Here is a 112,679-nt window from a genome sequence, read left to right as displayed (position 1 = left end):
TCGTAATTTGAAAAATAGTAAATACGCTGTTAGAATCCCCACACTAAACCGACTTAATAGTAAATAATCAGCGAAATACCGTCCGACAGCGATCCGGAAAATCGGGGTGGGGCGTTCACAAAGGAGACTCAACAGATGTCAGCTCAACTGAACCAGGTAACGACACAGATCGGCACCGACCCGGATATGCAGGAAACCAAGGAGTGGCTGGACGCGCTCGAAGCCGTGCTGGAAAATGAAGGTCCGGAACGCGCGCATTACCTGATGGAGCGCATGGTTGACCTGGCTCGCCGCCGCGGCGCCCAGATCCCGTTCTCCAGCACCACCGCCTACGTCAATACCATCCCCACCAAGCAAGAAGCACACTGTCCCGGCAACCTGGAATACGAAGAGCGCCTGCGCTCGTGGATGCGCTGGAACGCCATGGCCATGGTCGTCAAGGCCAACCGTGCCGACGGCGACCTGGGCGGCCACTTGTCCTCGTTCGCTTCGCTGGCGAACATGCTGGGCATCGGTTTCAACCACTTCTGGCACGCACCAACGGCCGACCACGGCGGCGACCTGCTGTACATCCAGGGCCACTCCTCGCCCGGCGTCTACGCGCGCGCCTTCCTCGAAGGCCGCCTGACGGAAGAACAAATGCTGAACTTCCGCAAGGAAGTCGACGGCAAGGGCCTGTCCTCGTACCCGCATCCGAAGCTGATGCCTGACTTCTGGCAGTTCCCGACCGTGTCGATGGGCCTGGGCCCGCACATGGCGATCTACCAGGCGCGCTTCCTGAAGTACCTGCACGCACGCGGCATCGCGAAAACCGACAACCGCAAGATCTGGGCCTTCTGCGGCGATGGCGAGATGGACGAGCCGGAGTCCTTGGGCGCGATCGGCCTGGCCGCACGCGACATGCTCGACAACCTGGTCATCGTGGTCAACTGCAACCTGCAGCGCCTGGACGGCCCTGTGCGCGGCAACACCAAGATCATCCAGGAACTGGAAGGCGAATTCCGCGGCGCCGGCTGGAACGTCGTCAAGGTCATCTGGGGCCCGGGCTGGGACGCCCTGCTGGCACAGGACAAGGAAGGCATCCTGCAGCGCGTGATGATGGAAACCGTCGACGGCGAATACCAGAACTACAAGGCCAAAGACGGCGCCTACGTGCGCAAGCACTTCTTCGGCAAGCATCCGAAGCTGCTGGAAATGGTTGCCAACATGACGGACGACGACATCTGGCGTCTGACCCGTGGCGGCCACGATCCGCACAAGATTTACGCGGCCTTCAAGATCGCCCAGGAACACAAGGGCCAGCCGACCGTCCTGCTGGTGAAAACCATCAAGGGCTACGGCATGGGCAAGTCCGGCGAAGCGCGCAACACGGCGCACCAGACGAAAAAACTGGACGACGAAGCCATCCGCGAAATGCGCGACCGCTTCTCGCTGCCGATCCCTGACGACAAGCTGGCCGACATCCCGTTCTTCAAGCCTGCCGACGATGCGCCGGAAATGGTCTACCTGCACGAGCGCCGCAAGGCCCTGGGTGGTTACCTGCCGCAGCGCCGCCAGAAGTCGGAAGAAACCCTGCCCGTGCCTGGCCTGGACGCGTTCAAGAACGTGCTCGAAGCCACGCCGGAAGGCCGTGAAATCTCGACCACGCAAGCGTTCGTGCGCGTCATTTCGACCTTGCTGAAAGACCCGAACCTGGGCCAGCGCGTCGTGCCTATCCTGGTCGATGAATCGCGTACCTTCGGCATGGAAGGCCTGTTCCGCCAGATCGGCATCTACAACCCGAAAGGCCAGTTGTACGAGCCGGTCGACAAAGACCAGGTCATGTACTACCGCGAAGACAAGGCTGGCCAGATCCTGCAAGAGGGCATCAACGAAGCGGGCGGCATGAGCTCGTGGATCGCCGCGGCGACGTCGTATTCGACCAACGACCGCATCATGATCCCGTTCTACACCTTCTACTCGATGTTCGGCTTCCAGCGCATCGGCGACCAGGTATGGGCTTCGGCCGACATGCGCGCCCGTGGCTTCCTGATGGGCGGCACGGCCGGCCGTACGACCCTGAACGGCGAAGGCTTGCAGCACGAAGATGGCCACAGCCATATCTTCGCCGCGACCATCCCGACCTGCATGCCGTACGATCCGACCTTCAGCCATGAAGTCGCCGTCATCATCCAGGATGGCCTGCGCCGCATGATCGCCAACCAGGAAGATGTGTTCTACTACATCACGATCATGAACGAGAACTACGCCCAGCCAGGCATCAAGCCAGGCCAGGAAGAAGGCATCCTGAAAGGCATGTACAAGCTGCAGGAAGGTCCGGCCGACGCCAAGCTGCGCGTACAGCTGATCGGCTGCGGCACCATCCTGCGCGAATCGATCTTCGCCGCCGAATTGCTTGCCAACGACTGGGGCGTGGCTGCGGACGTGTGGTCGGCGCCGTCGCTGACCCTGGTGGCCCGCGATGGCCAGGATGCGGAACGCTGGAACATGGTCAACCCGTCGAAAGAGCAGCGCGTACCGTACGTGACGTCGCTGATGCAGGACACGGACGGCCCGATCGTCGCCACGACCGACTACATGCGCGCGTTTGCAGAACAGATCCGCGCCTTCATGCCGAAGGGCCGCACTTATAAAGTGCTGGGCACCGATGGCTTTGGCCGCTCGGACAGCCGCGCCAAACTGCGCGAGTTCTTCGAAGTGAACCGTTATTATGTCACCGTGGCTGCGCTCAAATCGCTGGCCGACGAAGGCAAGATCGACGTGTCGGTGGTGGAGCAGGCGATCGCCAAGTACGGCATCGACGCGAACAAACCGAATCCGGTGACCCAGTAATCGTTGTGCGGACCCGATGATGCCAGGGCGGTGCGAAAGTGCCGCCCTGGCGTGTGTGCGGGTCCATCTGACAAATAAAATAACGGAGCAAGCTATGAGCATTGTGGAAGTCAAAGTCCCGGATATCGGCGATTTCAAGGAAGTCGAGATCATTGAACTGATGGTCAAGCCAGGCGATACGGTCAAGGTCGACCAATCCCTGATCACGGTCGAATCGGACAAGGCCAGCATGGAAATTCCATCGAGCCACGCCGGTGTTGTCAAGGAATTGAAAGTCAACGTGGGCGACAAGATCGCCGAAGGCTCGCTGGTCCTGCTGCTGGAAGTGGCGGACGACGCCTCGGTCCCGGTATCGGCGCCAGCGCCTGCCGCTGCCGTCCCTGCACCGGCTGCTGAAGCTGCACCAGCCGCCGCGCCAGCGCCAGCGCCTGCTGCTTCCGGCGCGCCGGCCCTGGTCGAGGTGACCGTGCCCGATATCGGCGACTTCAAGGAAGTCGAAGTCATCGAACTGATGGTCAAGGTGGGCGACAGCATCAAGGTCGACCAGTCGCTGCTGACGGTCGAATCGGACAAGGCCAGCATGGAAATTCCATCGAGCCACGCCGGTATCGTCAAGGAATTGAAAGTCAAGGTCGGCGACAAGGTGGCCAAGGGTTCGCTGGTGCTGGTCGTTGAAACGACCGGTGGCGCCGCCCCGGCCGCAGCGCCGGCGCAAGCTGCCGCAGCACCAGCCGCCGCCGTCGCTTCGGCGCCGGTCGCCGCTGCTGCACCTGCTGCTGCCCCAGTCGCCGCACCTGCCGTCAACGGCAAGCTGGCGCACGCGTCGCCTTCGATCCGCAAGTTTGCGCGCGAACTGGGCGTGGACCTGGCCCGCGTGGGCGGTTCCGGTCCGAAGGGCCGTATCACCCAGGAAGACGTGCAGAATTTCGTCAAGGGCGTGATGTCGGGCGCCGTCGCTGCGGCGAACGCACCGGTCGCCAAGGCCGGTTCGGGCGTGGGCCTGGACCTGCTGCCTTGGCCGTCGCTGGACTTCAGCAAGTTCGGCACGACCGAATTGCTGCCGCTGTCGCGCATCAAGAAAATCTCGGGTCCGAACCTGCACCGCAACTGGGTCATGATCCCGCACGTCACGCAGTTCGACGAAGCGGACGTGACGGACCTGGAAGCGTTCCGCGTCGACACCAACGCCGCCAATGCGAAGAACAAGGATGCGGCCAAGCTGACCATGCTGGCCTTCGTCATCAAGGCCTCCGTCGCCGCGCTGAAGAAATTCCCCGCGTTTAACGCTTCGCTCGATGCCAAGGGCGAAAACCTGATCCTCAAGCAGTACTACAACATCGGCTTCGCGGCCGACACGCCGAATGGCCTGGTGGTGCCCGTGATCAAGGGCGCGGACCAGAAGTCGGTCTCGCAGATCGCCCGCGAAATGACGGAACTGTCGCTGCAGGCGCGCGAAGGCAAGCTGAAACCGGCCGACATGCAGGGCGCCAGTTTCACGATCTCGTCGCTGGGCGGCATCGGCGGCACGCACTTCACGCCTATCGTCAATGCGCCGGAAGTGGCCATCCTGGGCCTGTCGAAAGCCTCGATCAAGCCGGTATGGGATGGCAAGGCCTTCCAGCCGCGCCTGATGATGGGCACCTCGCTGTCCTACGACCACCGCGTGGTCGATGGCGCGATGGGCGCGCGATTCTCCGTGTACCTCGGCGAAGTCCTGGCCGACATGCGCAAAATTCTGCTGTAAGGAGCGATTGATGAGCACAGTAGAGGTAAAAGTACCGAATATCGGCGACTTCAAGGAAGTCGAAGTCATCGAACTGATGGTCAAGGTGGGCGACACCATCAAGGTGGACCAGTCCCTGATCACGGTCGAATCGGACAAGGCCAGCATGGAGATTCCATCGACCCACGCAGGCGTCGTCAAGGAATTGAAAGTCAAGGTCGGCGACAAGATCGCCGAAGGCAGCGCGCTGCTGGTGGTGGAAGCCACGGAAGGCGTGGCTGCGCCGGCGCCTGCCGCTGCGCCAGCTCCGGTAGCAGCACCTGCAGCCGCTGCGGCCCCGGCACCTGCGGCCGTTGCCGCCATCCCGGCCGGCAATTACAGCGGCCAGGTCGACATCGATGTCGACATGATGGTGCTGGGCGGCGGTCCTGGCGGCTATTCGGCGGCGTTCCGCGCGGCCGATCTCGGCATGTCGACGGTCATCGTCGAGCGCTATGCCACCCTGGGCGGCGTGTGCCTGAACGTAGGCTGCATCCCGTCGAAGGCGCTGCTGCACGTCGCGTCCGTCATCGATGAAACGGCGCACATGTCGAACACGGGCGTGACGTTTGCCAAGCCGACCATTGATATCGATCAGGTACGCAAGTACAAGGAAGGCGTAATCTCGAACATGACGGGCGGTCTGGCCGGCATGGCCAAGGCGCGCAAGACGCAAGTCGTCACGGGCGTGGGTCAGTTCCTCTCCGCGAACCACATCGAGGTGACGGCTACCGACGGCTCGAAAAAAGTCGTGCAGTTCAAGCAAGCCATCATCGCCGCCGGTTCGTCCGTGGTGAAGCTGCCCTTCGTGCCGGAAGACCCGCGCATCGTCGATTCGACGGGTGCGCTGGAATTGCGCCAGATCCCGAAACGCATGCTGGTCATCGGCGGCGGCATCATCGGCCTGGAAATGGCGACCGTCTATTCCACCTTCGGCGCGCGCATCGACGTGGTCGAAATGATGGATGGCCTGATGCAGGGCGCGGACCGCGACGCCGTCAAGGTGTGGCAGAAGTTCAACGAGAAGCGCTTCGACAACATCATGACCAAGACCAAGACGGTGGCCGTCGAGGCGTTGCCGGAAGGCATCAAGGTCACGTTCGAAGCGGCTGAAGCGGGTGCCACGGCACCGGCGCCGCAAGTCTACGACCTGGTGCTCGTCGCCGTGGGCCGCAGCCCGAACGGCAAGAAGCTGGCAGCCGACAAGGCTGGCGTGCAAGTGACGGACCGCGGTTTCATCAACGTCGACAGCCAGATGCGCACCAACGTGCCGAACATCTTCGCCATCGGCGACCTGGTGGGCCAGCCGATGCTGGCGCACAAGGCCGTGCATGAAGCCCACGTGGCCGCGGAAGCGGCTTCCGGCCAGAAGTCGCACTTCGACGTCAAGGTGATCCCGTCGGTCGCCTACACGGATCCGGAAGTGGCATGGGCCGGCATCACGGAAGACGAAGCGAAAGCCAAGGGCATCAAGGTCGAGAAGGGCCACTTCCCGTGGGCAGCTTCCGGCCGCGCCGTGGCCAACGGCCGCGCCGAAGGCTTCACCAAGCTGCTGTTCGACGCGGAAACGCACCGCATCATCGGCGGCACCATCGTCGGCACGCATGCGGGCGACATGATCGGCGAGATCGCGCTGGCCATCGAAATGGGCTGTGACGGCACCGACATCGGCAAGACCATCCATCCGCACCCGACCCTGGGCGAATCGATCGGCATGGCCGCCGAAGTGTACGAAGGCGTGTGCACGGACTTGCCGCCGCCGCGCAAGCGCTGATGCTGTAGCCGTACCTTGTTACACTCAAAAACCCGCAAGCGATTGCGGGTTTTTTTATTGGAGCGGGCTACCACCCGCACCCGACCCTGCGTGAATCGATCTGCAGGTTGAAAAAAACCGCCGAAGTGTACGAAGGCGTGTGCACGGACTTGCCGCCGCCGCGCAAGCGCTGATGTTGTAGCCGCACCTTGTCACACTAAAAAAACCCGCAAGCGATTGCGGGTTTTTTTTATATCCCTTGATCCTGGCAGCGTAAACCGCAAATGGGGCGTGGCGGATACGCCCCATGTGAAAATTGGTGAGTATTGCCGTATGGAAAAAGTGGCAGAATGGAGGTCTGTCACCATGTTCTTCTTTTTGCTGCAATGGAAGCGTGTGATTTTTCCAGGAATGTTGCCAGCGTGGGATTCGGTCAAGTTCCGCTGTACTGATGAGAGCCTGCCCCGGTGGATGAATGCATCCCCTGCTGGCGCCCCTCGGAAGCGGGGACTGCGGTGACCGTCGTCGCGTGGCTCGCCCCGCGTGCTCCTCACGCCTTGTCTGCGCTCCTGATGAACTGCCAGCAGAAGACGCTCCCTACTGGGATAGGCCCCAAGAAAGTTTTGCAACAATGAAAAAATTTACCGCCCTCCATATTGCCGATGTCCGTTTGCGCCGGGCCGATGAGCAAGAGCAAGCCGTGATGCTGCATGCCTTGTACCAGGATGTGGCCGCTATTCTGGCGGCGGGCAAGAGGATCGATGCAATTTTCTTCACGGGCCAGCTGGTGGCGCCCGACGCCTGTGCCGGCACGACGCCCGTGTATGTCTACGAATATTTCCTGCGCCCCTTGCTGCAGGCGGCCAGCTTGCCCGGCGCGCGGTTCTACCTGGTGCCGGGCAGCCGCGCGCAGGGTGTCGCGGCTGCGGCGCTGGGCAATGCCGGCTTCAGCTTTTTCTCCGCCGATGAGCATGCCAGTGCCGAGCAGCGCGCGCACTACAAGAATATCCACGCCGTGTTCCATGGCCACCAGCATACGGGTGATGCCAGTTCGCTGATGAAGTCGCTGGGAATCTTGTTCAAAAGCAATCCCGGCAGTCTGTACGGTGCGCATGGCCAGATGGCGGCGTTTGCCGTACTCGAGTTCGGCACGGACGCGGCCGATGATGGCAAGGCAGGCACGCAGTGGACGGTGTCCCTGCGCGAGTTCGATGACGTGAGCAAGAACTTCGCCCTGTCGGTGCTGTACACGCCGAATGGGCAGGAAACGGGGCAGGTGGATGCCGAGTATGTGTTTGCCACCTTGCTGCCGCAACTGGCAGGCGAGCGCGCCTATCTCGATGGCTTGCTGGGCATGGCGGGCGCGCCGCAGCGCACGGACGCCGGCGCGGCTGCCGATGCGCGCGAATTCCTGATGGAGCTGGCGTTCGTGATGTTCGAAGCGAAGACAGTCTTCCTCAGCGCGGCGGAGCTGGAACGCTTTGCCGGCGACTATTGTGGCGTGAAGGGCTGGAGCATGGCGGCCGGGGACTGGCTGGCGCCGTTGTATGCGCATGGCTTGCTGCTGCGGGCCGATGGCCAGGTGGCGTTTTCCTTCGATTACTTCCGCACGTATTTCCTGGCGCAGCGCTTTGAAACGTCGTTCGACCTGATGCGCTATGGCCCCGAGCGCTACGATGGAAGTGAGTCTTCACTCAGTCTCGATGGCGCATCGGCGGCCCAGCCTTTCCTGCGCGCGCTGGGCTTGAACGATGAACACGCCGACGCGGCGGCGATGGAAGACTGCAGCCGCCCCGGCTGACCTGGCGGGTCAGCCGTCCCGCGTCAGTCCGCCAGCGGCTGGCGCAGGGTGCCGCGCAGGAACAGGTCGAGACTGACCGTCACCTTGGCGCGCAATTGCGCCACGTCCGGTTGCGCCTGCGGCGGAAACAGCAGGCGCGACATCTGGTCGCCCAGCAGGCAATTGAGCAGGTGCAGCGCCAGCATGGACGGCGTCAGTTCGGCGCGGAACAGGGGCGCGATGTCGGGCCGGCTGAAAAACTTGACCAGCATCTCGCGCGTCTGTCCCGGCCCCACCTTGTAAAACGTTTCCGCCAGTTCCGGGTGCGTGGCCGCCTCGGCCACCACCATGCGATTCAGGCGGATCGCCGCCGGCATGGTGACGAGCTGCACGAACAGCAGGCCAAACTCGCCCAAGATGGTGGGCAGGGGCCGCATATCCGTCTCCAGCGCCGGCATGGTCGAGAAGTAGGCGGCGCGGCGCAGTTCCACCACGGCATTGAACAAGCCCGACTTGCCGCCAAACTTCACATAAATCGTGCGCACGGCCACGTGGGCTTCGCGGGCGATCATTTCCAGGCTGACCTTTCCATACCCCTTTTCCAGAAACAGGCAACCGGCCGTGTGCAGCAGGTTTTCCATGCGCGCTTCCATGTCGGCCGCGCGCGGGCGGCCGGCTGGCTTGCCGCAGCAGGAAAGCTCCTGGGCGGTCTCGTCGGATTCTTTATCGGTTGGCAAGGTATCGCTGAGGCCGGGATCGGGCATGGTCTGGGTCTCTTTATAAGTGGGAAGGTAAGTGATGGCTCACACTGTAGTGCAAATTAAAATGAAATGCAATCGTTTCATTTCTTGACTTTGGCTTTTCTTTGCCCAATAATGAACCTACATCATTTCATTTCCGGAGCGAGTATGTCCAACCAGCCAGGCCAAGCAGAGCACAAGGTGCTGAGCGCCGTCCCACCCGCGGTCCCGGCCGCACCTTCCGCGCCTGCCGCTTCCGCCAGCTCCGCAGCACCGAATAACCGCGTGAAAATCATCGCCGGCCTGATCGTCCTGGTCGCCCTGGGCGCCGGCGCGCGCATGTGGTACCGCAGCCACTACTTCGTGGAAACGGAAAACGCCTATGTGGCCGGCCACGTGCATCCCGTCTCGGCGCGTATTTCCGGCGTCGTCACCAAGGTCTTCATCGACGACAATCAAATCGTGAAAGAGGGCGACGTGATCGCCGAACTCGACCCGTTCGACCAGCGCGTGAAAACCGAGCAGATCGCCGCGCAGATCGCCAGCGCCGAACAGCAAGTGCTGCAAGCGGACGCGCAAATCGCCCAGGTGCAGGCGCAAGCCAGCGGCGCCCAGGCGCAAGTGGCGCAAGCCGACGCGCAATTGCTGCGCGCGAAACAGGATGCGGAGCGTTATGGCCAGCTGTACACGAGCCAGATGAAAGCCGTCTCGAAAGCGGAACTCGACGCAGCCAATGCGGCCCGCTCGAGCGCCGTGGCCGACCTGGCCGCCCGCCGCGACAGCGCTTCGGCCGCCAAGGCGCAGATCGGCGCCGCCCAGGCCGCGCGCGACGTGGCCAAGGCGCAAGTGGCCGTGCTGCGCGTGCAATTGAAGGACGCGGAACAGCAGCTGCAATACAACCGCATCCTGGCGCCCGTCGCCGGCCGCATCGGCAAGCGCAACGTGGAAACGGGCATGCGCGTGCAGCCTGGCCAGCAATTGACGGCCATCGTGCAGGACAACGTCTGGGTCACTGCCAACTTCAAGGAAACGCAGCTGGCCGACCTGCACCGCGGCCAGAGCGTGCACGTGACGATCGACGCCATGCCGGGCAAGAAACTGGTGGGTACCGTGGACAGCTTCGCTCCCGCCTCGGGCGCGCAGTTCGCCCTGCTGCCGGCCGATAACGCCACCGGCAACTTCACCAAGATCGTCCAGCGCGTGCCGGTGAAAATCGTCTTCCAGCCGGAAGACATCAAGGCCATGAATGGCCGCCTGGTGCCGGGCATGTCGGTGATCGCCGAAGTGGAAGTGAACCAGCCCGTGTCGGAAAAGGATGCGCGCCACGCCGCCGCTCCTGCCGCCCAGACCGCCACCCGCTAAGCTTCCATGAGCAGCTCCTCCACCACGCTGGCGAAGCCGCCAGCGTTTCCCGTGATCGACGAGAAAGTCTCCGGGCGCACCTGGCTGGCGGTCGCCGCCGGCATGCTGGGCGCCTTCATGGCGGTGCTCGACATCCAGATCACGAACTCCTCGCTCAAGGATATCCTTGGCTCGCTGTCGGCCACCCAGGAAGAGGGCTCGTGGATTTCCACGGCTTACCTGGTCGCCGAAATTATCGTCATTCCCCTCACCGCGCTGCTGGCGCGCGTGTTCGGACTGCGTACCTACATGATCGGCACCACCGCCTTCTTCCTGCTGTTCTCCACCCTGTGCGGGGCGGCGTGGAACCTGGAAAGCATGATCGTCTTCCGCATGCTGCAAGGGTTTACGGGCGGCGCGCTGATACCGATGGCGTTCACCCTGGTGATGCTCAAGCTGCCGGCGTCGAAGCGCGCCGTCGGCATGGCCATCTTCGGCCTGACGGCCACCCTGGCGCCGGCCATGGGCCCGACCCTGGGCGGGTATCTCTCCGAGCTGTATGGCTGGCCTTCGATCTTCTACATCAACTGGGTGCCGGGCGTACTGCTGATCGCCGGCATGATCTATGGCCTGGACAAGGAGCCGATGCAACTGAAGCTGTTCTGGAAAGCCGACTGGCTGGGCATTTTCTTCATGGCCCTGGGCCTGGGCTGCCTGACCATCTTCCTGGAAGAGGGCAATTCCAAGGACTGGTTCGACTCGGGCTTCATCATCGCCTTCGCCGCGCTGGCCCTGACGGGCATCCTGGGCTGGGTCGTCACCAGCGCCACGCGCGCCGAACCGTTCGTCAACCTGGCCCTGTACGGCCAGCGCAATTTTCTCGTCGCCACCGTGCTGTCGGCCGTGACGGGCATGGGCCTGTATGGCTCGGCCTTTTTGCTGCCCCTGTTCCTGGGCCAGATCGCCGGCTATTCGCCGATGCAGATCGGTGAAGTCATCATGTGGGTGGGCTTGCCGCAGCTGTTCATCATGCCGTTTGTCGCCAAGCTGTCGTCGAAGGTGGACAACCGCATCCTGTGCTCGTTCGGCCTGCTGCTGTTCGGCGGTTCGTGCATGATGAATGCCTACATGGACGCTTCCACCGGCTACGACCAGTTGCTGTGGTCGCAGGTGGTGCGCGCGCTGGGCCAGCCCTTCGTCATGCTGACCCTGTCGAACTTCGCCATGAAGGGCATCGCGCCGAAGGACATGGCGTCCGCTTCGAGCCTGTTCAACATGACGCGCAACCTGGGCGGCTCGATCGGCATCGCCCTGCTGGCCACAGCCCTGAGCACCCGCGAGCACTTTCACTCGCAGCGCCTGGGTGAAGCGATCAACGCGTATTCCAGCGCCACGCAGCTGCGCATCGACCAGTTGACGTCCTCGTTCATGGCCAAGGGCTATGACGCCGTCACGGCCGGCAATCAGGCCTTGCAGGCGATCGACGGCATCGTGCGCCGCGAAGCGTATGTGATGGCTTACAACGACGGCTTCTTCCTCGTCGGCGCCATCCTGCTGGCCTGTATCGTGCCCCTGTGGCTGGCCGACAAACTCAAAGCCCCCGGTGGCGGTGGCGGCGGTCATTGACCGCGCACAGGCCGCACGTGCAGCACCTCAAGAACAAGAAGGTACACATCATGAACACAGTTATGACCAAAATCGCCGCAGCCGCCTCGCTGGCCGTGCTGCTTGCCGCCTGCGGCACCGTGGGCCAGGATTTCAAGGCGCCCGCCAATCTGGCCGGCACCGACACGGCCACGTTCCGCCACGGCGCGGGTAGCGCGGACGCCGCGCAATTGCCGGCCGAATGGTGGAGCGTGTTCGGCGACGACACCCTGAACCGGCTGGAACAAGCCGCGCTGCGCGACAACCCGAGCGTGAAAGCGGCCGGCGAACGCCTGCTGCAGGCGCTGGCGCAAAGCGGCACGGCGCGCGCCAACCAGGGCCCGAGCGTGAACGTCAGCACGGGCATCTCGAACTCGCGCACTTCGGCCAACACCTCGCAGGGCCTGGCCTTGGGAAACCGCTCCATCAGCGGCAACAATTTTTCCGTCGGCGGCACGCTGTCGTATGAAGTCGACTTGCTGGGCCGCGTCAAACGCATGGTCGAAGCGGCGGACTCGCAGGCGCTGGCGGCGCAGGCGGACCGCGACGGCGTGCTGCTGATGCTGTCGGCGCAAGTGGCCAGCAATTACTGGCAGCTGCGGGGGCTGGACGCGGAAATGGCCATTTTGAACGGTGCGCTCGATACGCGCCGCGAATCGGCCCAGCTGGTCGAGGCGCGCTTCAACGCGGGCCTGACGAATGAGCTGGACCTGGCGCGCGCGAAAGTGGAACTGTCGAACGCGCAAGCCGACCTGCATGAAGTCAAGCGCCAGCGCAACCAGCTGGAAAACAGCCTGGCCACCCTGACGGGCAAGCCGCCGTCGGCGCTGCAGCTGCCGGTGGCCGCCGAACCCTCGTCCTTGCCGCTGCCGCCAGGTATTCCTGTCGGCTTGCCTGCCAGCCTGCTGGCGCACCGTCCGGACCTGGTTTCCAGCGTGGCGGGCCTGCGCGCGGCGAATGCGCAGGTGGGCGTGGCCGAAGGCGCGTTTTACCCGTCGCTGCAATTGACGGGCAATTTCGGTTACGCGTCCGAAAAGCTGCGCGACCTGGCGCAGGGCGGTTCGCGCCAGTTCAGTTTTGGTCCGCTGGCCCTGTCCCTGCCCATCTTCGACGGTGGCCGCAACCAGGCCAACCTGGATTTGTCCAAGGCGCGCTATGCGGAAGCCGTGGCGAATCATGAAACCAAGCTCCTGACGGCCTTGCGCGAAGTGGAAGACGCCTTGTCCGACGTGGAGCAGCGCCAGTTGCAGGGCGACGCCCAGGCCCTGTCGCAGGCAGCGGCGGCGCGCGCCTACCTGGTGGCGCGCACGCGCTACGAGCGCGGCATCTCGACCTACCTGGACGTCACCGATGCGCAGCGCAGCTCGCTGGCGGCGGACCGCGCCGCCGCGCAGATCAAGACCCAGCGCCTGCTGGCGACGGTCGCCGTGGCCAGGTCCCTTGGTGCCGGCTGGCAGCATTGAAGGACACCAGATAAAACCTACTGCGCGTCGCGCTTTGCGGCCGGCGATGCTCACCGTACTAAAGTACGGTTGCGCTTCTCGGCCACAAATCACTGCCGCTCGCTACGGTTTTCTCAGGTGTCGCAATGTCAACCATGAGCAAAAAATGGTAAGTCAATTCAACTAGTTACGTGAGCGTGGCCGGCGGCGGTGTCGCCGCCGGCCCGTAGCGTTCCAGCAGAAAATCGATGAAAGTCGTCAGCTTCGGCGTGGGCTGGCGGTCGCGCGCATACACGAGGTGCATGGGGCGCGGTGCCGGCACGTAGTCGGCCAGCAGCGGCACCAGCTTGCCTGCGGCGATATCGCCGGCCATCAGGATTTCCGCCTGCATGACGATGCCGAAGCCGTGCAGGGCCGCCACGCGCAGCGCCTGCCCATTGTTCGAACGGAAGCGGCTCTCGCGCACGGGGCTGCCGTCATCGTCGCCGCTCCTGGCCAGGCGCCAGCGCACATGGCGCGTCCACTGCATGAAGTCCAGGCATTCGTGGCGCGCCAGATCGGCCGGCGTGCGCGGCGTGCCGTGTCTGGCCAGGTAGGCGGGCGCGGCGCAGATCACCATCGCATACGGCCGCAGCGCGCGCGCCACCATGGCGGAATCTTCCAGCTTGCCGATGCGGATGGCCGCATCGAATCCTTCTTCCACCAGGTCCACCGTCCTGTCGTTCAGGTTCAATTCCAGGCTCACTTCCGGATACGCATCGAGGTAGTCGGCCAGCAGCGGCGCGATGCACTCGCTGCCGAACGACACGGGCGCCGTGATCTTCAGCTTGCCGCGCGGCGCCGTGCGCATGGCTTCCGCACCCCGTTCGGCCGCATGGATGCTGGCCAAAATCTGGCGGCACTGCTCCACATATTGCTGGCCGATTTCCGTCAGGCTTTGCCGCCGCGTCGTGCGCGCCAGCAGCCGCGCGCCCAGCCGCTCTTCCAGGTATTTGATGTGCTTGCCCACCATCACGGGCGAAATCTGGAACGCTTCGGCGGCGGCCGTGAAACTGCCCGCATCGACGACGGCGACAAAAATTTCCATGCTGCGCAATTTATCCATGGCGCCTTGATTGCAAACTGTAGATTAGTAATCTTGTAAATTCTAGCGTATTTATTCCTTTTTGTAAGCGGCGCATACTGGCTCCATCGTTCAACCAGACAAGGAAGCATCATGAAAATCGTTATCATCGGCGCCAGCGGCACCATCGGCACGGCCGTCGCCGCCCAACTGGCGCAACGCCATGAAATCATCGAGGTGGGCAGCCGCAGCGGCACGCACCAGGCCGACATGGGCGACATCGTGCAAGTGCGCGCCCTGTTCAAGCGCATCGGCAAGGTCGATGCCGTCGTCGTCACGGCCGGCAAGCTGCATTTCGGCCCCCTGGCCGAATTTACGCCCGAGCAATTCCAGCTGGGCCTGGACAGCAAGCTGATGGGCCAGGTCAACGTGGCGCTGGTGGCGCAGGAATACCTGAACGACGGCGGCTCGATCACGCTCACGAGCGGTATCGTGGCCGACCAGCCCATCCGCTTCGGCACGGCCGCCACCATGACCAACGCGGCCGTGGAAGGTTTCGTGCGGGGCGCCGCCATCGAGTTGCAGCGCGGCGTGCGCATCAACGTCGTCAGCCCCACGGTGCTGGAAGAGTCGCTGGAGTCGTATGGCCCCTTCTTCTACGGCTTCGAACCGGTCGCCGCCAGCCGCGTGGCCCTGGCTTACAGCCGCAGCGTGGAAGGGGCGCAGACGGGGCAGGTGTACAAGGTCTGGTAAGCCGCTTGCCATGCCATGGGGCAGGTGGGACAATCGCAGGCTGAACAAGGAAGCGGCCGCGCCGTGATGGTGCGGGGCGCTTGCTTGCTGTGAACCACACACCGAGGCCCCATGAAAAACATCCTGATTCCCCTGCTGATGGCCGCCGCCGTCGGCAGCGCCTGCGCCGCGCCACAGGCAGCCACGCCGGCAACCCCGGCCACCGCCGCACAACTGACCGCCATGAGCGCCCGCTATGCGCCCGTCGCGCTGACGGCTGACGTCACGCACCTGTCTGCGGGCGACCGCCAGGCCATCGCCAAGCTGGTCGAGGCGGCCAAGCTGGTCGACGTGCTGCAGCTGCGCCAGCGCTGGTCCGGCAATGAAGCGCTGTGGGTGGCCTTGAAGAAGGACAAGTCGGCCCTGGGCCAGGCCCGTCTGAACTATTTCTGGATCAACAAGGGTCCCTGGTCGGTGCTCGACGCCCACGCCTCGTTCATGCCGGCCAGCTATGCGGGCATCACGATTCCCGCGCACAAGCCGGAAGCGGGCAACTTCTATCCGCAGGGCGCCACCAAGGCCAGCCTGGAAACGTGGATGAATGGCTTGCCGGCGGACGACAAGCAGCAGGCGCAATGGTTTTTCACGACCATCCGCGCGGGCAAGGACGGCAAATACCACACAGTAAAATATTCGGATGAATACAAGGTGGAACTGAAGCAATTGGCCAAATTGCTCGACGAAGCGGCGGCCGCCACGGACAATGCATCGCTGAAGAAATTCTTGACCCTGCGCGCCAAGGCTTTCCTCGACAACGACTATCTGCCGTCCGACTTCGCCTGGATGGACCTCGATTCGCCCGTCGACATCACCATCGGCCCGTACGAAACGTATAACGACGAGCTGTTCGGCTACAAGGCCGCGTTTGAAGCCTACGTGAACATCCGCGACCAGGCGGAAACGCAAAAGCTGAACTTCTTCGCCAAGCACATGCAGGAGCTGGAAGACAACCTGCCGCTCGACGCCCAGTACCGCAACCCGAAAGTGGGCGCGCTGGCGCCGATGGTGGTGGTCAACCAGGTGTATGGCGCGGGCGACGGCAACATGGCCGTGCAGACGGCGGCCTACAACCTGCCGAACGACGAGCGCATCATCAGCGCGCGCGGCTCCAAGCGCGTCATGCTGAAAAACGTGCAGGAAGCCAAGTTCAAGGCCACCCTGACGCCGATTTCGAAACTGGTGCTCACGCCCGAAGCGCAGCAGGACGTGGATTTCAATTCTTTCTTCACGCACATCCTCGCGCATGAAATCACGCACGGCCTGGGCCCGCACGCGACCGTGGTCGACGGCAAGCCATCGACGCCGCGCCAGGACTTGAAGGAAGCGTATTCCACCATCGAAGAAGCCAAGGCCGACATCACGGGCCTGTTCGCGCTGCGCTACATGATGGACAAGGGGCAGCTGAACGATACCCTGGGCCAGGGCGACGTGGCCGAGCGCAAGCTGTACAACACTTTCCTCGCCTCCGGTTTCCGCACCCTGCATTTCGGCTTGACGGATTCGCATGCGCGCGGCATGGCCATCCAGATGAATTACATCCTCGACAAGGGCGGCTTTGTGTCGCTGGGCGATGGCAAGTTCGGCGTCGATTTCAGCAAGATCAAGCAGGCCGTGATCGACCTGGACCGCGAATTTCTGACCATCGAGGCGACGGGCGACTATGCGCGCGCGCAAGCGATGATGAGCAAATACGTGGTCATCCGCCCGGAAGTGCAAGTGGCGCTGGACAAGATGAAGGCCGTGCCGAACGATATCCGCCCGGAATTCGTCACGGCCCGCGCACTGGACAAGGCGGCGAAGAAATAAGCCCGAGCTTGATTATTATCAGTGTGAAAAGCCGGCGCTTTTGCGCCGGTTTTTTTTCGCCTTTATTTATGAAAAGTTGCCAGTTTTTCCTTGTGGAAATATCCGCGCCGCTTACCCTGCAATGGTTGCTGCCCCATTTGTCCTGTCGACCCCATGCCCAATCCGCTTTTGTTGATGAGCTTGCTCATCGCCCTATCTCCTTTGCCTGCCGTGGCTGCCGCCAGTCTCACGGATCTGGAAGTGCGCTGGCTGCAGGCGGGCCAGCCCGTGATCGCGTTTGCGCGTGCGCAAGGTTTGCCCATCGATATCATCGTCCAGCCGCAGGAGGCCCCCGGCGCCGTGCCGCTGGCGCTGGGCTACGCAGCCGGGCGCTGCAAGCTGGTGCTGTCCTTGCGCGGCAATGCGCAGGCGGAGGGTATCTTGCAAGATGTCTTGCCCGCGCGCCAAGGTGTGATGATCGAAGCGATGACGGCGCATGAAATCGGCCATTGCCAGCGCTACGCGCAGGGCGACTGGCATGCCTTGCCGCGCGGCTTTGTCGAGCCGCTCAGCATGCAGCGGGGCAAGTTGACACCGCTGGCGCAGGAGCTGCGCGAGACGCGCCGCGAAGAGGGCTATGCGGATCTGGTGGCCCTGGCCTGGATGCATGCACGCCACCCCGGGCAGTACCAGGAGGTGCTGGCCTGGATGCGCGGCGTGCGCGCGGCTGGCGAAGCCGTGGATGGTTCGCACGCCACGCAGGCATGGCTGGCGCTGGCCGATGGCGCGGGTGCATTTGATGACTCCGCTTCACCATTTGAACAGGCGCAAGTATTGTGGCGGAAGGGCTTGAGCGGCGACAAATAAACATGATTTTTCACGCGGATGGCCTGTCAGCGTGTGCTGTCGCACGGAGCTTTGCGTCCGGCAGGGGTCTAATCTGGGCATCAATTAACCAGAGAGGAACCATCATGAACAAAATGATCGCACTCATGCTGGCCGCCAGTGCCAGCGCCTTGCTTGCCGCCACGCCCGCGTATGCGCAGGATGCCTCATACAAGAGTTTGACGGACAAGGCTTCAAATGATTACAAGCAGGCCAAGGCCGCCTGCGACAGCCACAGCGGCAACGCGAAAAAAGTCTGCGTGGAAGAAGCCAGGGTGGCGCGCGCCAAGGCCGATTCGGACGCCGTGGCCCAGTACCGCAACACGCCGCGCGAACTGGGCAAGGCCCGCAAGGACGTCGCCAATGCCGAGTATGACCTGGCCAGGGCCAAGTGCGGCGACCGCACTGGCGCGGATAAAACCACGTGCATGAACGATGCCAAGGCGGCGAAAACGGCGGCCCTGGCTGACGCGAAAACGGGCGCCAGGGCCGGCACCAATGTGGCGCAAAATCCGCCCGCCACGACCAAGGAAAATTGCGACGCCATGGATGCGACGGCCAAGGCCGCCTGCGTGACGCGCAACGCGGCCGGCAGCACCAAGACGGCCGTGGCCGACTCCGTCATCACCACCAAGATCAAGGCTGACCTCGTCAAGGACAATGACTTGAAAGCGCTCGATGTGCACGTGGAAACGGTGAACGGCGTCGTCATGCTCAGCGGCTTCGTGCCTTCCCAGGCGCAAGTGAAAAAAGCGGCCGAGCTGGCCCGTGGCGTGGAAGGCGTGACGGATGTGAAGAATGGCTTGAAAGTGAAGTAAGCGCATTTTGTACAGATGTTAAGGCCAGGGCTGGAGCCGCACGCAGCAGTGCAGCTCCAGTTTTTTTTGATTGTATAAATTACGATCATAATATAACATGGGAAGAAACCCGCCAGCAGGCGGTGCTGGGCTAACTCTTTTCTCATGGGGACTGCATGCTTTCCTATCCTTTTTCGCAATGGCTGGAGCGGCGCGGCGTGCACTTTGCCTGGGTCATCGTCGCCATCACTTTTCTCACGGCATTAACCTCGTCGGCCGCGCTGGGCTTGCCGGGCGCGCTGATGCAACCCTTGAGCCGAGAATTCGGCTGGGATGCGGAGCAGATTTCCTCGGCCCTGGCCGTGCGCTTCGTGCTGTTCGGTTTGATGGGCCCGTTTGCCGCCATCCTGATGGAGCGCTTCGGCTTGCGCAATATCATCTGCGTGGCGCTGGGCCTGATCGCCGCCGGCATGCTGCTGGCCACGCGCATGACGCAGTTCTGGCACCTGGTGGCCCTGTGGGGCATCTTGCTGGGCCTCGGTTCGGGCATGACGGCGCTGGTCCTGAGCGCCGTGGTGGCGAACCGCTGGTTCGAGACGCACCGGGGCCTGGTGGTGGGCGTGCTGACGGCCAGCTCGGCCACGGGCCAGCTGCTGTTCCTGCCCGTGGGCGCCTGGCTGATCGAGCACTACGGCTGGCGCACGGCCGTCATGCCCGTGTTTGCCGCCTGTGCCATCGTCGCCGTGCTGGCTTTCCTGTGCATGCGCAACCGTCCGCAGGATGTGGCCTTGCGTCCATATGGCGCCGATCCGGCCACGCCGCTGGCGCCACCGACAGCAGCAAAAATGACGTTTGCCACGCCCTTTTTGATCTTGCGCAGTGTTGCCGCGAATCGCACCTTCTGGATACTGTTCGGCACCTTCTTCATTTGCGGCCTCAGCACCAACGGCTTGATCCAGACGCACTTCATTTCCCTGTGCGGCGACTCGGGCCTGTCCGCCGTGCCGGCCGCGTCCGTGCTGGCCATGATGGGCGCCTTCGACCTGTTCGGCACCATCCTGTCGGGCTGGCTGTCGGACCGCTATGACAACCGGAAATTGCTGTTCTGGTACTACGGCTTGCGGGGCTTGTCGCTGTTCTGGCTGCCGTATTCGGAATTCACCTTGTACGGCCTGTCGCTGTTCGCCATGTTCTACGGCCTGGACTGGATCGCCACCGTGCCGCCCACCGTCAAATTGGTGGGGGCCACGTTCGGCCGGGAGCGGGCGGGCATGGTGTTTGGCTGGATCTTCGCCGGCCACCAGCTGGGCGCCGCCGTGGCCGCGTATGGGGCGGGCCGTATCCGCACCCTGATGCTGACCTACAACCCGGCCCTGTTCGCGGCCGGCGCCGCCTGCCTCGTCGCCGCGCTGATGGTGCTGGCAATTCAACGCCAGAAGGCGGCCGTGGCCGCCGCCCAGCCCGCATGAAAAAAGCCAGGCCCGCGTGTGCGGAGCCTGGCTTTTTCATTTTTCAAGAACGTTTCAGGACTTATTTGAGGTACTTGGCCAGCCAGCCTTCCAGTTCGCTGTAGAAGAAGCGGCTGTTCTCGCCCTTCAAAATCCAGTGGTTTTCGTCCGGGAAGACAAGCAATTTCGCCGGCACGTTCAGGCGTTGTTGCACGGCAAAGTTCATCAAGGCATTGTTGGCCGGCACGCGATAGTCGAGCTCGCCCACGGTGATCAGGATCGGCGTGGTAAAGCCCGTGCCTTTTTCGTGGTTGCCCGCTTGCATGACCGGGCTTTGGTCGCGCCACACGGGCAGGTTCGACCAGACGGGGCCGCCTGCATTCGTTTCTCGGCCGAAACCGCCGTCGCTGGTGCCCCACTGCATGATCAGGTCCATTTCGCCCGCGTGCGAGACGATGGCCTTGTAGCGCGTGGTGGTCGCTTGCAGCCAGTTGGCCAGGTGGCCGCCATAGCTGGCGCCGCCGGCGGCCAGTTTCGTGCCGTCGATGAATGGATATTTCTTGATGGCTTCATCGACGCCCTGGTTGACTTCGTCGCCCGGGCCCTTCAGCGGGTCGAACTGAATCGAGCGCGAGAATTCCTCGCCATAGCCGGTGGAACCCTTGTAGTCCGTCAGCAGCACGACATAGCCGGGCTTGGCCAATAAATGATAGTTCCAGCGCAGCACGAACTGGTCGCGCCACATGCTAGCCGCGCCGCCGTGGATGACGGTAAACAGCGGATATTTCTTGTTCGGGTCGAAATTGGCTGGCTTGACGAGCATATTGTGGATCTGGCGGCCGTCGGCCGTCGTGAACCAGAAGTGCTCGGGCGCCTGCCAGTCGATCTTATCTGCCTTGTCCGTGTTGAAGGCCGTCAGGCGTTTCGGCTGCTTGCCGTTGAAGGCATAGATTTCCGGCGGGTTGATGGCGGACTCCCACACGCCGACCAAAGCCTTGCCGCCGCTGCTCAGCGAGTTGATGGTGCCCGTCGGCAAGGATGGCTCTTCGCGCACGTCGCCGCCCCTGGCGTCGATCGAGTACAGCTTTTCCAGGCCCGCATGTTCATAGCTGAAGAGGACACGCTTGCCGCCTTCGGGCAGCACGAAGCGCGAAATCGAACGGTCCAGCTTGGCCGTCAGGATGGTCGGCGCAGGGTTGCTCATCGGCCAGGCGAAGCTGGCCAGGCGCTTCACGTCATACACCTTGCCGGGCGTTTGCGCGTCGCTGAGGGCGAACAGGGTCTTGCCGTCGGCGGCAAATTTCAGGGAACCGTAGCTATGTTTGTCCTGCGTCAAGCGCTGCGCTTCGCCGCCCGCCACGGGCAGCAGATACAGTTGCGAGTAGACGGCTTCGCGCTGGGCCGCATCGCGGTTGGTGGCCGCGTTGAAGACGACGGCCTTGCCATCCGGCGTCCAGACGGCGTCCAGCGATTGTCCCTCGTCGCCCTGGCCGCCGCCGAAGCCCGGCAGGGTGACCAGTTGCGTGCCCGACAGGATGTCGCGCGGCGTGTTTTCACCTTTCGTATCAGGCTGCGCATCGACGATGAACAGGCGCACTTGCTTGTCGGTCAGCCATTTGTCGAAGTAGCGGGGCGCCGTCGTTTCATACGAACGGGCGCTGTATTTGCGTTCCTTGCGCTCTTTCGCGCTTTGCTTGACGTCGGCTTCCGTCTTGTTGCCTGGATAGATGTCGCTGATGAACAGCAGTTGCTTGCCGTCCGGACTCCATTTCGGCATGCGCGCGCCCAGGGTGAGCGAGGTCAGGCGTTGCGCTTCGCCGCCGGCGGCCACGTCGAGGCGGTAAATCTGGCCCGCTTCATCGCCGTCGCGCTTGGCAACGAAGACCAGCTGGCGGCTGTCCGGCGACCAGGCCACGGCGCTTTCGCCGCCCTTGGAAGAGGTCAGGCGGCGCGCGGGGCTGTCGTCAAGCAGCGACTTGATCCACAGGTCGGACGATTGGTCCTTGTTGTCGTAGGCGCTGTCGACCACGGAAAACACGGCCCATCGCCCATCGGGGCTGGCGACGGGCGCGCCCACCCGTTTCATCAGCCACACGTCTTCATGCGTGATGGCGTGCCTGGCGTTGGTTTGTGTGGCGGCAACTGGCGATGCCGGCGTGGTATCGGCGGCGTGGACGGTCGTTGCCAGCGAGGCGCAGGCCGCTGCGATCAGCAGCGAGCCGAGGGAACGGCGAAGACGGGGTGAGGTCATGGGCGTGGTCCGGAGTAGTGAAAAAAGTACAGCGGGCAACATTATTGCCTATCGTTTCCTGCACTGCCAAGGCTGTGTACCGTTACTTACCAGGCCGGCGCACGCATGGCGGACGGGTGGGGCGTATCCGATCAGTTAAACTTGCCGCTTTACTCACGCTGGCGACGATTCAACATGAAAATTAGTCTACCTTTATTGAAAACGCTATTGCTGGGCGCAAATTGCCTGCTGGCCGCCCCGGTTTTTGCCGCTGCCGCCGCACCGTACCCGAATACGAGCGCCATGGGCGTGGGTCACGCGGAAAGCACGGCCTGGTATGCGGCTTGCCTGAAGGTCAAGGATGCGGCGCCGCCGCCGGCCGACTTGCCGGCGCCGTCCGCCGCGGCGTCCCTGCAGCAATGCCAGGCAAAGGACCTGTATTACGATACCAAGAGTATGTCCTCGCCCAAGCCGGCCGACTGGCGTCCCGCGCGTCATTGCGCCATGGCCACGCAGAACAGCGCCGTCTTGATGATGCTGTACCAGAATGGGCAGGGCGTGCAGAAAGACCCGTTGCTGGCACTGAAGTATGCGTGCAGCATCGATGCGGCGCCGGCCGAGATGCAGGGGCGCATCGAACACTTGCAGCAGATCAATGCCAGCGGACGCGGCATGATCGACCTGTGCGACGACATTACCAGCGGCTACATGATGGGTGTGTGCAGCGCCATCGATGCGCGGCAAAAGCAGCGCGTGCGCGCGCAGGCGACCGGCAAGATCAGCGACGCCATGCCGGCCGTGGCGCAAGCGTCGCTGCAAAAGCTGCAGGCGGCGGCAAGCAAGTTTGCCGATGCGCGCGCGGCGAATGAAACGGATTTGAGCGGCACGGCGCGCGCCGCCCTGAGCATCGCCGCCCGCACGGCCGAGCTCGACCAACTGGCGCACGATCTGCGCGAGTATGAAGCGGGCAAGTTGCCGGAAAGCATGTCCAAGGAACAGGCGGCGGCGCTCGACAAGGAACTCAACGCCATCTACGCCAAGCTCATGAAAAAGCCGGCGGAAACCCATGCGGGCGCCGTGGGCAAGGATGGCATCCGTGCCACCCAGCGGCTGTGGCTGGCGTACCGCGACGCCTGGATGAATTTTGGCGCCGTGCGCTATCCATCCGTGACGAGCGAGACCTGGGCCGGCCGGCTGACGTCGCGGCGCAATGTGCAACTGCAAGATTTGCTGGGGAATTGAGCCATGCGGGAAGCCTACTACCACGAAGACGATTTTTGCATGATCGAATTGTTGCCGCTGGATAATTTACAGCACTGTCTGACGCAGATGGGCGAGCAGCAGGCGTTCGCCGACGCGCACCGCAGCGGCGCCGGCTGGACGGACATTTACGTGCCCGAGGCGCCGCCGTCGCCGCTGCGCGCGCTGGGCCTCACGGCGGACCAGCTGCGCCTGGCGCTGGCCGATGCCTTGCCGCCCTACGACGCCGTCTACACGGGCTACAGCAGTTACCGGGTGGAATGCAAGAACGTGCTGGCCTTTGGCGGCGAGCACACGGAAACCCTGTTCGCCGGCCTGGACGACAAGGGCATCGTGTGCGACCTGTGGTGCAGCGATGGCATGCCTGAGCTGTTGCTGCTGCCCTTGAAGGAACGGTTGCTGCTGGCCGACTGGGGCGCGGGGTTTGCCTGTCCGCTGGCCGATGGGGAACTGTTCGCCCGTTATCTGCAGGAATACGAACTCGACTGATTTATTCGCAGGCGATGGCGTTCGGTTGCGCCACTTTGACGACCGACGCCAGGCGCGCCATGTCGTTGCCGTCGCCTTGCTCCACATACGGTTGATACGTATCAATGACGATGCGCGCACGCGCTTGCCAACCGCAATTGTCGGCCTGGCGCGCTGGCACGCGCAGCAGCCGCCGCGCCTCGCCATCGTTGCTGAAACAAAACCACGCATCGTGCGTGGCGGCAGGCCGGGGCAAACGGCCCCACTGCGCCTTGTCGGGCGCGAAGCAGACGCGGTTGCCGATGATCTCCAGGCTCATCTCGTCCGTGCGCGCGCTGTACTGGCCGTCGAGCACGATGGGCGTTTGCGCCTGCGCGGACAGGCAGGCGCAGGCCAGGAGGAGGGTGGCGGCAAGTTTCATGCGTTTCTTTCAGGGCGGGCAAGACGAAGGGCCAGTATAACCGGGGGCCGGAAACGAAAAAAGCCAATCCCGGAGGATTGGCTTTTTAGTACTGCGCATTCGTGGTAGGCCGTGCGGGATTCGAACCTGCGACCAACGGATTAAAAGTCCGCTGCTCTACCAGCTGAGCTAACGACCCGAAAGAGGCCGCATTATATATCAGTTGAAAAAGAATGCAAAGCATTCCTGCGAGAAAGTACTGAAGTTCACGGCAGGGCCGCCGTGAGCTTCAGCACTTCGTCGAGACTGGTCGTGCCATCGATGATCTTGCGCGCGCCGGCGATGCGCAGCGGCGTCATGCCGTCCAGCAGGCTCTGGCGGCGCAGCGCGTGCAGGTCGGCGCCCGCCTTGACCAGCTGGCCGAACGTTTCCGTCACGCCCAGCAGTTCATAGATGCCGGCCCGCCCCAGGTAGCCGCTGTGCCGGCACAGGGCGCAGCCGACGGGGCGGTACGCTGCGGCCGGCCGTTCCAGCTGGCCGCCCGTCAGGCGCTGCCAGGCAGCGGCGCCGGGGGCGGCGTCCAGCTGCTTGCAGGCCGCGCACAGGCAGCGCAACAGGCGCTGCGCCAGCACGCCGGCCAGGCACGCTTCCAGCAGGTAGGCGGGCAAGCCCAGTTCCAGCAGGCGCATGACGGCCGAGGGCGCGTCATTGGTGTGCAGGGTCGACAGCACCAGGTGCCCCGTCAGCGCCGCCTGGATGGCCATCTCGGCCGTGGCCAGGTCGCGGATCTCGCCCACCATGATGATGTCGGGATCTTGCCGCATCAGCGCCCGCACGCCATCGGCAAACGACAGTTCGATGCCGGCCTGGGTTTGCACCTGCATCTGGTTGAAGGCCGGTTCGACCATTTCGATGGGGTCTTCCACCGTGCACACATTGACTTCGCTGCCGGCCAGCGCCTTCAGGGTGCTGTACAGGGTGCAGGTCTTGCCCGAACCGGTGGGACCCGTCACCAGCACGATGCCGTGCGTGCGCGCCGTCAGCTGGCGCCAGCGTTCGGCGTCCGCGGGTGGAAAGCCCAGCTCGGCCAGGCTCTTGACGGCCACTTCCGGGTCGAAGATGCGCATGACGAGCTTTTCGCCGAAGGCCGTGGGCAAGGTCGACAAACGCAGTTCGATTTCCTGGCCCTGCGCATTGCGCGTCTTGATGCGGCCATCCTGGGGGCGGCGCTTTTCCACCACGTCCATGCGCCCGAGCAACTTGATGCGCGCCGTCATGGCAAGCAAGACCACGGGCGGCAGCTGGTAGGCCTGGTGCAGGCGGCCGTCGATGCGCAGGCGCACGAGGCCCGCGTCGCGCTTCGGTTCCAGATGGATGTCGGAGGCGCGCTGGGCAAACGCGTATTGCCACAGCCAGTCGACGATGCGCACCACGTGCTGGTCGTTGGCGTCCAGGTTACCCTTGTTGCGCCCCAGTTCCACCAGTTGTTCGACATTCTGGCGCAGTGCCAGGTCTTGCGTGGAGGCTTGCCGGGCCACCTTGACGGAACTGGCCAGGCTGAAAAATTGCGCGATGGCATCGGCGATGTGCAGCGGATTGGCGATGACCAGGCTCAGCTTGCGCGGCGCCAGCTTGCCCAGCTGGGCCTGCCAAGCGAGCGCGTAAGGCTGGGCCGTGGCGATGACGATGCGCTCCGGCGTGCTTTCCACGGGCAGGATGTTGAAGCGGGCCGCATAGCCGGCCGTCATGACGTCGGCCACCTGGCTGAAATCGATGTGCAGGGGATCGATGCGCAGATACGGCAGGCTTGCGCGTTGCGCCAGCCAGGCGCACAGGGTGTCGAGCGTCAGCGCACCGTGGGCGATGCTGCACAGCGGATGCAGGGCCGGCGCCGGCAGCAGGGCGGCCTGGGCGCCGATGGCGGCCGCTTGCGCCGCGTCGAGCAAGCCGTCTTCCTGCAGCCAGGCCAGCAGTTGCGGCAGTTGCAGCGGCGTATCGGGAGAAGGAGGGGATGCGGGCATGGCCGGCGCCTTTCCGGGCTGCCGGCCTTGCCTGGACTTGCCGGCGGTTACAGGGTGCTGACGATGCCCTTGACCCAGGACTTGGCGGGCAGCTTGGTCTCGGCGACGATCTGCTTGGCGCGCTCGAGCAGGGCGGCTTGCGCTTCGGCATCGAGTGCCACTTTCGTCTTGAAAGCGATGGCCACCACGTTCCCATCATGGACTTCCGGCAGGCAGATCACCTGTTCGAACGCAAACTTCATCGCCTTGATGTTCTTTGCATAGCTGGGGTGGTCGCCAAACAGGTTGACCGTCATGATGCCGTGCGGCGCCAGGCAGGCGCAGCAGGCGGAATAGAACTCGGCGCTGTCGAGCACGGGACCGCGCGCCGTGGCGTCGTACAAGTCCACTTGCAGGGCGTCCAGGGTGCCGTGGTGGGCCTCATCGTTGACGTAGTCGAGCGCATCCATCTCGCGCACGTGCAGGCGCTCGTCGTTGGGCGGCAGCTTGAACATCGAGGCGCAGATGGTGATGACGGACGGGTTCAGTTCGATGGCTTCGACCTGCGCCTGCGGGAACTGGCGGTAGCAGAACTTGGTCAGCGCGGCCGTGCCCAGACCCAGCTGGGCGAGGCGCTGCGGCTGCTCGATCCACAGCATCCACGCCATCATCTGCTGCGCGTATTCGAGTTCCGGCCAGTCCGGCTTGCGGATGCGCATGGCGCCCTGCACCCATTCCGTGCCGAAATGCAGATAGCGCACGCCATCCATTTCCGACAGGGTGACAGGGGCGTAGCGGGGCTTGCGCGCAGGGCGCGAGGATTCGACTTGTTCGATGGATTTTCGTTTGATAAGCATAAGGCGGCCTGAAAGTGTGCCGCATTATAGCCCGTGCCGGGGCGCCATAAAAAATGCCAGCCCCATGAGAAAGACATGGGGCCGGCATTTTAGTACTGAGTAACAACGCTTGACAGAAGCGTCGCGAGCGGAAGGCAGAGGTGGCCGAGAAGCGCAACCGTACTCCAGTACGGTGAGCATCGCAGGCCACCTATGCCGACGCGCAGCAGCTTATGTCAGGCGTTACTGTTGAGCAGGCTCGATGGAGACGCGCAGACGGATGCGTTCGCCCGGATCGTAGGACATGATGCTCGTGTAGTTGCGGCCGCGGTAGTCGTAGGTGACCTGGTAGCCATTGTTGCGCGATTCCCAGTGGTCGACCTGACGGCATTGCTTGACGGCTTGTTCCTGCATGCCGCCCTGGTAATTGTTCTGGTTGTCGACACGGTCGCCGACGACGGCACCGGCAATCGCGCCAGCGGCTGCCGCGGCCGTGCGGCCATTGCCGCCGCCGACCTGGCTGCCGAGCAGGGCGCCGGCGATACCGCCGACGATGGAGCCGCCAGCGCTGCGCTGTTGCGGCGGTGCCTGGACTTGCACGTATTCCGTACGGCATTCCTGGCGTGGACGATTGATCTGTTCCACTTGCGGCACGACGCGCACGACCTTGCCGAAATCTTCAAAGTCGGCGGCCTGGGCGAGTGGCAATGCACCGATACAAAGGGCTGACATCATCAATTTGGCTTGCAAGTTCATTTGTAACCTCGTTATCTAGAGAATCTTTCAGGGTATTTTTTACAACTTGGGGCTATAGTAATCCCGCCGGGCGGCGACGAGTGTTTCGCGTGGCAACAAAATGTAACAGCCCAAGCCCCTTGCCCCACAGTCTGTAACATGCACTTTCAATCGATACAAGATGTTGAAGTGACTTGAAACCAGCGGTTTGTAACAAATCTTGCGTTTGACATCATATTCGGGTTGATTCATGCAGGACAACACGTTACCCTAATACGCGTATGGCTTATATAAAATCGCACTGAATCGCATAAAAGTTGATACAGATCGAATCACCGCGTGCGCATTGACCCGCGTGCGGGGATGCAATAAGAAGAGCAGCTAGAAGATATCCATACATAACAGGTCGATTTGAGGGAAAAATGAGTTTGTTACTAACCGTGCCGCCCAACCTTGTCCAGTCCATCCGTGCCTTTCGCGTGACCGAATTACAAGACGAGGCGATCCGTCTCGGGCAGCACTTTTTATATGCGCATTGCAACGCTGGACAGACCAAACAACAAGTCATCGGCATTATTGCAGAAGCATTCCTGTTTCCGAAGAACCTGGCGAAGAATTTCGACGCCCTGCGCCTGTGCCTGACGGATACCATGTCCAAGGCGGGCACGCAAACGGGCTTCCTGGTGGTGCTCGAGCAATTGCCAAATACGCAAAAATTCGACAAGGAAGCGCGCGAGATCCTGCTCGACGTGTTCCGCGACGCGGCCGACTACTGGGCCGAGAAGAAAGTCCCGTTCCGCGTCTTCTATTCGTTCGAGTAAATACTTACTCTTGCCGCAGCGCCGTCAAGCGGGCCTTCGGCGCAGGTGAAAACCGGCATCGCCGGGCGGCTGCGGCGCGCCGGCGCTCATGTTGCGCCGCAACAATAATACCGGCCTTTCTAGATTCGCATCGCCATAGCGGGTACAATGCGCGCTATGAAAAATATCGTTATCCTCATTTCCGGACGCGGCAGCAACATGGAAGCGGTCGTCCGCGCGGCGCAAGCCGAGCAATGGCCAGCCCGTATTGCCGCCGTCATCAGTAACCGGGCCGATGCCCAGGGACTGGTTTTTGCCGCGGAACATGGGATAGCGACGGCAGTCGTTGCCAACAAGGATTATGCCAGCCGCGAACAGTTCGATGCGGCGCTGCAAGCCGTGATCGACGGCTTCGCCCCCGACCTGGTCGTGCTGGCCGGTTTCATGCGCATCCTGACGCCGCCCTTCGTCGAACATTACGCGGGGCGCATGCTCAATATCCACCCGTCGCTGCTGCCACTGTTCCCGGGCATGGCGACGCACCGCCAGGCGCTCGAGGCGGGCGTGACGGAACACGGCGCGACCGTGCATTTCGTGACTGCCGAGCTTGACCATGGCCCGGCCGTGGCGAGCGCGGTGGTGCCAGTCTTGCCAGGCGACACAGAAGACAGCTTATCGGCGCGCGTGCTGGTACAGGAACATCTGCTTTACCCGCGCGCCATCCGCCTGTTCATTGACGATAAACTGTCAGTCGAGCATGGCCAGGTCCGCGTGGACCCTCAATAAAATATTACAGGAAGAATAACAATGAGATTGCCACCAGCGATACTTGCCAATGCTGAAGAAGTATTGCGCGAAATTTTACGTTTCACGGCCCCGGCCGACACCACCCTGTCGCGCTATTTCCGCGACCATCCGCGCCTCGGTTCGCGCGAACGCGGCGCCATCGCCGAAGGCATTTATGCCGTCCTGCGCAACAAATCGTTCTTCACGGACTTCGCCGAAGCGGGCAGCGGCCCGACCATGCGCCGCCTGACCATCCTCGGCCTTGCCGAAGCCGTCGGCGCCGACTCCCTGGGCGGCCTGACGGAAGAAGAAGTGGAATGGCTGGAACGCATCACGCAGATCGACCGCAGCCTGATGCCGTCGAACATGCGCGCCAACATGCCGACCTGGCTGTTCGACAAGCTGATCGCCCAGTTCGGCGAAGCGGAAACCATGAAGCTGGCCGATGCGCTGAACGCGCCGGCGCCGCTGGACTTGCGCGTCAACTCGCTCAAGGCCACGCGCGACGACGTGATGCTGGCCCTGGCCGAAGCGCCTATCCTCAGCACGCCGACGCCGTATGCCCCGCTGGGCTTGCGCGTGATCAAGAAGCCATCGTTGCAAAACCTGCCATTGTTCCAGAGCGGCGCCATCGAAGTGCAAGATGAAGGCAGCCAGATCCTGTCGCAGATCGTCGGCGCCAAGCGCGGCGAGATGGTCGTCGATTTCTGTGCCGGCGCGGGCGGCAAGACCCTCGCATTGGGCGCGCTGATGCGTAACACGGGCCGTTTGTACGCGTTCGACGTGTCGGAAAAGCGTTTGGCCAAGCTGAAGCCGCGCATGGCCCGCAGCGGCCTGTCGAACGTGCATCCGGTGCAGATCGCGCATGAGCGCGATGCCAAGATCAAGCGCCTGGCCGGCAAGATCGACCGCGTGCTGGTCGACGCCCCATGCAGCGGCCTGGGCACCCTGCGCCGCAATCCGGACGTGAAATGGCGCCAGCAGCCGAACTCGATCGTGGAATTGCAAGCCAAGCAGGCAGCCATCCTGGCCGGCGCGGCGCGCCTGGTCAAGGGCGGCGGCCGCCTGGTGTACGCCACCTGCAGCTTCCTGAACGAAGAAAACGACTTTATCGCCGAGCAATTCCTGGCCGCCCATCCGGACTTCACCCTGGTGCCGATGAGCAAGGTGCTGGCGGAACAGAAGATCGAGCTGGAAATGGGCGACTACCTGAAATTGTTGCCGCACCTGCACCAGACCGACGGCTTCTTCGCCGCCGTGTTCGAGCGCAAGGTCATGCCGAAAAAAGTCTACGCCGATGAAAAACCGGCCGACGACGCTGACGCTGAACAAGCCGAGTAAGCCTGTCACGGGCCGCCGCTGCACCTTGCAGCGGCGGCTTTCAATGCCGCCAGCCCGCCTGGCGGCATGGGCCTAGCCCCTCCGTATCACCTCCGTCCCACCCGTCTCACCTTCCGGACCGCATCCGCCATGAATGAAACCCCGCTGCTGAATCTGATCACTGACTTTGTCGACGATTTCCGTCAACCGGCCATCCTGTGGCAGGCGCTGGTCATCGTCGCCTGCCTGGCGCTGAGCTGGCTGCTGGTGCGGCAGTTGCGCGTGTTCCTGCATCGGCGGGCGGAAGCGGCCACGGTGCCGGCTACGCCGGAAACCTTGCAGCGCACGGACAGTTTCATCCGTATCCTGACGCCCGTGCTGGCGGCCATGCTGCTGGGCATTGCGCAGCATTTCCTGGCCAAGTTCCAGTCCGTGAACCTGCTCAGTATTGCCATTCCCCTGTGCACCTCGATGGCGCTGGTGCGCTTCGGGTTTTATGTGCTGCGCCGCATTTTTGCCCGCCACGGCGACATCAGCCCCACCATGTTGCTGCTGGAAAAGATCTTCACGGTGGTGGTGTGGGCCGGCATGGCCCTGTACATCACGGGCCTGTGGCCGGAATTGCACACCTTCCTGGAAGGTATCGTCGTGCCGCTGGGGCGCAACAAGGTGTCCGTGGCTGCCATCTTGCAAGCCGCGATTTCCGTGGCTGTGCTGCTGGTGCTGGCCATGTGGGCCGGTACTTCGCTCGACGAGCGCCTGATGAAAATGCAGGGCTTGCACACTTCCTTGCGCGTGGTGCTGTCGCGCATGGGCCGCGCCGTGCTGATCCTCGTTTCCGTGCTGGTCAGCCTGTCGCTGGTGGGCATCGACCTGACGGTGCTGTCCGTGTTCGGCGGCGCCTTCGGCGTGGCGCTGGGCTTTGGCTTGCAAAAGATCGCCGCGAACTTCGTGTCCGGTTTCATCATCCTGCTGGACCGCAGCCTGACCATCGGCGACATGATTACGGTGGGTCAATTCACGGGCAAGGTCACGCAAATCAATACGCGCTATACTGTGTTATTGGGTGGCGATGGCGTTGAATCCATCGTACCGAATGAAATGCTGATTTCCGGCGGCGTGCAGAACATGTCGCTGAGCAACCGCATGGTCTGGCTGTCGACGGCCGTGTCGGTGGGCTATGAAACGGATCTGGATGTCATCTTCCCCTTGCTGGAAGCGGCGACGGCCAAGGTGCCGCGTGTGTCGCAAAGCAATCCGCCATCGGCCACCCTCGTGCGTTTCGGCGCCGACGGTCTTGATGTGCAGATCGGCTTCTGGATCGCGGACCCGGAAAATGGCACCGGCGGCGTGAAGTCGAATGTGAACCGCGCCATCTGGCGCACCTTGCAGGAACATAAGGTCACTGTACCGTTTCCGCAACGCGAATTGCGTATTGTTGGTACGCCTCCTGCCCCGCTCGCCAGCGCGGCAGAGGGTGAGTCCGCCCCATCCGGCACCCAGCCTTAACCTCGCTGCCTGCCTCCGATTTTGCCTGACCGCACCCATTAGGGCGTACAATCACGCCTAAAATTAACTCTGCCGGACCTCCAGAGTCACTGGAGCGACCGTGCGCACGCCCTGTCCACTTGGAGTAGTAGTAATGACATTGAGTTCCGTTTTACACGACGTTTTGCAGTTCATGGCAACTGGCATTACCGATCTGTCCGCATGGCAAGTTTTCCTGTACACCATGGTGGTCACGCATATCACCATCGCCAGCGTCACGATTTACCTGCACCGCCACCAGGCCCACCGGGCGCTGGAATTGCATGCGATCCCCAGCCATTTCTTCCGTTTCTGGCTGTGGCTGACGACGGGCCAGGTGACCAAGGAATGGGCGGCCATCCACCGCAAGCACCACGCCAAGTGCGATACGGAAGAAGATCCGCACAGCCCCGTGACGCGCGGCATCAAGAAAGTCTTCTGGGAAGGCGCCGAGCTGTACCGCGCTGAATCGAAGAACATGGAAACCATGGCCAAATACGGCCACGGCACGCCGACGGACTGGATCGAGCGCAACCTGTATACCAAGTACAGCTGGCTGGGCGTGGTGTCGCTGTTCGTCATCAATTTCATCCTGTTCGGCGTGATCGGCATTTCCGTGTGGGCCGTGCAAATGATGTGGATCCCCATCACGGCGGCCGGCATCATCAACGGCATCGGCCACTACTGGGGCTACCGCAACTACGACTGCGCCGATGCGGCCACCAACATCATTCCGTTCGGCATCCTGATCGGCGGCGAAGAGTTGCACAACAATCACCATACCTATGCGACTTCGGCCAAGCTGTCGTCGAAATGGTATGAAATCGATATCGGCTGGGCGTACATCCGCGCGCTGGAAATGCTGGGCCTGGCCAAGGTGAAAAAGCTGGCGCCAGAGCCGAAGTTCTCGCACGGCAAGCTGGAAGCGGACTTCGAGACCTTGCAATCGGTCATCGCCAACCGCTACGACGTGATGGCCAAGTATGCGAAATCGATCAAGCATGCCTGGAAGGAAGAGCTGGAACACCTGAAGCACAAGGCGGAACTGGAAAAGCGCTTCCTGAAATCGTCGCGCAAGCTGATGCAGCGCGAGCCGGGCAAGCTGGCCGATGCGCACCACGAACAGCTGTCGGAATTGTTCCAGCACAGCAAGGCGCTGGAAACCATGCACCACATGCGCGTGGAGCTGGGCGCCATCTGGGAACGCTCGCACTTTACGCGCGAGCAATTGCTGCAAAAGCTGCAAGACTGGTGCACGCGCGCCGAAGCGTCGGGCATCAAGTCGCTGCAAGACTTTTCCTTGCGCCTGCGCAGCTATGCCTGAGTAAGCTGTTGCGTCATATCAAGGCCCTGGTTTCCAGGGCCTTTTTTTCGTCCCGGTACAAGGGGAGAACGGCGAGATGAAAATCAGGGCGAAAAAAAACCGCTCATCGGAGCGGCTCTTTTTACAGAACACAATATCAATTACTTGATTTTGGTTTCTTTGTACGTTACGTGCTTGCGTGCTTTAGGATCGAATTTCATGATCTCCATTTTCGCAGGCGTCGTACGCTTGTTTTTGGTGGTCGTGTAGAAGTGACCCGTACCGGCGGTCGATTCTAACTTGATTTTGTCGCGGCCTGATTTTGCCATGATAGCTCCCTTATTCTGCTAATTAGACTTTTTCGCCACGAGCGCGCATATCGACCAATACGGCGTCGATGCCGACTTTATCGATGACGCGCAGACCGGCGTTGGACAAACGCAGGGAGACCCAGCGGTTTTCAGATTCAACAAAAATACGACGATTCTGCAAGTTAGGCAAAAAACGACGTTTGGTTTTGTTGTTTGCATGGGAAACATTGTTGCCGACCATCGGCTTCTTCCCAGTGACTTGGCAAACACGTGCCATGGCGCACTCCTTAAAGATATTCCAAATTGGAAAAACGAGAGTATATCCAAAATAAGCCGATTTATCAATGACTTGCGAAAAACAATTGTGTCATGTTGTATTGAAATAATTTAACAATCTGACTTTTCCCCTTCTTCATAGGGGAAGGCACTGGTAAACAGCGCTGTTTACTGTTAGATAAGCGTCTCGCTACAGTGACGTATGTCCTTGTTTACACATGGTTAACTGTCGCCTGGCCGGCCCCGGCCTAGATCTGGCCGTGTTCCGCGAACGAATGCACGTGCCGTCCGGCCACGACGAAATGGTCGAGGATGCGCACGTCCACCAGCGACAACGCTTGCACCAGCGCGCGCGTCAGCAATAGATCCGATTCGCTGGGCTCGGGCGCGCCGGACGGGTGGTTGTGCGCCAGCATGACGCTGGCCGCGTTGTGCAGCAGTGCCTGCTTGACGACTTCGCGCGGATACACGCTCGTGTGGGTGAGGGTGCCGCGAAACATTTCCTGGGTCGTGATCAGACGGTTCTTGACGTCCAAAAACAACACGTGGAATGCTTCATGCGCCAGGTGGCCCAGGGTCAGGCGCAAATAGTCTTTCACGGCGTGCGGCGAATTGAGGGTCTGGCCCGCCTGTAAGTCTTCGATGATGGCGCGCCGCGCCAGTTCCAGCACTGCTTGCAACTGGGCAAATTTGGCGCTGCCCATGCCGTGCACGGCGGAAAAGCTCACGAGGCTGGCGCCAAACAGGCCCCGCAGGGAGCCGAAGTGCTCGACCGTGTCGCGCGCCAGTTCCACGGCGCTCTTGCCGCGCACGCCCGTGCGCAGGAAGACGGCCAGCAATTCCGCGTCCGACAGCGATTGCGCGCCATCCTCGATCAGGCGTTCGCGCGGCCGTTCGCCGGCCGGCCAATCCTTGATGCCCATCTTGCCTCCCATTCGCGCCCGGCTCGTCGTGGCGCCTGCCGATGATTGTCGCGCCTTCCCCGGGCGGCCATGCTGCGCTAGCTCGTCTTCATGGCGAATCATATGAAAAAAACAAAAACCAAGATGCCCGGCCCAGCCATTTTCAGGCGCTATGATTTGCCTGTCGTTGCACTTCATGCAAGTTGCAGCGGCGGGGAGTCAGGGCCCTGAACTCAATGTCTTCCACTTGTTTGACAGGAGTCGTCATGCCGTACATCAAAGTTATCAATGGAGTCATGCAAGAGTTCAACGCCGCCGGCGTCAACACGGGCAAGGTCAGCGGCATCGGCCTCAATGCGCACGCGTATCTGGAACACCGCAACTGGAGCGTTACCGCACCGCTGACGCCGGACGTGAAGAATCCTGATTACAGCACCGATTTGCCGTATCTTGCGGCCAACGGCTTCAAGTACCTCCAGGTGATGCTGGCGCCTTTCAACGGCAAGGATGGCGGTTGGAACTGGGGCGAGGTCGTTGGCAAGCCCGATTTCGCAACCGACAACACGCTGACCGCACTCAATATCAAGCCCTCATACTGGGCCGCGATCCAGGCGCTGCTCGATTGCGCGCTGGCCAATGGCATCGGCATCATCGCCTGCCCATTCTGGAATCCCTACGCCGTGCCGCAATTGGTGGGCGAGGCGGGCCCTGCGGGCGCCACAAAAGACGAGCAGGCCGCCGCCGCGCGCGTCGCACTGGCCAATCCGCAGTCGAAAACACGCCGCTACATGCGTGCCTTTGCACAGGCTTTTGCGCAGCACTACAGCAACCACCCCGGCATCGCCGCCTGGATGGCTGCGCAGGAACTGAAGGGCGTGACGGATATGAGCTTGAGCGCTTGCCGGGAAATCATCCAGGAAACGGCGCAATTGCTGCGTGACAACGATGGCCTGGCGCGCATGATTTCTTCCGGTAACGCGGGCATTGCCCATACTTGGCCCCGGCAAGGCTCTTTGCAGCAATACGTCACGGAAACCCTGCCATTGATGAATCCGGACCCGGTCGACTGCCTTTGTGAAAACCTGTTTCCGGGTAATGAATATGTGAGCAGCGCCCTGGACAACAGCGCGGATTTGCCGGCCGACTTCGTCTCGTCTTCGCTCGCTTACCTGCAAGTGATGCAGCGCGCGGCCAAGGCCTTGGGCAAGCCGTATTACCTTGGCAGCTTTTGCCTGTCGGAAAAGCAGGAGCAGGCGTTGCAAGATACCGAACGGCAAGACAACTTGCACGCCTTGCTGAGCGCCATACGCCGTACGGGCGTGCAACTGGCATGCTATTGGGACTGGAACGGCGGCAAGCCCATGCAAGACGACGGTCTGAACCTGGTGGAAACACCCGCCTACAGCAACGGACGCAAGGCCGTCTGGGACGCCTTGCGCGGCGACGACGCCGTCCGTCAGGCGCCGCCCACGCCTTGCTTCGGCGTCAAGAAAACCTTGCAATTCCAGCCTGGCCTCCTGCTCACCGTGCCGTCATCCGTGCGCTACGAGAGCGCCGATTTCTCGCTGTCGTATTGCATCCGGCAGCAGGCATTTTCCACCATGGTGGGCCGGGGCGGGGCTTTTGTCGCGCGTCAGGCGAACCTGAAAGGATGGACGCTGCTGACGCAGGATATCCAGACGTTCCTGTTCCTGCGCAACAGTGCCGGTGCGGGCTTCAATAACAATGGTCACGGCGTGAACGTGGATGGCGCCAACCGCTGGTTTCGCTGCACCTGTACCGTCAAGCATGATGGTTCCATCAGCCTGTACGTCGACGATTTCCTGATGTCGCAGGGCAGCAAGATGGTGACGCCATTCGTGCAGGCCATCGGCGCGCCCCTGGTGATCGGCCGCACCGTGGATGCGCAGGAGCAGGGCGCGCCAGCCTGGCAGTTGTCGGACGTCATCCTGTACGACCGCGTGCTGACGCCGAAGGAAGTGTATGACTATGGCCAGTATGGCATCGTGCACCGTCCCGTGGGACGCTGGAAGCTCGACGGCAACCTGGAAGACAGCTCCGGCTTCGGCAATCACGCCAGCACGGCGGACGGGTTGACGTACGTCAACGTCTGATTCGCTGGATCGACGTCGGATGTGTTGCACGGCCATGTTTTTTGACAAAAGCATGGCCGCGCCGAGATGGCATGGGGCGCGCTGGCTCAGGGTGGCTTACAATATCGTTTTGCACCAGTTACTTGAAAACTACTATGTCCAACGAGCAACCAGCAGTCGTCACCGAAGCGGCTTACCTCACCCTGCATTATCGTCTTGCCACTGTTGACGGTACTGACATTGTCACGACCTTCAGCGGCAATCCCGCGACCTTGATGCTGGGACAGGGCCAGCTGGCGCCGTTCCTCGAGCAGCGCTTGCTGGGCTTGCCTGAAGGCACGCACCAGACGTTTGAGCTGGCGGCCGGCGAAGGCTTCGGCGAGCGCAATCCTGAGCTGGTGCAGTCCGTCTCGCGCGCCACGCTGGACGAGAACTCCGTGCCGGGCGCCGACTACAAGATCGGCGACCTGGTCGACTTCGCCGCGCCGGGCGGCGGCCGCTTTGCCGGCGTGCTGCGCGAAATGCGCGAGGACTCGGCCCTGTTCGACTTCAACCATCCGCTGGCTGGCCAGCCGCTGCGTTTTGAAGTCAAGCTCATCTCGGTCCTGTAAGGAGTAGCGATGGATAAGGAACTGTTACTGGCCCAGCCCCGCGGCTTTTGCGCTGGCGTCGATCGGGCGATCGAAATCGTCGAGCGCGCCTTGCAGCAATTTGGCGCACCGATCTACGTGCGCCATGAAATCGTCCACAACGCCTATGTGGTGGCCGACTTGCGCAACAAGGGCGCCATCTTCATCGACGACCTCGATGACGTGCCTGCAGGCAATACGCTCGTGTTTTCCGCGCACGGCGTGTCGAAAGCCGTGCGCGCCGAGGCGGAATCGCGCGGCCTGAGCATTTTTGACGCCACTTGCCCGCTGGTCACCAAGGTGCACATGGAAGTGAGCAAGATGCGCCGCGAAGGCCGCGAGATCATCATGATCGGCCACGATGGCCATCCCGAGGTGGAAGGCACGATGGGCCAGGCCGATATGGGCATGCATCTGGTGGAAACGCTTGAGGATGTGGCGAAATTGCAAGTTGCCAATCCGGAAAGCCTGGCCTATGTTTCGCAAACAACGTTGTCAGTTGACGACACTAGCGACATTATTGCGGCCTTGAAAGCGAAATATCCGAATATCGCCGAGCCGAAAAAAGGCGACATCTGCTACGCCACCACCAACCGCCAGGAAGCCGTGAAATTCATGGCCCCGCAAGTGGAAGTGGTGATCGTCGTGGGCAGCCCGAACAGCTCGAATTCGAACCGCCTGCGCGAAGTGGCCGAGAAGATGGGCACGCCTGCCTACATGGTCGACAATGCCTCGCAAATCGACCCCGCCTGGCTGGAAGGCAAGCTGCGCGTGGGTGTGACGGCCGGCGCCTCGGCGCCCGAGGTGCTGGTGCAAGCCGTGATCGACCGCTTGAAGGAGTGCGGCGTGAAGAGCGTGCGCCCGCTCGACGGCGTACAGGAAGCCGTCACCTTCCCGATGCCGAAAGGCCTCGATGGCCTCAAGCGCGACGTCGCCTGAGTCTGCAGGGCGATTGAGTATCGGTGAAATAGTTACCTCAAAACCGAATTTAATTCGGAAATGATCGATTTATTCCAAGCTTAGTTTTTGCAAAAGATCGTTATGATTGCCTCAAGCTTGAATATGTTGTCGTTATGACTAAGCAAGGTCACGCCCTTTTTGAGTGCGTGCACCATGCTGGTGAGAACGGTCCAGGGATGGCACTGCAGGAATTCTTCCTCCGGTGCCGTTTTTGTATCAGCGACCCATGTTCTGGCGGAAGTTGTTCCCGAAAAATGCATATTTGATAGGGCAATCATGGATACATTCATCCAGCAGATCATCAACGGCTTGGTGTTGGGCAGCATGTATGCCTTAGTCGCCCTCGGTTACACAATGGTGTATGGCGTATTGAATCTGATCAACTTCGCCCACGGCGACGTGCTCATGATCGGCGCCATGGTGGGCTTGAGCATTCTCAAGCTGCTGGGCATTTATGTACCGGACTGGCCCGGCTATCTGAAACTGGCCACCGCCATCCTCGGCGCCATTCCCATCTGTATTCTGGTCAACATCATCATCGAGCGGGTCGCCTACCGCCGCCTGCGCAACGCCCCCCGCCTCGCCCCCCTGATTACCGCCATCGGCGTCTCCATCCTGCTGCAAACCTTCGCCATGATGATCTGGACGCGCAATCCCTTGCCTTTCCCGCAATTGCTGTCGACGGACCCCATCAACATAGGGGGCGCCGTGATTTCGCAAACGCAAGTGCTGCTGCTGGCCCTGGCCGCGCTGTCGATGGGCGGATTGGTGTTGCTGGTGGAAAAAACGAAAATGGGCCGCGCCATGCGCGCCACGGCGGAAAATCCCCGCGTGGCGGGCCTCATGGGCGTCGATTCCGACAAGGTCATCGTCGCCACCTTTGCCATCGGCGCCGCGCTGGCCGCCGTGGCGGGCGTGATGTGGGGCGCCAATTACGCGTCCATCCAGTTTTCCATGGGCGCCATCCCCGGCTTGAAAGCCTTTTGCGCGGCCGTGCTGGGCGGCATCGGCAATATCTACGGCGCCATGCTGGGCGGTGTCTTGCTGGGCATTATCGAGAGCCTGGGCGCCGGCTATATCGGCGACATCACGGGCGGCTTCCTGGGCAGCCACTACCAGGATATCTTTGCCTTCGTCGTGCTGATCATCGTGCTGACCCTGCGCCCGTCCGGCATCATGGGCGAACGTGTGGCCGACCGTGCCTGATGTGAAACTGGGAGACTGAATCATGGCACTACTCGATTTTGACGCTAAGAAAAATCCGACCAAAGCCTACGCCGGCATGCTGGGCCTGGCCGCGCTGCTGATGGTGTTCCCGTTTTTTGCCGCGCAGTTCGGCAACTCGTGGGTGCGCATCATCGACATGGCCTTGCTGTACATCATGCTGGCCCTGGGCTTGAACATCGTCGTCGGCTTCGCCGGCCTGCTCGACCTCGGCTACATCGCCTTCTATGCCGTGGGCGCCTACCTGACGGCCTTGCTGGCGTCGCCCCAGTTCGCCATCCTGCTCGAATCGGTGGTGAATCAATATCCGGTGCTGGGTGCATCCCTGGTGCAGCTGATGGGCCCGGAAATCCGCGAAAACGGCATCCACCTGTCGATCTGGATCATCGTGCCGCTGGCCGCAGCCGTGGCAGGCCTGTTCGGCGCCCTGCTGGGCGCGCCCACCTTGAAACTGCGCGGCGACTATCTCGCCATCGTGACCCTGGGTTTTGGCGAGATCATCCGCATTTTCATGAACAATTTGAACGATCCGATCAATTTCACGAATGGACCGCAAGGCATCAATTTGATCGACCCGATCCGCATCTTCGGCGTCAACCTGGCGGGCGAGGCGGGCACCAACAGCACCGTGACGGTGGCCGGTTTTTCCATGCCGTCCGTGAACGCCTATTACTTCCTGTTCCTCTTCCTGTGCATCGCTGTCGTGTTCGTCACCAAGCGCCTGCAGCATTCGCGCCTGGGCCGCGCCTGGGTGGCCATCCGCGAAGACGAGATCGCCGCCAAGGCCATGGGCATCAACACGCGCAACGTGAAATTGCTGGCTTTTTCCATGGGCGCCTCGTTCGGCGGCGTGGCTGGCGCCATGTTTGCGTCTTTCCAGGGCTTTGTTTCGCCGGAATCGTTCTCGCTGACGGAATCGATCGCCGTGCTGGCCATGGTGGTGCTGGGCGGCATCGGCCATATCCCCGGCGTGATCCTCGGCGGCGTGATCCTCGCCTCGATCCCGGAAGTGCTGCGCCATGTGGTGGAGCCGGCCCAGCAGGCGCTGTTCGGCCACGTAGTCATTGAAGCGGAAGTGCTGCGCCAACTGCTGTACGGCCTGGCCATGGTGTTGATCATGCTCAATCGTCCTGCGGGACTGTGGCCATCGCCGAAGCACGAAGACCGGCCCGACCACGATGTGGACCAGCCGAACAAATCCACCGGCGTCGTGTCCGCTTAAGGGAGGGAATCACATGAGCGAACAGATCATTCTCAATATCGCCGGCGTGAACAAGCGTTTCGGCGGCTTGCAGGCGCTCACCGACGTGGGCATCACCATCCGCCAAGGGCAAATCTACGGCTTGATCGGCCCGAACGGCGCCGGCAAGACGACGTTTTTCAATGTCATCACGGGCCTGTACCAGCCCGACACGGGCACCTTCGAGCTGGCCGGCAAGCCGTATTCGCCGTCCGCGCCGCACCAGGTGGCGAAGGCGGGCATCGCGCGCACCTTCCAGAACATCCGTTTGTTCGGCGACATGACGGCACTGGAAAACGTCATGGTGGGGCGCCATGTGCGCTCGCACCAGGGCGTCTTCGGCGCCATCTTCCGCCACAAGGCGGCGCGCGAGGAAGAGGCGTCCATCCGCAAGCGGGCCATGGAGTTGCTCGATTTCGTCGGCATCGCCCAGTTCGCCAACCGGACGGCGCGCTTCCTGTCGTATGGCGACCAGCGGCGCCTGGAAATCGCCCGCGCGCTGGCCACGGACCCGACCCTGCTGGCGCTCGACGAGCCGGCGGCCGGCATGAACGCGACGGAAAAGCTGGCCTTGCGCGAGTTGCTGGTGAAAATCAAGGCAGAAGGCAAGACCGTGCTCTTGATCGAGCATGACGTGAAACTGATGATGGGGCTGTGCGACCGCATCACGGTGCTCGAATATGGCAAGCGCATCGCGGAAGGCTTGCCGGCCGAAATACAACAAAACCAGGCCGTCATCGAGGCTTACCTGGGGGGATCGCACGCATGAGCAATATATTGAAGGTGGCGGGCCTGCACGTGGCCTACGGCGGCATCAAGGCGGTGAAAGGCATCGACCTGGAAGTCAACGAGGGCGAGCTGATCGCCCTGATCGGCGCGAACGGCGCGGGCAAGACGACGACCTTGAAAGCCATCACGGGCACTTTGCCTGCCTGCAAGATCGAGGGCACGATCAGCTACCTGGGCGAATCGCTGAAGGGCACGAAATCGTTTCACCTGGTGGAAAGGAAACTGGCCATGGTGCCGGAGGGGCGGGGCGTGTTTACCCGCATGTCGATCCGCGAAAACCTCATGATGGGCGCCTACACGCGCACGGACAAGGCGGGCGTCGAGGACGACATCGCCCGCTGGTTCGACGTGTTTCCCCGCCTGAAGGAAAGGGCGGCGCAGATGGCCGGCACCCTGTCCGGCGGCGAGCAGCAGATGCTGGCCATGGCGCGCGCCCTGATGAGCCATCCGAAGCTGCTGCTGCTCGACGAGCCGTCGATGGGCCTGTCGCCCATCATGGTCGAGAAAATCTTCGAGGTGATCCGCAAGGTGTCGTCCGAAGGCATCACGATCTTGCTGGTCGAACAGAATGCCCGGCTGGCCCTGCAGGCGGCGCACCGCGGCTATGTGATGGATTCCGGCCTGGTCACCATGGGCGGCAACGCGGCCGCCATGCTCGACGACCCGCGCGTGAAGGCGGCGTATCTGGGCGAGTAAGCGCGTTCGGGAAGTGTTCAGGCATAAAAAATGCCCCAGCTGGGCTGGGGCATAATGGCATCCGTCGGGGAAGTGCGGGATGGATGCCTGGAGGAGCTGGTAACAGCAGACCGCCGTGGCGGTCGCTTGATAATTACTTGGCGGCAGTGCGCGGCACGATTTTTTCAGCCGCTTGCGTGAACTGGTTCACGGCCGACGTCAGGTTCGCTTCGATGGCTTCGACGGCTTGCTTGCTGGTTTTCGAGAATTGCTCGTAGCCTGCATTGGCGTTGCCGATGGCGCTTTTCAGGATGGCGACGGCGTTTTCCGAACCGGCTGGCGCGTTCTTGGTGACTTCTTCCACCAGCGACAGGACTTTACGGTTGGTTTCAGCGATTTGCGATTCAGCAGCTTTGCTGAATTCGGCTTGCGTGCCCGACGTGATGGCAGCCAGGTGACGGCCGTAAGCGATGGCTTTTTCGGCGCCAGGCTGGGCTTGGGCAGAGGCCAGCGAGAAGAATTCTTGTGGATCTTTTGCCGACAGCAATTGCTTGGCGGCGGCGGTCGATTCTTCCAGCGTTGCCTTGGCAGCGGTCAGATTCAGTTCGACGATCTTTTCGATGCCTTCGAAGGCCTTGCCCGTCAGCGACGAGAACAGGGCGAATTGGGCTTCCAGGTTGGCTTTGGTAGCGGACGAAAATTGCTCAGGAATTGAAAACATATAAATCTCCAAAAAATCGAAATCTGGTTAATTTGATGCTGCGTGTACCGTTTGGGAAAGCAGGTGAATCTAAATTTTTCAAGCTGAACAAGAATTGTGCAACGCAACAAACCCTATTCTACGGCGAAAAAAACGTAAGTCAAGCGATTCTTGTGCGATGCAACAATTGAATAGATTTGCATCAAAAGTCATTGTTTCTAAAGAGAAATATTTGATTTCTACCTGTTAATGGTTTGTGCTTAAACTATCGTTTCCAGTGCCTGCGGGGACGATCGCGGCGCAGCATGCTAGACTTTGCCTCCCGCACTGGGCAACGCCCCGGTGCCGATCCCGTTTCCCGAGTCGATACCATGTCCAATCTTCCCGCCGCGGCTGGCGCCAGCGGCAAAGCCTCCTTCTTGACTAACCTGGCGCCGATGGCCTTGCCCGGCTTCTTCGTGTTGTTATGGAGCACAGGTTTTATTGTGGCCAAGTTCGGCTTGCCGTATGCGCCGCCGCTGACTTTTTTGCTGCTGCGCTTCCTGGGCGTGCTGGTCATTCTGCTGCCGCTGGTGCTGCTGTTGCGCGCGCCGTGGCCTGTGGGCCAATTCCGCCAGATCGCCATGGCCGGCATCCTGATGCAGGCCGGCTACCTGGCCGGCGTGTGGTGCGCCATCAAGCTGGGCATGCCGGCCGGCCTGTCTGCGCTGATTGTCGGCATGCAGCCCGTGCTGACGGCCTGCGCCGCACCCCTGATCGGCGAATCCGTGCGCCCGCGCCAGTGGCTGGGCCTGTTCTTTGGCTTGCTGGGCGTGGCCCTCGTCGTGTATGCGAAGATCAACCTCGTGGGTCTGACCGTGGAAAGCGTGCTGCTGTGCGTGTTCGCGCTGCTGTCGATGACGGCCGGCACCATGTACCAAAAACGCCACTGTCCGCACTTTGACTTGCGCACCGGCACGGTGGTGCAGTTTGCCGCCTCCATCGTGGTGGTCTTGCCATTCGCCCTGTATTACGAAGGATTGGACTTGCATTTCAGCAATGTTCAATGGACGGCGAATTTCATCGGCGCCTTGCTGTGGTCGGTGCTAGTGCTGTCCATCGGCGCCATCTTCCTGCTGTTCGCCCTGATCCGCCGCAGCGATGCGACGAAAGTGACGGGCTTGCTGTACCTGACGCCGCCCACGACGGCCGTGATGGCCTGGTTGATGTTTGGCGAAGCCTTTAATATGCTGGGCATCGCCGGCATGCTGGTGGCCGTGGTCGGCGTGGTGTTCGTGGTCAAGAAATAATAAGCTATAGCGGGAGAGCAGGGCAGTGAACAAGCAAGCATCTGAAACACGGTCGGCGCAGCAAGCCGTCGATAGCGTCATCCTGTCGCGCCGTTCCATCCGCGCCTTTTTGCCCACGCCGGTGGCGCAGGACGAGATCGTGCGCATCCTGGAAGTGGCGGCGCGCGCGCCTTCGGGCGCCAACATGCAGCCGTGGAAAGTGTATGTGCTGTCGGGCGAGGCCCGCCTGCGCCTGTCGCAGCGCATCCTGGCCGCCTATGCCGCGCCGAAGGCGCCCGATGCGCCCGCGCGCACGGCCTCATATATCTATTACCCGCGCCAGTGGACGGCGCCGTTCATCGAGCGCCGCCGCAAGATCGGCCTGGACCTGTACCAGTTGCTGGGCCTGGAGCGTGGCGACACGGCCGGCATGGCGGCCCAGCATGGGCGCAATTTCCAGTTTTTCGATGCGCCCGTGGGCCTGATCTTCACCATCGAGCGGGTACTGGAACAGGGTTCCTGGCTCGACTACGGCATGTTTTTGCAAAACATCATGCTGGCGGCGCGTGCGCGGGGACTCGACACGTGCCCGCAAGCGGCCTTCATCCATTACCATGACATCATCCGCGACGAACTGGGCGTGCCGGCCGGTGAAATGGTGGTGTGCGGCATGGCCCTCGGCTATGCCGACCCGGACAAGGTCGAGAACCGCCTGAACACGGAGCGCGAGCCGCTGGCCGGCTTTGTTAAATTCATGGACAAATAGACATTACTGGCGACGGGCGGAGAAAAACAGCCGGTTAAGGATGAGTTTGTTTGCTGATCGCCAACGATTTGTATTTCATTGCTGCAATAAATACTGTCCTAACTGTTAAATAGGCTTGCGATTGCTCTGCATTTCGCTACACTGCAATAAGGCAACAGCTTCACGGGGAATTATCGAATGGCTAAGTTTAAACTTGCGCTGGGTATCCTGGCTTCCCTGCTGTTTGCACTGGCGCCGGCTGCGGCCGTGCACGCCAAGGAAGCGAACGGCAAATCCTCAGCCTCGAAGAAACACAACACCAAGAAAATCAAAGTCGTGCTGCGCAAGGGCGCGACGGCCGCGCCGCGCGAAAAGACCGTGCGCCGGGTCGTCATGGTGCGCGGCAAACGCAAGGTCATCTACCAAAAAGTCAGCAGCGTGGCCGTGCCCATGGCCGCACCGATGCCCACCATGGGCGACCTGGCCGGCCTGAACCTGACGCGCGATCCGCTCGACCTGAAGTCCAGCGTGGCGCTGGTGCTGGACCAGGCCAATGCGGAAGTGTTGTTTGAAAAGAATTCCAATGTGGCCTTGCCCATCGCCTCCATCACCAAGATGATGACGGGCCTGGTGGTGGTCGAAGCGCACCAGGACATGGATGAGTTGCTGACGATCACGGACGAAGACGTTGACCGCGCCAAATTCAGCAGCTCACGCCTGAAAGTGGGCTCGCAATTGACGCGCGCGAATATGCTGCACATCGCCCTGATGAGTTCGGAAAACCGCGCCGCCTCGGCGCTGGGCCGCAATTATCCGGGCGGCTTGCCGGCGTTTGTCGACGCCATGAACAGCAAGGCGCGCCAGCTGGGCATGATGGATACGCATTACGTCGATTCCAGCGGCTTGTCGAAAATGAACGTGGCCAGCGCGCGAGACCTGGGCAAGCTGGCCATGGCCGCCTTCCGCCATCCGCTGCTGCGCGAGTACTCGACGGACCCGAAAGCCATCGTCGAAGCCAGCGGCCAGCCCATGCAGTTTGGCAATACGAATCACCTGGTGGCCAATCCGGGCTGGGAAATCGGCTTGCAAAAGACGGGCTTCATCAATGAAGCGGGACGTTGTTTGATGATGCAGGCGGTCATCGAAGGACGGGCCGTGATCATGGTCTTCCTCGATTCCAAGGGGAAACAGTCGCGTACGGCTGACGCGGGACGCATGCGCAAGTGGCTGGAAGCCTTGAAACCAGCCAACATGAGCCTGCCTGGTGGTTAATGCAGAAAGTTGTCGTCACGACGCCTGACAAAACCGTCGCGAGCGGTAGTGATTTGTGGCTAAGAAGCGCAACCGTACTCTAGTACGGTGAGCATCGCAGGCCGCAAAGCGCGCCGCGCAGCAGGTTTGGTCAGGCGTTCTCAGTCTTGCGGGATATAACCTAATGTGACGGAAATCTGGTTCGCCGTTTCCACCAGGTCCACCAGCCACTCATCCTGCAGGCGGTCGGCCGGGGCCGAGATCGACAGGCCGGCGATCAGCTTGCCTGTATCGTCGCGGATGCCGGCCGCCATGCAGCGCACGCCCAGTTCCAGCTCTTCATTGTCGCGCGCATAGCCGCGCTCGCGCACCAGGCTCAGCTCGCGCTCGAGCTTTTGCAGATCCGTGATGGAATTCTTGTTGTGTCCGGCCAGTCCCGTGCGCGTGGCGTAGGCGCGGATGGCTTTCGGCTCGTCCACGGAGAGGAACAGCTTGCCCGTCGAGGTCAGGTGCAGCGGACCGCGCCCGCCGATGGCGCGCACCACCTGCATGCCCGAGCGCTCGGAAAAGGCGCGGTCGATGTAGACGATCTCGTCGCCCTGGCGCACGGACAGGTTGATGGTTTGCTGGGTTTTCTTGTGCAGCTGGCGCATGAAGTCCAGTGCCGCTTCGCGCACACTGAGGCGGCTTTTCACCACATTGCCCAGTTCCAGCAGGCGCATGCCCAGCCGGTACGTGCCCGGTTCGATGCGGTCGACAAAGCGCGTCAGCACCATGTCGTTGAGGATGCGGTGCGCCGTCGAGGGGTGCAAACCGGAAACCTTGGATAATTCCTTCAGGCTGACCGGGTCGGAATATTTGGCCAGGGCATCGAGCAGGGCGACCATGCGTTCGATCACCTGGATCGTCGTCTTCGGGGCAGCGACCGGTTCAATTTTCATGATGGATTTGGTGCAATGCAGTATTCATGCTTCTTTATACCATGATGTGAAAAAATAGTGAAATGTTCCGAGATATTCAGCGAATAAATGGTCACAGTGCTATGTCGCCCCCATAATGTGCCCACTGCACTTGCTTTACATATGGAAAACTATGCAACCTGTAAACGAATTCAAAAGTAAAAGTGGCTTGAAACGGATTTTCTCCGCTTTTTTCTACTCGCTCGATGGCTTGAAAGCGGCCTGGCGCCATGAACACGCGTTCCGCCAGGAACTCGGTTTGTTCGTCGTCGGCACCGTGATCGCCTTGCTGCTGCGCGTCTCCGCCTTTGAAAAACTGGTGCTGATCGGCGTGCTGCTGCTGGTGCTGATCGTCGAACTGATCAATTCCGCCATCGAAGCCGTGGTCGACCGCATCTCGCTGGACCGCCATCCGCTGTCGAAGAACGCCAAGGATTTCGGCAGCGCGGCCGTGCTGCTGACCTGCACCCTGGCCTTCGCCACTTGGGCCGTCGTATTATTTAACCGTTTCTATTAACCGCTTTATCCCCGTTGCGCGCCGTCCATATGCGAAAAATGTATATCAAACGGCGAAACGCTTCGTTCTCTTTGCGGCCATAGCGCCGTAATCTGGTGGCTCTGAAAGTTCAACCACACGGGGATCTTAGATGCTGTCGAAAAAAATCATCACTGCCGCCGCCATCAGCGCGTTTGCCCTTCTGCAAACGGCGCAGGCTGCCGATATCACCCTGCTCAACGTGTCATACGACCCGACGCGCGAGCTGTACCAGGATGTGAATACGGCGTTTGCCAAGGAGTGGAAAGGCAAGACGGGCGACAACGTCAAGATCAAGCAATCGCACGGCGGTTCCGGCAAGCAGGCGCGCGCCGTCATCGACGGTCTGGAAGCGGACGTGGTCACCTTGGCCCTGGCCTACGACATCGACGCGCTGGCCGAGCACAAGCTGCTGGCCGCCGACTGGCAAAAGCGTTTGGCGCACAACAGCTCGCCTTACACCTCGACCATCGTGTTTCTGGTGCGCAAGGGCAACCCGAAAGGCATCAAGGATTGGAATGACTTGATCAAGCCGGGCGTGTCCGTCATCACGCCGAACCCGAAAACCTCGGGCGGCGCCCGCTGGAACCACCTGGCCGCGTGGGGTTATGCCTTGCGCCAGCCGGGCGGCAACGAAGCCAAAGCCAAGGATTTCCTCGGCAAACTGTACAAGAACGTGCCCGTGCTCGATTCCGGCGCGCGCGGCGCCACCACCACCTTCGTCGAACGGGGCATCGGCGACGTGCTGATCGCCTGGGAAAACGAGGCTTACTTGGCCGTCAAGGAACTGGGTCCGACCAAGTTCGACATCATCACGCCATCCGTCAGCATCCTGGCCGAGCCGCCCGTCGCCGTCGTCGATAAATTTGCCGACAAGCACGGCACGCGCAAGGTGGCCGAGGCTTACCTGAACTACCTGTACACGGACGAAGCGCAAGACATCATCGCGAAGAACTACTACCGTCCGGCAACGGACAAGGCGGCAAAGAAATACGCGTCGCAGTTCGCCAAGGTCAACCTGTTCACCATCGAGCAAGTGGCCGGCGGCTGGACGGCGGCACAGAAGGCGCACTTTGCCGACGGCGGTATCTTCGACCAGATCTATCAGCCGAAGTAATCTTCACCGGCAGGCGGCAACGCTTGCCGGAATCGATCACGCAAGGACACATCATGGCGCTGCGCAGCTTTTCCGATTACCGGGTATTGATCGTGCCGGGCTTGCATAACAGCGGTCCCGAGCATTGGCAGAGCCGCTGGCAGCGCCTGTATCCGCAATTCGAGCGGGTCGAGCAGGATGACTGGAACGCTCCCGACCTGGCCACCTGGTCGGCGCGCCTGGACCAGGTGCGGCGGCAGGATGCGCGTCCCACGCTGATCGTCGCCCACAGCTTCGGCTGCCTGACGACGGCGCACAGCCTGGCCCGCGACCCGCAGGGCGTGGCCGGCGTGCTGCTGGTGGGGCCGGCAGATCCCGACAAGTTTGGCGTGGCGAAGGCCTTGCCGCAAAAGCGCCTGCCTTGCCCCGGCATCCTGATCGCCAGCCAGACGGACCCTTGGATGACGGCCGAACACGCGGCGCAGTGGGCACGGCGCTGGAATTGCAAGTATATTGATGGCGGTGCGCTGGGCCATATCAACGCCGAGTCGCGCCTTGGTGACTGGGTCTATGGCCAGGCGCAACTGCAAACACTGTTTGATCTGGCGCAAAGCGACAAACGCCACCGTCAGGCAGCCTGATTCGACGCACATCCCATTGCCACACAACCTCTCAAGGAGATCACGATGACTTTACGCCTGGGCGATGTCGCCCCTGATTTTGAACAAGACAGCTCGATCGGCCCCCTCAAGTTCCACGAGTGGGCGGGCAATTCCTGGGTGGTGCTGTTTTCCCACCCGGCCGACTTTACCCCCGTGTGCACGACGGAACTGGGCCTGACGGCCAAGCTCAAGCCGGAATTCGACAAGCGCAACGTGAAGGCCATCGCCCTGTCCGTGGATGCGGCCGAGTCGCACAAGAGCTGGATCAAGGATATCGAAGAGACGCAAAACACGGTGGTGGGCTTCCCCATCATCGCCGACGTCGACAAGAAAGTGTCGATGCTGTACGACATGATTCACCCGGAACAGTCCGTCACGGCCACCGTGCGTTCCGTCTTCATCGTCGACCCGAACAAGAAAGTGCGCCTGATCCTCACGTATCCGCTGAGCACTGGCCGCAACTTCAATGAAATCCTGCGCGTCATCGACGCCCTGCAACTGACGGACGGCTACACGGTGGCCACGCCCGGCAACTGGAAAGATGGCGACGACGTCATCATTCCACTGACGGTGCAAGACCTGGACGTGATCAAGCAGAAATATCCGAAGGGATTTACGGCAGCGAAACCCTATCTGCGTTTGACGCCGCAGCCAAACAAGTAATTCCGGGGTCAGTTGCTTCGCAATCGGAATGCGTCCCATTGGGACGCATTCCCCCTCGGGGTCTGACCCCAGCATTTGTCTCGGGTATAAATATGTCTAAGAAGCAAAAACGCACCTGTCCGGTGCGTTTTTTTTCGCCCAACGATTCTGCAAGCAAGTATGCAAAATCCATCTAAGCAAATGAGAAATGGTTAGTTCTTTTTATAACGAATGCATGTGATTATTGCACTCTATAACTCAAAAATGTAATAAGAAGGAGTTTCTATGTCTGCAGCATCAGCAGCACCGCTCAAGGCGCGCGGAGCGCCGTTTCGGGTCATGCCGGGGTTTAAGCTGTCACTGGGCTTCACGCTCTTTTACCTGGCCTTGATCGTTCTCATTCCGCTGTCGTCGGTGTTCCTGAAAACTTTCACCATGACATGGGACGCCTTCTTCAGCGCCGTCACGTCCGACCGTGTGATGGCGTCGTACCGCTTGACGTTTGGCGCTTCGCTGATCGCCGCCCTGTTGAACGTGGTGTTTGGCGGCATCCTGGCCTGGGTGCTGGTGCGTTACAAATTTCCCGGCAAGCGCATCATCGACGCGCTGGTCGACTTGCCGTTCGCCTTGCCGACGGCCGTGGCCGGTATCACCCTGACGGCTTTGTATTCGTCGAACGGCTGGTTCGGCCAGTTCATCGAAGGCGTGCTGGGCATCAAGGTGGCGTTCACGCCGCTGGGCGTGGTGGTGGCGCTGACCTTCATCGGCTTGCCCTTCGTCGTGCGCACCGTGCAACCGGTGCTGGAAGACGCGGAAAAGGAACTGGAAGAAGCGGCCGCCAGCCTGGGCGCCAATTCATTGCAAACGTTTATCCGCGTCATCTTCCCCACGATCTTGCCTTCCTTGCTGACGGGCTTTGCGCTGGCGTTTGCCCGCGCCACGGGCGAGTACGGTTCCGTGATCTTTATCGCCGGCAACATGCCGATGGTGTCGGAAATCACGCCGCTGTTCATTATTACCAAATTGGAACAATACGATTACGCAGGCGCCACGGCCATCGCCGTGGTGATGCTGGTGGTGTCTTTCCTGCTGTTGTTGACGATTAACCTGCTGCAAGCATGGACGCGCGGAAAGGCGAAGAAATCATGAGTACGAATACGACTAGCGTCGCTGGCGTGGACAATGCGCGCCCGGCAGTGCGCCGCTTCGAGCCGAATGTCGGCCCCGTCGTGCTGGAACCGTTGTGGGTGCGCACGGTCCTGATCACCGTCGCCTTGCTGTTCCTGACGGCGTTCCTGATCGTGCCCCTGGTGGCCGTGTTCGCGGAAGCGTTCAAGAAGGGCTGGGAAGCGTATATCGCCGCCATCATCGACCCGGACGCGATTTCCGCCATTAAATTGACCCTGATCACGGCCGCCATCGCCGTGCCGTTGAACCTGGTGTTCGGCGTGGCCGCTTCCTGGTGCATCGCCAAGTTCGAATTCCGCGGCAAGAGCATCTTGTTGACCCTGATCGACTTGCCGTTTTCCGTCTCGCCCGTGATTTCCGGCCTGATCTATGTGCTGATGTTTGGCGCCCAGGGCTGGTTCGGCCCGTGGCTGCAGGCGCACGACATCAAGATCCTGTTCGCCGTGCCCGGCATCGTGCTGGCCACCATCTTCATCACCTTCCCGTTCGTGGCGCGTGAATTGATCCCGCTGATGCAGTCGCAGGGCAGCGAAGAGGAAGAGGCCGCCATCGTGCTGGGCGCCTCGGGCTGGAATACCTTCCGCCGCGTGACTTTGCCAAATATCAAGTGGGGGCTGCTGTATGGCGTGATCCTGTGTAACGCCCGCGCCATGGGCGAGTTCGGCGCCGTGTCCGTCGTGTCCGGCCATATCCGTGGCGAAACCAACACCATGCCGCTGCAGGTGGAGATTCTGTACAACGAGTACAACTTCGCCGCCGCGTTTGCCGTCGCCTCCCTGCTGGCCTTGCTGGCGCTGGTGACCCTGGCCTTGAAAGCTTTCATTGAGTGGCGTTTGAACGAGAGCAACGCCGACGATTCCGCCTTACGTTCCACGGAGCACTGATATGACCATCGCAGTTAAAAACATCCACAAGCGCTTCGGCGATTTCGTTGCCCTCGACAATATCTCGCTGGACTTTCCCGCCGGCGAACTGACGGCCTTGCTGGGCCCGTCCGGTTGCGGCAAGACCACCTTGCTGCGCATTATTGCTGGCTTGGAACATCCGGACAGCGGCCAGGTGTTGCTGGACGCGGAAGACGCGTCGAACCGCCATGTGCGCGAGCGCCAGGTCGGTTTCGTGTTTCAACACTATGCCCTGTTCAAGCACATGACCGTGTTCGAGAACGTGGCCTTCGGTTTGCGCGTGAAGTCGCGCAGCGAGCGCCCGTCGGAAGACCAGATCCGCCGCAAGGTCAAGGATTTGCTGGAACTGGTGCAGCTCGATTGGCTGGCCGACCGCTATCCGCCGCAATTGTCGGGCGGGCAACGCCAGCGCATCGCCCTGGCGCGCGCGCTGGCCGTCGAGCCCCGCGTGCTGCTGCTCGACGAGCCGTTCGGCGCCCTGGATGCCAAGGTGCGCAAGGAATTGCGCCGCTGGCTGCGCCGCCTGCATGACGACTTGCACGTCACCAGTATTTTCGTTACGCATGACCAGGAAGAGGCGCTGGAGGTGGCCGACCAGGTCGTACTGATGAACAAGGGCACGGTCGAGCAACTCGGTTCCCCTGAGCAAGTTTATAACCACCCTGCGTCGCCCTTCGTCTACGGCTTCCTCGGCAACGTCAACCTGTTCCACGGCCGCGTGCATGACGGCGTGATGGCCACGGGCGACGCCAGTTTCGAGGTGCCCGACTACGCGGGCGTGAGCGACAGCAAGGGCACGGCCTATGTGCGTCCGCACGACCTGGAAATCGACCGCTACACGCAGGGCGCGGAAGGCATCGTCGTGAAACTGAGCCGCGCCCATGCGATCGGCCCGCTGGCCCAGCTGGACTTGCAGCGTGTGGATAACAGCGAACTGATCGAAGCGGTGATGTCGAACGAGCGTTTTACCCATCTGCAGCTGAAGGAAGGCGAGACATTGGTTGTCCGCCCGAAACGTCTCCATGTATTTGTTGAACCCACCCGAACTTGATACAGGATAGCCATGAACTTTCAACAATTGCGATCGATCCGCGAAGCGGCCCGCCGCGGCTATAACCTGACGGAAGTGGCCAACGCCCTGTTCACGTCGCAACCGGGCGTGAGCCGGCAAATCCGCGAACTCGAAGACGAGCTGGGCGTGGTGATTTTCGAGCGCAACGGCAAGCGTTTGACGGGCTTGACGGAGCCGGGCAAGGGCATCCTGAAGATCGTCGACCGTCTCTTGATCGAGGCGGAAAACCTGCAGCAGGCCAGCCTCGAATACAGCGGCCAGACCAGCGGGACCTTGTCCGTGGCGGCCACGCACACGCAGGCGCGCTATGCGCTGCCGAAGGTGGTGCAAAGCTTCCGCGCCGCTTTCCCCGAAGTGCGTATTGCGCTACAACAAAGCGCGCCCGAGCACATCGCGGAATGGGTGCTGTCCGGCAAGACCGATATCGGCATCGCCACGGAAGGCTTGAGCCAGTTCCCCGACCTCGTGTCGTTCCCGTGCTACCGCTGGAGCCATCTGATCGTCGTGCCCGACGGCCATCCGCTGCTCGAACATTCGCCCATCCGCCTGGAAGACCTGGCGAAGTATCCGCTGATTACCTACGACAAGGGTTTCACGGGACGCGGGCATATCGACGACGCCTTTGCCAAGGCAGGCGTGGCGACCGATATCATCCTGACGGCCATGGATTCCGATGTCATCAAGCAATACGTGGCGCTGGGCCTGGGCGTAGGCATCGTCGCCTCGATGGCCTTCGACCATGGCCGCGACAAGGGGCTGCGGGCCGTGGAAGCGTCGCATTTGTTCGCCACCAACACGACGCGCCTGGCCGTGCGGCGTGGCGCCTACCTGCGCGCCTACGCCTACGAGTTCATCCTGCAGCTGGCGCCGGACTTGACGCGCGAAGACATCGACCGCGCCATGGCGGGCGAGGACGCCCTCTAGGCGATGGCCGCCCTTTGCGCGCGCGTCAGGCTGGCCACGGCGCGCGCGTGGCTATCCTGCACCAGTTCCGCCAGGTAATCGGCCGGGAAGCGCGCCACGTCGACGATGGTCACCCAGTGAAAGCGGCCCATGTAACGGGCCGGTTTCACGCCGGGCATGTCCGTCAGTTCGATGAAGCGCCCGGCGCTGGCGCGCAGGCTGAAGCGCCACTGCTCGGGTGCGCTGGTCTTAAAATAGGCAAACTTCTTGCCGCTCACTTCATACACGAGGATGTTTGACGGCGCACCGTACAGCACGGCTTGCGCGCCGGGCAGGGCCGCGCAAACGTCTTTCAGTTCATCACTTGTCATTCGTCAACCGCCATGAATTGTTGGGTGTTATGGTCGAAGGCATAGGCCGCGCCGGTGGGAGCGTCCAGCAGCGCAATGAAACGGTCATCCACGCCGAGCACGGCGCCCAGCGACACGAGGGCCACGTTGGCGCTGTCGTTGATGTAGTCGTCGCTTTCATCGTTGGCCGTGAAGCGCCAGCCGCTGTCGTCGTCGTTGTCCGGTTCCTCGCGGTACAGATAGCCGACGGGCGCGCCGTCTTCCAGCACTTTTTTCGTCACGAAGCACAGGCCCGCATAGCGGTTGACGAGGTTATCGTCATCGTCGTGCTGCGTATTGATGATGTGGCGTGCCGCGAAAGCGACGGGGTCTTTGGCTTGCAGATCACGGATGTAGCCTGGCGTGTTGTCGAGCTTGCCGGTGAAGTGTCCGTGCGGCTCAACTGTGTCGACCAGCACCCACATGCGCTCAGCGCCCGGCGCCTGCGGATCGTCGCTGTGGAAGGCGAAGATCAGCTTGACCACCTCGCCGGGGCGCACCTGGGCGATGGCCTCGGGCGGCGATTTGTAGAAGGTGTAGGGATGGCGCGCCGCCAGTTCGGCGGCGTCGGCCAGGTGCCAGCTGGGCATGGTTATCCGTCATCAAGAAGAGTAACACCCATGGTAGCCGATTGCGTGCCAGGATGACCACGCCTACCTGCCGGCTTGCCGTTGCCGCAGGGCTACACCGCTATCTGGCATGTGCCGATCTACAACAATCCTGCTGCCAGGAGCGGCGCCCGGACATGGCGGCATGCCCCGCGATAGCTGGCACCGGCCATAAATTGATAAGGCCAATTGAAAATGCCAATGGTAAAAATTGTTTCTTTTATTGCATTTCGATTTCCTGAATGATATCTTTTGCTCTGCGATGTGAAAGTGATAGAAAAATAATTAATATTGCAATTATTGAAATATTTATATCAGGGGAATATATGAACATGACCAAACGTGCGTTGCTGGGTCTTTGCCTGACCGCTGCGGCTTGCCTGGCGCCATTGGCCCAGGCGGCGAGCTGGGTGGAAATCACCGATCCTGCCATGACGGGCTTCTCGGTGGGCGGCAAGACCGTCACCTATGGCAGCGTGGCAGCGGACTCGGTCTGGGTCTATGACGGCGCCAACCCGCCCGGCGCGCAAAGCGCGGCCGCCATCCAGAGTTTGGTCAGCAGCACGTTTGGCCTGCCATCCAGCGGTACCGGCTCCTTGGTCTTTGCCGCCCAGGGCGACTTGGCCAGCAGCAATTCTGGTTCGTTCACCGTCAACTCCAGCTTCGACTACCTGGCCGTGCATTATGGCCGTGGCGAACTGTTGTTCCACTGGGACACGCCGCTGGCCGCCAATACGGTTGTCACCATTGCCAACCTGCCGCGTGGCCTGAGCAATTTCCGCGCGTTCAATTCGGTATCGGCAGTGCCTGAGCCAGCGACCTACGGCATGCTGATGCTGGGCTTGGGCCTGGTCGGATTTGTCGCGCGCCGCCGCCGCGCCTGAGCCTGCAGCGCCTGCGGGCGCATGCGCTGACGCATGAAAAAAAAGCCTGGAAACGCGATGCGTTCCAGGCTTTTTGCATGGCAGAGCGCCATTTACCAGCTATAGCCGGCCTTGGCGTAGTAATAGCGGCCGTTGAAGCCGTTCGGCGCGAAGCCGCTGTACGGCTGGGTGCCGCCATTGTTGAAGTTGCCCACGCTGGTGACCTGGTCAGGATAGCGGTTGGTGACGTTGTCGATGCCGGCCACCAGGCGCCAGTTCTTGCCCAGTTTCACGGAACCGGACACGTCCAGCACCCATTGCGGATCGTAATGCTGGTCTTGCAGGGCATTGTTTTGCGGCACGATGAAACTGCCGTAGCGCGTTACGACGCCGTGCGCATTCCAGATGCCGACGCTGTAGTCGGCGGCCAGGCTGAACTTGTCCTTTGGCGAACCGACGGTGGCGCGCTGGATGGTCTGGCGGTCGATCAGTTTCAGGTTGTTGGCCGTCAGGATGGCCGGATTGTCCGCCAGTTTCTGTACCGAGGTCTTGTTGTGATTGTAGGCCACGGTCAAGTCCAGGCGGTCCTTGTCCTGCAAGTCGATGCGGTAGGTGCTGACGATGTCCACGCCTTCCGTGCGCGTATCGACGGCGTTGGTGAAATAGCGTCCTGCGCCCACCGGCGTGCCCTGCGCGGCGAGGGTTTTTTTCAACGCCTCGCTCAGGAGCAGGTTGGCAGAGAACAGGATGCGGTCATCGATGTCGATGCGGTAGGCGTCGATCGTCGTCGTGAAGTTGCGCGTGGGCTGGAATTGCAGCCCCAGGCTGTAGTTGCGGGCTTTCTCCGCTTTCAGGTTTTGTGCGCCCAGTGCGCGCGCCTGCGGCGTGTTGACGGCAAAGGTGCCCGTTTCGATGGCTGTATTCGTGCCATTGATGACCTGGAAGTTGGTGGTGGTGATGGTGTAGTACTGCTGTGCCAGCGACGGTGCGCGGAAGCCGCTCGACACGGTGCCGCGCAGGGACAGGGCGTCCGTGAAGGCATAGCGGGCCGAACCTTTGGCCGAGGTGGTGCTGCCGAAATCGCTGTAGCGCTCATGGCGCAGGGCCACGCCGCCGGACAGTTTTTTCGTCGCTTCCGCTTCCAGGTTGACGTAGACCGATTCATTGTGGCGGCTGTGGCTACCCGCGTTTTCGGGACGGAAGCCGGCAAAGCCCTGCGAACCGGTACCGGTATACGATGCTTGCTCGCCAGCGCCGATCGTGTATTTTTCATGGCGCGCTTCGGCGCCCACGGCCACCGTCAGCGGCCCCGTAAAGTAAGCGACGGGAAATTCGCGCGCCGCGTCGAGATTCAGGACGGTCTGCTCATTTTTCAGCGAGCCCACATAAAAGTGCGTGGGGCTGGCGGCAGCCAGGTCGAAATTGACGGTATTGTCGAGATCCAGCTTGAACTTGTTGCTGCCGTAATTCAGGCTGGCATCCCAACGCCAGCCGGCCGCCTCGCCGCGCAAGCCTGTCACCAGCGACTGGTCGGTCAGGGTGCTGTTCTGGATCGGCAGGAAGCCTTCGGGGAAGATCGACGAGCGGGTGACGTATTGTCCATTTTTGTCCTTCACCAGGCCTGCGCGCCAGGTGGCGCCGGCCGAGGTGTCGCGCTGGCCGTAGCCGCCGAAGGCATACCAGTCGAGGTTGTCGCCGAGATGGTATTCGCTGTTGATGAAGACGGTAGCCGGTTTGCTCTCGGCATCGCCGTAGCGCAGGTTGACCTTGCCGTAGCGCGGTTCCAGCGGGTTGCTGAAATCGCGGCCGGCGCGGTTGGTGGGACCGCGATCGGCCACTTCCGCCGAGACGCGCACCCAGCCGTCCTCGCCCAGGGCGAAGCCGGCCGAACCCTTGATGGATTTCTGCTTGCCGTCGCGCTCCTGCGTCTGGCCATAGCCCACTTCGATGTCGCCGCCGGCCGCGCCTTTTTTCAGGATGATGTTGATCACGCCGGCAATCGCATCGGAACCGTACTGGGCCGCCGCACCATCGCGCAGCACTTCCACGTGGTCGATGGCGGCCAGGGGGATAGCGTTCAGGTCGACAGGCGCCGAGCCGCGGCCCAGGGTGCCGTTGACGTTGACGACGGCCGACGTGTAGCGGCGCTTGCCGTTCACCAGCACCAGGGTCTGGTCGGGCGATAGGCCGCGCAGCTGGGCAGGGCGCACGGCGTCGCTGCCATCGGCACCCGTCGGACGGGGGAAGTTCATCGATGGCAGCAGGCGCGCCAGCACGGTGGCCAGTTCGGCCGAGCCCGTGCTTTGCAGGTCGCGCGAGGTGAGGATGTCGATCGGCGATTCGGAATCGATGGTGCGGCGGTTCTTGGCGAAGGTGCCGGTGACAACCACCGATTGCAATTCGCCTTCGGCCGGCAGCTCTTGCTGCGCTTGCGCCTGCATGGGCAGGCTGAAGCAGGCGATCAGGCTGGCGGCGATAACGGTTTTCACGGGCAGGGCGGGAAGCTGGGAGCGGGCGTTGCTTGAACTCATCGACGATATCTCTTCGGTTGGTGGTTACGCGGACCATGGCGGTCCGACGATGAAATCAGATTAACAGTGGGCACGTGGCGTGCTTACGAATCGTTCTGTCTATCGATATGCAATAAATATCTGAAACACGTCAACATGGCGCGAGTAGCGCATATGGCCTCGTTTCCAGCATACGGCCGGGCAAGGCCAGGCCGCAATGCTGCACAGCAGTAAATTGCCAGCTGTTGTATAAAAACGACTATCTGCGAGGAGAGGGGGGAGCCTGGCGGCGGCATGCGCCGCCAGACGCAGGGCGTTTACTGCCCCGGATTGGGCGCACTGGCGTGGATGGCGTCGACGGCCGCCACCAGTTCCGGCGACAGGGTGATTTGATGGGCGTCGATATTTTGCTGCAACTGCTCCACGCTGGTGGCGCCGATGATGGTCGAGGCCACGAACCAGCGCGTGTAGCACCAGGCCAGCGCCAGCTGCGCCGGCGTCAAGCCGTGCGCGCGGGCCAGCGCCGCATACCGGCCGGCGGCCGCGATGGTGGCGGGGCGCACGTAGCGCGGGCTCCAGCCGGCCGGAAAGCGCGTCAGGCGGCCCTTGGCCTGCGGATCGTCGAGGTATTTCGCCGTCAGCTGACCGAACGCCAGCGGGCTGTAGGCCAGCAAGCTGACATTTTCCCGGTGGCAGGTTTCGTCGAGCAAACTCGTCTCGAAATGGCGCGCCGTCAGGTTGTACAGGTTCTGGATGGAGGCGATGCGCGGCAAGCCCTTCAGTTCCGCCTGCTTGATGTATTCGCACACGCCCCACGACGATTCGTTCGACACGCCGATGTGGCCGATCTTGCCTTCCTCGACCAGCTTGCCCAGCACGGCCAGCGTGTCTTCGATGGCGACGCAAGCGTGCTCCTTGCGCGGGTTGTACACGCTGGCACCGAAGATGGGCAGGTTGCGGCTGGGCCAGTGCAATTGATACAGGTCAATGTGCTCCGTCTGCAGCCGGCGCAAGCTGTCTTCGACGGCGGCGCGGATGTTGATCGCGTCGTGGTCCGTCTTGCCCCTGCGTATCCAGTGCATGCGCGAATTCGGCCCGGCCACCTTGCTGGCCAGCACGATGTTGCCGCGCTTGCCGCTTTTCTTCAACCAGCTGCCGATGTGGCGCTCGGTGCTGCCCTGCGTCTGCGCGCTGGCCATCACCGGATACATTTCCGCCGTGTCGATGAAGTTGATGCCCCGTTCCAGCGCGTAATCGAGCTGGCTGTGCGCTTCGGCTTCCGTGTTCTGTTCGCCGAAGGTCATCGTGCCCAGGCAGATCCTGCTGACTTCCAGGCCGCTGGTACCCAGCTTGATCTTTTCCATGCGCCGTCCTTAGCGGGCCTGCTTGCCGTGCAGCGCGCGCGCGCAATCCTTGATCAGCGCGGGACCGGCGTAAATCAGGCCGCTGTACAGCTGCACCAGTTGCGCGCCCGCCTCGAACTTGGCCACGGCGTCGCTGCCCTGCATGATGCCGCCCACGCCGATGATGGGCAGCGCGTCGCCCAGTTCCGCCTTCAGCAGGCGGATGACATTGTTCGACAGCTCGAACACGGGCGCGCCCGACAGGCCGCCCGCTTCCGCGCCGTGCGGCATGCCTTCGACGGCGCTGCGCGACAGGGTCGTGTTGGTGGCGATGACGCCGTCGATCTGGTGGCGCGTGAGCGACTCGGCGATGCTTTTCACCTGTTCGCCATCCATGTCCGGCGCGATTTTCAGGGCCAGCGGCACGTAGCGCTTGTGCTTGTCCGCCAGGCGGGCCTGGGCATCTTTGAGCTGCGACAGCAGGGCGTCGAGTTCCGACGCACCCTGCAGCTGGCGCAAATTCTTGGTGTTCGGCGACGAGATGTTCACCGTCACATAGCTGGCGTAAGGGTAGACTTTTTCCAGGCACAGCAGGTAGTCGTCGGCCGCGCGCTCGATGGGCGTGTCGGCATTCTTGCCGATGTTCAGGCCCAGTACGCCGGCGCGGTTCTGGTAGAACTTCGACGCCTGTACGTTGGCGATAAACGCGTCCACGCCGCCATTGTTAAAGCCCATGCGGTTGATGATGCCCTGCGCCTGCGGCAGGCGGAACATGCGCGGTTTCGGATTGCCCGCCTGCGCGCGCGGCGTGACGGTGCCCACTTCGATGGAGCCGAAACCCAGGTCGGCCAGCGCGTCGATGTAGGCGCCGTCCTTGTCCAGACCGGCGGCCAGGCCGACCGGGTTCGGGAAGGTGATGCCCATCACCGTGCGCGGGTCCGCCGCCGGTTTGCCGGCCAGTTTCGTCAGGCCCAGCGCGCTGGCGCGTTTCAGGGCGGGCAGGGTGAGATGGTGGGCCGCTTCGGCATCCATCGAAAACAGCAAGGGGCGGGCGAGGGAGTACAGGAATTTTTCAGACATGGGGCGCTTTGAGTAGGTATGCGGGCTGCCGGGAAGGGCTGGCGGCGCGCGAAATAAGTGGCGTATTTTACCGTGTTCCGCGCGGCTGCCGGGTGTATAGTTCTTGTTGGTCTAATGCAATATTGAATCCTTGATAATTCGCATTCGACCGTGGACCTTCCTGTTTTTTCTCTGTTCTGTTGACTTCATAAGCGAGACATCGATTGAAAAAGACACGCATCTTGACCGCCATCGCAGCCGCCAGCGCACTGCTGCTGAGCCATCCGGCCCTGGCCCTGCCCAATACGCAAGACACCCGCATGCTGAGCGAACCGGCCGTCTCCAGCCGCCACATCGCCTTCATCTATGCGGGCGACGTATGGCTATCGAACCTGGACGGCGGCGGCGCGCGGCGCCTCACCTCCGACCTGGGCGACAAATCCAACCCCGTGTTTTCGCCCGACGGCAGCCTGATCGCGTATAGCGCCAACATCGACGGCAATGTCGACGTGTATGTGATCGCGGCCGCCGGCGGCGTGCCGCGCCGCCTGACCTTCCACCCGGGTGTTGATCTGGCGCAATCGTTCACCCCCGATGGCCAGTCCGTGATGTTCACCTCGCCCCGCGCCGCCTTCAACAACCGCTTCCAGAAGCTGTTCACGGTGCCGGTGGCGGGCGGCGTGGAAACCCAGCTGGAGATCCCCAACGCCTCGCGCGCCACGTATTCGCCCGACGGCAAGCGCATCGCGTACAACCCGCTGGCGCCCGCCTTCAAGCAGTGGAAGCGCTACCGGGGCGGCACCAATTCCTGGCTGTGGCTGTTTTCATCCAGCGATAAATCGATTGAAAAAATCCCCCAGCCGACGACGCGCTCGAACGACGTCGATCCCATGTGGATCAAGGATACCGTGTACTTCCGCTCGGACCGCAACGGCGAATTCAACCTGTTTGCCTACGACGTCAAGACGAAAGCCGTGCGCCAGTTGACGCAGCACAAGGATTTCCCCGTGCTGAACGCGTCGGCGGCGAACGGCACCATCGTCTACGAGCAGGCCGGTTATCTCCACTCACTCGACATCGCCAGCGGCCAGGCGCACAAGCTGGCCATCGCCGTGGCCAGCGACCTGGGGCAGGCGCGCCCCCGCTGGGTCAAGAACGCGAAATATATCCGCGACGCGTCGATTTCGCCGTCGGGCGCGCGCATCGCCTTCGAATACCGGGGCGAGATCGTCACCATCCCCGCCGACAAGGGCGACGTGCGCAACCTGACGCAGACGGCCGGCGCCCACGAGCGCACGCCGATCTGGTCGCCCGATGGCCGCTCGGTCGCGTATTTCTCGGACGAGTCGGGAGAATATGAACTGCATGTGCGCTCGCAGGACGGCAAGGGCGCCGTGAAAAAGCTCAAGCTCAATGGCAGCGGTTTCTATGACAACGCCGTCTGGTCGCCCGACAGCCGGAAGATCGCGTTTGCCGACAATGGCTGGAGCATGTACGTGATCGATGTCGGCAACGGCAAGGTGCAAAAAATCGCCACGGAGCCCATGTATGGCGTCGACAAGAGCATGCGCGCCTCGTGGGCGCCCGATTCGCGCTGGCTGGCCTATACGCTCAATTCACCCACCTACACGCGCAGCGCCTACATCTATTCCGTCGAGCAGAACAAGTCGATGCCCGTGACCGACGGCTTGTCCGACGTGGCCCAGCCCGTGTTCGACAAGAGCGGCAAATACCTGTACTTCTTCGCTTCGACGAATGCTGGCCCCAGCAACAACTGGTTCTCGCAGCAGAACGAAGACAACCTGGTGACGCGCACCGTGTGGATGGCCGTGCTGCGGCGCGACCTGCCGTCGCCCCTGATCAAGGAAAGCGACGAGGAAAAGGCGGCCGGCGCGGAGAGTAAAAAAGACACGGTGAAGGGGGAAGCGGAAGCGAAGAGCGAGCCGAAGGTCGATCCGAAGACGGGGCGCGACGACCCGAAAGTCACGGTCGCTCCCGTGGCGCCGATCCACATCGATTTCGACGGCATCGCCACGCGCATCGTCGACTTGCCGCTGCCGGCCGCGCAGTTCTCCAATTTGACGGCTGGCGCTGCGGGGCAAATCTTTTTGCTGCGCGAAAGCGACGGCAAGAAGGCCGTGCAGCGCTTCGATCTGAAGGAGCGCAAGGCGGAAACCGTGGTGGCGGAAGCCGATGATTTCGAAGTCTCGGCCGATGGCAAGAAGCTGCTGTACCGCCAGAAGGACAATTGGGCCATGGGGTCGGCCACGGGCAAGCTGCTGGCGCCGGGCGAGGGCAAGATCAAGGTCGACGCCATCGAAGTGAAGGCCGATCCGCGCGCCGAATGGACGCAGATTTTCAACGAGGTATGGCGCATCAACCGCGATTACTTTTATGACCCGGGCATGCATGGCGTGGACTGGAAGGCCATGCGCGACAAGTACGCCGTGTTCCTGCCCGAGCTGTCCAGCCGCGCGGACTTGAACCGGTTGATACAGTGGATGTGCAGCGAACTGGCCGTGGGCCACCACCGGGGCGGCGGCGGCGACGATTTTATCGAGGCGAAGAAGGTGCCGGGGGGCTTGCTGGGCGCCGATTATGAAGTGCGCGACGGCCATTACCGCTTCAAGAAGGTGTATGGCGGCTTGAACTGGAATCCGGCCCTGCGCGCGCCGCTGACGGAGCCGGGCCTGAACGTCAAGGCGGGCGAATACCTGCTGGCCGTCGACAGCCGTCCTTTGCTGCCGCCGACGAATATCTACAGCGCCTTCGAGAACACGGCCGGCAAGGCCATCGACCTGACCGTGGGACCGTCGGCCGACGGCAAGGGCGCGCGCACGATCACCGTGGTGCCCGTTCCGACCGAGGATGCCTTGCGCAACCGCGACTGGATCGAAGGCAATATGCGCAAGGTCAATGCGGCCACGGGCGGCAAGGTGGCGTATGTGTACGTGCCGAATACGGCGGGGCTGGGCCACACCTACTTCAAGCGCTATTTCTTCCCGCAGGCGGACAAGCAGGCCATCATCGTCGACGAGCGTTTCAACGGCGGCGGCAGCGTGGCCGATTACTACATCGAGATCCTGCAGAAGAAGGAAATCGCCTGGTGGACCATGCGCTACGGCGCCGACATGAAGACGCCGTCCGCGTCGATCCAGGGGCCGCGCGCCATGCTGATCGACGAGACGGCCGGTTCGGGCGGCGACCTGCTGCCGTGGATGTTCCGCAAAAACAACATGGGCCCGCTGATCGGCAAGGCGACGTGGGGCGGCCTGGTGGGCGTACTGGGCTTCCCCGTGCTGATGGACGGCGGCTTCATCACGGCGCCGAACCTGGCGTTCTGGACGCGCGAGAATGGCTGGGGCGTGGAAAATGAAGGCGTGCCGCCCGATATCGACGTCGAGCAAACGCCGGCCGACGTCATCGCCGGGCGCGATCCGCAGCTGGAAAAGGCGATCGAGGTGATCCAGGCCGAACTGGCGAAGAATCCGCCCGTACAGCCCAAGCGTCCTGCGTTTCCGGACAAGAGCAAGTAAGCCGGTACGGCAGGCATGAAAAAAGGGGCGCAAGCCCCTTTTTTTACAGGATGACCCACTGCCCCTTGATGCGGGCTTCCAAGGGTTTGAAGTTGATCTTGTACGCCATCTTCGGGCTTTGCTTTATCCAGTAGCCCAGGTAGATGTAGGGCAGGCCCAGTTCGCGCGCCTGGGCGATTTGCCACAGCACGTTGTAGGTGCCGTACGAGGCGCCCGGCACGTCCGGATCGAAAAAGGTGTAGACGGACGACAGGCCGTCGGCCAGCACGTCGATGATGCTGACCATGCGCAGGATGCCTTCGGCATCGCGGAATTCCACCAGGCGCGTATTGACCCGGCTTTGCAGCAGGAATTGCGCATACTGGTCGCGGCTGTCCTGGTCCATGCCGCCGCCCGCGTGGCGCGTGCTCTGGTAGCGCAGGTACAGCTCGTAGTGCTCGTCGAGGAAGGACAGGGTGGCCACGCCCGCCTGCAGGTCGGCGTGGCGGCTCCAGGCGCGGCGCTGGTTGCGGTTCGGGGTGAACTCGCCCGTCACGACGCGCACGGGTATGCAGGCCTGGCAGCCATCGCAATACGGGCGGTAAGTAAAAATGCCGCTGCGGCGAAAGCCGTTGCGCACCAGTTCCGAATACACGTCGCTGTTGATCAGGTGCGAGGGCGTGGCCACCTGCGAGCGGGCTTGGCGGTCGTCCAGGTAGCTGCACGGGTAGGGCGCCGTCGTGTAGAACTGCAGGGTGGCAAACGGTAGTTCGTTCAGGTGCGTCATGCTGATCCTGTCTGGTCTGTCCGCGGGAATGGAAGTCTGCGTGGAGATATCATAGCTTTTTTATGCCGGCGGTGCAGCCTGCCAATCCGTGATTTGCGCTGCTTCAATGGCGACGCGCACATGGGCCAGGAAGCGCGCGCGCGAAATGGGCGCCGCGCCCAGCGACGCCAGGTGTCTTGTTTCTTGCTGGCAGTCAATCATGGCCACGCCGCGGTCCTTCAGGAAGCGCACCAGGTGCGCCAGCGCGATCTTCGAGCCATCCGTCACGCGCGCGAACATCGACTCGCCATAGAACATGCGCCCGATCGACACGCCATACGCGCCGCCCACCAGTTCCCCGTCCAGCCACAGTTCCGACGAGTGCGCGTAGCCCAGCTTGTGCAAGCCCGTGTAGCCGGCGATGATTTCATCGGAAATCCACGTGCCCGGGCCATCCTTGCGCGGCGCGGCGCAGGCGCGCATGACGGCGTCGAAATCGCCGTCGAAACGCAGCTGCCAGCGCCCGTCCGTGGCGGCGCTGCGTTCGACCTTGCGGATCGCCTTGGCCAGGCTGTCGGAGACCTTGAAATGCTCCGTCATCAGCACCATGCGCGGATCGGTGCTCCACCACAAAATAGGCTGGCCTTCGGAAAACCAGGGGAAGATGCCGCGCCGGTAGGCGTCGAGCAGGCGCGCGGGCGACAGGTCGGCGCCGGCCGCCAGCAGGCCGGGCGCCTCGTCGGTCAGGGCGCGCGAGACGTCGGGGAACGGGGTGTGGATGTCGAGCCAGGGAATCATGCGGCGTCAAAGGTGGCAGGTGAGGGGAGCTTATTCTGCATCCGTGCGCGCCATCGGGCGCGTGATGTCGCCCGTATGGACGCCGTAGCTGCCGCCTTCGCGGATTTTCACGCGGTCGGCAAAGAACAGTTCCAGGGTGGCGCGGATGGTGGGGAAGGCCAGGTCGTCCCAGGGAATCTGCGCTTCCGTAAACAGCTGCACGTCCAGGCTTTCGATGCCCGGCGCGAAATCGAGGTCGCGCAGGCGGGCCAGGTAGAACAGGTGCACCTGGTGCACGCGCTGCACGTTCAGCAGCGAGAACAGGGGCCCCAGTTCGATATTCGCGCCCGCTTCCTCCACCGTTTCGCGCTCGGCCGCATCCGACGTCGTTTCATCGTTTTCCATGAAGCCGGCCGGCAGGGTCCAGTAGCCCAGGCGCGGTTCGATGGCCCGTTTGCACAGCAAGACCTGCAACTGGCCATCCTCTTCCCAGACGGGAATCGAGCCGACCACCATTTTCGGGTTCTGGTAATGGATGGCGTCGCAGTTGGCGCACACATAGCGCGGGCGGTTGTCGCCTTCCGGGATGGACAGGCTGACAGGATGGGCGCATTCGGAGCAGAATTTCATGGGCGGGCTTAGGAAAAGAATGATGTCTAGTGTAACGCTTACTGTACACCGCTTACTGTACACCGATTGCGCGCGGCGTGGCGTGTCGGGCGGACACAATGCCAATCGGCAATTGGCCGGGGTTTTTAATTAAATAGCTCTATTGCAGCCTAAGTTGAGATAGCTATTGCCTAAGCCACCCGTTTGCCCTTATAATTCTTGTGCGGGGTGGAGCAGTCTGGCAGCTCGTCGGGCTCATAACCCGAAGGTCACAGGTTCAAATCCTGTCCCCGCAACCAATACCGGAAAGCCGCTGATTCTTGCAAAAGATCGGCGGCTTTTTTCATTTCCGCCTGGCGCACCCCATCATTTGCCCATCGGCAATCGCCGCGAGGCGGGACGCGCATGCAATTGTCAAATCTTGCCCTTTACGCTTCGCAACAATCTGGTATATAATTCTGCTGCGGGGTGGAGCAGTCTGGCAGCTCGTCGGGCTCATAACCCGAAGGTCACAGGTTCAAATCCTGTCCCCGCAACCAATTCGAAGCCGCTGATTCCTCGCAAGAGGGTCAGCGGTTTTTTCGTTGTGCGGCAGTGTTTACTCTGGCACCTGGCGCGCATACACGACCAGCCGCAGGTGGCGGTCCGCATCGATGGTCAGCGAGGTGTGCTCATACGCGATGCCTTCGCCGTCGACGTCCAGGCAGCGCACGCCGGCACATGGCGCATGCACGTCGTGGCGGCGCCACCACAGCTTGAATTCGGGCGAGACTTTTTCCAGTTCGTCCACCAGCGCATGGATGTCCGCTTCCTGCGTGGCGCGCGCATAGTCGCGGCGAAAGCTCGACAGCATCAGCGGTGCCTGCTCTTCCCAGCCGATGAAGCGCGAGCGCAGCAGCGGATCGGTAAACAGGAGCCACAGCAGATTGCGCCGCGCCGGCACATGCGCGCCGAAGCCGAACAGGGCGTCCGCGCCCGCATTGAACGCCAGCACGTCCCAGCGCAGGTTGAGCACATACGCGGGATGCGCCAGTTCGTGCATCAGGCGGCGCACCGGCGGCGGCACCACGCAAAACGTCTTGCCCTCTTCGGCCGGCGGACGCGCATGCGCGAGCAGGAACAGGTGGCGGCGTTCGCCCGCGTCCAGTTTCAGCACTTCGGCCAGCTTGTCGAGAAAGGCGCTCGAGACGCCGATGTCGCGCCCCTGCTCCAGCCAGGTGTACCAGGTCAGCCCCACGCCGGCCAGCGCCGCCACTTCTTCGCGGCGCAAGCCGGGCGTCCTGCGCCGCCCGCCGCCGGGCAAACCCACGTCTTCCGGCGACAGGCGTGCGCGGCGCGCCTGCAGGTAGGCGGCCAGTTCGTGGCGGGTACGGGCCAAAGTGCGCATGGTGCTGCCTTTCAGGTAAGCCTGTTGCTATCAGTAATAGCATAAACAGTTAAATTGTAATTGTTTATATTGTATTCCAGAATGCCTGCTTTCTTCCCGAAGGCTTGCCCATGTCCGACTATTCTTCTCACGCCAGTACTGGCACTTCCGCCGCCGTGCTGCCCGCCACCGTCTATCTGATCGCCGTGGGCGCGTTCGCGCTGGGCATGGCGTCGTATGTGACGGCAGGCCTGATGCCGATGATCGCCGGCGCGTTTTCCGTTTCGCTGGCGATGGCGGCGCAGCTGGTGACGGCGTTTACCCTGGCCTATGGCCTCGGCTCGCCGCTGATGGTGGCCTTGCTGCCGGCGCGCGCGCAGCGCTCCGGCCTTTTGGTCGCCCTGGGCGTGTTCGTGCTGGCGAACGGGGCCAGCGCGCTGGCGCCCGGTTTCAGCAGTTTGCTGGCATGGCGCGCCATCGCCGGCATCGGTGCGGGCGTGTACCTGGCGCTGGGCATCGCGGCGGCGGCCGGCGTGTCGGCGCCGCAGCAGCGGGGCAAGGCCATCGGCGCGATCATGGGCGGCATGGCGGGCGGCACGGTGCTGGGCGTGCCCTTGAGTTTGCTGCTGGCGCTGCAGCTGGGCTGGGCAGCGGCCCTGTGGCTGGTGGCGCTTCTCGGTGCGCTGGCGCTGGCGGGCTTGCTGTGGAAGCTGCCCGCGCTGCCTGCCGCATCGTCCGCGCCGGCCATCTCGCTGCGCCGCAAGCTGGCCTTGCTGGCCGACGGGCAGGTGCTGGCCATCCTGCTCGTTTCCTTGCTGGCGGCCGTCGCCAGCCTGGGCATGTACACCTTCATTGCGCCGCTGCTGGCGTGGTCGGCGCAGGGCTTGGCGATCTCCGCCACGCCCTTCCTGTGGGCGTGGGGCGTGGGGGGGATCGTTGGCAGCGTGCTGGTCGGGCCATGGGCGGACAAGGTGGCGGCGCCGAAACTGACCTGGCTCATCTTGCTGCTGCTGGCGCTGGCCTTGGGCGCGCTGCCGCTGGCGGCCGGCTGGTCGGCCTGGCTGATGCTCGCGCCTATCGTGCTGTGGGGCGCGGCCGGCTGGGCCCTGCAAGTGCCGCAAAACCAGCAACTGCTGGCCGTGCGCGCGCGCCAGGGCGACGGCAACCTGGCCATCGCCCTCAACGAATCGGCGCTGTACCTGGGCAGCGCCATCGGCGCCGCCACGGGCGGGGTGCTGCTCCTGCTGGACTGGCCCATGTGGCTGCTGGCGGCCGGCGCAGCCCTGGTCGCCGCCGCCGCCTTGCTGCTGCAGTTGCCGGCGGCGCGGCGCGGCTAGCCTTTCTTCGCCAGTTGCATGCCCACGGGCAGGGCGCGGATGCGCTTGCCCGTGGCGGCGAAGATGGCGTTGCACAGGGCGGGCGCGATGGGCGGCGTGGCCGGCTCGCCCACGCCGCCCAGCTCCATGTCCAGGGTGCCCGGCACCAGGTGCGTGTGGATCACGCGCGGCGCGTCGGCCGCGCGCAGCACGGCGTAGTCGTGGAAATTGCTTTGCTCGACCCGGCCATTTTTAAAGCTGATTTCGCCGCTCATGGCCAGGGACAGGCCCATGATGCAGGCGCCCTCGATCTGCGAGCGCACGCGGTCCGGGTTGATCTGCGGGCCGCAATCCATGGCGATGTCGACCCTGGGCACGATGACTTCGCCGGCCGCATTGATCTCCACCTCGATCACGGCCGCCACATAGGTGACGAAACTGTAGGACACGGCCAGGCCCAGCCCCCGTCCCTTGGGCAGCTTGCGGCCCCAGCCCGCCTTGGCCGTCGCCAGCTCGATCACGTGGCGCATGCGGCTGATGTCGACCGGATACTTCGCCGGATCTTCGCCATAGTTCCAGCCGTCGGACAGGTCGGCCGGGTTGATCTTGCGCGCGGGGCCCAGGAGCGCCAGCAGGTAGTCGCGGTGGTCCTTCTTCGCCGCGTGCGCCAGTTCGGCCGTGAACGACTGGATGGCGAAGGCGTGCGGGATGTTCGACACGGAACGGAACCAGCCGATGCGCGTGTGGGCCGGCACTTCGGGCACTTCGACGCGGATGTTCGCAATGGCGAACGGCACGTTGATGGCCGACATGCCCAGTTCGAACGGCGCCTGCTTGTTCGCGCCGGCGGCAAAGGTCGACGTGATGGTGGGCGCGGCCGTGCGGTGCAGCCAGGCCGTCGGCATGCCTTTCGCATCGAGCGACGCTTCCAGCCGTTCGACCGATACCGTGTGCAGGTAGTCGTGCTGCAGGTCGTCGTCGCGCGTCCACGTCAGCTTGACGGGCGCGCCATCCATGGCTTTCGACAGCAGCGCCGCCTCGACGGCGAAATCGGGTTTCGATTTGCGCCCGAAGCCGCCGCCGAGCAGGGTCACGTGGACGGTCACGTCGTCATACGTCAGGCCCAGGGCCTTGGCCACGTTGCTGCGTGTCGCCTGCGGCGCCTGCACGCAGGCCCACACTTCGGCCTTGCCGTTGGCGATGCGCACGGTGGCGGCGGGCGGCTCCATGGTGGCGTGGGCCAGGTGGGGCAGATAGTATTCGGCGCTGAATTTCCGCGCGGCGGGAGCCGCGGCCAGCGTCGCCACCGTCTTGCCCTGGTCGCGCGCCGGACTGGCCGGCTGGCGCACGGCCGCTTCCAGCGTCTTGCGGAAGGCTTTCGAATCGTAGCCGCCGTTCGGACCGTCGTCCCATTCCAGCACCAGTGCTTCGCGGCCCTTGATGGCGGCCCAGGTGTTGCTGGCGATGACGGCCACGCCGCCCAGCGGATTGAACATGGCCGGCGGCGGGCTGCCCGCCAGTTCGACGATGCGCAGCACGCCCGGCACTTTCAGGGCCGCCGTCTTGTCCACGCTTTTCAGCTTGCCGCCGAAGACGGGCGGACGGGCGATGACGGCATACGCCATGCCATCGAGGCGCGTGTCGATGCCGAAGTGGGTGTTGCCCGTGACGATGTCGTGCAAGTCGATGCCGCGCGTGCTGGTTTGCCCGATGTAGCGCAGCTCGCCCGCCGTTTTCAGGCTGATGCGCGCGCGTGGCGGCACGGGCAACTTGGCCGCGTCTTCGGCCAGCGCCCCGAAGGACAGCGAGCGTCCGCTGGCCGCATGCACGACCGCGTGATTGACGGCTTTGACTTCGGTGACAGGTACGTCCCAGCGCACGGCGGCCGCCGTTTCCAGCATCAGGCGCGCCGTGGCGCCCACGTGGCGCATGGCGCGGAACGAGTGGCGCATGCTGCGCGAACCGTCCGTATCCTGGCTGCCGTAGCGCGCTTCGTCGGCGGGCGCCTGCTGCACGCGCACCTGCGCCCAGTCGGCGCCCAGTTCGTCGGCCGCCACCATGGGCAGGCTGGTGCGGATGCCCTGGCCCATTTCGGAGCGGTGCGCCACGATGGTGACGATGCCGTCGGCGCCGATCGACAGGAAGACCAGGGTGTCGTCGACCACGCCGCCAGCCATATTGTCGCCGCCGTATTTGACGGCATCGGCCGCCATCACGAGGCCGGAAGGGCCGGCCACCAGGGTCAAACCGGCCAGTGCGCCGGCGGCCTTGAGCCAGTTGCGCCGCGCAGGCGAATGTGCGGCGGCAGTGTCATGGATGCTCATTTGGCCGCTCCTTTTGCGTGGATGCTGCTTGCAGCCTGCTTGATGGCCGCGTGGATGCGCGTGTAGGTGCCGCAGCGGCAGATATTGCCGCTCATCGCTTCGCGGATTTGCTGGTCGCTCGGTCTTGGCGTCTTGTGCAGCAGGGCCGTGGCCGACATGATCTGCCCGGCCTGACAGTAACCGCATTGTGGCACGCCGTGTTCCTGCCAGGCTTGTTGCAGCGCAAGGCCGACCTTGTCTTCGCCCACCGCTTCGATGGTGGTGATCTTCTTGCCGGCGGCGGCCGACATGGGCGTCACGCAGGAGCGGATGGCTTCGCCATCGAGGTGCACGGTGCAGGCGCCGCACAGGGCCATGCCGCAGCCGAATTTGGTGCCGGTCATGCCCAGTTCGTCGCGCAGGGCCCACAGCAGGGGCGTGTCTTCAGGCAGTGCAAGGTCGTGCTGCTTGCCATTGATGGTCAGGGTCGTCATGTGTATTCCTCGGAGTGGGGATGGTGCGGGACAGCGCGACGGCCATCCGCCAGACGGATTAGCTCATCAGTATAGGATGGTAGCACCGGCCGCCCTGCGCTGCAGGAGATGGCGCCGGTGGCATACTGCGGTTTCTGATATCGGAGTTTTCCATGACATACCTCACAACGGCGCCGGGCTTGCCCGACATCCTGGCTCCCGGCTTGCAGGTGGTTTTTTGCGGCCTCAATCCCGGCGTGGATGCGGCGGCGGCCGGCCACCATTTTCTCGGCCGCGGCAACCGCTTCTGGCCCGTGCTGCACCTGGCCGGGTTCACGCCGCACCTGGTGGCGCCGCAGGACGATGCCAGCGTGCTCGGTTTCGGGCTGGGCTTGACGGCGGCCGTCGGGCGCCCGACCAGCCGCGCGGACCAGGTGGGGGCGGACGAATTTGCGCAAGCGGCGGCGGGCCTGCGGTACAAGCTGGCATGGGCGCAGCCGCAGTGGATCGCCTTCCTGGGCAAGGCCGCCTACGCGGCGATGACGGGAAAACGCCAGCTGGCGTGGGGCGAGCAGCCAGAGCGCTTCGGCGGCGCGCGCGTGTGGATCTTGCCCAATCCGAGTGGCCTCAATCGCGGTTATTCGAAGGAGCGGCTGGTCGACGCGTATGCGGAACTCAAGCGCGCGCTGGGCTGATGCCGGGCTGGCGTTCGGCGCACTTGCGCATGGATGGAGGGGCTTAGCGGGCCTGCTCCAGCTGCGCGTACACGGCGTCGGCGATCTTGCCCAGTTCCCGTTTGGGCAGGCTCGCCGAGAGGGCATAACCGAGCTGGCCGTCGATCCAGTAAAACACGCTCAGGTCCTTTTCCTGCGTATAGCGGAAAGCCGTTTCCTGCCTGCCCGCCCGTTCCTTGGCCACGTACAGGGTCAGGCGCTTGCCACCGCCATCTTCGTACATGAATTGCGCCACGGGGCCGTCGCCGTCGCCGGGCAGCAAGCGCCCGCCGATCAGGTGATAGCCGAGTGGCGACAGCGCGGGCGGCTGCAGTTGCGTGCCCAGGCGTTTCGACAGCCATTGCACCAGGTGCGCTTCCTGTGCCGCGCCCACCTCGACGGGGTGGCGCACTTCGGGCGTGTAGACGGCATGCGCGATGGCGGCGCTGCGCGCCAGGGTCAGGGGGCTGGCGCTCGTGCCATCGTCGCCGCGCAGCAGCCAGCCGCCCGCGCCGCCGGCGATGAGCAGCACGATGGCCGCTGCCGCCTGCATGGCGGGGCGGCGCCAGGCGCCGTTCGCCGCCGCTGGCGATGCCGCCTGCCGCAGGGCCGGCGGCACGCTTTCGTCCAGCACGGGATCGAACAGGGCGCGCAATTGCCGGTTCTGTTCGCGCCACGCATCCACCCTGGCGGCGTCCTCGGGGTGCGCGCGCAGGTGGGCGTCGATGGCCGCGCGCTGCTCCTCGGGCAGGACGCCGTCGGCCAGGGCGTGCAATTGCGCTTCGCTGATGGCTTGCGTTGTCATTTCACGACTTTCAGGGTGGGGGCGCCTTGGCTGCCGGCGGGGCGGCCGTCGAGCAGTTCGCGCAGCCGCTCGCGCCCGCGCGACAGCCGCGACATGACGGTGCCGACGGGGATGCCCAGCGTGGACGCCACCTGCTCGTACGGCATCTGTTCCAGCGCGACGAGCAGGATGACTTCGCGCTGCCCCAGCGGCAAGCGGGCCAGCGCCGTATCCATTTCGCCGATGGCGATGGCCTGCCCTGGCGCGCGCTCCGGCGCGGGCAGCAGGGCGTCGTCGTCGAGCTCCTGCAGCGCCAGGCCGGGGCGGCGCAGTTGATCCACGTGCAGGTTATGCATGATGGAAAACAGCCAGGGCCGCATCTCGCCACCGCGCTGCCACTGGTCGAACTTGCGCCAGGCCCGCTCCACGGTATCCTGCACCAGGTCGTCCGCGTGCGCAGCGCCCGCCAGCGCGCGCGCATAGCGGCGCAGGCCGGGCAGGCAGGCTTGCAGCTGGCGGCTGTCCTCTTGCGTGGTCATCGTGGCGGCGGGATGGCGTGCTTAAGGCTTGACGACGTGCCACACGTTCTTGAAATTGTCGCCGGCCGCGTCGCCCGGTTTCTTGTCTTCCTTGTACAGGTACAGGGGCTTGCCCTTGTAGGTCAGCTGCATGGCGCCGTTGTCTTCGCGCTTGATGCTGCCATACGGGGCGGCGGGCGCCGCTGCGGTGGCGATGACGGCGGGCCAGGCCACCAGGCAGCCGCCGCTGCAGGCGCTCTTGCCGCTGTCGGCGACATCCTTGTCGAACACGTACACGGTCATGCCGCTGGCGTTGACCAGCATGCCGTTGGCGGGCATGACGTCGGCGGCAAAGGCCAGCGGGGCGGACAAGGCGGTGCAAAGGGCGGTGGCGGCAAAAGTGGTAAAGCGCATGGTGGTCTCCTTGAGGTTTTGGGGGCTTGCAAGGGATGGACGCGTGCCGCCCGCCGTTTATTCCCCGGCAGGCAAAATATTTTTTTCCGGCGCGTGCAGGCTGGCCCACAGGTGGGCGGCGGCCATGGTGCGGTGCGGCGCGTACTGGCGCAGCCACTGCTCCGTGCGCGCCATGTCCGGCTTGACCTCTTCGCCGAGCAGCTTTTGCAGGGCGGCGCGGATGGCCACGTCGCCGTGCAGCGAGCAGTCGGCATAGCCGTAGCCGCGCAGCAGCGCGTAATTGACGGTCCACGGGCCGATGCCCTTCACGGCCAGCAGCGCCTGCGAAATGGCCGCCACGTCGCCGGAAGGGGGCAGCTCCAGCGACAGTTCTCCATCGTTGACGAGATGCGCCAGACGCAGCACGGTTTCCGCCTTGGCACGCGAGAATTTGCGGCTCGTCAAATCCTCGACGGATAGCCGCGCCACGTCGCGCGCCTCCGGGTAGCACCACAAACTGCTGCCATGCCGGCGTCCCGCCTGCACGATGAAGGTGCGGCGTAGGGAAATGGCGAACGACAGGTTGATTTGCTGGCCGATGATGGCCCAGGTCAGCGCCTCGAAGGGGCTGGCCGATTGCACGATGCGCAAGCCCGGGTTGACTTGGATCAAGGGCGCCAGCAGCGGGTCGGCGGCGGCGAGTTGCGCGAACGGCTGCGGGTCGATGCGCAGGCCGAGGATGTTCAGCAGGGCGCCGTGCAGCGGCGTTTGCAGGTCGGCGACGGTGTCGTCATTGTCGTCGAGGTCTGCCTGGCAGATGGCGGCATCCTGCGTGAACGCCACGTCCAGTACCACGGGGACGCCGGCAAGCAGGATGCCCTTGCGCAGGCCTGTCGGCGTGACTTGCTCCGCCACGGCTTGCGTATCCCGGCTGTGGAAGGCGATGACGTCGTCGCGGCGGTAGCCGGCGGGCAGGGGGAGGGTCCAGTGCAGCAGGGTCATGGCGGGCCAAAGTCAGGGAAGGTATCAGGGGGACGATGCTGGCGCATCCCGTTTCTTGCTTTTCACGCTTCAGCGCACGCAGAGGTCAGGGTTGGGCGGGCTCAAGGCGGCCGCGTGCTGGATCTGCAGCGCATCGGGCACGCCGTTTTTCACGGCCGTCAGTTCGGCCAGGATGGAAATGGCGATTTCGGCCGGCGTCTTGCTGCCGATGTACAGGCCGATGGGGGCGTGCAGGCGCGCCAGCTGCTCGGCGCTGACGTCGAACTGCAGCAGCCGTTCGCGCCGCTTGGCGTTATTCGCGCGCGAGCCGATGGCGCCCACGTAGAACGCAGGGGATTTCAACGCTTCCATCAGGGCCAGGTCGTCGAGCTTGGGGTCGTGCGTGAGGGCGACGACGGCGCTGCGGCTGTCGAGCTTTAATTCCAGCACGAGGTCGTCCGGCATGGCGTGCAGCAGGGGCACGCCCGGTACGTTCCAGCCGCCCCGGTATTCCTCGCGCGGGTCGCAGACGATGACGTGGTAATCCATGGCGGTGGCGATTTGCGCCACGAAGCGCGACAGCTGGCTGGCGCCGATGATCAGCAGGCGCCAGCGCGGGCCGTGCTGCGTGGTGAGCGCCCCGTCTTCCAGGGCCAGCACGGCGCCCGGCGCGGCGCGCTGCAGGGTGACCGCGCCGCTGCGCAGATCGAGGCGGCGCTCGACGAGTTCATGGGCTTCCAGGCGCGCCAGCAGTTCGGCCACGCGGCTGCCCGCGTGCAGAGGCTCGATGGCCAGTTCGATGGTGCCGCCGCAGGGCAGGCCGAAGCGGTGCGCCTCGTCGGCGCTGATGCCGTAGCTGACGATTTCGGGCCGCCTGCGCACGATACCGTGCACGCGCACGGTGTCGATCAAATCATCTTCGATGCAGCCGCCGGAAACGGAACCGACCACCGTGCCATCGTCGCAGATGGCCAGGGTGGCGCCCACGGGACGGGGGCTGGAACCCCAGGTCTTGATGACGGTGACGAGTTCGCAGCGGCGGCCGGCGGCGAGCCAGGCGGCGCTGGTTTTCAGAACTTCAAGGTCGATGCTGTCCATGGCGCGCGCGAGTTACATGCCGCATGTTTGCGGCAAAGTATGGAAAAGTATTCAAGATTGTGGATATACTACCTGTTCCACCACCCTGCGGAGAATTTTCATGTCAAATGAAGTCAAGACGCAAGAAGAGGGTATTCCCAAGTTCGGCAAGCTGCTCATTGTCCTGTTCCTAGCCGTGGTGTTCTGCGGTGCCCTGACCTGGATCATGGGCACCTACTTCCCCAACTTCCCGGGGGCCTGAGCAAACCCTGTTTGATCAGGATTGAGCACAGTGAGCATCGCAGACCGCAAAGCGCGACGCGCAGTAGGTTATGGCAGGCGTTCTAAGGCTTCAGCGGTTTCTTCGCCGCCTGCTTGGCGCGCACGTCGATGACGGCGCGGTTGACGGCGGCCATGCGCGAGTTGGTACCCGGATGCAGGGCCGTGTAGCCGTTGGCGACCGTGGCCGGCACTTGCGTGGCCAGGCGCTGCCAGAAGCGGGCCGCGTTGTCGACGTTGTAGCCTGCGCGCGCCAGCAGGTAGATGGCCAGGGTGTCGGCTTGCACGTCGAGTTCCTGCGGCATGGCCTTGATGCCGGCGGCGCCTGTCAGCATCGACACGTCGGGCTGCACGGCGCCCAGGCTGTCGATGATGCTGCCGGCCGTCCCTGCCGTGCGCTGGCTGCGCGCGTGGTCGAGGATGTTGTGCGCCATTTCGCGGGCGATGACAAAGGCGATGCCTTCGTCGTTTTGCGCCGCATTGACCATGCCGCGCGTGAGCATGATGCGCGCGCCGTCCGAGTAGGCGTTGATATTGTCCGCATTGCCCAGGGCGACGCGGAAGGCGCAGGCGCGCGTGACGGGAATCTTCAGGTCCTGCTGCTGGCCGTCGCGGGCGATGGTCATGTTCAGGTTCGCGCTTTTCGAGGCCAGCGGGCCGACGATGGCGCCAAACGGGCCTTCCGCCTTTGGGCCGGCCGGCAGCGGCTTGCCTTCGGCGGCCAGCAAGCCGTCGCCCTTGCGCAAGCCGGCGCGCGCGGCGCCGCTGCCCGGCAAGACGCCGGAGACCTGCATCTGTTCGCCGTAGCCGAGGGCCGCCTGCGCCGCGTCGGCATAGATGCCGGGGTAGGAATACTTGTTCTGCGCCGTGAAGCCCAGCAAGTTGCGCGCATACGTCTTGCACAGGTCCGCATTGTTGATCAGCAGGGGCGCCGAGACTTTCGACAGGCGGTCCTGCAGGGCCACCATCTTCACCAGTTCTTCCTGCGCCGCCTTTTGCTGCGCCGTCGGGGCGGGCGCATCGGGCGCCGGCACCACGTTGAACGGGCCGCTGACATGCGTCGCCGGCGTGGTGCAGCCGGCGAGGATGGCCGCACTGGCCAGCAGGAGGGGAGTGGCCAGTTGGCGCAGCGAAGTTGGGGCTGTGATCAGATGGCGGAAACCTGGCATGAGAAAATCCTTAATGTTTGCCGGTGCTGCCGAAACCGCCAACACCGCGTTCGCTGTCGCCGAATTCCTCGACGACGTTAAAGCCCACTTGCAGCACGGGCACGATAATCAGTTGCGCCAGGCGTTCCATGGGATTGAGCGTGAAAGCGCTCTGGCCCCGGTTCCAGGTCGATACCATCAGCTGGCCCTGGTAATCGGAGTCGATCAAGCCTACCAGATTCCCCAAGACGATGCCGTTTTTGTGGCCCATGCCGCTGCGCGGCAGGATCATGGCCGCATACGACGGGTCGCCGATGTGGATGGCCAGGCCCGTGGGAATGAGCACGGTCTGGCCGGCTTCGATGGTGATCGCCTCGTCGATGCAGGCGCGCAGGTCCAGGCCGGCGCTGCCGGGTGTGGCGTAGGCTGGCAGCATTTCTTTCATGCGGGCGTCGAGGATCTTGATGTCGATATTTTTCATTAATCTAACTAACTAAGCTAAGTCGTGTAAAAGGTTATTTGAGCAGCGAATTCTTGGCCAGCCGCTTCGAGATTTCCGAAATCAGCTGGCGCGCCAGGTTCAGTTTCGAGGCGCGCGGCAGTACGGTATGGCCTTCCTCGTCGAACAGGATGATGGTGTTGTCGTCCTGGCCAAAGGTGTTCTGGCCGATATTGCCGACCAGCAAGGGGATGCCCTTCTTTTCGCGCTTGGTCGAGCCGAATTCCACCAGGTTTTCCGATTCGGCGGCAAAACCGACGCAGTACGGATAGCCGGCCAGGTTGGTGCGCGCCGCCACGGTGGCCAGGATGTCGGGATTTTGCGCGAACTGCAGTTCGGGCACGGAGCCGTCGGCCTGCTTTTTCATCTTTTGTTCGCTGGCGTTGGCCACGCGCCAGTCGGCCACGGCGGCCACGGCGACGAAGACATGCTGGCCGTCGACGTGGGCGAGTACCGCATCGTGCATCTGCTGCGCGCTTTGCACGTCGATGCGGCGCACGCCGAAGGGGGCGTCCAGGGCCGTGGGGCCGGAAATGAGCAGCACCTCGGCGCCCGCTTCGCGCGCCGCGCGCGCCACCGCATAGCCCATCTTGCCCGAGGACAGATTGGTGATGCCGCGCACGGGGTCGATGGCTTCGAACGTGGGGCCGGCCGTGACCAGCACGCGCTTGCCCGCCAATACCTTCGGCTGGAAGGCGGCGATCAGCTCCGTCAGCAGCTGTTCCGGTTCCAGCATGCGGCCCAGCCCCGTTTCGCCGCACGCCTGTTCGCCGGCGGCCGGGCCGAACAGCTTGATGCCGTCGTCGCGCAGCTGCTGCACATTGCGTTGCGTGGCGGGGTTTTGCCACATTTCCACGTTCATGGCCGGCGCCACCAGCAGGGGCAGGTGGGATGGACGGGCCAGGCACAGGGTCGACAGCAGGTCGTCGCACACGCCGTGCGCCAGCTTGCGCATGAAGTCGGCCGAACACGGCGCGATCAAAATCGCGTCCGCATGGCGCGTCAAATCGATATGCGCCATGTTGTTGGCTATGCGCGCATCCCACTGGCTCGTGTGCACGGGGTGGCCGGACAGGGCCTGCATCGTGACGGCCGTGATGAAGTGGCTGGCCGCATCCGTCATCACCACTTGCACCGAGGCGCCTGCCTTGGTCAGCGCGCGGCACAATTCGGCCGCCTTGTAGCAGGCGACGCCGCCCGAGAGTCCCAGGACGATTTTTTTGCCGGACAGTTCCATGACGTTCTCCTGCGTGTTTATTTGTTTACCCGGCGCAGTTCATCGATGATGAACAGGGCCGCGCCGATGCAGATGGCGCTGTCGGCGATATTGAAAGCGGGGAAATGGCCCCAGCTTTTCCAGTGGAAGTCGAGGAAATCGACCACGTGGCCGTACATCAGGCGGTCGATGGCGTTGCCCAGCGCGCCGCCGAGGATCAGCGACAGGGCCCAGCAGAACATGCGCTGGCCCGCGTGCTTTTTCAGCAGGTAGATGATGTAGATGGCGGCCGCCAGGGCGATGCCGGTGAAGAAATAGCGCTGCCAGCCGCCCTGGTCGGACAGGAAGCTGAATGCGGCGCCCTTGTTATACGCGAGCACCAGGTTGAAATACGAGGTGATGACCATTTCCTGCGCATAGCGGAAGGTTTTCAGGATCGTGATCTTGGTGATCTGGTCGAACAGGATGACGATGGCGGCAATGCCCAGCCACAGCGTCAGCGGCGATTGCGGTTTCGATGAAAAACGGTTTTTGGTGGCCATATTTTTCCAGGGAAGATAAAGCCGCCGCCTGGCAGCAGGCGGCGGTTGGACGGATAGCATACAACGGCGGGCAAAATCGTAGCGAGCGGCAGCGATTTGTGGCCGAGAAGCGCAACCGTACTCTAGTACGGTGAGCATCGCAGGCCGCAAATCGCGACGCGCAGCAGATTTTGACGCCGTTGTTTAGGCGAAGCGGCGAACTTCGCCCTTGCCAAACAGGTTGCTGACGCAGCGGCCGCACAGGGTGGCATGCGCGGCGTCCGTGCCCACGTCGCTGCGGTAGTGCCAGCAGCGCTCGCACTTCGGCGCCGTCGACGCGGCCACGACCACTTCCTCGGCCGCTTCGTCGGCCACTTCGGCCACGCTTGCCTGCGAGGTGATGAAGACGAACTTCAAGTCGTCGCCCAGGGTCGTCAACAGCTTGTACTTCATCGGCGCGGCCTTGATCGTCAGCTCCGCCTGCAGCGACGAACCGATGGCGCCCGAGGTGCGCAAGTCTTCCAGCTGTTTCGTCACGTCCGTGCGCACGGCGCGCAGGGCCGTGTATTTCTCCAGCAGGTCTGCCGCATCCGCCACTTCCGGCAGCTGCCACCAGGTTTGCGTGAAGATGGTTTCGTCGCTGGCGGCATACGCTTCGCTGCCGGCGAAGACGGCCCACGCTTCCTCGGCCGTGAACGACAGGGCAGGGGCCATCAGGCGCAGCAGGCTTTGCGTGATGTGCCACAGGGCCGTCTGCGCCGAACGGCGCGCGTGCGACGTCAGGCCGGAGGTGTACAGGCGGTCCTTCAGGATGTCCAGGTAGAAGCCGCCCAGGTCTTCCGAGCAGTACGTCTGCAGCTTCGACACGACCGGATGGAATTCGTAGCGCGCGTAGTTGTTCTCGATCTGCGTTTGCAGCGAGGCCATGTTGGCCAGCGCATAGCGGTCGATTTCGAACATCTCGGCCACCGGCACGGCGTCCGTGGCCGGATTGAAGTCCGAGGTGTTCGCCAGCAGGAAGCGCAGGGTGTTGCGGATGCGGCGGTACGATTCCGTCACGCGTTTCAGGATTTCGTCGGAGATCGACAGTTCGCCCGTGTAGTCGGTCGAGGCGATCCACAGGCGCAGGATGTCCGCGCCCAGGGTGTCCGAGATCTTTTGCGGCGCCAGCGTGTTACCCAGCGACTTCGACATCTTCTTGCCTTCGCCATCGACCGTGAAGCCGTGCGTCAGCAGCGCTTTATATGGCGGACGGCCATTGAGCATCGACGACACGAGCAGCGACGAGTGGAACCAGCCGCGATGCTGGTCCGAGCCTTCCAGGTACAGGTCGGCCGGGAATTGCAGCTGCGTCGAGTGCGAACCGTGCGCTTGCGGGCCGCCCAGCACCGTCTGGTGCGTGGCGCCGGAATCGAACCACACGTCCAGCGTGTCCTTGTTCTTCGCGTAGATGGCCGCTTCGTCGCCGATCAGGTCAGCCAGGTCCAGCGCCTGCCATGCCTCGATGCCGCCTTTTTCGATCAGCTTGGCCACTTGCTCCAGCAGTTCCGGCGTGCGCGGATGCAGGTCGCCCGTTTCCTTGTGCACGATGAAGGCCATCGGCACGCCCCACTGGCGCTGGCGCGACAGGGTCCAGTCGGGACGGTTGGCGATCATGCCGTGCAGGCGCGCCTGGCCCCAGTCGGGGAAGAACTCGGTGTCGGCGATGCCTTTCAAGGCCGTTTCGCGCAAGGTCGCGCCGCCGTCCTTCGGCGTCACGTCCATGCCGGCGAACCACTGCGAGGTGGCGCGGTAGATGATCGGCGTCTTATGGCGCCAGCAATGCATGTAGCTGTGGTCGAACATCTTGACTTCGAACAGCGCACCGGCTTCGCGCAGGGCGTTGCAGATCGGCTTCGACGCTTCCCAGATGGTCATGCCGCCGAACAGGGGCAGGGTCGAGGCGAACTTGCCGTCGCCCATGACGGGCTTGATGATGTCGTCGTCCTTCATGCCGTGCGCCTTGCACGAGATGAAGTCGTCCAGGCCGTAGGCTGGCGCCGAGTGCACCACGCCCGTGCCGCTTTCCGTGGTCACGTATTCGGCCAGGTACAAGGGCGACAGACGGTCATAGAAGGCATCGGCCGCATGCAGCGGGTGGCGGAAGCTGATGCCGGCCAGGGCCGCGCCGTCGCAGGTGGCGATGGTCGTGCCATCGAGCTTGAAGCGCGCCAGGCTGGCGACGACCAGGTCTTGCGCCAGGATCAGCAGCAGCGGCTGGCCATCGCGCTCGGCTTTCACCAGCGCGTATTTGACTTCCGGGTGCACGTTCAGCGCCTGGTTCGACGGGATGGTCCACGGCGTGGTGGTCCAGATGACGATGAAACCGTTATCGGTCGGCAGGGAAGGCAGGCCGAAGGCGGCCGCCAGTTTTTCCGGCTCGGCGAACTTGAATCCGACGTCGATGGCGGGATCGCGTTTTTCCGCGTATTCCACTTCCGCCTCGGCCAGCGCCGACTGGCAGTCGAAGCACCAGTTGACGGGCTTCAAGCCGCGGTACACATAGCCTTTTTCCAGCAGCTTGCCCAGCGCGCGCAATTCGTCGGCTTCATTGCCGTGCGCCATGGTCAGGTACGGGTTGTCCCACTCGCCCAGCACGCCCAGGCGGATGAAATCCTTTTTCTGGCGCTCGACCTGCACATTGGCGTAGGCGCGTGCCTTTTCCAGCACTTCCGCCGTCGGCAGGTTCTTGCCGTGCAGTTTTTCGATCTGGATCTCGATCGGCATGCCGTGGCAATCCCAGCCCGGTACATACGGCGCGTCGAAGCCGGCCAGCGAGCGCGACTTGACGACCATGTCCTTCAGGATCTTGTTGACTGCGTGGCCCAGGTGGATATCGCCATTCGCGTACGGCGGGCCGTCATGCAGGATGAATTTCGGACGGCCGGCGGCAGCCTTGCGCACGCGCTCGTAGATTTTCTTGTCTTGCCATTGCTGTACCCATTGCGGCTCGCGCTTGGCCATGTCGCCGCGCATCGGGAACGGGGTTTCCGTCATGTTGACCGGGTATTTGCTTTCAGGCTTCTTGTTCTGCTTGGGCGTGGCTGGCTTGTTTTGATCGGACATAATCTTCTTTAATGGTATGGAGTATATTTTTGCAGCGGGTTTGCGACGGCAAGTGCCGCCAGGCGGCGGAGTTGGCCGGCGTCAAATTCGGTCGGTGGCGGTAATGGCGCCGCTGCGCTGCTCAAAATAGGCGCGCGCCTGGTTCGAGTCGCGCTCGATGGCGGCCGTCAGGGTGGGCAAGTCGTCGTACTTTTCTTCGTCGCGCAGCTTTTCCAGGAATTCCACGCGCACCAGCTTGCCGTAGCAGGATTGATTGAAATCAAACAGATGCACTTCCAGCAAGACGCGGCCGCTGTCGTCGACGGTGGGGCGCACGCCGAGGCTGGCCACGGCCGGCAGCGGCTGCGGCGCCAGGCCGTGCACTTGCACGATGAAGACGCCGGACAGGGCGGGACGGTGCGCCACGCGCAGGTTCAGGGTGGGGAAACCGAGGGTGCGGCCCAGTTTCTGGCCGTGGATGACATGGCCGGAAATGGCGTACGGATGGCCCAGCAGCTGCGTGGCCAGCGGGAAATCGCCGGCGGCCAGCGCCAGGCGCACGGCGGACGACGAGATGCGCGTGCTGCCGTTCATCACGGTAGGCAATGTTTCTACATGGAAACCATATTTGCGGCCCGCTTCCTGCAGCATGGCCACGTCGCCGGCGCGCCGGGCGCCATAGCAAAAGTCGTCGCCGACCATCAGCCATTTCACGTGCAAGCCGTCGACGAGGACTTTTTCCGTGAATTCCTGCGGCGTCAAGGCGGCGAACTGGGCGCTGAAGTGCTCGACGACGACACGGTCGATGCCGGCGTCATCCAGCGATTGCAGCTTGTCGCGCAAGTTGGCGATGCGCTGCGGGGCCTTGGACAGGTCGCCCGCGCGCTGCGCGAAGAATTCGCGCGGGTGCGGTTCGAACGTCATCACGGCCGCTTCAATGCCGAGTTCGGTCGCCGCGCCGCGCACGCGCGCCAGCAAGGCTTGATGGCCGATGTGGACACCGTCAAAATTGCCGATGGTCAGAGCGCAAGGCGCTCGTGCCTGGGCATTGGGAAGTCCGCGGAATACCTTCATAGGAATCTGATGAAAAACTGTGCCAAAAGGGGGATTATACGGACTGTTTCGGGGATGCACACCCGGCAGGGTGGACGCAGGGCGAATTTCACTGCTGAAATGATAAAAAGCGTTGCCGGCGGGTATGCTGGCAACGCTTTAGTATTGATTCAATGCACTCTCAACGTCGAAGCCAAGCGTAGCGAGCGGCAGTGATTTGTTGCCGAGAAGCGCAACCGTACTGTAGTACGGTGAGCATCACAGGCTGCAAAGCGCGACGCGCAGTAGCTTGGGTTCGATGTTAATTACTTATTCATCAAGGTCCAGTAGCGGGCCAGGTCAGCCGCGCCATCCGTGCCCTTGACGGCTTTGAGTGCCGTCGTGGCGTTGGACTTCTTGCCGGCGTGGATGTAGGCGATGCCCAGATGCAGCTTGGCTTCTTCCGCATACTTGGCGGTGCCCAGTTTCACGGCGTCGTTCATCAAGCCCAGACCCTTTTCGGCCTGGCCATCGTAGACCAGGGCGAAGCCCAGCTTGCTCAAGCTGTCGGCGTCCTTGTTCTTGGTGTATTCCGCTTCCGACTTGGCCGCGTTGGCTTTCAGGTCAGCCTGGGTTTTCAGGGCCAGGTCTTTCAGACGCTGGTGACGTGGCGCATCGGCGCCGGTACCCAGCACGCCTTTCTTGTAGCCTTGCTCGATGATGCTCAGCGCTTCGCCAGGATTGCCTGCTTGCAGGGCCAGCTGGCTGATTTCCATGTATTCGGAAGGTTTGCTGAACAGGCCGTTGGCCAGGCGCAGGCGCTGGACATCCAGGCCCAGGCGTTGCGAGAAGCCAGGTTTGCCCGAAACGCGGTTCAGCAGGTCGGCCCAGTAGCTGGTTTTCGGATAGCTCGATGCCAGTTTTTCCAGGGTGGCAACGTAGCCGCCCTTGTCGTTTTGCTTCAACTGGATGTTGGCCAGCATTTGCAGGCTCGCTTCCGAGTTGCCGCCACGCGCTTGCAGTTCTTTTGCCGCTTCGGCGAAGTTGCCGCTGACGTAGTAGGTCTGGATCAGCAGTTCGCGCATCTGTGGATCTTCGCGGTCTTTCAGCGAGCGTTTGATCCAGGTGATGGTGTTTGGCCAATCCTTGGCGCGGTAGTACATGCCTGCCAGCGCTTGTGTGAATTTGGGGGCTTCGGCGGCGCTCAGGCGGCCGGAATTGATGACGGCTTCAAAAGCCTTGATGGCGGTGCCGTTGTCGCCAGCGGCGGCGGCAGCCGAGGCGCGCACGCGTTCGATCTGGTAGCTTTCAAAGGCGGTCTTGCCGCCGACGCTGTCAGCTTCGCGCAGCTTGGCCAGTGCTTCCTTGTTTTTGCCGCTGCCAGCGAGTTTTTGCGCTTCTTGCAATGGCTTGCCCACTTCGGCACGCACGGTGTCCGCGGCATATGCCAGCGAGCCCAGGCCGATTACGGGAGTTGCTGCGGTAAAACCGATAGCGGCCATGACGAGGCCGAGATGAGCGAGACGAAACTTGGACATGAGAAAGTCTTTCAGTAAAAAGCGAATAGGCAGGAAGTCCTGCCTATTCGGATGTAAAGATAACCTGATTGCTGCAGCTTACTGGAATTGCTCGTTGCCGACCAGACCGATTTTGGTCACGCCCAGACGCTGCGCCGACGCCATCACACCGGCGACGACTTTGTATTCCACCAGCTTGTTAGGACGCAGATGCACTTCTGGCTGATCTGCTTGCGCAGCAACGTTGCTCAGCTTGGCTTCCAGCGTATTACGATCAGGTACGACCTGATTGTCCCACAAGATAGTGCCATCAAAATCGACATCGATCGTGACGACCACTGGTTCGGTTGTCGGTGGCGGCGGGGTGCCGACCGGCATGTTCAGGTTCACCGAGTGGTTTTGCTTAGGAATCGTGATGATCAACATGATAATCAGCACCAGCATCACGTCGATGAGGGGCGTCATGTTCAGTTCCATCATTGGTTCCGGATCCGCGCCTGCTGCGCTTCCCGAACCGACATTCATACTCATAGTGTTTCCTTTAAGAAGTCCAACGAAGCACCGGGCGAAACTGCCGCCCGGCAAGCTTCCTTCAGTGGCGCCCCCATGTTGCCGGGACGCCGCTGTCAGTCGCTATCAGCCCTTGTCAGGTGGTTCGGTGATGAAGCCGACCTTCTGGATCCCGGCACGTTGGGTCGTGTAAATAACCCGGCCGATCGATTCGTAGCGTGTTTCTTGGTCGCCACGAACGTGTACTTCCGGCTGCGGTACTTTCACTGCTTCAACTTTAAGATAATCGAACAATTCGTTCGTGTCTCTCAGTCTGGTCTGGCCCAGGTAAATCTCGCCATCCTTGTTAACAACGATGTTAACGTTTTGCGGCTTGGTTTGAAGGGCTTGGTTGGCCTCGATCGGCAGATCGATTTTCTGCAGCTTGAGGACAACTGGACTGGTGATCAAGAAAATGATCAGCAAAACCAACATGATGTCGACGAGCGGCGTCGTGTTGATTTCTGACATTACTTGATCTTGATCTCCGCTGTCGGAGCCGACGGACATCGACATGACTTATCCGATCTTTTTAGCGCCGGCAGCACGGCCAGCTTCGCTGGTGGACATTACGCCGGAAACCAGAACCGAGTGAACGTCGGCGCTGAACGAGCGGATGTCTTCCATTGCGGTTTTGTTACGACGAACCAACCAGTTGTAACCCAGAACGGCAGGAACAGCGACCAGCAGACCGAAAGCGGTCATGATCAGTGCTTCACCAACTGGACCTGCAACTTTGTCGATCGATGCGTTACCGGTCATGCCGATAGCGGTCAGTGCGTTGTAGATACCCCAAACGGTACCGAACAGACCGATAAACGGTGCGGTCGAACCAACGGTTGCCAGGAACGACAGGCCATCTTGCAGACGCGATTGGACTTTGTCCGAAGCGCGCTGGATCGACATCGTCACCCAGGTCGACAGATCGATTTGTTCCAGCAGGGCGCCGTCATGGTGAGCGGTTGCCTTGGTGCCCGATTCAGCGATGAAGCGGAATGGCGAACCTTCTTCCAGGGTTGCCGAACCAGCAGCGATCGAAGGAGCTTTCCAGAATTTGGCAGCGGCTTCTTTAGCTTGCTTGAAGATCTTCATTTGATCGATCAGCTTGGTGATGATGATGTACCAGGTACCGATCGACATGATGACCATGATGATCAGGGTGGCGCGTGGCACGAAGCCGCCGTCCCACACTGCTTGCAGGCCGAACGGGTTGTGTACTTCTTCGGTTTTGGCTGGAGCGGCTGCATCAGCGGCTGGAGCTGCTGCTGCGTCTGCTGCTGGAGCGGCGGCATCTGCAGCAACTGGTGCTGGTGCAGCGTCTGCCGCAGGAGCCGAAGCGGCAGCCGATGCTGGCGCGTCAGCGAATGCCGGAGCTGCTACCAGAGCGGTAGTAGCGGTAACGGACAACAGAACCGCGGCAAAAAATGCGGACAAACGGGTATTCTTAAACATGCTTCCTCCAAAATTAAAAATAACAGATCGCTGAACGTAATGACAACGAAATCATAGTGTGAGACAGGGGATAACTGTCTCGGGTTTTAATCCAGCGACCAAACGTATTGCATTTGCTGCCAGCCTTGTTCCGGCTTGCCGTCAACTGTTGCCGGCTTAAATGTACAGCGGCTGATACCTTGCACCGCGGCTTTGTCCAGGTCCCTGAAGCCGCTGGACTTCACGATCTTCGAATCAGCGACCTTGCCGTCTACACCGATCAGGAACGACAGTGTCACCACACCGGTTTCCTCGTTACGCTGCGACGACTTTGGATAAGCCGGTTTTTCGCAGACGCTGAAGTCAACCACGGCCGGTGTACGCACCGATTTGGCTGGTCCAGGAGTTGGCGCAGGCTGTGCAGGCGGCGATGGCGGTGCCAATACATTCGTGGCTGGCTTCACGGCAGTCGCATTTGCAATCACGTTCTGCTGTGGTGGCGGCTGCTGCACGTTCACCTCGACTGGCGGAATGAATGGCGGCGGTGGTGCCTTCATTTCTGGCGGCGGTGGTGGCGGTGGAAGATCCTTCGGTGGAGGCGGTTTGACTTCCTCGATAATCTTGGTTTCAACCGGTTCCATCATTTTGGTGACCAACCGCTTGCCCAAGCCCGTCACGATCCCGTAAGCCGCGAGAACGTGCAGCAGGACAACGATAGTGATGCCTGTGTAGTTCTTGGGACTTTTCTCGTTCGAAAAATTCATGCCTGCTTTCTCCAAATACCATCTCTTGTCTTGCAACTGAACCCCAAAATGACGACACAAAGCTCCAGCCGTATCCGGGACGTCGCCGAATTATACATACGAATTCTTTATTTTACACAGATTTTTAACGCCTAAAACCGGTTAAATTTTTGGCGCTTTTGCGCCCTGAAAACGTACTTGCTTATGTCATCTTTGCACGCTTTCGGACATAAAAAAAGGCGGTCTTATCGGTTTTTTACAGCCGTTTTGGGCGACCGCTGCTAAGTTCTCCGATGTGTCGATCTGGCGGAATTATATTTCGTGATATCCAATATGGAAACTGCTAAATTTGGAGAAAAATCTTTCTTTTTGGAAATGTTTTGCCTCGGAACCAGACCACTTAGCCCGTCGCGCGCACCAAACGGGTGCGGAACGCACTTCACCCAGGTCAAAAAAGGCGCTCCTGACAGCCGTTTCGAGGCCGTCAGGCCATACTGAATTCCTATATAGGCATAGGAAGCGCTTATATTCTTGCTATTGATTATTATCAACAAATCATTTCATGGCTTGGCAACCGGGTCATCGCGCCGGTTGCGCTTCTCGCGCCGGCAATTCAAGGTGCCCAGTACCGCCCCCTGCGGGTCGACCGTATCGAGGTGCACATCGAAGCCCCACAGCCGTGCCACGTGCTTGAGCACCTCGGCCGCCTGCTGGTTCAGCGGGCGGCGCTGGAATTGCGTGTGGCGCAGGGTCAGGGCGCGGTCGTCGCGCGTGTTGACGGACCAGACCTGGATATTCGGCTCGCGGTTGCCCAGGTTGTACTGTTCCGCCAGTTGCTGGCGCACGTAGCGGTAGCCGGCATCGTCGTGGATGGCGGAAATGGCCAGTTTTTCATTCTTGTCGTCGTCGAGCACGGTAAAGAAGTGGAATTCGCGGATCAGCCGCGGCGACAGGTACTGGGCGATGAAGCTTTCATCCTTGAAATTGCGCATGGCAAAGTCCAGGCTCTTGCGCCAGTCGCTGCCGGCCATGTCGGGGAACCAGGCGCGGTCTTCGTCGGTCGGGTGCTCGCAGATGCGGCGGATGTCGCTCATCATGGCAAAACCCAGCGCATACGGGTTGATGCCGCTGTAATACGGGCTGTCGATGGGCGGCTGGTAGACCACGTTGGTATGGCTTTTCAGAAATTCCATCATGAAGCCGTCGCCCACCACGCCTTCGTCATACAACTGGTTCAATATCGTGTAATGCCAGAAGGTGGCCCAGCCCTCGTTCATGACCTGGGTTTGCCGCTGCGGATAGAAGTACTGGGAAATCTTGCGCACGATGCGCACCATCTCGCGCTGCCACGGTTCCAGCAGCGGCGCATACTTTTCGATGAAGTACAGCAGGTTTTCCTCGGGTTCGGGCGGAAAGCGGGGCGCGGCCTTGCGCTGGTCTTCCTCTTCCTCCTCATCCTCGCGGCGGGGCAGGGTGCGCCACAGCTGGTTGATCTGCGACTGCACATAGGCTTCGCGCTCTTTCTGGCGCGCATATTCCTTCGCCATCGACAGTTTCGCCGGGCGCTTGTAGCGGTCCACGCCATAGTTCTGGATGGCATGGCACGAGTCGAGCAGCAATTCCACGGCGTCAACGCCATGGCGCTGTTCGCATTCGGCGATGTAATTCTTGGCAAACACCATATAGTCGATGATGGCGTCCGCATCCGTCCAGGCGCGGAACAGGTAATTGCCTTTAAAAAAGGAGTTGTGGCCGTAGGCCGCATGCGCGATCACCAGCGATTGCATGGTCAGGCTGTTTTCCTCCATTAAATAGGCGATGCACGGGTTCGAGTTGATGACGATCTCGTAGGCCAGGCCCATCTGCCCCCGCTTGTAGCTTTTCTCGGTCGATAAAAAATGCTTGCCGAACGACCAGTGGTTGTAGGAAACGGGCATGCCCACCGAGGTGTAGGCATCCATCATCTGCTCGGCCGTGATGATTTCCAGCTGGTTTGGATAGGTGTCGAGGCCAAACTGTTTCGCCACGCGGCGGATTTCCTCGTGGATTTGCTCGATCAGTTCGAACGTCCATTCCGACTGCTCGGGCAGGGCGTTCGGATGGCGCAGGCGCGCGAACGGTTCGCCCGGGGTGTTGCTGGCGCGGTCAAAGGCTGCACTCATCATTTCACCTGTTTCTTGAACAGTTCGCGGAAGACCGGGTAGATATCGGCCGGCGTGACGATCTTTTGCATGGCGAAATGGGCGTGATGGTCGAGCACGCCCGCGTATTGCTCCCACAGGTTTTGCTGCGGGCCGTCCGTGATCTCGACATAGGTGTAGTACTGCACCTTGGGCATGATGGTATTAATAAGCAATTGCCGGCACAGCACGGAATCGTTGTCCCAGTTGTCGCCGTCGGATGCCTGCGCCACATAGCTGTTCCATTGCCCGGCGCCATAGCGTTCGTCGATGATGGTGTTGAGCAAGTGCAGCGCGGAGGACACGACGGTGCCGCCCGACTCGCGCGAATTGAAGAATTCATGCTCGTCCACTTCGGCCGCCGCCGTATGATGGCGGATGAAGACGACCTCGATCTTGTCGTAGGCGCGCTTGAGGAACAGATACAGCAGGATGAAGAAGCGCTTGGCCGTGTCCTTGCGCGACTCGTCCATGGAACCGGATACGTCCATGATGCAGAACATGACGGCTTGCGTCATCGGCTTGGGTACCTTGATGCGGTTGCTGTAGCGCAAGTCGAACGGGTCGATGAAGGGGATGGCCAGCAGGCGCGTATGCAGGTGGTGGATCAAACGGCGCAGTTCCGTGACGAGCGGGTCGCTGTCGGGCGCGCCTTCGTGCAGCAGTTCGGCCAGGTCTTCCTCGGCCTGCGCCAGCTGCTTGCGGGCGCCGCCGCCGACGGCGATGCGCCGTCCCAGCGCGCCGCGCAGGGAACGCAGCACGTGGATGTTCGATGGCGTGCCCGACATATTGTAGCCGGCGCGCTGGTTCTTGAATTCCGTGGTGGCCGTCAGCTGGGTTTTCACCATGTGCGGCAATTCCAGGTCTTCGAAGAAGTAATTCATGAATTCTTCGCGCGACAATTCGAAGATGAAGTCGTCTTCCGTCGTCTCGTCGCTATTGCCCGCCTTGCCCCGCCCGGCGCCGCCGCCGCCTTTCGGCCGCGCGATCTGGTCGCCTTTCAGGTATTCCTTGTTGCCGGGATTGACCACTTCCCATACGCCGCCATGCGCGTGGCCGAACGACGGTTCGCCCACGTCCTTGACGGGGATGCTGACCTTCTCGCCATTCTCGACGTCCGTGATCGAGCGCCCCTTGATGGCGCGCCCCACGGCATCCTTGATCTGGCCCTTGTAACGCCGCAGGAAACGCTCGCGGTTGACGGCGGATTTATTCTTGCTTTGCAAGCGCCTGTCGATGAGATATGTCAAAGGGTGCCTCCTTGCTTCTCGTCTTGCGCGCCCCGCCAGCCCTCGGGCGGGAGCGCGCCTCCGCTGTCCGCGCTAGGATGACTTGCGCACGCGCAAGTACCATTCGCATAACAGGCGTACCTGCTTGGCCGTATAGCCTTTTTCCACCATGCGGGCCACGAAGTCGGCGTGCTTGTTGGCATCGTCGGCGCTGGCCTTGGCATTGAAGGAAATCACGGGCAGCAATTCCTCCGTATTCGAAAACATTTTCTTTTCAATGACGGTGCGGAACTTTTCATAACTGGTCCAGGCGGGATTCTTGCCGCCGTTCGAGGCCCGCGCGCGCAAGCCGAAGTTCACGATTTCATTGCGGAAATCCTTCGGATTGGAAATGCCCGCCGGTTTCTCGATCTTCTCGAGTTCATTGTTCAGCGATTCGCGGTCGAAGCTTTCGCCCGTGTCCGGATCGCGGTATTCCTGGTCCTGTATCCAGAAATCGGCAAACGTCACGTAGCGGTCGAAGATGTTCTGCCCGTATTCCGAATAGCTTTCCAGGTAAGCCGTCTGGATCTCCTTGCCGATGAATTCCACGTAGCGCTGCGCCAGGTGCTCTTTTATATAGGAGAAGTAGCGCTGCTCCAGTTCCGGCGCGAACTGCTCGCGCTCGACCTGCTGCTCCAGTACATATAATAGATGCACGGGATTGGCAGCCACTTCGGAATTGTCAAAGTTGAACACTTTTGACAGGATCTTGAAGGCAAAGCGCGTCGACAAGCCGTTCATGCCTTCGTCCACGCCCGCGTAATCGACGTATTCGTGCATGGACTTGGCTTTCGGGTCCGTATCCTTGAGGTTTTCGCCATCGTAGACGAGCATCTTCGAGAAGATGCTGGAGTTTTCCGGGTCTTTCAGGCGCGACAGGATGGCGAACTGCGCCATCATGCGCAGGGTGCCGGGCGCGCACGGGGCCTTGACGAGCGAGGAATTGGCCACCAGCTTGTCGTAGATCTTGATTTCATCGGACACGCGCAGGCAATACGGCACCTTGACTATATAGATACGGTCAAGAAACGCCTCGTTGTTGCGGTTGTTCTTGAACGTCTTCCATTCCGACTCGTTCGAGTGGGCCAGGATGATGCCGTCGAACGGAATCGCGCCGAAGCCTTCCGTGCCCTTGTAGTTGCCTTCCTGCGTGGCCGTCAGCAGCGGATGCAAGACCTTGATGGGCGCCTTGAACATTTCCACGAATTCCATCAAGCCCTGGTTGGCCAGGCACAGGCCGCCCGAATAGCTGTAGGCGTCCGGATCGTCCTGCGCATAGTCTTCCAGCTTGCGGATGTCGACCTTGCCCACCAGCGAGGAAATATCCTGGTTGTTTTCGTCGCCCGGCTCCGTTTTCGAGATGGCGATCTGTTTCAGCACGGATGGATAGCGCTTGACGACGCGGAACTGGTTGATATCGCCATTGTATTCATGCAGGCGTTTCACGGCCCACGGGCTGGGGATGTTGCGCAGGTAGCGGCGCGGGATGCCGTAATCCTCTTCCAGGATGGTGCCGTCCTCTTCCTCGTTGAACAGGCCCAGCGGCGATTCGTTGACGGGCGAACCTTTCAGGCAATAGAAGGGCACGTGTTCCATCAGCGACTTGAGTTTTTCCGCGATGGACGACTTGCCGCCGCCGACGGGCCCCAGCAGATACAGGATCTGCTTGCGCTCTTCCAGGCCTTGCGCCGCGTGGCGGAAGTACGAGACGACTTGCTCGATCACCTCCTCGGTGCCGTAGAACTCGCGGAAGGCGGGGTAGATCTTGATGATCTTGTTGGCGAAGATGCGCGACAAGCGCGTGTCGTTGCGCGTGTCGACCAGCTGCGGCTCGCCGATGGCGGCCAGCATGCGTTCGGGCGCGCTGGCGTACGTCAGCTTGTCCTTCTTGCACAGGGCCAGGTAGTCGGTGAGCGACATTTCCTCTTCGCGGGTGCGCTCGTAGCGTGCTGCATAGTTATCAAAAATGGTCATGTCAATGTCCTTTAATGTAAACCCGTACTGCCAGTCACCATGGCCGCCCGCCTGGCACTCGCCTGGGCTTGCCGCTTGAACTTTTCCTGTACCCCGTATCGATTTTTATTGTTGTTTCAAGCCCGGCTGTCTTTGCGAGTCCGGATTGCCCGGACCAAAAAACTGGCGCTTGATGCCGTGTGCTGACGTGGCCAGCCGGCTTTTTTTTCACTGTTGATAGCGCTTGCTGCACCTACCATTACCCCATGAAATTTATTATTGCTCTAAAGGATCAGGAAGTCAAAAGATATGTCGGCATATCCTTAATACTTGTTTGTAAATTGTTGATTTAATTGGATAAATCATCAAATTTTTCATCGGTTCCAATGAACTTTTGTATACCTTTTAAACCATCATACGACAATTCGCCAGCGCGTGCCGGAGCCGGCCATGGCGCTGCCGCAGCCTGCGCCATGGCGGCCTGGCGCCGGTGAGGCTGGCCATCTTGCGCTAAGATGCCTGCATGTCTGATGGCCCTGCGCGCAGCGCGTGCGCGTGCGCGAGCCAGCATTTTTATCGTCACCCTATAAGGAACACCCATGATGAACCCCCAATTGCGCGCGATCGTCCGCGGCATGCCGAAGGCCGAACTGCATATCCATATCGAAGGCTCGCTGGAGCCAGAACTGATTTTCGCACTGGCAGAGCGCAATGGCGTGCCTCTGGGCTATGAATCGGTGGAACACTTGCGCAGCGCCTATGCTTTTACGGATTTACAGTCTTTTCTCGACATTTATTACGCTGGCGCAAGCGTGCTCTTGAAAGAGCAGGATTTCTATGACATGACGCAAGCCTACCTGCGCCGCGCCGAAGCCGATAACGTGCTGCACACGGAAATCTTCTTCGACCCGCAAACCCACACGGCGCGCGGCGTGCCCATTGCCGACGTGATCAACGGCATCCACCGCGCCTGCCAGGACAGCCCCGTCAGCGCCGCCCTGATCCTGTGCTTCCTGCGCCACTTGAGCGAGAAAGAGGCGTTCGAGACCCTGGAAGACGCCTTGCCGCACCGCGATAAATTCATCGGCATCGGCCTCGATTCCTCGGAAGTGGGCAATCCGCCCGAGAAATTCTCGCGCGTGTTTGCCCGCTGCCGCGAACTGGGCCTGCACCTGGTGGCCCACGCGGGCGAGGAAGGCCCGCCGGCCTACATCCGCACGGCGCTCGACGACTTGCAGGTCGAACGCATCGACCACGGCGTGCGCTGCCTGGAAGACGCGGACTTGACGGCCCGCCTGGCGCGCGAACAGATCGCCCTGACCGTCTGCCCCCTGTCGAACACCAAGCTGCGCGTGTTCGACCAGATGCATGACCATAACCTGGTGCAATTGCTCGAGGCGGGCTTGCTGGTGACGGTGAACTCGGACGATCCCGCGTATTTCGGCGGCTACATGAACGACAATTTCGACGCCATCTTCGATGCGCTGCCGCTGGGCCTGTCCCACGCGCAACGCCTGGCGCGCAACGGTTTCATCGCCGCCTTCCTGCCGCAGGCGCAGAAAGACGCCTTCCTCGCTACCGTCGATGCGTATTTCGCGCAGCACGCCGCAGCCCACGGCAGCGCGCAGTAACTCTATAAAGACCCGCCGCCCATGTTCCGCCTCTCCCTGAAAATGACCGGCCGCGACTGGCGCGCCGGGCAACTGCGTTTCCTGCTCGTCGCGCTGATCGTCGCCGTGGCGGCCCTGTCGGCCGTCGGCTTCTTCGTCGACCGCCTGCGCGCGGGCTTGAACCGCGACGCGCACCAGCTGCTGGGGGCCGACCTGGTCATCAGCGCCGACCAGCCCGTCAATGCGGCCTGGCGCGCGGAGGCGCAGAAGCGCGGCTTCATCCTGGCCGACACGGTGACGTTTCCCAGCATGGCGCAGGCGGGCGAGGGCGAGCAATCGCTGTCGCAACTGGCCTCCATCAAGGCCGTCTCGCCCGGCTACCCGCAGCGGGGCAAGCTGAAAATCACGACCAGCACCAGCGAGGCGCAGGATGCCGTGGGACGGCCAACGGACCAGGTGCCGGCGCCCGGCACCCTGTGGGTCGATGCGGCCATCCTGTCCAGCCTGAATGCAAAGCTCGGCGATACGCTGACGCTGGGCGACAAGGCGTTTACCGTCACGCAACTGATCGCCAGCGAGCCGGACCGAGGCGCGTCCTTCCTCAACTTCGCTCCCCGCGTGATGCTGCCCTTGAGCGACCTGGCCGCCACGGCGCTGGTGCAGAACGGCTCGCGCGTGTCGTACCGCTTGCTGTTGTCGGCGCCGCCCGCCAAGGCGGGCGAGCTTGCGCAATATCAAGCCTGGCTGGAAAGCCAGATCAAGACGCAAGCCATCAAAGGCGTGCGCATCGAATCGCTGGAATCGGGCAGCCCGCAGATGCAATCGACGCTGGACCGCGCCGACCGTTTTCTGTCCCTCGTCGGCTTGCTGTCGGCCATGCTGGCGGCCGTCGCCGTGGCCATGGCGGCGCGCCGCTTTATGCTGCGCCACCTGGACGCCTGCGCCATGCTGCGCTGCCTGGGGCTGACGCAAAACCAGGTCACGGCCATGTACGTGATCGAATTTTTATTGGTCGGCCTGGCCGGCAGCGTGGTCGGCGTGATGGTGGGTTTCGGCGGCCACCTGGTGCTGCTGGAACTGCTGGGCAAGCTGGTGCAGAGCGACTTGCCGCCCGTGTCCATGCTGCCCGCCCTGCAAGGCGTGGCCACCGGCATGCTGTTGCTGCTCGGCTTTGCCCTGCCGCCGATTTTGCAGTTGCGCAATGTCCCCCATAACCGCGTGATCCGCCGCGAGCAGGAGCCGCCGCAGGCGCTGGCCCTGGCCACCTACGGCCTGGGCATCGCCGCCTTCGTCGTGCTGCTGTTGTGGCAAGCGGGCGACGTGAAACTGGCCCTGCTGACGGCGGCCGGCTTCCTGGGCGGCTTCGCCCTGTTCGGCCTGGCCGGCTGGCTGGGCATCCGCTCGCTGAAAACCCTGCGCGGCGCCTTCAACCACCAGGGCTGGCGCTTCGCCGTCACGTCCCTGCAGCGCCGCCCGGGCGCCACCGTCATCCAGGTGGTGTCCCTGGCCTTGGGCCTGATGGCCTTGCTGCTGCTGACGGTAGTGCGCGGCGACTTGATGGTGGCCTGGCGTAACGCCACGCCGCCGGACGCGCCGAACCGCTTCATGATCAATATCCTGCCGGAACAGAAAGACCCCATCGCCGCGCGCCTGGCCCAGGCCGGCGTGGCCAATGCGCCCTTGTATCCGATGATACGGGGGCGCCTGGTGGCCGTGAACGGCAACGCCATCACGGAAACCACCTACGAGGACGACCGCGCCAAGGGCCTGGCCGACCGCGAATTCAACCTGTCGACGATGGCCACGATGCAGGAAGAAAACAAGCTGGTAGCCGGCAAGTGGTTCGGCAATGCGCCGGGCGCGCCAGCCGAGGCGTCGGTGGAAGAAGGCATCGCCAAGACCCTGAAGCTGAAGCTGGGCGACAAGCTGCGCTTCGACATCGCCGGCCAGCCCGTGGAAGCGGCCATCACGAGTTTGCGCAAGCTGGAATGGGGTTCGATGCGCGTCAATTTCTTTGTCATCATCAATCCGGCCGCCATGGCGGACACGCCGCAGACGTGGATCACGGCGTTTCACCTGCCGCCCGCGCAGGCCGACCTGGGCAATGCCTTGCTGCGCGACTACCCGAACCTGACGGTGGTCGACGTGGGCGGCGTGCTCAAGCAAATCCAGGGCGTGCTGGACCAGGTGGTGACGGCCGTCGAATTCCTCTTTGCCTTTACCTTGGCCTCGGGCTTGCTGGTGCTGTATGCGGCCTTGATGGGTTCGCAGGACGAGCGCACGCGCGAAGCGGGCCTGCTGCGCGCGCTGGGCGCCACGCGGCGCCAGCTGGCGCAGGCGCAGCTGATCGAGTTTTCCCTCGTCGGCGCGCTGGCCGGCCTGTTGGCGGCCTCGGGCGCGGCGGCCATGGGCTGGGCGCTGGCCACGTACCAGTTCAAGTTTGCCTGGAGCTTCGCGCCCGGCGTATGGGCCTTTGGCTTGCTGGCCGGCGCCCTGTGCGCGATCGCCGGCGGCTGGCTGGGCTTGCGCAATGTGCTGAAACATCCGCCGCTGCAAACCTTGCGGGAAAGCTAGGCTCCCACGCTGTCGTCCGCCTGCGCGCGTAAAAATTGTGCGTAGGACATGACTGGCTGCCCCAGCTGGTGCGGCGGCACGTCGAACAGGGCCCAGAAGTAGGTTTCGCGTCCCAGGCAGATGGTGGGTGCGGCGCAATAGCGGAACCAGTTTTCGCCGATGTGCGCCGCATACATGCCGTCGCTGTCGGCATCGGAAAAGTACGGGATCACGCGCATTTCCAGCAAGGCCAGCAGCAGGGACTCGGGCGCGTCGCTGTCGCGCGCCATTTCGTACTGCGTGTGCAGGCTGCGTTCCGTCTCGATGATCATCAGGCGGGCCTGGCCGTCGCGCGTGAAAAACAGGATGCCGCAGGGATTCGGGAAAATATAGAACTCGACAAAGCCATGGCGCCGGCACAGCTCCTGCACGACGGCGGCCATGGCTTCGTCTTGCAGGAAACTATAGTCGTGCAGCAATAGCAAGTCGCGCACGGTGTCCGACTGCTGCAGGAAGAATTCGCGTTGCAGGGAAACGATTTCCTGTTCCAGGATATCGAGCGCATCGTCGTCGCTCTTCTTGACGTAGCGGTCGATCAAGCCCCGGTTGAAGGCCGTCACGGCCACTTTTTCATCGGCCGCGCCCGTAAATAAAATCTTCTTGCACGGCAAGTCACGCACGGCCTGGCAGAATTCCAGGCCATTCATCTGCGGCATCGAATAGTCGACCACCAGCACGGAGGGCACGGCAAAGCGTTGCGCCTGGCCGCTGATGCGCCAGATGCGTTCGAGGTCGAGCGCCACGTTGCGCTGGTCACGCGGCAGGTTTTGCGTGTCGAAATTGACGTGCAGCGGCGTCTCGCCCGGCTGCGTGCTGTGGCGCAGCCAGTGCAGCGCGCTGCTGGTGTCATGAAAGGTCAGGCGCGCCAGCGCGGGATCGAGCTGGAACGCCAGGCTTTTCAGGAAGGAATCGCTGTCATCGATCAATACGGTCAGGGTCGGATGGGAGTAGACGGGCAGTTGCATGCATCACCTTGCGGGGGAAGAGGGTTGTAAGCGGGCAGGCAGGGGCTGGGGAAATTCCAGGATGAAAATCGCATACGCATGCTCGCGCGACACGCAGCGGATGCGCGCCTGCCAGGCCGTGATGATCTGCCGGCACAGGGCCAGGCCGATGCCGCTGCCGTTGTGTACGGGATACGAATAAAAACGCTCGAAGATCAGCGGCAGGCGGTTTTTCGCGATGCCGCAGCCCGTGTCGATGAACAGCAGCCTGGGCACGGGGCGGGCGCCGTCGATGATGATGCGCACGCGGCCCTTGCCGGCCCGCTGGATGGCTTTCAGCGCGTTCCTCAGCAGGTTCAGCAGGATCACCACGCACAGTTCGTCCTGGCCGGCGAACTGGAAGTCGGCGCGCACGTCCACCTTGACGCGGCTGCGCTGGCTGTTGCCGGTGAATGGGTAGCGCTTCAGCACGGAATTCACCATCGCCAGCATCGACAGCGCCTGGCTGGGCTGCAGGTTGCGGTTCACGGCGCTGGCGCTCATCAGGAACAAATCGATCATGTGCTGCATGTGGCGCACTTCGAACTGGATGCGCGACAGGGCTTCCTGCAGCGGCGGCAAGTCGTGCGCCTGATCGGCCAGTTGCGGCAGCAGCCGGCGCATGCCCCGCACATTGGCTTCCACGCTCGTCAGCGGCGTGCGTAGCTCGTGCGCCACGGAACCGAGCCCGGCCGACAGGCCGGCCAGCCGTTCCAGTTCCAGCACCTTGCTGCCCACTTTCACCACGGACAGCGCGGCTATGGTGAACCAGTGCACGGGCAGTTGCTGCAGCACTTCACGCTGCAGCAGGAAGTCGCCTTCCCCCTGCAGGATGACGGCCAGGCAGGCGGTGCTGGTGCCGATCAGGTAGGCGCGGCAAGCCAGCTTCGTTTCGAAATGAAACAGCACGACCAGGCCGATCAGCAGCGATTCGCTCCAGATGGACGACGCGTGGTTCATCAGAAACATGAAGGTAAAGAAGAAGGGCAGGATGTAGCTGAGCGCGAACAGCAGGTAGCGCGACAGCCAGCGGGCCGAGAAGTGGCGCGCAAACAGGCCGACCGCGCAGATGCCCACGCCCGTCAGGCGCAAGGTCAGGTTTTCATAGGCTTGCGGAAAAAAGTAATTCCACAGCAGGTAGTACAGCGGCATCGCCACCGTGCCCACGGCGGCCAGCATGGCGACCCTGCCTGCCAGGTTTTCATGGGGCATGCGTTCATGCAGCAGCGAATGGAGCAGGCGCCTGCGCCAGTGTGTCCATCGTCCTTGCAATTGCTGCGTCATGACTCTGCCTTGATTCTCTTCAGAACATTATCATCGCGTAAATTTTCTTGGTTGAACGGGTATCTCATCGGACATTGATATACGTCAATGGATGGGTTCGCGAGACGGTCAAGGCTTTAAGTCGCAGCAAACCTTTCCCCAGGAGAAAACTCATGACCATCGCTACCAGCTTGCACGCCCCATCCTTCGTCCGCGCAGAACACTGCTTGCCAGACTACATCGTGCGGCGCATGGATGCGCACCACGTCACGCGCATCGAAAAGCTGCTGGGCGGCCAGCATCCCCATGCCTGGCAACCGACACCAGCCCATGCCATTTTCCTGGCCGGCAATGACTACCTGTCCATCGCCGCCGAGCCGGCGCTGGTGGCGGCCCAGGTGGCGTCCCTGCAGGCGAATGCGGGGGGCATGCTGATGTCGGCCGTGTACTTGCAGGAAGGCAGCGAACAGCACCGGCTGGAAAGCCGGCTGGCCCGCTTCATGGGCAGCGAGGATGGCATCCTGGCGCAATCCGGCATGGCGGCCAACGTCGGGCTGATCCAGTGCATCGCCAGCCCCGGCATTCCCGTCTACCTCGACATGCAGGCCCACGCCTCGCTGTGGGAAGGCGTGCTGTCGGCGCAGGCCCAGGCCGTGCCCTTCCTGCACAACGACATGACGCACTTGCGGCGGCAAGTGGAAAAGCATGGCCGCGGGGTGATCGTCGTCGACGCCCTGTACAGCACCAACGGCAGCCTGGCGCCGCTGCTGGAATTGCTCGACATCGCCGAGCGCAGCGACTGCGTGGTGGTGGTCGACGAGTCGCACTCGCTGGGCACGCATGGCCCGCAGGGCGCGGGCCTGGTGGAGGCGTGGGGACTGGGCCACCGCGTGCATTTCCGCACGGCGTCGCTGGCCAAGGCCTTCGCGGGCCGCGCCGGTTTCATCAGCTGTTCCAGCCGCTTCAAGGGGTACTTCTTGTCAGAATCGCGCCCCGCCATCTTCAGTTCCTGTTTGCTGGCCCACGAGCTGGCGTGGCTGGGCGCGGCGCTCGATTTCATCATGGCCGCCGACGAGCGGCGCGCCACCCTGCAACGCCATACGCTGCAGGTGCGCGAAGGCTTGCGCGAACTGGGCTACAACGTCAGCGATGGCACGGAGCAGATCGTGGCGCTGGAAGCGGGCGGCGAACCGGCCACCCTGGTCCTGCGCCAGGCGCTGGAACGGCAAGGCATTTACGGCGCCATGTTTTGCGCCCCGGCAACGGCGAAGAACCGCGCCCTCGTGCGCCTGACCCTCAATGCGGGGCTCGACGGGGCGGCCATCGAGCGGGTGTTGGCGGGCTGCGCCGCCATCCGCGCCGAAGCGGGCGTGGAACACTGGCCGTCGACGCGGCGCCTGCGCAGGCTGGCGCTGGTGTAGCGTCGTCAGCCGGCCAGCCGGCCCAGGAGGGCTGAAAGCGCTCCCAGCTGTTCTGCCGGCGCATCCTGCAGCAATTCGCGCCCCACCGCCTGCGCGGTGGCGCTCGCATGTCCCAGCAATTCCTGGCCGGCGGCAGTCAGCACGGCATAGCCGACGCGGGCGTCGCGCGCATCGGCCTGGCGCGCCACCAGGCCGATCTTTTCCAGTGGCATCAAGGAGCGCGTGACGCCGGAGGCCGTCAACGCCAGGCGCTCGGCCAGGTCGATGCGGCGCAGGCGCGCACCGGGCGCGCGCTGCAGCTGGTACAGCAATTGATAGTCGCTGAAGCTCAGGCCATGCAAATTGCCCAGGGCGCTGTCGAAGCGGCGCACGATGAGCGCCTGGGCGCGCGCCAGGCGCAGGCAAAAGTCCAGCGCGCCATCGGCGTCCGGCGACGGGAGAGTGTGATCGTTCATGGCGTCCATTTTATCCGTTGCGAAATGCTTGAGTGCGCAAGTGTAAAGCAATGCCGCTCAATACAGCGGCTGGCCTTGCTCCAGCCACTGTGCGCGGTGCAAGTCCAGCAAGGCGCCCAGTTCGGCGTCCGCATCGAAGGCGGGGTCGTCGGGCAGCTTGAGCGTATCGATGACGGCGCAGGAAAATGCCGCCGCGCCATCGCGCCGCCAGTCCGCCTGCAGCAGGGCGTTGCGGTGCTTGCCCAGGTTCAGCTCGAAGCGGTGCCGGTTCAGCATGCCGGGCGCGTTGCGGCTGCTGTCGAGCAAGGTGCGCCCGCTGGGCAAGTGCCGCAAGGCGATGATACCCAACGGCGGCGGCAGTTGCCGGTAGTGCGCTTTCAATGTTGCCTGTCGTGTCTTGTCCATGTTTTACTTCTCCGATATCGTTTGCTTGATCGTTTCCGGTCCGGCGATGCGCGGGATGGCGGTAAATAATGCGGCCGCCACGGCGGCCGCCAGCAGCAGGGCGCCACCGCCGCAGAACAGCTCGCCAACGCTCAGGTGGCGCAGCAGCGCGCCCGTGGCCGCCGCCGACAGCGGCGCCAGTCCCAGGAAGATGCCCATGAACAGGGCCATCGCCCGGCCCAGCATGGCGGGCGCCACGCGCCGCTGTATCCACGTAAAGATGGCCACCTGCAAGTAGCCGCCCAGCAACCCTGTCACGGCCAGCAGGGCCGCGCCATGCCAGGCCGAGCTGATTTGTCCCAGCGCCATCAGCAGCAGGCCGACGACCGCGTCGACGAGCAGCAGGGTGGCGCCGAAGCGGCGGCGCAGCCAGGCGCCGCCCAGGCTGGACGCCAGCATGCCGGCCAGGGTGCCGGCGCCATGCGCGCCCATCAGCAAACCCAGCGCGGAGGCGCCGTGCAGGCGCTCGCTGGCCAGCACGGGCAAGGCCACTTGCAGCGGCCCCATGACGAAGAACGCCACCACCGCCCAGTACGCATAGCAGCTGCGCAAGGGAAGGTCGCGCCACACCATGGCCAGGCCCGCCGCCATGTCGCGCCACATGCCCTGCGCCGCCGCCGCGGCCAGTGGCCGCAGGCTCACTTGCCGCAAGGTCCACGCGGAGAACAGGAACGTCAGCGCATCGATGGCAAAGGCGGCGGCCAGCGCCGCCATGGAGGTGTGCTGCGCGCCATCGTGGGCGCCGAGCACGAGCGCCGCCAGCAGGGGGCCGGCCAGCAGTGACAGCTGGCGCGCACCCATCTGCAAGCCATTGGCGTTCTGCAGCGATTGCGGCGGCACGGCTTGCGGCAGGATGGCCGTGCCGGCGGGAATGCCGAAGGCGGCCGCGATACCCAGCGCCAGCGCGGCCGCATACGCGAGCGCCAGGCTGGCCTGGTCCAGCAGCAGCAGAGTGGCCAGCGCCAGCAGGATGGCGGCGTTCGCGTATTTGCTCAGCAGCATCACGCGCCGGGGCGAATAGCGGTCGGCGATGGTGCCGCCCAGCAAAATCAGCACGGCGCGCGGGGCGCCCATCAGGGCCACGGCGATACCCAGGCTGAGGCTATCGCCCGTCAGGCTCAGCACCAGCCAGGGCAGGGCCAGCATGCTGAACTGGTCGCCCAGCATGGAGACGAGGCCGCCGCCCAGCAGCCAGCGGAAGTTGGTATTGCGTAGCAAAGGGGATTCTGCGGTGGTGGGCATGGTTGACTTGTCCGTGTTTAAAGATTGCATAGTAGTTGATAAAAGCTTGAGTAGTCAAGTATATTGCTTTTTATGCCGGCAGCGGAAGCTGGCGCCGCATGGGCCGCCGGCGCTTGCGCTATCATGGCGGCCATGACTGATACCACTGCCCCCACCCTCTACGAGACCATCGGCGGCGCCCCCGTGCTGCGTGAAATGGTCGACCGTTTTTATGACTTGATGGAACTCGAAGCCGAGTTCGCCGGCATCCGCGTCATGCATCCGCCTTCGACGGACGGTTCGCGCGACAAGCTGTATTTCTTCCTGACGGGCTGGATGGGCGGGCCGGACTTGTATATCGAGAAATTCGGCCACCCGCGCCTGCGCGCGCGTCACTTGCCCTACGCCATCGGCACCAGCGAGCGCGACCAGTGGCTGCGCGCCATGGCGTGGGCCATGGAAGACACGGGCATCGAAGAGTCCTTGCGCGTGCGCCTGATGGAATCGTTCTATCAGACGGCCGACTGGATGCGCAACAAACCTGACTGACACCCATGAGCCCAATCGAGTTTTACAGCCTGCTGGGCGCCGCCATCGTCGCCATCGTCCTGTTGCTATTGATCTTGCTGCGCCCCCGTGGCGCGGCCGGCGATGGCGCCACCACCCTGGCCCTGGTGCAGCAGCACCAGCAGCAAAGCCTGGAGCGCATCGACCGGGTCGAGCGCGAAGTGCGGCTGCAACTGCAGGCGTCGGCGCAAGCGACGCGGCAAGACCTGGCCACCAGCCTGGCGCAATTCCAGGCGGCGACCCTGCAGCAGCTCGACAGCCTGCGCACGCAGATGCAGGCGCAGGGAAAAGTCGGGCGCGAGGAACAGGCGCAAAGCCTGGCGCGCTTTGCCGACAGCACCAACCAGACCCTGGCGCAGCTGACGGAGTCGAATGCGCAGCGCATGCTGGAAGTGCGCGCCACCCTGGAAAGCAAGATCCGCGATTTGCAGGCCGACAATGGCGCGCGCCTGGAAGAGATGCGCAAGACGGTCGACGAGAAATTGCACGCCACGCTGGAGACGCGCCTGACTGCCTCGTTCCAGCAAGTGTCGGAGCGGCTGGAAAAAGTCCATCAGGGACTCGGTGAAATGCAGCAGCTGGCGCTGGGCGTGGGCGACCTGAAGCGGGTGCTCACCAACGTCAAGACGCGGGGCACGTGGGGCGAAGTGCAGCTGGAAATGCTGCTGGAGCAGGTACTCACTGTCGACCAGTATGCGAAGAACGTGGAAACCTTGCCGGGCAGCGGCGCGCGCGTGGAATTCGCCCTGAAACTGCCGGGCCTGTCCGATGGCGGGCCGCCCGTGTGGATGCCGATCGATGCGAAATTCCCCAAGGAACAGTACGAGCGCCTGGTCGAAGCGGCCGAGCGGGCCGATGCGGACGGCGTGGCCCTGGCCGGACGCGAGCTGGAACGGGCCGTGCGGGGCGAAGCGAAAACCATCGCGGACAAATACCTGGCGCCGCCGCTGACCACCGACTTTGCCATCCTCTTCCTGCCCACGGAAGGCTTGTATGCGGAAGTGTTGCGCCGCCCGGGCCTGGCCGACGAATTGCAGCGCGTGCACCGGGTCAGCATCGCGGGGCCATCCACGTTGACGGCCTTGCTCAACAGCCTGCAAATGGGTTTCCGCACCCTGGCGCTGGAAAAGCGCTCGTCCGAAGTGTGGCAAGTGCTGGGCGCCGTGAAGACGGAATTCGGCAAGTTTGGCGACGTGCTGTCGCAAACCCGGCTGACCCTGGAAAAGGCGGCGAAGAATATCGAAAGCGCGGAAGTGCGCAGCCGGCAGATGGCGCGCAAATTGAAATCCGTGGAAGCCTTGCCGGGCGAGGCGGCTGCCTTGCTGCTGGGTAAGGCGGACGCGGGGCTGTCCGCCGAAGCGGACGGCGAATAGCCCCGCCGTCGTTCAGGCCGCCGACGCAGGCCGGCGGCGCAGCGTGGCGCAGACCAGCAGCGCGAGTCCCGCCAGCAGCATGGCCCACGTTTGCGGTTCCGGCACGGCGGGCAGGACGGACAGGCCGGTGGGCGGCAGCGAAGGCAGCATGACGGTGGGGTTGAATGGCTCGACGATGATGCTGCTGCCGCGCGGTGGCTGGCCACCGCCTATGCCCGACGGCAACATCGTGTCGCGGCTGCCGCGCACGACATCGAAGCCCAACAGGGGTAGGCCGGCCACTACGGCCGGCGGCGCCGCGCCCGTGAGCGAGCCGCCATGCGCGGCGACGGGATGCTCGATGACGGGCACGCCCGTTGCCGCCGGCGCGGCCGCTGCCGGCGTTGCACCGCCCGGCGCGGCGCCAACGGGGGCAGCGCCAGCGCCGCGCGGCCCGGCCGCCGCCTGCGTGATGCGGCTGACATTGCGGCACACGGTGGGCACGAGGATGCAGGCGCCCTGCACGCAGTACACGAGTCCCCTTTCCTGCATCTGCTCGCTCCAGCCTGCCCGCGTGACATTGCGGCAAACGCGGCCCGGGCCGAAATGCATGTCGCTGATGCGCGCATCGTAATTGCCCTTGCCGCGGATGGCGTCGCGGCTGATCACGACGATTTCATCATACTGGCGCGCGCGCATGCGCGCCTTCAATTGCTCGCGCACCTGCGGCGCGATGTCCGGGTACCTGTCCACGGCGGCCACGACGTCGCCCATGAACGGGTCGGCGCCGGGGCGGTTCCAGCTGCAGTTGTCCAGTACGTCGGCCCGAGGGGTCCCTTTGGCGTATGCGGGCGGCGGCGCGAGGGTCAATATGCCAAGCAGGCAAGCCGCTCCCAGCATGCTGGCGCCCGCGCTCCAAGAGCGGTGTCTCATTATTAGTTTCCTCGTGAAAACAATATCAAAATTGAACTTTTCGTATAAGTTCGGATGTTATCACCGAAGAAACTTCAATATCAACAAATAAATAAAATAATTACAATTAATGTTGTGTTTATTGATATGTTATTTGAAGAAATAATTAACATTTTTATCTCAATAGCCGAGCAGTTTCCGCGAAGAAAATTGATTGCGAAGGGGCAATGCAAACGGCCCGCGCAGGGCGGGCCGTTGTGGCGAGGGGGGGGATAAGTGGCGCAGCGTGGACTGCGGTCCGGCCGGCGCGTCAGCCTGGCCGGCGGTGGCGCGTCAGGTCAATCCCTGGAACAGCACGATATCGACCAGGTCGCCGGCGGCCACGTGGCCTTGCGCTTCGTGCAGCACGATCATGCAATTGGCTTGCGTCATCGAGCGCAGGATGCCCGAGCCTTGCGCGCCCGTCACGCGCACGTGCTGGCGCCCGTCCGCACCGCGCTCGACGATGCCGCGCTGGTATTCCGTGCGGCCCCGTTTCTTGCGGATCGCCGCTTGCGCCGCCACTTGCAGCAGCGGCAGGGCGGACGTGTCCGCGTCGGCGCCCATCAGGCGCAGCAGGGTGGGGCGGGCGAGGAAATAAAACGCCGCCATCACGGCCACCGGATTGCCGGGCAGGCCCAGCAGCAAGGCCGATTCGCCTTCGCTGGCAATCCGCCCGAAGGCCATGGGGCGGCCCGGGCGCATGTTGATTTGCCAGAAGGCCACGTCACCGAGGCGCGCGAGGATGTCGCGCGTAAAATCGGCCGCGCCGCTGGACACGCCGCCCGAGGTGATGATGACGTCGGCCGTGGCGCAGGCGCCGCGCAGGGCCGTTTCCAGCGCTTGCGGATTGTCCTTGACGATGCCCATGTCGAGCACCTCGCAGCCGAGGCGCGTCAGCATGCCCAGCAGGGTGTAGCGGTTGCTGTCGTAGATGCAGCCTGCGTCGAGCGGCTCGCCGATCGAGCGCAATTCGTCGCCGGTGGAAAAGAAGGCCACGCGCAGGCGGCGGCGCACGGGCACCGTGGCGATGCCCAGCGAGGCCAGCAAACCCAGCTCGGCCGGCCCGAGTATCTTGCCTTGCAGCAGGGCCGGCTTGTCCTGCATCAAGTCTTCGCCTTTGAAGCGGCGGTTGTCGCCGGCGCGGATGCAGTCCGGCGCCAGCGTGATGCTGGTTTCATTGGCTTGCAGCACCAGTTCCTGCGGCACCACGCTGTCGCAGCCATCGGGCATGACGGCGCCCGTCATGATGCGCGCGCATTGGCCGCGTCCGATTTTGACTGTGCCGGGACGCCCGGCCAGGATGGTGTCGACCACGGCCAGGGTCACGGGGGTGTCGCCGCCGAGGTCGGCGCCAAGGTCAGCTCCGTAAAGCGCATAGCCATCCATGGCGGAATTGTCGTGCGCGGGCACGCTGATGGGCGAGATGATGTCGGCCGCCAGGATGCGTTCGAACGCTTGCGGCAGCGGCAGTTCCTCGATCTCGGCCACGGGCGCGACGGTGTCGGCCAGGATGGCTTGCGCCATCGGCACGGACAGGCCCTGCGCCTGCTGGGCGGCCAGCTCGTCCGGGGTATTGATGTTGCCGAATGCACTATTGTTTTCGAAGAGTACTTCGGCCAGTTTCAATGGGCCGTGCCAGGTGCGCATGCGGCGTTCGCCGCCGCGCAGATAGGCGTCGAGCTGGGGCAGGGCGGATGTTTTTACCAGGCAAAAGACGGGGTGCGGGCGGCGCACGGCCGTTCCCGTCGCCGCATCGATTTCCTCGGTGACGGCGATGGCCAGGTCGGCATTGTCTTGCGTCAAACCGGCGGCCAGGCGCGCGGCCAGGTCGGGCGGCAGCAGGGGCGAGTCGCAAGGCACGGTGAGCAGATAGGGCGTGTTGGCGTGCTGCATGCCGCTGTGCAAGCCGGCCAGCGGACCCAGCTGGCCTGGCAGCACGTCGGGCCACACGGGCAGGCCGAAGCGCGCGTAGTCGCCTGCATCCGCGTGGACGCTGAGGGCCAGCTGGCCCACTTGCGGCGCCAGGCGCTGGGCCACGTGGCGCGCCAGGGGCTGGCCATGCAGGGGCAGCATGCCCTTGTCGCGCTGGCCCATGCGCGTGCCGAGGCCGCCGGCCAGGATCAGGCCGGTAATGTCGTGTTTGTTGATCATGTCAGGTAGGAAAATTGGTGCATGCGCCATGGTAGCAGCGGCGGGCGCGTGCTGCGCCCGATTCAGCCGCCGATGTACGACATTTCCACTTTCTTTTTACCGTGCTCAAGCGTGGCGCCCGTCAAATCCGTCTGGCTGGTGCGCAATTGCGAATAGCGGTCGCCGCGGCCGCGCCACAGTTGCGCCACGGCAGAGGAAATTTCCGCGTCGCTGCGGCCGCCGCGCAGCAGGCTGCGCAAGTCGTGGCCGCTGCTGGCGAACAGGCAGGTGTACAGCTTGCCCTCGGTCGAGAGGCGGGCGCGGCTGCACTCGCCGCAGAACGCTTGCGTGACGCTGGAAATGAGGCCGATCTCGCCGCTGCCATCCGCATAGCGCCAGCGCGCTGCCGTCTCGCCCGCGTAGTTCGGGTCGATGGGCAGCAAGGGCATGTGCGCGGCGATGCGCCGCACCACTTCCGCTGAAGGGATGACTTCCTGCAAGTTCCAGCCGTTCGAGGCGCCCACGTCCATGTATTCGATGAAGCGCAGGATGTAGGGCGTGCCCTTGAAGTGGCGCGCCATGGGCACGATTTCCTGCTCGTTCATGCCGGCCTTGACGACCATGTTGATCTTGATGGGCCCCAGGCCCGCCGCGTGCGCCGCATCGATGCCGTGCAGCACGTCGGCCACGGCGAAATCGACGTCGTTCATGCGCTTGAAGGTGGCGTCGTCGAGCGAGTCGAGCGACACGGTGACCCGGTTCAGGCCCGCATCCTTGAGTGCCTGCGCTTTTCTTGCCAGCAAGGAACCATTGGTCGTCAGGGTCAGGTCCAGCGGCTGGCCCGACGGCGTGCGCAGGTCGGCCAGCATGGCGATGAGCTTTTCGATATTCTTGCGCAGCAGCGGCTCGCCGCCCGTCAGGCGGATCTTTTCCACCCCGTGCGCGACGAACAGGCGCGCGACGCGCGTGATTTCCTCGAACGACAGCAAATCCGTGTGCGGAAGGTAGACGTGGTTCTTGTCGAATACGTCCTTGGGCATGCAATACACGCAGCGGAAATTGCAGCGGTCGGTAATCGAGATGCGCAGGTCGTGCAGGGGCCGGCCCAGGCTGTCGGCCACGTTGCCGCTGGGGCTATCCAGCTGCGCGGGAATCGCCAAAGCCCCATTGCGGGCTTCGGCGAGGTAGATAATCTTGTCAGCCATGAAAGGTGATACCACTTACGTTGAGTCGTTCAAGGCAGATACGATAGCACGAGGCCGAAGATGGCACAGGCGAGCAGCAATTTGATGGTGCCAACCTGAAACCTGATCAGCGCCACGCCGGCCGCCAGCGCGATGGCAATCGCCAGCCAGTCCCAGTGCGGCAGCGGGTTTTCTTGCCAGAAGACATGGCGGCCAAAGAACAGGGCCAGGCTGGCGATGACGCCCACCACGGCCGCCGAGATGGCCGTCAGGGGCGCGCTCAGGCGCAGATTGCCGCGCGATGCTTCCACCAGCGGCGCGCCGGCCAGGATGAAGATGAACGAGGGCAGGAAGGTGAACCAGCTGGCGACGAGCGCGCCGCACACGCCCGCCAGCCACAGGTGTTCTCCCGTCACGGCGTGGCTCCAGCCGCCGACAAAGCCGATGAAGGCGACGATCATGATCAGGGGGCCGGGCGTCGTTTCGCCCAGCGCCAGGCCATCCATCATTTGCGCGCCGGTGATCCAGTGGTAGTGCTCGGCGGCGCCCTGCACCAGGTAGGGCAGCACGGCATATGCGCCGCCGAACGTCAGCAGGGCGGCCTTGCTGAAAAACACGCCCATCTGCGCCAGCGGCTGGTCCGCGCCGCCCGCCAGCGCCAGGCCCAGCCAGGCGAGGAGGGCCAGGGCCAGGCCCACGGCGGCCGTGCCAAGCAGGCGCGGCCAGCTGAAGCGCGCGTGTTCCGGCGTGGGCGTGTCGTCATCGATCAGGGCGGCGCCGTAGCGGGCCGCGCCGCCATGCGAGGCGGCGCCGACATGGAAGTGGGCCGGCAGCCAGCGGCCGCCCGCCATGCCCAGCAGGGCTGCGGCGAGCACGATCAGCGGAAATGGCAGCTGTAGCGCGGCGATGGCGACAAATGCACCGGCCGCGATGGCGATCAGGCCGGGACTGCGCAAGGTGCGTCGGCCCAGGCGCCAGGCGGCCGCCAGCACGATGGCGACGACGGCCGGCTTGACGCCGTACAGGATGCCGGCGATGGCGGCCACGTGGCCATACGCCATGTACAGCCAGGACAGGACGATCAGCAGCAGCAGCGAAGGCAGCAAAAACAGCAGGCCCGCCACCAGGGCACCGCGCGTGCGGTGCATCAGCCAGCCGATGTAGATGGCCAGCTGGGTCGCCTCCGGCCCCGGCAGCAGCATGCAGTAATTCAGGGCGTGCAGGAAACGCTGTTCGGAAATCCAGCGCCGCTTTTCCACCAGTTCCGCATGCATCATGGCGATTTGCCCGGCCGGGCCGCCAAAGCTGACGCAACCGAGCTTGAGCCAGTACCAGAAGGCGCTGCGCAGGCTGACGGGGGAGGGAAGTTGGTTGGCGTTGTCGTGCATGGCGGCTGGCTGGCAAGGGTGGGGACGTAAAAAAGGGGAAGCCTGAGCTTCCCCTTTCATCATCGGCGGCTGGGCGAACCCCGCACGCTTATGGACGTTGCGTGTTGATCTGGATCAACGGCTCATCCGATTGCGGCGGCAGTGGCTTGCGTTCGCGCGGCTTGCGTACCGGAGCGACTGCCTTGGCGGCCGCTTCCTGCGCCAGGCGCAGTTTTTCCGGATCGGTGGCAGCCAGGGTCAGGCCGGCCGAACCGAGCACTGCGCTCAAGTCCAGCGGCGCGGCCACTGGCGCGGCAGGTGCCGGGGCAGGCGCGGCGACAGGCGCCGGCGCTGGTGCAGGAGCAGGAGCAACTTCGGCAACCACCGGCGCGGCTTCCGCCACGACAGGTGCCGCTTCGGCTACCGGCGCTTCTTCCACCACGACGACCGTTTCCACGACAGCAACTGCTTCCACGACTGGCGCCGCTTCGACGATGACTTCCGCTGGAGCAGGGGCTGGTGCGGCTTGCGCTTTTTCGGCGAAGCTGTACTCGGCAACCGGCGCCGGTTCGGCA

100 protein-coding genes and 3 tRNA genes (1 of these 103 running past the window's edge) are annotated in these 112,679 nt (G+C 62.8%); 49 read left to right on the top strand and 54 right to left on the bottom strand.

Annotation, left to right across the window (positions count from 1 at the left end):
- Positions 1-135 precede the first annotated feature (135 nt).
- The 4 genes from aceE (at position 136) to OX460_RS11690 (ending at position 8,148) form a co-directional block, all read left to right on the top strand.
- Entirely contained in the window at positions 136-2,832 is a 2,697-nt protein-coding gene (gene aceE / locus OX460_RS11705) for a pyruvate dehydrogenase (acetyl-transferring), homodimeric type (protein WP_251350656.1), read from the top strand.
- A gap of 94 nt (positions 2,833-2,926) precedes the next feature.
- Positions 2,927-4,576 (top strand): dihydrolipoyllysine-residue acetyltransferase, encoded by a 1,650-nt coding sequence (aceF, locus tag OX460_RS11700; RefSeq protein ID WP_289898708.1) that lies wholly within the window; start codon positions 2,927-2,929, stop codon positions 4,574-4,576.
- A 10-nt stretch (positions 4,577-4,586) separates the two neighbouring features.
- Entirely contained in the window at positions 4,587-6,368 is a 1,782-nt protein-coding gene (gene lpdA, locus OX460_RS11695) for a dihydrolipoyl dehydrogenase (RefSeq protein WP_289898707.1), read from the top strand.
- A gap of 610 nt (positions 6,369-6,978) precedes the next feature.
- A complete protein-coding gene (locus OX460_RS11690) occupies positions 6,979-8,148 on the top strand; it encodes a hypothetical protein (protein WP_289898706.1) in 1,170 nt (389 codons plus the stop codon).
- A 23-nt stretch (positions 8,149-8,171) separates the two neighbouring features.
- On the opposite strand, the gene OX460_RS11685 is transcribed toward OX460_RS11690, so the two are convergent.
- Positions 8,172-8,891: a TetR/AcrR family transcriptional regulator gene (locus OX460_RS11685; RefSeq protein WP_289898705.1), complete on the bottom strand. Its 720-nt coding sequence runs from the start codon at positions 8,889-8,891 to the stop codon at positions 8,172-8,174.
- A gap of 144 nt (positions 8,892-9,035) precedes the next feature.
- Here OX460_RS11685 and OX460_RS11680 point away from each other — a divergent pair, with 144 nt between their 5' ends.
- The 3 genes from OX460_RS11680 (at position 9,036) to OX460_RS11670 (ending at position 13,315) form a co-directional block, all read left to right on the top strand.
- Positions 9,036-10,229: an HlyD family secretion protein gene (locus tag OX460_RS11680; protein ID WP_289898704.1), complete on the top strand. Its 1,194-nt coding sequence runs from the start codon at positions 9,036-9,038 to the stop codon at positions 10,227-10,229.
- A gap of 6 nt (positions 10,230-10,235) precedes the next feature.
- Complete coding sequence (locus OX460_RS11675) at positions 10,236-11,834, top strand: DHA2 family efflux MFS transporter permease subunit (protein WP_077408028.1); 1,599 nt, start codon at positions 10,236-10,238, stop codon at positions 11,832-11,834.
- Positions 11,835-11,896: 62 nt separating this feature from the next.
- Positions 11,897-13,315 (top strand): efflux transporter outer membrane subunit, encoded by a 1,419-nt coding sequence (locus OX460_RS11670; protein ID WP_289898703.1) that lies wholly within the window; start codon positions 11,897-11,899, stop codon positions 13,313-13,315.
- Between the two features lie 166 nt (positions 13,316-13,481).
- Here OX460_RS11670 and OX460_RS11665 read toward each other — a convergent pair whose 3' ends face one another.
- A complete protein-coding gene (locus OX460_RS11665; protein ID WP_251350662.1) occupies positions 13,482-14,399 on the bottom strand; it encodes a LysR family transcriptional regulator in 918 nt (305 codons plus the stop codon).
- A gap of 111 nt (positions 14,400-14,510) precedes the next feature.
- On the opposite strand from OX460_RS11665, the gene OX460_RS11660 reads away from it, so the two are divergent.
- Together OX460_RS11660 and OX460_RS11655 are read left to right on the top strand one after the other, a co-directional pair.
- Positions 14,511-15,110 (top strand): short chain dehydrogenase, encoded by a 600-nt coding sequence (locus tag OX460_RS11660; RefSeq protein WP_099394496.1) that lies wholly within the window; start codon positions 14,511-14,513, stop codon positions 15,108-15,110.
- A 111-nt stretch (positions 15,111-15,221) separates the two neighbouring features.
- A complete protein-coding gene (locus tag OX460_RS11655; protein WP_289898702.1) occupies positions 15,222-16,955 on the top strand; it encodes a hypothetical protein in 1,734 nt (577 codons plus the stop codon).
- Positions 16,956-17,017: 62 nt separating this feature from the next.
- Here the strand turns inward: OX460_RS11655 and OX460_RS11650 are convergent, their stop codons facing one another.
- The gene (locus OX460_RS11650) at positions 17,018-17,143 is read right to left on the bottom strand and encodes a hypothetical protein (protein WP_289898701.1); all 126 of its coding nucleotides are present in this window, start codon (positions 17,141-17,143) and stop codon (positions 17,018-17,020) included.
- Here OX460_RS11650 and OX460_RS11645 point away from each other — a divergent pair.
- The 3 genes from OX460_RS11645 (at position 17,130) to OX460_RS11635 (ending at position 20,085) form a co-directional block, all read left to right on the top strand.
- Positions 17,130-17,801, top strand: coding sequence for a hypothetical protein (locus tag OX460_RS11645; protein WP_289898700.1), 672 nt, complete (start codon positions 17,130-17,132; stop codon positions 17,799-17,801). The genes OX460_RS11650 and OX460_RS11645 overlap by 14 nt on opposite strands.
- 104 nt (positions 17,802-17,905) lie before the next feature.
- Entirely contained in the window at positions 17,906-18,637 is a 732-nt protein-coding gene (locus tag OX460_RS11640; RefSeq protein WP_289898699.1) for a BON domain-containing protein, read from the top strand.
- A 155-nt stretch (positions 18,638-18,792) separates the two neighbouring features.
- On the top strand, positions 18,793-20,085 hold the full coding sequence (locus tag OX460_RS11635; protein ID WP_289898698.1) for an MFS transporter: 1,293 nt from the start codon (positions 18,793-18,795) through the stop codon (positions 20,083-20,085).
- Positions 20,086-20,146: 61 nt separating this feature from the next.
- Here the strand turns inward: OX460_RS11635 and OX460_RS11630 are convergent, their stop codons facing one another.
- Positions 20,147-22,315, bottom strand: coding sequence for a S9 family peptidase (locus OX460_RS11630; protein WP_251350667.1), 2,169 nt, complete (start codon positions 22,313-22,315; stop codon positions 20,147-20,149).
- 174 nt (positions 22,316-22,489) lie between these two features.
- On the opposite strand from OX460_RS11630, the gene OX460_RS11625 reads away from it, so the two are divergent.
- Both OX460_RS11625 and OX460_RS11620 read left to right on the top strand, forming a co-directional pair.
- Positions 22,490-23,536 (top strand): lysozyme inhibitor LprI family protein, encoded by a 1,047-nt coding sequence (locus tag OX460_RS11625; protein WP_289898697.1) that lies wholly within the window; start codon positions 22,490-22,492, stop codon positions 23,534-23,536.
- A gap of 3 nt (positions 23,537-23,539) precedes the next feature.
- Positions 23,540-24,043 (top strand): hypothetical protein, encoded by a 504-nt coding sequence (locus OX460_RS11620; RefSeq protein ID WP_251350669.1) that lies wholly within the window; start codon positions 23,540-23,542, stop codon positions 24,041-24,043.
- A gap of 1 nt (position 24,044) precedes the next feature.
- On the opposite strand, the gene OX460_RS11615 is transcribed toward OX460_RS11620, so the two are convergent.
- From OX460_RS11615 to OX460_RS11595, 5 genes are all read right to left on the bottom strand, one after another.
- Positions 24,045-24,443 (bottom strand): hypothetical protein, encoded by a 399-nt coding sequence (locus OX460_RS11615; RefSeq protein WP_289898696.1) that lies wholly within the window; start codon positions 24,441-24,443, stop codon positions 24,045-24,047.
- Between the two features lie 102 nt (positions 24,444-24,545).
- Positions 24,546-24,621, bottom strand: a tRNA-Lys gene (locus OX460_RS11610).
- A 67-nt stretch (positions 24,622-24,688) separates the two neighbouring features.
- The gene (locus OX460_RS11605; protein WP_289898695.1) at positions 24,689-26,443 is read right to left on the bottom strand and encodes a GspE/PulE family protein; all 1,755 of its coding nucleotides are present in this window, start codon (positions 26,441-26,443) and stop codon (positions 24,689-24,691) included.
- A 47-nt stretch (positions 26,444-26,490) separates the two neighbouring features.
- A complete protein-coding gene (locus OX460_RS11600) occupies positions 26,491-27,279 on the bottom strand; it encodes a spermidine synthase (protein ID WP_289898694.1) in 789 nt (262 codons plus the stop codon).
- Between the two features lie 222 nt (positions 27,280-27,501).
- Positions 27,502-28,014, bottom strand: coding sequence for a glycine zipper 2TM domain-containing protein (locus OX460_RS11595; RefSeq protein ID WP_034785134.1), 513 nt, complete (start codon positions 28,012-28,014; stop codon positions 27,502-27,504).
- 401 nt (positions 28,015-28,415) lie between these two features.
- On the opposite strand from OX460_RS11595, the gene OX460_RS11590 reads away from it, so the two are divergent.
- The 5 genes from OX460_RS11590 to OX460_RS11570 all read left to right on the top strand — a co-directional run bounded on the left by OX460_RS11590 (position 28,416) and on the right by OX460_RS11570 (position 33,750).
- A complete protein-coding gene (locus OX460_RS11590) occupies positions 28,416-28,814 on the top strand; it encodes a barstar family protein (RefSeq protein ID WP_034785135.1) in 399 nt (132 codons plus the stop codon).
- A 156-nt stretch (positions 28,815-28,970) separates the two neighbouring features.
- Complete coding sequence (purN, locus tag OX460_RS11585; RefSeq protein WP_099666788.1) at positions 28,971-29,579, top strand: phosphoribosylglycinamide formyltransferase; 609 nt, start codon at positions 28,971-28,973, stop codon at positions 29,577-29,579.
- Between the two features lie 21 nt (positions 29,580-29,600).
- Complete coding sequence (locus tag OX460_RS11580) at positions 29,601-30,920, top strand: RsmB/NOP family class I SAM-dependent RNA methyltransferase (protein ID WP_099666789.1); 1,320 nt, start codon at positions 29,601-29,603, stop codon at positions 30,918-30,920.
- Positions 30,921-31,049: 129 nt separating this feature from the next.
- Entirely contained in the window at positions 31,050-32,408 is a 1,359-nt protein-coding gene (locus OX460_RS11575) for a mechanosensitive ion channel domain-containing protein (RefSeq protein ID WP_289898693.1), read from the top strand.
- Positions 32,409-32,541: 133 nt separating this feature from the next.
- Positions 32,542-33,750: a fatty acid desaturase gene (locus tag OX460_RS11570; RefSeq protein ID WP_034785142.1), complete on the top strand. Its 1,209-nt coding sequence runs from the start codon at positions 32,542-32,544 to the stop codon at positions 33,748-33,750.
- A 140-nt stretch (positions 33,751-33,890) separates the two neighbouring features.
- Here the strand turns inward: OX460_RS11570 and rpmG are convergent, their stop codons facing one another.
- The 3 genes from rpmG to radC form a co-directional block, all read right to left on the bottom strand.
- The gene (gene rpmG, locus OX460_RS11565) at positions 33,891-34,058 is read right to left on the bottom strand and encodes a 50S ribosomal protein L33 (protein ID WP_010400929.1); all 168 of its coding nucleotides are present in this window, start codon (positions 34,056-34,058) and stop codon (positions 33,891-33,893) included.
- Positions 34,059-34,080: 22 nt separating this feature from the next.
- On the bottom strand, positions 34,081-34,317 hold the full coding sequence (gene rpmB / locus OX460_RS11560; protein ID WP_010400928.1) for a 50S ribosomal protein L28: 237 nt from the start codon (positions 34,315-34,317) through the stop codon (positions 34,081-34,083).
- A 247-nt stretch (positions 34,318-34,564) separates the two neighbouring features.
- Positions 34,565-35,239, bottom strand: a complete 675-nt coding sequence (gene radC, locus OX460_RS11555; protein ID WP_099666791.1) for a DNA repair protein RadC — start codon at positions 35,237-35,239, stop codon at positions 34,565-34,567.
- A gap of 245 nt (positions 35,240-35,484) precedes the next feature.
- Between radC and OX460_RS11550 the strand changes: the two genes are divergently transcribed.
- The 7 genes from OX460_RS11550 (at position 35,485) to OX460_RS11520 (ending at position 42,849) form a co-directional block, all read left to right on the top strand.
- Positions 35,485-37,332 carry a LamG-like jellyroll fold domain-containing protein gene (locus OX460_RS11550; protein WP_289898692.1) on the top strand — a complete coding sequence of 616 codons (1,848 nt, stop codon included), beginning with the start codon at positions 35,485-35,487 and terminating at the stop codon, positions 37,330-37,332.
- Between the two features lie 134 nt (positions 37,333-37,466).
- The gene (locus tag OX460_RS11545; RefSeq protein WP_070224501.1) at positions 37,467-37,922 is read left to right on the top strand and encodes an FKBP-type peptidyl-prolyl cis-trans isomerase; all 456 of its coding nucleotides are present in this window, start codon (positions 37,467-37,469) and stop codon (positions 37,920-37,922) included.
- A 9-nt stretch (positions 37,923-37,931) separates the two neighbouring features.
- On the top strand, positions 37,932-38,879 hold the full coding sequence (ispH, locus tag OX460_RS11540; protein ID WP_099666793.1) for a 4-hydroxy-3-methylbut-2-enyl diphosphate reductase: 948 nt from the start codon (positions 37,932-37,934) through the stop codon (positions 38,877-38,879).
- Between the two features lie 297 nt (positions 38,880-39,176).
- Positions 39,177-40,106 carry a branched-chain amino acid ABC transporter permease gene (locus OX460_RS11535; protein ID WP_077407985.1) on the top strand — a complete coding sequence of 310 codons (930 nt, stop codon included), beginning with the start codon at positions 39,177-39,179 and terminating at the stop codon, positions 40,104-40,106.
- A gap of 22 nt (positions 40,107-40,128) precedes the next feature.
- Positions 40,129-41,346, top strand: coding sequence for an ABC transporter ATP-binding protein (locus OX460_RS11530; RefSeq protein ID WP_251350675.1), 1,218 nt, complete (start codon positions 40,129-40,131; stop codon positions 41,344-41,346).
- A 13-nt stretch (positions 41,347-41,359) separates the two neighbouring features.
- Positions 41,360-42,133 (top strand): ABC transporter ATP-binding protein, encoded by a 774-nt coding sequence (locus tag OX460_RS11525; protein ID WP_099666795.1) that lies wholly within the window; start codon positions 41,360-41,362, stop codon positions 42,131-42,133.
- Positions 42,130-42,849, top strand: a complete 720-nt coding sequence (locus OX460_RS11520) for an ABC transporter ATP-binding protein (RefSeq protein WP_070256673.1) — start codon at positions 42,130-42,132, stop codon at positions 42,847-42,849. Before OX460_RS11525 ends, OX460_RS11520 begins: the two co-directional genes overlap by 4 nt.
- 133 nt (positions 42,850-42,982) lie before the next feature.
- On the opposite strand, the gene OX460_RS11515 is transcribed toward OX460_RS11520, so the two are convergent.
- Positions 42,983-43,549 (bottom strand): phasin family protein, encoded by a 567-nt coding sequence (locus OX460_RS11515; RefSeq protein WP_099666796.1) that lies wholly within the window; start codon positions 43,547-43,549, stop codon positions 42,983-42,985.
- A gap of 416 nt (positions 43,550-43,965) precedes the next feature.
- Between OX460_RS11515 and OX460_RS11510 the strand changes: the two genes are divergently transcribed.
- From OX460_RS11510 to OX460_RS11500, 3 genes are all read left to right on the top strand, one after another.
- Positions 43,966-44,817, top strand: coding sequence for a DMT family transporter (locus OX460_RS11510; protein WP_289898892.1), 852 nt, complete (start codon positions 43,966-43,968; stop codon positions 44,815-44,817).
- Between the two features lie 25 nt (positions 44,818-44,842).
- Complete coding sequence (locus OX460_RS11505; protein ID WP_289898691.1) at positions 44,843-45,562, top strand: nitroreductase; 720 nt, start codon at positions 44,843-44,845, stop codon at positions 45,560-45,562.
- A gap of 177 nt (positions 45,563-45,739) precedes the next feature.
- Positions 45,740-46,813: a serine hydrolase gene (locus tag OX460_RS11500; protein ID WP_289898690.1), complete on the top strand. Its 1,074-nt coding sequence runs from the start codon at positions 45,740-45,742 to the stop codon at positions 46,811-46,813.
- A 140-nt stretch (positions 46,814-46,953) separates the two neighbouring features.
- Here the strand turns inward: OX460_RS11500 and OX460_RS11495 are convergent, their stop codons facing one another.
- Positions 46,954-47,733, bottom strand: coding sequence for an IclR family transcriptional regulator (locus OX460_RS11495; RefSeq protein ID WP_099666800.1), 780 nt, complete (start codon positions 47,731-47,733; stop codon positions 46,954-46,956).
- Positions 47,734-47,884: 151 nt separating this feature from the next.
- On the opposite strand from OX460_RS11495, the gene OX460_RS11490 reads away from it, so the two are divergent.
- The 8 genes from OX460_RS11490 to OX460_RS11455 all read left to right on the top strand — a co-directional run bounded on the left by OX460_RS11490 (position 47,885) and on the right by OX460_RS11455 (position 54,775).
- Complete coding sequence (locus OX460_RS11490) at positions 47,885-48,268, top strand: diacylglycerol kinase (protein ID WP_289898689.1); 384 nt, start codon at positions 47,885-47,887, stop codon at positions 48,266-48,268.
- 130 nt (positions 48,269-48,398) lie between these two features.
- The gene (locus OX460_RS11485; RefSeq protein ID WP_099666802.1) at positions 48,399-49,403 is read left to right on the top strand and encodes a sulfate ABC transporter substrate-binding protein; all 1,005 of its coding nucleotides are present in this window, start codon (positions 48,399-48,401) and stop codon (positions 49,401-49,403) included.
- 53 nt (positions 49,404-49,456) lie between these two features.
- Entirely contained in the window at positions 49,457-50,023 is a 567-nt protein-coding gene (locus OX460_RS11480) for an alpha/beta hydrolase (protein WP_034747509.1), read from the top strand.
- 45 nt (positions 50,024-50,068) lie between these two features.
- Positions 50,069-50,707, top strand: coding sequence for a peroxiredoxin (locus tag OX460_RS11475; protein WP_289898688.1), 639 nt, complete (start codon positions 50,069-50,071; stop codon positions 50,705-50,707).
- 318 nt (positions 50,708-51,025) lie between these two features.
- Positions 51,026-51,835 (top strand): sulfate ABC transporter permease subunit CysT, encoded by an 810-nt coding sequence (cysT, locus tag OX460_RS11470; RefSeq protein ID WP_099408869.1) that lies wholly within the window; start codon positions 51,026-51,028, stop codon positions 51,833-51,835.
- Positions 51,832-52,758 (top strand): sulfate ABC transporter permease subunit CysW, encoded by a 927-nt coding sequence (gene cysW / locus OX460_RS11465; protein ID WP_251350677.1) that lies wholly within the window; start codon positions 51,832-51,834, stop codon positions 52,756-52,758. Before cysT ends, cysW begins: the two co-directional genes overlap by 4 nt.
- Position 52,759: 1 nt before the next feature.
- Entirely contained in the window at positions 52,760-53,830 is a 1,071-nt protein-coding gene (locus OX460_RS11460; protein WP_034747519.1) for a sulfate ABC transporter ATP-binding protein, read from the top strand.
- A 12-nt stretch (positions 53,831-53,842) separates the two neighbouring features.
- Positions 53,843-54,775 carry a CysB family HTH-type transcriptional regulator gene (locus tag OX460_RS11455; RefSeq protein WP_034785189.1) on the top strand — a complete coding sequence of 311 codons (933 nt, stop codon included), beginning with the start codon at positions 53,843-53,845 and terminating at the stop codon, positions 54,773-54,775.
- On the opposite strand, the gene OX460_RS11450 is transcribed toward OX460_RS11455, so the two are convergent.
- Positions 54,772-55,125, bottom strand: a complete 354-nt coding sequence (locus OX460_RS11450) for an MmcQ/YjbR family DNA-binding protein (RefSeq protein ID WP_289898687.1) — start codon at positions 55,123-55,125, stop codon at positions 54,772-54,774. The two genes, OX460_RS11455 and OX460_RS11450, sit on opposite strands and share 4 nt — an antisense overlap.
- Positions 55,122-55,733, bottom strand: coding sequence for a DUF2185 domain-containing protein (locus OX460_RS11445; RefSeq protein ID WP_289898686.1), 612 nt, complete (start codon positions 55,731-55,733; stop codon positions 55,122-55,124). Before OX460_RS11445 ends, OX460_RS11450 begins: the two co-directional genes overlap by 4 nt.
- Before the next feature lie 350 nt (positions 55,734-56,083).
- On the opposite strand from OX460_RS11445, the gene OX460_RS11440 reads away from it, so the two are divergent.
- Entirely contained in the window at positions 56,084-56,635 is a 552-nt protein-coding gene (locus tag OX460_RS11440) for a PEP-CTERM sorting domain-containing protein (protein ID WP_289898685.1), read from the top strand.
- 92 nt (positions 56,636-56,727) lie between these two features.
- Here OX460_RS11440 and OX460_RS11435 read toward each other — a convergent pair whose 3' ends face one another.
- The 3 genes from OX460_RS11435 to OX460_RS11425 form a co-directional block, all read right to left on the bottom strand.
- Positions 56,728-59,145, bottom strand: a complete 2,418-nt coding sequence (locus OX460_RS11435; RefSeq protein WP_289898684.1) for a TonB-dependent receptor — start codon at positions 59,143-59,145, stop codon at positions 56,728-56,730.
- A gap of 296 nt (positions 59,146-59,441) precedes the next feature.
- Positions 59,442-60,488, bottom strand: a complete 1,047-nt coding sequence (locus tag OX460_RS11430) for an aldo/keto reductase (RefSeq protein WP_289898683.1) — start codon at positions 60,486-60,488, stop codon at positions 59,442-59,444.
- A gap of 9 nt (positions 60,489-60,497) precedes the next feature.
- Positions 60,498-61,547 carry a quinone-dependent dihydroorotate dehydrogenase gene (locus tag OX460_RS11425; protein WP_289898682.1) on the bottom strand — a complete coding sequence of 350 codons (1,050 nt, stop codon included), beginning with the start codon at positions 61,545-61,547 and terminating at the stop codon, positions 60,498-60,500.
- A 221-nt stretch (positions 61,548-61,768) separates the two neighbouring features.
- On the opposite strand from OX460_RS11425, the gene OX460_RS11420 reads away from it, so the two are divergent.
- Positions 61,769-65,062 (top strand): S41 family peptidase, encoded by a 3,294-nt coding sequence (locus tag OX460_RS11420; RefSeq protein ID WP_289898681.1) that lies wholly within the window; start codon positions 61,769-61,771, stop codon positions 65,060-65,062.
- A 43-nt stretch (positions 65,063-65,105) separates the two neighbouring features.
- Here OX460_RS11420 and OX460_RS11415 read toward each other — a convergent pair whose 3' ends face one another.
- The 3 genes from OX460_RS11415 to OX460_RS11405 are packed head-to-tail and all read right to left on the bottom strand — an operon-like array spanning position 65,106 to position 67,214.
- Complete coding sequence (locus OX460_RS11415) at positions 65,106-65,828, bottom strand: arginyltransferase (RefSeq protein ID WP_099666809.1); 723 nt, start codon at positions 65,826-65,828, stop codon at positions 65,106-65,108.
- Between the two features lie 60 nt (positions 65,829-65,888).
- Positions 65,889-66,605 carry a leucyl/phenylalanyl-tRNA--protein transferase gene (aat, locus tag OX460_RS11410; protein WP_251350684.1) on the bottom strand — a complete coding sequence of 239 codons (717 nt, stop codon included), beginning with the start codon at positions 66,603-66,605 and terminating at the stop codon, positions 65,889-65,891.
- 30 nt (positions 66,606-66,635) lie between these two features.
- Entirely contained in the window at positions 66,636-67,214 is a 579-nt protein-coding gene (locus OX460_RS11405) for an NUDIX hydrolase (protein ID WP_099666811.1), read from the bottom strand.
- Between the two features lie 201 nt (positions 67,215-67,415).
- Between OX460_RS11405 and OX460_RS11400 the strand changes: the two genes are divergently transcribed.
- Both OX460_RS11400 and OX460_RS11395 read left to right on the top strand, forming a co-directional pair.
- Positions 67,416-67,492: transfer RNA gene (locus OX460_RS11400), tRNA-Met, on the top strand.
- Positions 67,493-67,655: 163 nt separating this feature from the next.
- Positions 67,656-67,732 (top strand) — tRNA-Met (locus OX460_RS11395).
- A gap of 59 nt (positions 67,733-67,791) precedes the next feature.
- On the opposite strand, the gene OX460_RS11390 is transcribed toward OX460_RS11395, so the two are convergent.
- The gene (locus tag OX460_RS11390) at positions 67,792-68,580 is read right to left on the bottom strand and encodes a helix-turn-helix transcriptional regulator (RefSeq protein WP_289898680.1); all 789 of its coding nucleotides are present in this window, start codon (positions 68,578-68,580) and stop codon (positions 67,792-67,794) included.
- A gap of 110 nt (positions 68,581-68,690) precedes the next feature.
- Between OX460_RS11390 and OX460_RS11385 the strand changes: the two genes are divergently transcribed.
- Complete coding sequence (locus tag OX460_RS11385; protein WP_289898679.1) at positions 68,691-69,896, top strand: MFS transporter; 1,206 nt, start codon at positions 68,691-68,693, stop codon at positions 69,894-69,896.
- On the opposite strand, the gene OX460_RS11380 is transcribed toward OX460_RS11385, so the two are convergent.
- Together OX460_RS11380 and OX460_RS11375 are read right to left on the bottom strand one after the other, a co-directional pair.
- Positions 69,893-72,199, bottom strand: coding sequence for a xanthine dehydrogenase family protein molybdopterin-binding subunit (locus OX460_RS11380; protein ID WP_289898678.1), 2,307 nt, complete (start codon positions 72,197-72,199; stop codon positions 69,893-69,895). The genes OX460_RS11385 and OX460_RS11380 overlap by 4 nt on opposite strands.
- The gene (locus OX460_RS11375) at positions 72,196-72,672 is read right to left on the bottom strand and encodes a (2Fe-2S)-binding protein (protein WP_251350688.1); all 477 of its coding nucleotides are present in this window, start codon (positions 72,670-72,672) and stop codon (positions 72,196-72,198) included. The genes OX460_RS11380 and OX460_RS11375 overlap by 4 nt, the downstream gene beginning before the upstream one ends.
- 152 nt (positions 72,673-72,824) lie before the next feature.
- On the opposite strand from OX460_RS11375, the gene mug reads away from it, so the two are divergent.
- The gene (gene mug, locus OX460_RS11370) at positions 72,825-73,346 is read left to right on the top strand and encodes a G/U mismatch-specific DNA glycosylase (RefSeq protein ID WP_251350689.1); all 522 of its coding nucleotides are present in this window, start codon (positions 72,825-72,827) and stop codon (positions 73,344-73,346) included.
- Between the two features lie 43 nt (positions 73,347-73,389).
- On the opposite strand, the gene OX460_RS11365 is transcribed toward mug, so the two are convergent.
- The 5 genes from OX460_RS11365 to OX460_RS11345 all read right to left on the bottom strand — a co-directional run bounded on the left by OX460_RS11365 (position 73,390) and on the right by OX460_RS11345 (position 77,138).
- A complete protein-coding gene (locus OX460_RS11365) occupies positions 73,390-74,169 on the bottom strand; it encodes an anti-sigma factor (protein ID WP_289898677.1) in 780 nt (259 codons plus the stop codon).
- A complete protein-coding gene (locus OX460_RS11360) occupies positions 74,166-74,687 on the bottom strand; it encodes an RNA polymerase sigma factor (RefSeq protein WP_289898676.1) in 522 nt (173 codons plus the stop codon). The genes OX460_RS11365 and OX460_RS11360 overlap by 4 nt, the downstream gene beginning before the upstream one ends.
- A gap of 21 nt (positions 74,688-74,708) precedes the next feature.
- Complete coding sequence (locus OX460_RS11355) at positions 74,709-75,080, bottom strand: hypothetical protein (RefSeq protein ID WP_289898675.1); 372 nt, start codon at positions 75,078-75,080, stop codon at positions 74,709-74,711.
- A 57-nt stretch (positions 75,081-75,137) separates the two neighbouring features.
- A complete protein-coding gene (locus tag OX460_RS11350; protein WP_289898674.1) occupies positions 75,138-76,061 on the bottom strand; it encodes a DNA-3-methyladenine glycosylase 2 in 924 nt (307 codons plus the stop codon).
- 69 nt (positions 76,062-76,130) lie between these two features.
- Positions 76,131-77,138, bottom strand: coding sequence for an XdhC family protein (locus OX460_RS11345; RefSeq protein WP_289898673.1), 1,008 nt, complete (start codon positions 77,136-77,138; stop codon positions 76,131-76,133).
- 100 nt (positions 77,139-77,238) lie between these two features.
- Here OX460_RS11345 and OX460_RS11340 point away from each other — a divergent pair, with 100 nt between their 5' ends.
- On the top strand, positions 77,239-77,379 hold the full coding sequence (locus OX460_RS11340; protein WP_162835767.1) for a hypothetical protein: 141 nt from the start codon (positions 77,239-77,241) through the stop codon (positions 77,377-77,379).
- An 82-nt stretch (positions 77,380-77,461) separates the two neighbouring features.
- Here the strand turns inward: OX460_RS11340 and OX460_RS11335 are convergent, their stop codons facing one another.
- The 14 genes from OX460_RS11335 to OX460_RS11270 form a co-directional block, all read right to left on the bottom strand.
- The gene (locus OX460_RS11335) at positions 77,462-78,565 is read right to left on the bottom strand and encodes a M48 family metallopeptidase (RefSeq protein WP_251350694.1); all 1,104 of its coding nucleotides are present in this window, start codon (positions 78,563-78,565) and stop codon (positions 77,462-77,464) included.
- Between the two features lie 10 nt (positions 78,566-78,575).
- Positions 78,576-79,025 (bottom strand): dUTP diphosphatase, encoded by a 450-nt coding sequence (gene dut / locus OX460_RS11330; RefSeq protein ID WP_099666823.1) that lies wholly within the window; start codon positions 79,023-79,025, stop codon positions 78,576-78,578.
- Positions 79,026-79,059: 34 nt separating this feature from the next.
- Positions 79,060-80,280: a bifunctional phosphopantothenoylcysteine decarboxylase/phosphopantothenate--cysteine ligase CoaBC gene (gene coaBC / locus OX460_RS11325; RefSeq protein WP_099666824.1), complete on the bottom strand. Its 1,221-nt coding sequence runs from the start codon at positions 80,278-80,280 to the stop codon at positions 79,060-79,062.
- Positions 80,281-80,297: 17 nt separating this feature from the next.
- On the bottom strand, positions 80,298-80,801 hold the full coding sequence (gene lspA, locus OX460_RS11320) for a signal peptidase II (protein WP_077407922.1): 504 nt from the start codon (positions 80,799-80,801) through the stop codon (positions 80,298-80,300).
- A gap of 183 nt (positions 80,802-80,984) precedes the next feature.
- Complete coding sequence (ileS, locus tag OX460_RS11315) at positions 80,985-83,885, bottom strand: isoleucine--tRNA ligase (protein ID WP_289898672.1); 2,901 nt, start codon at positions 83,883-83,885, stop codon at positions 80,985-80,987.
- Between the two features lie 81 nt (positions 83,886-83,966).
- Positions 83,967-84,938, bottom strand: a complete 972-nt coding sequence (locus OX460_RS11310; protein WP_077407919.1) for a bifunctional riboflavin kinase/FAD synthetase — start codon at positions 84,936-84,938, stop codon at positions 83,967-83,969.
- Positions 84,939-85,222: 284 nt separating this feature from the next.
- Entirely contained in the window at positions 85,223-86,434 is a 1,212-nt protein-coding gene (locus OX460_RS11305) for a hypothetical protein (protein WP_099666826.1), read from the bottom strand.
- A gap of 78 nt (positions 86,435-86,512) precedes the next feature.
- Entirely contained in the window at positions 86,513-86,944 is a 432-nt protein-coding gene (locus OX460_RS11300) for a biopolymer transporter ExbD (RefSeq protein WP_170840419.1), read from the bottom strand.
- Between the two features lie 105 nt (positions 86,945-87,049).
- Positions 87,050-87,478, bottom strand: a complete 429-nt coding sequence (locus OX460_RS11295) for a biopolymer transporter ExbD (protein ID WP_077407915.1) — start codon at positions 87,476-87,478, stop codon at positions 87,050-87,052.
- A gap of 3 nt (positions 87,479-87,481) precedes the next feature.
- On the bottom strand, positions 87,482-88,414 hold the full coding sequence (locus OX460_RS11290) for a MotA/TolQ/ExbB proton channel family protein (protein ID WP_199534342.1): 933 nt from the start codon (positions 88,412-88,414) through the stop codon (positions 87,482-87,484).
- 86 nt (positions 88,415-88,500) lie between these two features.
- Positions 88,501-89,157, bottom strand: a complete 657-nt coding sequence (locus OX460_RS11285) for an energy transducer TonB (RefSeq protein ID WP_099377981.1) — start codon at positions 89,155-89,157, stop codon at positions 88,501-88,503.
- Positions 89,158-89,696: 539 nt separating this feature from the next.
- The gene (locus OX460_RS11280) at positions 89,697-91,298 is read right to left on the bottom strand and encodes a SpoVR family protein (RefSeq protein WP_099666828.1); all 1,602 of its coding nucleotides are present in this window, start codon (positions 91,296-91,298) and stop codon (positions 89,697-89,699) included.
- Positions 91,298-92,566, bottom strand: a complete 1,269-nt coding sequence (locus OX460_RS11275; protein WP_077407911.1) for a YeaH/YhbH family protein — start codon at positions 92,564-92,566, stop codon at positions 91,298-91,300. Before OX460_RS11275 ends, OX460_RS11280 begins: the two co-directional genes overlap by 1 nt.
- Positions 92,567-92,638: 72 nt before the next feature.
- Positions 92,639-94,561: a PrkA family serine protein kinase gene (locus OX460_RS11270; RefSeq protein WP_099666829.1), complete on the bottom strand. Its 1,923-nt coding sequence runs from the start codon at positions 94,559-94,561 to the stop codon at positions 92,639-92,641.
- 578 nt (positions 94,562-95,139) lie between these two features.
- Here OX460_RS11270 and OX460_RS11265 point away from each other — a divergent pair.
- Both OX460_RS11265 and OX460_RS11260 read left to right on the top strand, forming a co-directional pair.
- The gene (locus tag OX460_RS11265) at positions 95,140-96,171 is read left to right on the top strand and encodes an adenosine deaminase (RefSeq protein WP_289898671.1); all 1,032 of its coding nucleotides are present in this window, start codon (positions 95,140-95,142) and stop codon (positions 96,169-96,171) included.
- A 21-nt stretch (positions 96,172-96,192) separates the two neighbouring features.
- Positions 96,193-98,724, top strand: a complete 2,532-nt coding sequence (locus OX460_RS11260) for an FtsX-like permease family protein (RefSeq protein ID WP_289898670.1) — start codon at positions 96,193-96,195, stop codon at positions 98,722-98,724.
- Here OX460_RS11260 and OX460_RS11255 read toward each other — a convergent pair.
- Both OX460_RS11255 and OX460_RS11250 read right to left on the bottom strand, forming a co-directional pair.
- Positions 98,721-99,728: a response regulator gene (locus OX460_RS11255; protein WP_099666832.1), complete on the bottom strand. Its 1,008-nt coding sequence runs from the start codon at positions 99,726-99,728 to the stop codon at positions 98,721-98,723. The two genes, OX460_RS11260 and OX460_RS11255, sit on opposite strands and share 4 nt — an antisense overlap.
- A 3-nt stretch (positions 99,729-99,731) precedes the next feature.
- Positions 99,732-100,958 (bottom strand): HAMP domain-containing sensor histidine kinase, encoded by a 1,227-nt coding sequence (locus OX460_RS11250; protein WP_289898669.1) that lies wholly within the window; start codon positions 100,956-100,958, stop codon positions 99,732-99,734.
- A 224-nt stretch (positions 100,959-101,182) separates the two neighbouring features.
- On the opposite strand from OX460_RS11250, the gene cqsA reads away from it, so the two are divergent.
- A complete protein-coding gene (gene cqsA, locus OX460_RS11245) occupies positions 101,183-102,430 on the top strand; it encodes an alpha-hydroxyketone-type quorum-sensing autoinducer synthase (RefSeq protein WP_289898668.1) in 1,248 nt (415 codons plus the stop codon).
- 5 nt (positions 102,431-102,435) lie between these two features.
- Here the strand turns inward: cqsA and OX460_RS11240 are convergent, their stop codons facing one another.
- Genes OX460_RS11240 through OX460_RS11230 form a run of 3 tightly spaced genes read right to left on the bottom strand, consistent with a single transcriptional unit; the run spans position 102,436 to position 104,571 of the window.
- Complete coding sequence (locus OX460_RS11240; RefSeq protein WP_099668394.1) at positions 102,436-102,885, bottom strand: MarR family winged helix-turn-helix transcriptional regulator; 450 nt, start codon at positions 102,883-102,885, stop codon at positions 102,436-102,438.
- A 57-nt stretch (positions 102,886-102,942) separates the two neighbouring features.
- Positions 102,943-103,290 carry a GIY-YIG nuclease family protein gene (locus OX460_RS11235; RefSeq protein ID WP_289898667.1) on the bottom strand — a complete coding sequence of 116 codons (348 nt, stop codon included), beginning with the start codon at positions 103,288-103,290 and terminating at the stop codon, positions 102,943-102,945.
- A 3-nt stretch (positions 103,291-103,293) separates the two neighbouring features.
- The gene (locus OX460_RS11230; RefSeq protein ID WP_289898666.1) at positions 103,294-104,571 is read right to left on the bottom strand and encodes an MFS transporter; all 1,278 of its coding nucleotides are present in this window, start codon (positions 104,569-104,571) and stop codon (positions 103,294-103,296) included.
- A 132-nt stretch (positions 104,572-104,703) separates the two neighbouring features.
- Between OX460_RS11230 and OX460_RS11225 the strand changes: the two genes are divergently transcribed.
- Both OX460_RS11225 and rmuC read left to right on the top strand, forming a co-directional pair.
- Entirely contained in the window at positions 104,704-105,099 is a 396-nt protein-coding gene (locus OX460_RS11225) for a group II truncated hemoglobin (protein WP_034785429.1), read from the top strand.
- 5 nt (positions 105,100-105,104) lie between these two features.
- Positions 105,105-106,490, top strand: coding sequence for a DNA recombination protein RmuC (gene rmuC / locus OX460_RS11220; RefSeq protein WP_289898665.1), 1,386 nt, complete (start codon positions 105,105-105,107; stop codon positions 106,488-106,490).
- A 12-nt stretch (positions 106,491-106,502) separates the two neighbouring features.
- On the opposite strand, the gene OX460_RS11215 is transcribed toward rmuC, so the two are convergent.
- From OX460_RS11215 to OX460_RS11195, 5 genes are all read right to left on the bottom strand, one after another.
- Positions 106,503-107,402, bottom strand: a complete 900-nt coding sequence (locus OX460_RS11215; RefSeq protein ID WP_289898664.1) for an MHFG family PEP-CTERM protein — start codon at positions 107,400-107,402, stop codon at positions 106,503-106,505.
- Between the two features lie 312 nt (positions 107,403-107,714).
- A complete protein-coding gene (gene glp / locus OX460_RS11210) occupies positions 107,715-109,574 on the bottom strand; it encodes a gephyrin-like molybdotransferase Glp (RefSeq protein WP_289898663.1) in 1,860 nt (619 codons plus the stop codon).
- Positions 109,575-109,636: 62 nt separating this feature from the next.
- Positions 109,637-110,758: a GTP 3',8-cyclase MoaA gene (gene moaA / locus OX460_RS11205; protein WP_289898662.1), complete on the bottom strand. Its 1,122-nt coding sequence runs from the start codon at positions 110,756-110,758 to the stop codon at positions 109,637-109,639.
- A gap of 29 nt (positions 110,759-110,787) precedes the next feature.
- Entirely contained in the window at positions 110,788-112,125 is a 1,338-nt protein-coding gene (gene chrA, locus OX460_RS11200; RefSeq protein ID WP_289898661.1) for a chromate efflux transporter, read from the bottom strand.
- Between the two features lie 88 nt (positions 112,126-112,213).
- On the bottom strand, positions 112,214-112,679 hold the 3' portion of the coding sequence (locus OX460_RS11195) for an Rne/Rng family ribonuclease (RefSeq protein ID WP_289898660.1). 2,639 nt of this gene lie beyond the right edge of the window; 466 of the gene's 3,105 nt are visible here — the last part of the coding sequence; its start codon lies off the right edge, out of view; it ends in the stop codon at positions 112,214-112,216.

The organism is Janthinobacterium sp. SUN033, from assembly GCF_030397595.1.
Classification (GTDB): Bacteria; Pseudomonadota; Gammaproteobacteria; order Burkholderiales; family Burkholderiaceae_D; genus Janthinobacterium; species Janthinobacterium kumbetense.
The sequence above is the reverse complement of the archived record's forward strand: the minus strand, read 5'-3'. Positions and strand labels throughout refer to the sequence as shown.

Excerpts from the sequence above, each read along its gene's own strand:
- aceE (WP_251350656.1), top strand. The coding sequence starts at position 136 with ATGTCAGCTCAACTGAACCAGGTAACGACACAGATCGGCACCGACCCG.
- aceF (WP_289898708.1), top strand. The coding sequence starts at position 2,927 with ATGAGCATTGTGGAAGTCAAAGTCCCGGATATCGGCGATTTCAAGGAA.
- lpdA (WP_289898707.1), top strand. The coding sequence starts at position 4,587 with ATGAGCACAGTAGAGGTAAAAGTACCGAATATCGGCGACTTCAAGGAA.
- OX460_RS11690 (WP_289898706.1), top strand. The coding sequence starts at position 6,979 with ATGAAAAAATTTACCGCCCTCCATATTGCCGATGTCCGTTTGCGCCGG.
- OX460_RS11685 (WP_289898705.1), bottom strand. The coding sequence starts at position 8,891 with ATGCCCGATCCCGGCCTCAGCGATACCTTGCCAACCGATAAAGAATCC.
- OX460_RS11680 (WP_289898704.1), top strand. The coding sequence starts at position 9,036 with ATGTCCAACCAGCCAGGCCAAGCAGAGCACAAGGTGCTGAGCGCCGTC.
- OX460_RS11675 (WP_077408028.1), top strand. The coding sequence starts at position 10,236 with ATGAGCAGCTCCTCCACCACGCTGGCGAAGCCGCCAGCGTTTCCCGTG.
- OX460_RS11670 (WP_289898703.1), top strand. The coding sequence starts at position 11,897 with ATGACCAAAATCGCCGCAGCCGCCTCGCTGGCCGTGCTGCTTGCCGCC.
- OX460_RS11665 (WP_251350662.1), bottom strand. The coding sequence starts at position 14,399 with ATGGATAAATTGCGCAGCATGGAAATTTTTGTCGCCGTCGTCGATGCG.
- OX460_RS11660 (WP_099394496.1), top strand. The coding sequence starts at position 14,511 with ATGAAAATCGTTATCATCGGCGCCAGCGGCACCATCGGCACGGCCGTC.
- OX460_RS11655 (WP_289898702.1), top strand. The coding sequence starts at position 15,222 with ATGAAAAACATCCTGATTCCCCTGCTGATGGCCGCCGCCGTCGGCAGC.
- OX460_RS11645 (WP_289898700.1), top strand. The coding sequence starts at position 17,130 with ATGAGCTTGCTCATCGCCCTATCTCCTTTGCCTGCCGTGGCTGCCGCC.
- OX460_RS11650 (WP_289898701.1), bottom strand. The coding sequence starts at position 17,143 with ATGAGCAAGCTCATCAACAAAAGCGGATTGGGCATGGGGTCGACAGGA.
- OX460_RS11640 (WP_289898699.1), top strand. The coding sequence starts at position 17,906 with ATGAACAAAATGATCGCACTCATGCTGGCCGCCAGTGCCAGCGCCTTG.
- OX460_RS11635 (WP_289898698.1), top strand. The coding sequence starts at position 18,793 with ATGCTTTCCTATCCTTTTTCGCAATGGCTGGAGCGGCGCGGCGTGCAC.
- OX460_RS11630 (WP_251350667.1), bottom strand. The coding sequence starts at position 22,315 with ATGACCTCACCCCGTCTTCGCCGTTCCCTCGGCTCGCTGCTGATCGCA.
- OX460_RS11625 (WP_289898697.1), top strand. The coding sequence starts at position 22,490 with ATGAAAATTAGTCTACCTTTATTGAAAACGCTATTGCTGGGCGCAAAT.
- OX460_RS11620 (WP_251350669.1), top strand. The coding sequence starts at position 23,540 with ATGCGGGAAGCCTACTACCACGAAGACGATTTTTGCATGATCGAATTG.
- OX460_RS11615 (WP_289898696.1), bottom strand. The coding sequence starts at position 24,443 with ATGAAACTTGCCGCCACCCTCCTCCTGGCCTGCGCCTGCCTGTCCGCG.
- OX460_RS11605 (WP_289898695.1), bottom strand. The coding sequence starts at position 26,443 with ATGCCCGCATCCCCTCCTTCTCCCGATACGCCGCTGCAACTGCCGCAA.
- OX460_RS11600 (WP_289898694.1), bottom strand. The coding sequence starts at position 27,279 with ATGCTTATCAAACGAAAATCCATCGAACAAGTCGAATCCTCGCGCCCT.
- OX460_RS11595 (WP_034785134.1), bottom strand. The coding sequence starts at position 28,014 with ATGAACTTGCAAGCCAAATTGATGATGTCAGCCCTTTGTATCGGTGCA.
- OX460_RS11590 (WP_034785135.1), top strand. The coding sequence starts at position 28,416 with ATGAGTTTGTTACTAACCGTGCCGCCCAACCTTGTCCAGTCCATCCGT.
- purN (WP_099666788.1), top strand. The coding sequence starts at position 28,971 with ATGAAAAATATCGTTATCCTCATTTCCGGACGCGGCAGCAACATGGAA.
- OX460_RS11580 (WP_099666789.1), top strand. The coding sequence starts at position 29,601 with ATGAGATTGCCACCAGCGATACTTGCCAATGCTGAAGAAGTATTGCGC.
- OX460_RS11575 (WP_289898693.1), top strand. The coding sequence starts at position 31,050 with ATGAATGAAACCCCGCTGCTGAATCTGATCACTGACTTTGTCGACGAT.
- OX460_RS11570 (WP_034785142.1), top strand. The coding sequence starts at position 32,542 with ATGACATTGAGTTCCGTTTTACACGACGTTTTGCAGTTCATGGCAACT.
- rpmG (WP_010400929.1), bottom strand. The coding sequence starts at position 34,058 with ATGGCAAAATCAGGCCGCGACAAAATCAAGTTAGAATCGACCGCCGGT.
- rpmB (WP_010400928.1), bottom strand. The coding sequence starts at position 34,317 with ATGGCACGTGTTTGCCAAGTCACTGGGAAGAAGCCGATGGTCGGCAAC.
- radC (WP_099666791.1), bottom strand. The coding sequence starts at position 35,239 with ATGGGCATCAAGGATTGGCCGGCCGGCGAACGGCCGCGCGAACGCCTG.
- OX460_RS11550 (WP_289898692.1), top strand. The coding sequence starts at position 35,485 with ATGCCGTACATCAAAGTTATCAATGGAGTCATGCAAGAGTTCAACGCC.
- OX460_RS11545 (WP_070224501.1), top strand. The coding sequence starts at position 37,467 with ATGTCCAACGAGCAACCAGCAGTCGTCACCGAAGCGGCTTACCTCACC.
- ispH (WP_099666793.1), top strand. The coding sequence starts at position 37,932 with ATGGATAAGGAACTGTTACTGGCCCAGCCCCGCGGCTTTTGCGCTGGC.
- OX460_RS11535 (WP_077407985.1), top strand. The coding sequence starts at position 39,177 with ATGGATACATTCATCCAGCAGATCATCAACGGCTTGGTGTTGGGCAGC.
- OX460_RS11530 (WP_251350675.1), top strand. The coding sequence starts at position 40,129 with ATGGCACTACTCGATTTTGACGCTAAGAAAAATCCGACCAAAGCCTAC.
- OX460_RS11525 (WP_099666795.1), top strand. The coding sequence starts at position 41,360 with ATGAGCGAACAGATCATTCTCAATATCGCCGGCGTGAACAAGCGTTTC.
- OX460_RS11520 (WP_070256673.1), top strand. The coding sequence starts at position 42,130 with ATGAGCAATATATTGAAGGTGGCGGGCCTGCACGTGGCCTACGGCGGC.
- OX460_RS11515 (WP_099666796.1), bottom strand. The coding sequence starts at position 43,549 with ATGTTTTCAATTCCTGAGCAATTTTCGTCCGCTACCAAAGCCAACCTG.
- OX460_RS11510 (WP_289898892.1), top strand. The coding sequence starts at position 43,966 with ATGGCCTTGCCCGGCTTCTTCGTGTTGTTATGGAGCACAGGTTTTATT.
- OX460_RS11500 (WP_289898690.1), top strand. The coding sequence starts at position 45,740 with ATGGCTAAGTTTAAACTTGCGCTGGGTATCCTGGCTTCCCTGCTGTTT.
- OX460_RS11495 (WP_099666800.1), bottom strand. The coding sequence starts at position 47,733 with ATGAAAATTGAACCGGTCGCTGCCCCGAAGACGACGATCCAGGTGATC.
- OX460_RS11490 (WP_289898689.1), top strand. The coding sequence starts at position 47,885 with ATGCAACCTGTAAACGAATTCAAAAGTAAAAGTGGCTTGAAACGGATT.
- OX460_RS11485 (WP_099666802.1), top strand. The coding sequence starts at position 48,399 with ATGCTGTCGAAAAAAATCATCACTGCCGCCGCCATCAGCGCGTTTGCC.
- OX460_RS11480 (WP_034747509.1), top strand. The coding sequence starts at position 49,457 with ATGGCGCTGCGCAGCTTTTCCGATTACCGGGTATTGATCGTGCCGGGC.
- OX460_RS11475 (WP_289898688.1), top strand. The coding sequence starts at position 50,069 with ATGACTTTACGCCTGGGCGATGTCGCCCCTGATTTTGAACAAGACAGC.
- cysT (WP_099408869.1), top strand. The coding sequence starts at position 51,026 with ATGCCGGGGTTTAAGCTGTCACTGGGCTTCACGCTCTTTTACCTGGCC.
- cysW (WP_251350677.1), top strand. The coding sequence starts at position 51,832 with ATGAGTACGAATACGACTAGCGTCGCTGGCGTGGACAATGCGCGCCCG.
- OX460_RS11460 (WP_034747519.1), top strand. The coding sequence starts at position 52,760 with ATGACCATCGCAGTTAAAAACATCCACAAGCGCTTCGGCGATTTCGTT.
- OX460_RS11455 (WP_034785189.1), top strand. The coding sequence starts at position 53,843 with ATGAACTTTCAACAATTGCGATCGATCCGCGAAGCGGCCCGCCGCGGC.
- OX460_RS11450 (WP_289898687.1), bottom strand. The coding sequence starts at position 55,125 with ATGACAAGTGATGAACTGAAAGACGTTTGCGCGGCCCTGCCCGGCGCG.
- OX460_RS11445 (WP_289898686.1), bottom strand. The coding sequence starts at position 55,733 with ATGCCCAGCTGGCACCTGGCCGACGCCGCCGAACTGGCGGCGCGCCAT.
- OX460_RS11440 (WP_289898685.1), top strand. The coding sequence starts at position 56,084 with ATGACCAAACGTGCGTTGCTGGGTCTTTGCCTGACCGCTGCGGCTTGC.
- OX460_RS11435 (WP_289898684.1), bottom strand. The coding sequence starts at position 59,145 with ATGAGTTCAAGCAACGCCCGCTCCCAGCTTCCCGCCCTGCCCGTGAAA.
- OX460_RS11430 (WP_289898683.1), bottom strand. The coding sequence starts at position 60,488 with ATGGAAAAGATCAAGCTGGGTACCAGCGGCCTGGAAGTCAGCAGGATC.
- OX460_RS11425 (WP_289898682.1), bottom strand. The coding sequence starts at position 61,547 with ATGTCTGAAAAATTCCTGTACTCCCTCGCCCGCCCCTTGCTGTTTTCG.
- OX460_RS11415 (WP_099666809.1), bottom strand. The coding sequence starts at position 65,828 with ATGACGCACCTGAACGAACTACCGTTTGCCACCCTGCAGTTCTACACG.
- aat (WP_251350684.1), bottom strand. The coding sequence starts at position 66,605 with ATGATTCCCTGGCTCGACATCCACACCCCGTTCCCCGACGTCTCGCGC.
- OX460_RS11405 (WP_099666811.1), bottom strand. The coding sequence starts at position 67,214 with ATGAAATTCTGCTCCGAATGCGCCCATCCTGTCAGCCTGTCCATCCCG.
- OX460_RS11390 (WP_289898680.1), bottom strand. The coding sequence starts at position 68,580 with ATGCGCACTTTGGCCCGTACCCGCCACGAACTGGCCGCCTACCTGCAG.
- OX460_RS11385 (WP_289898679.1), top strand. The coding sequence starts at position 68,691 with ATGTCCGACTATTCTTCTCACGCCAGTACTGGCACTTCCGCCGCCGTG.
- OX460_RS11380 (WP_289898678.1), bottom strand. The coding sequence starts at position 72,199 with ATGAGCATCCATGACACTGCCGCCGCACATTCGCCTGCGCGGCGCAAC.
- OX460_RS11375 (WP_251350688.1), bottom strand. The coding sequence starts at position 72,672 with ATGACGACCCTGACCATCAATGGCAAGCAGCACGACCTTGCACTGCCT.
- mug (WP_251350689.1), top strand. The coding sequence starts at position 72,825 with ATGACATACCTCACAACGGCGCCGGGCTTGCCCGACATCCTGGCTCCC.
- OX460_RS11365 (WP_289898677.1), bottom strand. The coding sequence starts at position 74,169 with ATGACAACGCAAGCCATCAGCGAAGCGCAATTGCACGCCCTGGCCGAC.
- OX460_RS11360 (WP_289898676.1), bottom strand. The coding sequence starts at position 74,687 with ATGACCACGCAAGAGGACAGCCGCCAGCTGCAAGCCTGCCTGCCCGGC.
- OX460_RS11355 (WP_289898675.1), bottom strand. The coding sequence starts at position 75,080 with ATGCGCTTTACCACTTTTGCCGCCACCGCCCTTTGCACCGCCTTGTCC.
- OX460_RS11350 (WP_289898674.1), bottom strand. The coding sequence starts at position 76,061 with ATGACCCTGCTGCACTGGACCCTCCCCCTGCCCGCCGGCTACCGCCGC.
- OX460_RS11345 (WP_289898673.1), bottom strand. The coding sequence starts at position 77,138 with ATGGACAGCATCGACCTTGAAGTTCTGAAAACCAGCGCCGCCTGGCTC.
- OX460_RS11340 (WP_162835767.1), top strand. The coding sequence starts at position 77,239 with ATGTCAAATGAAGTCAAGACGCAAGAAGAGGGTATTCCCAAGTTCGGC.
- OX460_RS11335 (WP_251350694.1), bottom strand. The coding sequence starts at position 78,565 with ATGCCAGGTTTCCGCCATCTGATCACAGCCCCAACTTCGCTGCGCCAA.
- dut (WP_099666823.1), bottom strand. The coding sequence starts at position 79,025 with ATGAAAAATATCGACATCAAGATCCTCGACGCCCGCATGAAAGAAATG.
- coaBC (WP_099666824.1), bottom strand. The coding sequence starts at position 80,280 with ATGGAACTGTCCGGCAAAAAAATCGTCCTGGGACTCTCGGGCGGCGTC.
- lspA (WP_077407922.1), bottom strand. The coding sequence starts at position 80,801 with ATGGCCACCAAAAACCGTTTTTCATCGAAACCGCAATCGCCGCTGACG.
- ileS (WP_289898672.1), bottom strand. The coding sequence starts at position 83,885 with ATGTCCGATCAAAACAAGCCAGCCACGCCCAAGCAGAACAAGAAGCCT.
- OX460_RS11310 (WP_077407919.1), bottom strand. The coding sequence starts at position 84,938 with ATGAAGGTATTCCGCGGACTTCCCAATGCCCAGGCACGAGCGCCTTGC.
- OX460_RS11305 (WP_099666826.1), bottom strand. The coding sequence starts at position 86,434 with ATGTCCAAGTTTCGTCTCGCTCATCTCGGCCTCGTCATGGCCGCTATC.
- OX460_RS11300 (WP_170840419.1), bottom strand. The coding sequence starts at position 86,944 with ATGAGTATGAATGTCGGTTCGGGAAGCGCAGCAGGCGCGGATCCGGAA.
- OX460_RS11295 (WP_077407915.1), bottom strand. The coding sequence starts at position 87,478 with ATGTCGATGTCCGTCGGCTCCGACAGCGGAGATCAAGATCAAGTAATG.
- OX460_RS11290 (WP_199534342.1), bottom strand. The coding sequence starts at position 88,414 with ATGTTTAAGAATACCCGTTTGTCCGCATTTTTTGCCGCGGTTCTGTTG.
- OX460_RS11285 (WP_099377981.1), bottom strand. The coding sequence starts at position 89,157 with ATGAATTTTTCGAACGAGAAAAGTCCCAAGAACTACACAGGCATCACT.
- OX460_RS11280 (WP_099666828.1), bottom strand. The coding sequence starts at position 91,298 with ATGAGTGCAGCCTTTGACCGCGCCAGCAACACCCCGGGCGAACCGTTC.
- OX460_RS11270 (WP_099666829.1), bottom strand. The coding sequence starts at position 94,561 with ATGACCATTTTTGATAACTATGCAGCACGCTACGAGCGCACCCGCGAA.
- OX460_RS11265 (WP_289898671.1), top strand. The coding sequence starts at position 95,140 with ATGATGAACCCCCAATTGCGCGCGATCGTCCGCGGCATGCCGAAGGCC.
- OX460_RS11260 (WP_289898670.1), top strand. The coding sequence starts at position 96,193 with ATGTTCCGCCTCTCCCTGAAAATGACCGGCCGCGACTGGCGCGCCGGG.
- OX460_RS11255 (WP_099666832.1), bottom strand. The coding sequence starts at position 99,728 with ATGCAACTGCCCGTCTACTCCCATCCGACCCTGACCGTATTGATCGAT.
- OX460_RS11250 (WP_289898669.1), bottom strand. The coding sequence starts at position 100,958 with ATGCCCCATGAAAACCTGGCAGGCAGGGTCGCCATGCTGGCCGCCGTG.
- cqsA (WP_289898668.1), top strand. The coding sequence starts at position 101,183 with ATGACCATCGCTACCAGCTTGCACGCCCCATCCTTCGTCCGCGCAGAA.
- OX460_RS11240 (WP_099668394.1), bottom strand. The coding sequence starts at position 102,885 with ATGAACGATCACACTCTCCCGTCGCCGGACGCCGATGGCGCGCTGGAC.
- OX460_RS11235 (WP_289898667.1), bottom strand. The coding sequence starts at position 103,290 with ATGGACAAGACACGACAGGCAACATTGAAAGCGCACTACCGGCAACTG.
- OX460_RS11230 (WP_289898666.1), bottom strand. The coding sequence starts at position 104,571 with ATGCCCACCACCGCAGAATCCCCTTTGCTACGCAATACCAACTTCCGC.
- OX460_RS11225 (WP_034785429.1), top strand. The coding sequence starts at position 104,704 with ATGACTGATACCACTGCCCCCACCCTCTACGAGACCATCGGCGGCGCC.
- rmuC (WP_289898665.1), top strand. The coding sequence starts at position 105,105 with ATGAGCCCAATCGAGTTTTACAGCCTGCTGGGCGCCGCCATCGTCGCC.
- OX460_RS11215 (WP_289898664.1), bottom strand. The coding sequence starts at position 107,402 with ATGAGACACCGCTCTTGGAGCGCGGGCGCCAGCATGCTGGGAGCGGCT.
- glp (WP_289898663.1), bottom strand. The coding sequence starts at position 109,574 with ATGATCAACAAACACGACATTACCGGCCTGATCCTGGCCGGCGGCCTC.
- moaA (WP_289898662.1), bottom strand. The coding sequence starts at position 110,758 with ATGGCTGACAAGATTATCTACCTCGCCGAAGCCCGCAATGGGGCTTTG.
- chrA (WP_289898661.1), bottom strand. The coding sequence starts at position 112,125 with ATGCACGACAACGCCAACCAACTTCCCTCCCCCGTCAGCCTGCGCAGC.